The sequence below is a fragment of the Pseudomonas sp. UMAB-08 genome (assembly GCF_900095225.1).
Taxonomy (GTDB): Bacteria; Pseudomonadota; Gammaproteobacteria; order Pseudomonadales; family Pseudomonadaceae; genus Aquipseudomonas.
Genome location: NZ_LT607424.1, coordinates 86,979 through 179,712, shown reverse-complemented (window position 1 = coordinate 179,712; position 92,734 = coordinate 86,979). Strand labels below are relative to the sequence as shown.

The 92,734-nt window shown below is 56.6% G+C and carries 78 protein-coding genes and 2 pseudogenes (1 of these 80 running past the window's edge); 24 read left to right on the top strand and 56 right to left on the bottom strand.

Annotated features, from left to right (window positions below):
* The 36 genes and pseudogenes from tssM to rpmH all read right to left on the bottom strand — a co-directional run.
* The coding region (gene tssM / locus K0F75_RS18510; RefSeq protein ID WP_219063410.1) for a type VI secretion system membrane subunit TssM at nucleotides 1–3,094 on the bottom strand (3,094 nt) is incomplete at its 3' end.
* Nucleotides 3,091–3,987: a type IVB secretion system protein IcmH/DotU gene (gene icmH / locus K0F75_RS18505; RefSeq protein WP_219063409.1), complete on the bottom strand. Its 897-nt coding sequence runs from the start codon at nucleotides 3,985–3,987 to the stop codon at nucleotides 3,091–3,093. The genes icmH and tssM, both read right to left, overlap by 4 nt.
* The gene (gene tssK / locus K0F75_RS18500) at nucleotides 3,984–5,315 is read right to left on the bottom strand and encodes a type VI secretion system baseplate subunit TssK (protein ID WP_219063408.1); all 1,332 of its coding nucleotides are present in this window, start codon (nucleotides 5,313–5,315) and stop codon (nucleotides 3,984–3,986) included. Before tssK ends, icmH begins: the two co-directional genes overlap by 4 nt.
* Nucleotides 5,316–5,317: 2 nt before the next feature.
* Complete coding sequence (gene tssJ, locus K0F75_RS18495; protein WP_219063407.1) at nucleotides 5,318–5,818, bottom strand: type VI secretion system lipoprotein TssJ; 501 nt, start codon at nucleotides 5,816–5,818, stop codon at nucleotides 5,318–5,320.
* Nucleotides 5,819–5,823: 5 nt separating this feature from the next.
* The gene (gene tagH / locus K0F75_RS18490; RefSeq protein WP_219063406.1) at nucleotides 5,824–7,005 is read right to left on the bottom strand and encodes a type VI secretion system-associated FHA domain protein TagH; all 1,182 of its coding nucleotides are present in this window, start codon (nucleotides 7,003–7,005) and stop codon (nucleotides 5,824–5,826) included.
* A gap of 19 nt (nucleotides 7,006–7,024) precedes the next feature.
* The gene (locus tag K0F75_RS18485) at nucleotides 7,025–7,165 is read right to left on the bottom strand and encodes a type VI secretion protein (RefSeq protein ID WP_219063405.1); all 141 of its coding nucleotides are present in this window, start codon (nucleotides 7,163–7,165) and stop codon (nucleotides 7,025–7,027) included.
* A 78-nt stretch (nucleotides 7,166–7,243) separates the two neighbouring features.
* Nucleotides 7,244–8,749, bottom strand: a complete 1,506-nt coding sequence (locus K0F75_RS18480; protein ID WP_257604432.1) for a sigma 54-interacting transcriptional regulator — start codon at nucleotides 8,747–8,749, stop codon at nucleotides 7,244–7,246.
* A 22-nt stretch (nucleotides 8,750–8,771) separates the two neighbouring features.
* Nucleotides 8,772–11,390, bottom strand: coding sequence for a type VI secretion system ATPase TssH (tssH, locus tag K0F75_RS18475; RefSeq protein WP_219063416.1), 2,619 nt, complete (start codon nucleotides 11,388–11,390; stop codon nucleotides 8,772–8,774).
* Nucleotides 11,391–11,396: 6 nt separating this feature from the next.
* Nucleotides 11,397–12,404, bottom strand: a complete 1,008-nt coding sequence (gene tssG / locus K0F75_RS18470; protein ID WP_219063404.1) for a type VI secretion system baseplate subunit TssG — start codon at nucleotides 12,402–12,404, stop codon at nucleotides 11,397–11,399.
* Nucleotides 12,368–14,155 carry a type VI secretion system baseplate subunit TssF gene (tssF, locus tag K0F75_RS18465; protein WP_219063403.1) on the bottom strand — a complete coding sequence of 596 codons (1,788 nt, stop codon included), beginning with the start codon at nucleotides 14,153–14,155 and terminating at the stop codon, nucleotides 12,368–12,370. Before tssF ends, tssG begins: the two co-directional genes overlap by 37 nt.
* A 120-nt stretch (nucleotides 14,156–14,275) precedes the next feature.
* Entirely contained in the window at nucleotides 14,276–14,683 is a 408-nt protein-coding gene (gene tssE / locus K0F75_RS18460; protein WP_219063402.1) for a type VI secretion system baseplate subunit TssE, read from the bottom strand.
* A 13-nt stretch (nucleotides 14,684–14,696) separates the two neighbouring features.
* Nucleotides 14,697–16,172, bottom strand: coding sequence for a type VI secretion system contractile sheath large subunit (gene tssC, locus K0F75_RS18455; RefSeq protein WP_219063401.1), 1,476 nt, complete (start codon nucleotides 16,170–16,172; stop codon nucleotides 14,697–14,699).
* A 28-nt stretch (nucleotides 16,173–16,200) separates the two neighbouring features.
* A complete protein-coding gene (gene tssB, locus K0F75_RS18450) occupies nucleotides 16,201–16,707 on the bottom strand; it encodes a type VI secretion system contractile sheath small subunit (RefSeq protein WP_219063400.1) in 507 nt (168 codons plus the stop codon).
* A 32-nt stretch (nucleotides 16,708–16,739) separates the two neighbouring features.
* Nucleotides 16,740–18,296, bottom strand: coding sequence for a type VI secretion system protein TssA (tssA, locus tag K0F75_RS18445; RefSeq protein ID WP_219063399.1), 1,557 nt, complete (start codon nucleotides 18,294–18,296; stop codon nucleotides 16,740–16,742).
* Between the two features lie 457 nt (nucleotides 18,297–18,753).
* A pseudogene (locus K0F75_RS25845) lies at nucleotides 18,754–18,947 on the bottom strand (group II intron reverse transcriptase/maturase); the annotation flags it as partial.
* 131 nt (nucleotides 18,948–19,078) lie between these two features.
* A complete protein-coding gene (gene glmS / locus K0F75_RS18440; RefSeq protein ID WP_219063398.1) occupies nucleotides 19,079–20,914 on the bottom strand; it encodes a glutamine--fructose-6-phosphate transaminase (isomerizing) in 1,836 nt (611 codons plus the stop codon).
* A 9-nt stretch (nucleotides 20,915–20,923) separates the two neighbouring features.
* Nucleotides 20,924–21,688 (bottom strand): DeoR/GlpR family DNA-binding transcription regulator, encoded by a 765-nt coding sequence (locus K0F75_RS18435; protein WP_219063397.1) that lies wholly within the window; start codon nucleotides 21,686–21,688, stop codon nucleotides 20,924–20,926.
* 223 nt (nucleotides 21,689–21,911) lie between these two features.
* Entirely contained in the window at nucleotides 21,912–23,279 is a 1,368-nt protein-coding gene (gene glmU / locus K0F75_RS18430) for a bifunctional UDP-N-acetylglucosamine diphosphorylase/glucosamine-1-phosphate N-acetyltransferase GlmU (protein ID WP_219063396.1), read from the bottom strand.
* A 114-nt stretch (nucleotides 23,280–23,393) separates the two neighbouring features.
* Nucleotides 23,394–23,819 carry a F0F1 ATP synthase subunit epsilon gene (locus K0F75_RS18425; protein WP_219063395.1) on the bottom strand — a complete coding sequence of 142 codons (426 nt, stop codon included), beginning with the start codon at nucleotides 23,817–23,819 and terminating at the stop codon, nucleotides 23,394–23,396.
* A gap of 44 nt (nucleotides 23,820–23,863) precedes the next feature.
* On the bottom strand, nucleotides 23,864–25,243 hold the full coding sequence (gene atpD / locus K0F75_RS18420; RefSeq protein ID WP_219063394.1) for a F0F1 ATP synthase subunit beta: 1,380 nt from the start codon (nucleotides 25,241–25,243) through the stop codon (nucleotides 23,864–23,866).
* A 28-nt stretch (nucleotides 25,244–25,271) separates the two neighbouring features.
* Nucleotides 25,272–26,132: a F0F1 ATP synthase subunit gamma gene (gene atpG / locus K0F75_RS18415; protein WP_219063393.1), complete on the bottom strand. Its 861-nt coding sequence runs from the start codon at nucleotides 26,130–26,132 to the stop codon at nucleotides 25,272–25,274.
* Between the two features lie 50 nt (nucleotides 26,133–26,182).
* A complete protein-coding gene (atpA, locus tag K0F75_RS18410) occupies nucleotides 26,183–27,727 on the bottom strand; it encodes a F0F1 ATP synthase subunit alpha (protein ID WP_219063392.1) in 1,545 nt (514 codons plus the stop codon).
* A gap of 21 nt (nucleotides 27,728–27,748) precedes the next feature.
* Nucleotides 27,749–28,285 carry a F0F1 ATP synthase subunit delta gene (locus K0F75_RS18405; protein WP_219063391.1) on the bottom strand — a complete coding sequence of 179 codons (537 nt, stop codon included), beginning with the start codon at nucleotides 28,283–28,285 and terminating at the stop codon, nucleotides 27,749–27,751.
* A gap of 12 nt (nucleotides 28,286–28,297) precedes the next feature.
* Nucleotides 28,298–28,768 carry a F0F1 ATP synthase subunit B gene (locus K0F75_RS18400; RefSeq protein ID WP_219063390.1) on the bottom strand — a complete coding sequence of 157 codons (471 nt, stop codon included), beginning with the start codon at nucleotides 28,766–28,768 and terminating at the stop codon, nucleotides 28,298–28,300.
* 58 nt (nucleotides 28,769–28,826) lie between these two features.
* Complete coding sequence (gene atpE, locus K0F75_RS18395; protein WP_019694395.1) at nucleotides 28,827–29,084, bottom strand: F0F1 ATP synthase subunit C; 258 nt, start codon at nucleotides 29,082–29,084, stop codon at nucleotides 28,827–28,829.
* Nucleotides 29,085–29,217: 133 nt separating this feature from the next.
* Nucleotides 29,218–30,087 (bottom strand): F0F1 ATP synthase subunit A, encoded by an 870-nt coding sequence (atpB, locus tag K0F75_RS18390; RefSeq protein WP_219063389.1) that lies wholly within the window; start codon nucleotides 30,085–30,087, stop codon nucleotides 29,218–29,220.
* Between the two features lie 16 nt (nucleotides 30,088–30,103).
* Nucleotides 30,104–30,511, bottom strand: a complete 408-nt coding sequence (locus tag K0F75_RS18385; RefSeq protein ID WP_219063388.1) for a F0F1 ATP synthase subunit I — start codon at nucleotides 30,509–30,511, stop codon at nucleotides 30,104–30,106.
* Nucleotides 30,512–30,657: 146 nt separating this feature from the next.
* Nucleotides 30,658–31,539: a ParB/RepB/Spo0J family partition protein gene (locus K0F75_RS18380; RefSeq protein WP_219063387.1), complete on the bottom strand. Its 882-nt coding sequence runs from the start codon at nucleotides 31,537–31,539 to the stop codon at nucleotides 30,658–30,660.
* A gap of 9 nt (nucleotides 31,540–31,548) precedes the next feature.
* The gene (locus K0F75_RS18375; RefSeq protein WP_219063386.1) at nucleotides 31,549–32,340 is read right to left on the bottom strand and encodes a ParA family protein; all 792 of its coding nucleotides are present in this window, start codon (nucleotides 32,338–32,340) and stop codon (nucleotides 31,549–31,551) included.
* 18 nt (nucleotides 32,341–32,358) lie between these two features.
* Nucleotides 32,359–32,994, bottom strand: coding sequence for a 16S rRNA (guanine(527)-N(7))-methyltransferase RsmG (rsmG, locus tag K0F75_RS18370; RefSeq protein WP_219063415.1), 636 nt, complete (start codon nucleotides 32,992–32,994; stop codon nucleotides 32,359–32,361).
* 5 nt (nucleotides 32,995–32,999) lie between these two features.
* Nucleotides 33,000–34,892, bottom strand: a complete 1,893-nt coding sequence (gene mnmG / locus K0F75_RS18365) for a tRNA uridine-5-carboxymethylaminomethyl(34) synthesis enzyme MnmG (protein ID WP_219063385.1) — start codon at nucleotides 34,890–34,892, stop codon at nucleotides 33,000–33,002.
* 582 nt (nucleotides 34,893–35,474) lie between these two features.
* Nucleotides 35,475–36,845: a tRNA uridine-5-carboxymethylaminomethyl(34) synthesis GTPase MnmE gene (mnmE, locus tag K0F75_RS18360; RefSeq protein ID WP_219063384.1), complete on the bottom strand. Its 1,371-nt coding sequence runs from the start codon at nucleotides 36,843–36,845 to the stop codon at nucleotides 35,475–35,477.
* 79 nt (nucleotides 36,846–36,924) lie between these two features.
* Nucleotides 36,925–38,607 carry a membrane protein insertase YidC gene (gene yidC / locus K0F75_RS18355; RefSeq protein WP_219063383.1) on the bottom strand — a complete coding sequence of 561 codons (1,683 nt, stop codon included), beginning with the start codon at nucleotides 38,605–38,607 and terminating at the stop codon, nucleotides 36,925–36,927.
* 2 nt (nucleotides 38,608–38,609) lie between these two features.
* Nucleotides 38,610–38,855: a membrane protein insertion efficiency factor YidD gene (gene yidD, locus K0F75_RS18350; protein ID WP_219063382.1), complete on the bottom strand. Its 246-nt coding sequence runs from the start codon at nucleotides 38,853–38,855 to the stop codon at nucleotides 38,610–38,612.
* Nucleotides 38,848–39,249 (bottom strand): ribonuclease P protein component, encoded by a 402-nt coding sequence (gene rnpA, locus K0F75_RS18345; RefSeq protein WP_219063381.1) that lies wholly within the window; start codon nucleotides 39,247–39,249, stop codon nucleotides 38,848–38,850. The genes yidD and rnpA overlap by 8 nt, the downstream gene beginning before the upstream one ends.
* A gap of 16 nt (nucleotides 39,250–39,265) precedes the next feature.
* A complete protein-coding gene (gene rpmH / locus K0F75_RS18340) occupies nucleotides 39,266–39,400 on the bottom strand; it encodes a 50S ribosomal protein L34 (RefSeq protein ID WP_002551315.1) in 135 nt (44 codons plus the stop codon).
* A 594-nt stretch (nucleotides 39,401–39,994) separates the two neighbouring features.
* Here rpmH and dnaA point away from each other — a divergent pair.
* The 8 genes from dnaA (at nucleotide 39,995) to K0F75_RS18300 (ending at nucleotide 53,173) form a co-directional block, all read left to right on the top strand.
* Entirely contained in the window at nucleotides 39,995–41,503 is a 1,509-nt protein-coding gene (dnaA, locus tag K0F75_RS18335) for a chromosomal replication initiator protein DnaA (protein ID WP_219063380.1), read from the top strand.
* Nucleotides 41,504–41,541: 38 nt separating this feature from the next.
* Nucleotides 41,542–42,645 (top strand): DNA polymerase III subunit beta, encoded by a 1,104-nt coding sequence (gene dnaN / locus K0F75_RS18330; RefSeq protein WP_219063379.1) that lies wholly within the window; start codon nucleotides 41,542–41,544, stop codon nucleotides 42,643–42,645.
* A gap of 24 nt (nucleotides 42,646–42,669) precedes the next feature.
* Nucleotides 42,670–43,773, top strand: a complete 1,104-nt coding sequence (gene recF, locus K0F75_RS18325; protein WP_219063378.1) for a DNA replication/repair protein RecF — start codon at nucleotides 42,670–42,672, stop codon at nucleotides 43,771–43,773.
* Between the two features lie 4 nt (nucleotides 43,774–43,777).
* On the top strand, nucleotides 43,778–46,195 hold the full coding sequence (gene gyrB / locus K0F75_RS18320; RefSeq protein WP_219063377.1) for a DNA topoisomerase (ATP-hydrolyzing) subunit B: 2,418 nt from the start codon (nucleotides 43,778–43,780) through the stop codon (nucleotides 46,193–46,195).
* 269 nt (nucleotides 46,196–46,464) lie between these two features.
* Nucleotides 46,465–48,066, top strand: a complete 1,602-nt coding sequence (locus tag K0F75_RS18315) for a class I SAM-dependent DNA methyltransferase (protein ID WP_219063376.1) — start codon at nucleotides 46,465–46,467, stop codon at nucleotides 48,064–48,066.
* A complete protein-coding gene (locus tag K0F75_RS18310; RefSeq protein WP_219063375.1) occupies nucleotides 48,056–49,369 on the top strand; it encodes a restriction endonuclease subunit S in 1,314 nt (437 codons plus the stop codon). The genes K0F75_RS18315 and K0F75_RS18310 overlap by 11 nt, the downstream gene beginning before the upstream one ends.
* 266 nt (nucleotides 49,370–49,635) lie before the next feature.
* Entirely contained in the window at nucleotides 49,636–52,752 is a 3,117-nt protein-coding gene (locus tag K0F75_RS18305; protein ID WP_219063374.1) for a type I restriction endonuclease subunit R, read from the top strand.
* Nucleotides 52,753–52,807: 55 nt separating this feature from the next.
* On the top strand, nucleotides 52,808–53,173 hold the full coding sequence (locus tag K0F75_RS18300; protein ID WP_219063373.1) for a hypothetical protein: 366 nt from the start codon (nucleotides 52,808–52,810) through the stop codon (nucleotides 53,171–53,173).
* Nucleotides 53,174–53,198: 25 nt separating this feature from the next.
* Here the strand turns inward: K0F75_RS18300 and K0F75_RS18295 are convergent, their stop codons facing one another.
* The 3 genes from K0F75_RS18295 to K0F75_RS18285 form a co-directional block, all read right to left on the bottom strand.
* Nucleotides 53,199–53,444, bottom strand: coding sequence for a single-stranded DNA-binding protein (locus K0F75_RS18295; protein ID WP_219063372.1), 246 nt, complete (start codon nucleotides 53,442–53,444; stop codon nucleotides 53,199–53,201).
* Between the two features lie 53 nt (nucleotides 53,445–53,497).
* Nucleotides 53,498–53,884 carry a hypothetical protein gene (locus K0F75_RS18290; RefSeq protein WP_219063371.1) on the bottom strand — a complete coding sequence of 129 codons (387 nt, stop codon included), beginning with the start codon at nucleotides 53,882–53,884 and terminating at the stop codon, nucleotides 53,498–53,500.
* A 213-nt stretch (nucleotides 53,885–54,097) separates the two neighbouring features.
* Complete coding sequence (locus K0F75_RS18285; protein ID WP_219063370.1) at nucleotides 54,098–55,825, bottom strand: N-6 DNA methylase; 1,728 nt, start codon at nucleotides 55,823–55,825, stop codon at nucleotides 54,098–54,100.
* A 462-nt stretch (nucleotides 55,826–56,287) separates the two neighbouring features.
* Here K0F75_RS18285 and K0F75_RS18280 point away from each other — a divergent pair, with 462 nt between their 5' ends.
* From K0F75_RS18280 to K0F75_RS25840, 7 genes are all read left to right on the top strand, one after another.
* Entirely contained in the window at nucleotides 56,288–56,908 is a 621-nt protein-coding gene (locus K0F75_RS18280; RefSeq protein ID WP_257604431.1) for a TnsA endonuclease N-terminal domain-containing protein, read from the top strand.
* Nucleotides 56,905–58,869, top strand: a complete 1,965-nt coding sequence (locus tag K0F75_RS18275; RefSeq protein ID WP_219063368.1) for a Mu transposase C-terminal domain-containing protein — start codon at nucleotides 56,905–56,907, stop codon at nucleotides 58,867–58,869. Before K0F75_RS18280 ends, K0F75_RS18275 begins: the two co-directional genes overlap by 4 nt.
* The gene (locus K0F75_RS18270) at nucleotides 58,866–59,810 is read left to right on the top strand and encodes a TniB family NTP-binding protein (protein WP_219063367.1); all 945 of its coding nucleotides are present in this window, start codon (nucleotides 58,866–58,868) and stop codon (nucleotides 59,808–59,810) included. Before K0F75_RS18275 ends, K0F75_RS18270 begins: the two co-directional genes overlap by 4 nt.
* Nucleotides 59,807–61,669 (top strand): TniQ family protein, encoded by a 1,863-nt coding sequence (locus K0F75_RS18265; RefSeq protein WP_219063366.1) that lies wholly within the window; start codon nucleotides 59,807–59,809, stop codon nucleotides 61,667–61,669. Before K0F75_RS18270 ends, K0F75_RS18265 begins: the two co-directional genes overlap by 4 nt.
* 245 nt (nucleotides 61,670–61,914) lie before the next feature.
* Entirely contained in the window at nucleotides 61,915–62,352 is a 438-nt protein-coding gene (locus K0F75_RS18260; protein WP_219063365.1) for an antitoxin Xre-like helix-turn-helix domain-containing protein, read from the top strand.
* Between the two features lie 331 nt (nucleotides 62,353–62,683).
* Nucleotides 62,684–62,974, top strand: coding sequence for a hypothetical protein (locus tag K0F75_RS18255; RefSeq protein ID WP_219063364.1), 291 nt, complete (start codon nucleotides 62,684–62,686; stop codon nucleotides 62,972–62,974).
* 122 nt (nucleotides 62,975–63,096) lie between these two features.
* Nucleotides 63,097–64,179: a hypothetical protein gene (locus tag K0F75_RS25840; protein ID WP_257604430.1), complete on the top strand. Its 1,083-nt coding sequence runs from the start codon at nucleotides 63,097–63,099 to the stop codon at nucleotides 64,177–64,179.
* 290 nt (nucleotides 64,180–64,469) lie between these two features.
* Here the strand turns inward: K0F75_RS25840 and K0F75_RS18245 are convergent, their stop codons facing one another.
* From K0F75_RS18245 to K0F75_RS18235, 3 genes are read right to left on the bottom strand one after another with little or no spacing between them, the layout of a single operon-like run.
* Entirely contained in the window at nucleotides 64,470–65,375 is a 906-nt protein-coding gene (locus tag K0F75_RS18245) for a plasmid partitioning protein RepB C-terminal domain-containing protein (RefSeq protein WP_219063363.1), read from the bottom strand.
* Nucleotides 65,376–65,377: 2 nt separating this feature from the next.
* Entirely contained in the window at nucleotides 65,378–66,292 is a 915-nt protein-coding gene (locus tag K0F75_RS18240) for a ParB/RepB/Spo0J family partition protein (RefSeq protein ID WP_219063362.1), read from the bottom strand.
* Nucleotides 66,289–67,854 (bottom strand): recombinase family protein, encoded by a 1,566-nt coding sequence (locus tag K0F75_RS18235; RefSeq protein ID WP_219063361.1) that lies wholly within the window; start codon nucleotides 67,852–67,854, stop codon nucleotides 66,289–66,291. The genes K0F75_RS18240 and K0F75_RS18235 overlap by 4 nt, the downstream gene beginning before the upstream one ends.
* A 117-nt stretch (nucleotides 67,855–67,971) precedes the next feature.
* On the opposite strand from K0F75_RS18235, the gene K0F75_RS18230 reads away from it, so the two are divergent.
* Complete coding sequence (locus K0F75_RS18230) at nucleotides 67,972–68,340, top strand: hypothetical protein (protein ID WP_219063360.1); 369 nt, start codon at nucleotides 67,972–67,974, stop codon at nucleotides 68,338–68,340.
* Nucleotides 68,341–68,635: 295 nt separating this feature from the next.
* Here the strand turns inward: K0F75_RS18230 and K0F75_RS18225 are convergent, their stop codons facing one another.
* Nucleotides 68,636–68,887, bottom strand: coding sequence for an AbrB/MazE/SpoVT family DNA-binding domain-containing protein (locus K0F75_RS18225; RefSeq protein ID WP_219063359.1), 252 nt, complete (start codon nucleotides 68,885–68,887; stop codon nucleotides 68,636–68,638).
* A 192-nt stretch (nucleotides 68,888–69,079) separates the two neighbouring features.
* On the opposite strand from K0F75_RS18225, the pseudogene K0F75_RS18220 reads away from it, so the two are divergent.
* Nucleotides 69,080–70,042: pseudogene (locus K0F75_RS18220) on the top strand (DEAD/DEAH box helicase); the annotation flags it as partial.
* Nucleotides 70,043–70,317: 275 nt separating this feature from the next.
* Here K0F75_RS18220 and K0F75_RS18215 read toward each other — a convergent pair.
* The 5 genes from K0F75_RS18215 to glyQ form a co-directional block, all read right to left on the bottom strand.
* The gene (locus K0F75_RS18215) at nucleotides 70,318–71,595 is read right to left on the bottom strand and encodes an NRAMP family divalent metal transporter (RefSeq protein ID WP_219063358.1); all 1,278 of its coding nucleotides are present in this window, start codon (nucleotides 71,593–71,595) and stop codon (nucleotides 70,318–70,320) included.
* Nucleotides 71,596–72,173: 578 nt separating this feature from the next.
* Nucleotides 72,174–72,944 carry a 1-acyl-sn-glycerol-3-phosphate acyltransferase gene (locus K0F75_RS18210; protein WP_219063357.1) on the bottom strand — a complete coding sequence of 257 codons (771 nt, stop codon included), beginning with the start codon at nucleotides 72,942–72,944 and terminating at the stop codon, nucleotides 72,174–72,176.
* A gap of 31 nt (nucleotides 72,945–72,975) precedes the next feature.
* Nucleotides 72,976–73,536, bottom strand: a complete 561-nt coding sequence (gene gmhB / locus K0F75_RS18205; RefSeq protein WP_219063356.1) for a D-glycero-beta-D-manno-heptose 1,7-bisphosphate 7-phosphatase — start codon at nucleotides 73,534–73,536, stop codon at nucleotides 72,976–72,978.
* Nucleotides 73,533–75,587: a glycine--tRNA ligase subunit beta gene (gene glyS / locus K0F75_RS18200; RefSeq protein WP_219063355.1), complete on the bottom strand. Its 2,055-nt coding sequence runs from the start codon at nucleotides 75,585–75,587 to the stop codon at nucleotides 73,533–73,535. The genes gmhB and glyS overlap by 4 nt, the downstream gene beginning before the upstream one ends.
* On the bottom strand, nucleotides 75,584–76,531 hold the full coding sequence (gene glyQ, locus K0F75_RS18195) for a glycine--tRNA ligase subunit alpha (protein ID WP_219063354.1): 948 nt from the start codon (nucleotides 76,529–76,531) through the stop codon (nucleotides 75,584–75,586). Before glyQ ends, glyS begins: the two co-directional genes overlap by 4 nt.
* 79 nt (nucleotides 76,532–76,610) lie before the next feature.
* Here glyQ and K0F75_RS18190 point away from each other — a divergent pair, with 79 nt between their 5' ends.
* Nucleotides 76,611–77,162, top strand: coding sequence for a DNA-3-methyladenine glycosylase I (locus K0F75_RS18190; RefSeq protein WP_219063353.1), 552 nt, complete (start codon nucleotides 76,611–76,613; stop codon nucleotides 77,160–77,162).
* Nucleotides 77,163–77,200: 38 nt separating this feature from the next.
* Nucleotides 77,201–78,088, top strand: coding sequence for a lysophospholipid acyltransferase (locus K0F75_RS18185; RefSeq protein ID WP_219063352.1), 888 nt, complete (start codon nucleotides 77,201–77,203; stop codon nucleotides 78,086–78,088).
* A 123-nt stretch (nucleotides 78,089–78,211) separates the two neighbouring features.
* On the opposite strand, the gene trkA is transcribed toward K0F75_RS18185, so the two are convergent.
* The 4 genes from trkA to def form a co-directional block, all read right to left on the bottom strand.
* Nucleotides 78,212–79,585 carry a Trk system potassium transporter TrkA gene (gene trkA, locus K0F75_RS18180; protein ID WP_219063351.1) on the bottom strand — a complete coding sequence of 458 codons (1,374 nt, stop codon included), beginning with the start codon at nucleotides 79,583–79,585 and terminating at the stop codon, nucleotides 78,212–78,214.
* 53 nt (nucleotides 79,586–79,638) lie between these two features.
* The gene (gene rsmB / locus K0F75_RS18175; RefSeq protein WP_219063350.1) at nucleotides 79,639–80,964 is read right to left on the bottom strand and encodes a 16S rRNA (cytosine(967)-C(5))-methyltransferase RsmB; all 1,326 of its coding nucleotides are present in this window, start codon (nucleotides 80,962–80,964) and stop codon (nucleotides 79,639–79,641) included.
* On the bottom strand, nucleotides 80,961–81,935 hold the full coding sequence (gene fmt / locus K0F75_RS18170; protein WP_219063349.1) for a methionyl-tRNA formyltransferase: 975 nt from the start codon (nucleotides 81,933–81,935) through the stop codon (nucleotides 80,961–80,963). Before fmt ends, rsmB begins: the two co-directional genes overlap by 4 nt.
* Before the next feature lie 138 nt (nucleotides 81,936–82,073).
* Nucleotides 82,074–82,580, bottom strand: a complete 507-nt coding sequence (def, locus tag K0F75_RS18165; RefSeq protein WP_219063348.1) for a peptide deformylase — start codon at nucleotides 82,578–82,580, stop codon at nucleotides 82,074–82,076.
* A 141-nt stretch (nucleotides 82,581–82,721) separates the two neighbouring features.
* Here def and K0F75_RS18160 point away from each other — a divergent pair, with 141 nt between their 5' ends.
* The 3 genes from K0F75_RS18160 to K0F75_RS18150 all read left to right on the top strand — a co-directional run bounded on the left by K0F75_RS18160 (nucleotide 82,722) and on the right by K0F75_RS18150 (nucleotide 85,590).
* Entirely contained in the window at nucleotides 82,722–83,747 is a 1,026-nt protein-coding gene (locus K0F75_RS18160; protein ID WP_219063347.1) for a LysM peptidoglycan-binding domain-containing protein, read from the top strand.
* A gap of 122 nt (nucleotides 83,748–83,869) precedes the next feature.
* Complete coding sequence (gene dprA, locus K0F75_RS18155) at nucleotides 83,870–84,994, top strand: DNA-processing protein DprA (RefSeq protein WP_219063346.1); 1,125 nt, start codon at nucleotides 83,870–83,872, stop codon at nucleotides 84,992–84,994.
* Between the two features lie 38 nt (nucleotides 84,995–85,032).
* Nucleotides 85,033–85,590 (top strand): L-threonylcarbamoyladenylate synthase, encoded by a 558-nt coding sequence (locus K0F75_RS18150; RefSeq protein WP_219063345.1) that lies wholly within the window; start codon nucleotides 85,033–85,035, stop codon nucleotides 85,588–85,590.
* A gap of 10 nt (nucleotides 85,591–85,600) precedes the next feature.
* Here K0F75_RS18150 and K0F75_RS18145 read toward each other — a convergent pair whose 3' ends face one another.
* Nucleotides 85,601–86,575: an NADPH:quinone reductase gene (locus K0F75_RS18145; protein ID WP_219063344.1), complete on the bottom strand. Its 975-nt coding sequence runs from the start codon at nucleotides 86,573–86,575 to the stop codon at nucleotides 85,601–85,603.
* A 183-nt stretch (nucleotides 86,576–86,758) separates the two neighbouring features.
* On the opposite strand from K0F75_RS18145, the gene hemF reads away from it, so the two are divergent.
* Both hemF and aroE read left to right on the top strand, forming a co-directional pair.
* A complete protein-coding gene (gene hemF, locus K0F75_RS18140; RefSeq protein ID WP_219063343.1) occupies nucleotides 86,759–87,673 on the top strand; it encodes an oxygen-dependent coproporphyrinogen oxidase in 915 nt (304 codons plus the stop codon).
* A 54-nt stretch (nucleotides 87,674–87,727) separates the two neighbouring features.
* Nucleotides 87,728–88,552: a shikimate dehydrogenase gene (aroE, locus tag K0F75_RS18135; RefSeq protein ID WP_219063342.1), complete on the top strand. Its 825-nt coding sequence runs from the start codon at nucleotides 87,728–87,730 to the stop codon at nucleotides 88,550–88,552.
* Nucleotides 88,553–88,577: 25 nt separating this feature from the next.
* Here aroE and K0F75_RS18130 read toward each other — a convergent pair whose 3' ends face one another.
* The 3 genes from K0F75_RS18130 to betC all read right to left on the bottom strand — a co-directional run.
* Nucleotides 88,578–90,146, bottom strand: a complete 1,569-nt coding sequence (locus tag K0F75_RS18130) for a SulP family inorganic anion transporter (protein WP_219063341.1) — start codon at nucleotides 90,144–90,146, stop codon at nucleotides 88,578–88,580.
* 140 nt (nucleotides 90,147–90,286) lie between these two features.
* Entirely contained in the window at nucleotides 90,287–91,207 is a 921-nt protein-coding gene (gene choX, locus K0F75_RS18125; RefSeq protein ID WP_219063340.1) for a choline ABC transporter substrate-binding protein, read from the bottom strand.
* 35 nt (nucleotides 91,208–91,242) lie between these two features.
* Nucleotides 91,243–92,734 carry the 3' portion of a choline-sulfatase gene (betC, locus tag K0F75_RS18120; RefSeq protein WP_219063339.1) on the bottom strand. Its footprint extends 14 nt past the window's final position, so the window shows 1,492 of its 1,506 coding nt (coding positions 15–1,506); its start codon lies off the right edge, out of view — the gene reads right to left on this strand; the stop codon is at nucleotides 91,243–91,245.

The following is a 92,734-nucleotide window of genomic DNA, read 5'->3' as shown; positions in this document are numbered from 1 at the left end:
TCTGCGCAAAGAAGCTTTGGCGAATGACCTGCACGTGGCCCATTTGCGTCAGGTACAAGCGCGACATCGGCAAGCTGCGGCCGTCGATGCTGCGCAAGCGGTAGTTGCCCGCAGTGCCACTGACGAAGGGCCGCATGTAGGTGTCAAAGAACCGATCCGCCACGCCCTGCGCTTTGAAGAACTCGCGGAAATCGCTGATGGCGACGTCGCTGGTGCTGTGGGCATTGAACGGGTAGCGCTGGTGCAGGCCCTTGCTGTAGAACGCATGCAGTTCGCTCTGATAACGCTGATTCAGGTACTGATAGGCATCGTTGAGCACCAGCATCCAGGTGTCTTCGGCCAGCACGTCCAGCCAGCCACTGACGGGGCGTGGCAAGCGGCTGGTTGCACCGCGCAGGCTGTTCAGCGCATCACGCTGGCCGTTCATGCGCAGTTTCGCCATTTCGTAAGCCGCCTGTTCCGGCTGACTGGAACGCGCCAGGCTCGCGACCTGTAATTGCAGGTCGTTGAGCGCTTGCAAGGTCGGCATCAGCTCTGCCGCCGGACCGTTGTTGGCGTCCAGCAGTTGATGCAGCGGTTCGAAACGACGCTGCATGGATTTCTTTGCAGTGTCCGGCAGACTTTTGGCGAGTGCGCCTTGCGCCTTACCCGCTGCCGCAGCGGCGACTTTACCTACAGCGCCTAATTTGCCGCCCGCATCGCCGACCGCTTCGGCCAGTTGCTCGGTACTTTCGCTGAGGTCCGGGAAACGGGTGTTGTCGCGCACTTCCACCAACAGTTGCAGCAGCGGTGAATTGGCGGCGGTCAGGCCGGCGAGCTGGCTAGCGCCCTCACCCGCGCTGCTGAACGGTTGCAAGCCCAACTGGCCGATGGCTTCGCCCCAATGGTTGGCGTAGTCGCGGAAATACAGCTGCTCCAGCTCGACCATCAAGCGGCGCAAGTCCATGCCGCTGATGCCGGTGCTTTCACCCAGTACCCAGTTATCACGCAGGATTTCGTTCACCAGACTCGCACCCTGGGTGGTGAAAAATTGCTGAGAACCGCGTTGGGTATAGAAGCCAGGAATCAGGTAATCGGTGCCGCTGAACAACGCGCCTTGTGGGCCGAGGTGCTGGCTGAGGCGGTATTCCGGCAAGCTGTTGGCTTGTTCACGCAGGGCGCGATACACCACGGCGGATTGCGATTCGGCCCTCAGGACCTGACGTGCCTGGGCCACCAAACCATCGTTAAGTGGATAGACAAACCCGTGTGTGAGCAGACGATTGAAATGCTCGTTCAAGCCGTTCTGCACCGGGGTGTTGCCGATGTAGCGCAGCGACCAATCGGCTGCGACCCACTCCTTGAGCCAGGTCGAATCCCGGCGCTCGGTGAGGTTGAGCATCAGGTAGGCGCGCAGGCTGCCCAAGAGCCGCTCGCGATCATTCATGTTGGCGCGCACATGCGCTTCAAGGGTGCGGGCGACGCGTGGCAACAGTTGTTCTTTCAATTCACGCTGATAAGCATCGTCGAGCACCGGGTAACTCGGCTCGCCCTGATAAAGCCCGTTGCGTTCATGCAACTGCACATCACTGAGCGCAGGGAATACGCGGCTTGCGGCGTAGCCCGTGTCCAACAGCTGAAGCGCGGCCATGGCGTCATCTTGAGGCGCCAACTCGGCGTGCTGTTTGGTCAGGTTTTGCGCGAACTCACGCAGTTGCTCAAGACGGCTGTGGTTGGCAGAAAAGCCAAGGGCCCAGAGCAGGCCGAACACTCCCAGTGCAGAAAATGCCATCACGTACAACGCACGCTGCCCCCAATGGATACGGCGGCGCTCGCGCTTGTTGAGGCCCGCAAGTTCAGCTTCGGGGAAGATCACGTGGCTTAGCAGGTGATTGATGAAGCGGGCCGAGCCGGTGAACATCGGAAGGGCGGCTTCGCTTTTTTCAGCGCCCTTGAGCGGGACGCCTGACTGAGTGGCGCTGGTCAGGTAGAAGCCGCGAAGTCGGCTGGCACTTTGGTAGCGATTACCGCCCAATGTGTCGTTCACGAACTGGCACAAGCCTGGGCCAATCGCGCCCAACTTATGCGGGAAATCGAGAATAACGGCACTTCTCTCCGGCATGCGCTCCTGATGCATGCGCGGGATCACCTGGCTGTTGAGGCGTTGCAGCAACACTTCAAATTCCTGGCGCAATACCCTGAGATCATTGCCGTTCTGATCATCGGCAAAGCTTGCACCCAATACCTGATCGCTCTCCTGTTTTGTGAGCTGATCGAAAAACTCCTCGAAGCCCTCAATCTCATCAGTTTTGCTCAGCACCAGGTACACCGGCAGATCAACGCGTAACTGCTGACGAATATCCTTCAAGCGGTCGCGCAATGTCAGTGAGAGGTGTTTTAGATCATCCTGCCTGTCGGTTTTTTTGCGACCCAACAGCTCGGCTGGAACCGTAATAATGACCCCATTGAGCGGTCGGTTTCGACGCCGCGTGCGCAGCAGGCTGAGGAGGGTTTTCCAGGTGTGTCGATCGGCATCGTCCTTCGAATCCAGAACGGACCCACCGGTATCAATCAACACACCCTGTTCGCCGAAGTACCATTCGTAAAACGTTGGGCTCGGCTCTGCCTTGGTGTCGACGTCGTTGAGTGGAAACGCCAGACCCGAGCGCTTCAGCAGGCTGCTCTTGCCGCTCTGCTCCGGGCCGATCAACAAATACCACGGCAACTCGTTGCGCCAGCGCTCGCTGCGTCCGCGATACAGGCTGGCGGTTTTCAGGGTGCGAAGCGCTTTTTTGAACAGTTTGCGCAGGCGCTTATTTTTATCCGCGATGTCCTGCTCACGCTGCTGTCGGGCTTTGCCGTCTTCGCTTCCTTCGGCCTCCTGTTTACGCTGAGTGCTCCGCCAGCTTTCATAAACGACGAACAAACCCCACGCCAGACACAACGCGCTGATGCTCAGTAATCGAGCGCTCGCGTCTTCCCAGAACTTGTAATCGTCAACGGCCAGCAGCGGCCCCAAAAACCACACCGCAAGCGCGGCCAACAGCACCAGCAGCAGCGTCCAGACCCAGGTCTTTCCGAGGAAGGTCGCCAGCTTTTTAAAGAGTATTTTCATCGTGCATCCCTGTCCTGCAACGGCGATTGAGTCATTGCCGCATCAAGCTGACGGTAAGGTTCAAGAACGGTCTCGCGCTGTTCGCTCAGTACCCAGGCGAACCCGGAATACATGACCGCCAGACACATCAGGGTGAACAGGAGGACCAACCACCACGGGACGATGCGCACCAGATTCCGGCGCTTGTCCTGAAGGCCATGCCAATGGGGTGACAGCTCACGCGGGACGTCGCCGCGCAGGTGGCGAATGGTTCGGTAAACGCCATCGCGGATGTCTTCCAACTCGGCCTTTTCCTGGCCATCGACGCCGTATTTACCCCTGAATCCCAATGCCATACACAGGTACATCAGTTCAAGCAGGTGCAGGTGTTTGATCGGATTCATGCTATGGCTCGTCAATATCTCAAAGAACGTTTCACCTCCGGAGGTTTTATGATGTAGCGCGTTCAACAGCGTATTCTTGGACCAATTACTGGCCTTGCTCGCTTCGGTTTGCAGCACTGCTTCATCGACAAAGGTACAGAGCACATAGGACGCGTCATTCAGCAGATGACGCTCGGCGCCGAGCTTTTCCGCATGTGCTTGATACGCCCTTAGGTCAGTCAACAACGTGCTGTGCAGGATTTCGAGGTTGGCCTTCTTGTCGAGGTTTTTGAGCCCCGCAACGGCCGACAGCGCATGAGCGGCTGCGGCGACCAGCGGGTTGATACTCGCGCTGTAGGTGTCGAGCGAATGGCTTTGGGCGGATTGGTTTTTTTGGGCTTCCAGATCCTGGGCCCGGGTCGAAGCTGTCGCTCCCGTCAGAGGCTCCATGCCGGGCCCTGGGCCAGATCCACCGTTGTAAACAGTTAAATCATCCGCGCCGAGTTGTTTATCTGTCGTTAGATCACTCATTTCTTGATCGCCCAAAAATCGAGTTCAAGGGCTGCGATTTCGCTGGACACATGGAACGCAAAACCACCGGATTTCTTCAGTTGCGCCGATTCCTCGGTGTCCAGATCAAGAATGAAATAGGCCTTGTCGGCATGAAACGCGAGTTCCCGGGGGGCGACGGGCAGCGGTCTGAGCTTGAAGCCCGGCAGGTGTAGATTGACCAGATTGCGGATGGTTTCGACCGTGCCGATCTTGAGCTGGGCAGGCAGGCGATTGCGCAGTTCTTCAGCCGTGCAATGGGCGCTGGCTACCAGCACGAAGGTCGAGCTGTCGAAATGTTGATGGTCGGCGATTATCGCGACCTGAACACCGTAATCGCGGGCAGTGATCGGCAGCGGCGTCGCATGTTCTTCAAGCACCATCGCCATCAATTGGCGGAAAACATTCAACAGGGCTTCAAAGCTCAGGCTCAGATCGCTGTGTCTATAGTTGAGCGTCACGGGTACGCGCCTGTTAGCGCTGGCGAAAGTCGATAACTCACCCACCACCGTCAGTAGCGTGCGGTACAACTCCTCGGGGTGAACGTGTTGCAGATCTTTGTAATGAAGCAGGATCAACTGCGTGCGATTCATCATCTGCATCAGCATGAAATCACCCACCTCAGAGCCACCCATCTTGCCGTTGGAGCTCAGGCGCTCGGCCAAGGCCGCACAACGGGTGTCCACCAACCGGATCACTTCGTCCAAACGTCTCAGCAAATACTTCGAAGCCTTCGAATGAATGACCGTCGGTGAGTAACTGTCATTCATCGTGACCCCGCCATCCTCCGTGCAATCAGTGATCTCCCCCACCTTCAGCGTCACAAAGACCTGATCGCTCTGTTGCTCGCCCAGCAGCAAACAAAAATTCGGTCGGCCGCAGTGCACCTGACTTTCAATGCCCTCCCCGGCATTTGAATTGGCAATCGACTTGTCGTAGATGGTGTAGCGCGCCAGCACGTCTTTATCTTTCTCCTCTCGGGCTTCGATGTAGTTGCCCGTCATCAGTGGCAGCCCGAGGTAGACCGAGGTTTTGCCGATGTTGTGCGGCACTTGCACCATCAACGGCTCGATAAGACCCTCCAGGTTAAACAAGCTTCCGTCGGGGAGAATGCCGCTTGCGCGACTGAGTACCAGCTTGCCGATTTTTAAAGGTTCTACCTCGATCTCCAGCTCAAGAAACCCCCACATGTAACGCCCCAGCAACTGGGTGCGGGTTTTCATCTGGTTATCGTAATAACGGTCGTTGTGCTGGAAGTGTTGCGGGCGCAGAAGCATGCCTTCGCGCCAAATCACTTTATGGGCGTTCATGGTCAGTCTCCTGCCGTGGCGAGTGGATTAAGCGCGTTGTGGATACCGGCCTGATCCAGGCGCAGCTCGGCGTAGGTCCGCTCGGTCGGCGACAGCTGGATCACATAGCGCCATTTGGTTTCTGGCAGGTCACGATAGGCCGCCAGCACGCCGACATAGCGGCTGCCGCTGTCGACGCTGAGCTTGAGGTCGAGGCTTTCGCCCGGCCGTAACTCCAGCTCTTCACTGGCCACCCAATCGGGCGCCAACGATTCCTTGGGCCGTTCATACAAGCTGAAAAAATCGCCATTTTCGAACGCCACCGGGTTCTTCAACTCCAGCAAGCGCAGCACAATCGGCGAAGGTCGACCGTGGAGGTCGGGGTTGAGTCGGTCGCTGGCCGTCAGCTTCAAATCGAGCTTGGTCAGTTTGGAATACGGCGACAGCGTCGAGCACCCCGCCAGCAGCAACAGGATGGCGATGGCGCCCAGGGTTTTGAAACGGGACATATTCAAGCCGGACATCTGCATCATCCTTGGTAATCGGTGTGGAGGCTGTCGACCAGCCGGACCTGTTCTTCGTAGGCGTGGGCAAAGTCGCGCGCCAGCAGGCGTTCGCTCCAGTCATCGTCCTGGCTCAATGCCTGGTGATAACGGCCATACGCGCGCCACTGGCTGCCAGCAGTTGCAAACAGCGGGTTGTGTCCATCACGTTCGAAACGCAGGGTCAGGTGCTGCGGCGCGAAATGCTCCAGAGTGCTGCGCAGGGCCGCGCGGCTGGCGCTGAGCAAGGCCACCTGGTGCGCTTGCAGGTCATGGAACGTCCTGCTGATCGCCTGTTCCGCGCTTAACTGAGGTTTGCTGGCGAGCAGCAAACTGTTCACGGCTTCGCTGGCGCTCACGGCATGCTTGAGCGGGTTTTTGTGGATGTACTGCCCAGTGGTCAGTGCCAGGCGCAGTTCGTTTTTCAGCTCACTGCGGGTGCGCAAACTCTGCTGCAAGCCACCGATGCACTGTTTGAACAAACGGGCGGTGTTGACCGCCAAGGCTTCTCTGCCCTCAGGGTCCAGATCGTCGATGTCGATGCCTAGCGCCTGGGCAAATTGTTGCCAGAACACTTCGCCCTGATGTGCGGGGGGTGCCGGTGGCGGCTCGGGGATGGGCTCAGCAGTTGGCGTCGGCGCCACCAACGTAGGGGTCCGCACGTGCTCCCTCTCGATGGGCGCGTAGTCCGCGCACTGCTGCGATTCTGGCGCAGGCATGCTCGAAGCGAAGGGTTGATCCACAGAAGCCATTGGCATCTGCCCGAAATAGGCATCCTCGGGAATGGTCATCCGGTTGCCCGAGGGTGGTGTCGGAGTGCTGACCTCGGCGGCAGGCTCGACGGAATCGCGCAGCACCTGCGCCCGGACTTCAAAGCGGCCCATCTGATACACACCACCGTCTACGATGCGCAGCTCATCCCCGCGCGTCATCCGCTCGCCAGTGGTGTTGTCCCAGGTACCATTGGTGCTGAGATCGGTCAGGCAAAAATGGCTGCCGCAATAGCTGACCAGCGCGTGTCGGCGAGACACTTGGCTGGTGGAGTCGATAATCAGCCAGTCGGCGTTCCCTCTGCGGCCAATCGAACCGCCCGCCACCGTGAACACTTTGCGGTTCACCTGCGAAGGGTCCGACTGTTCGCTGTTTAGTATTTCCAGAACCAGTTCCATCGTGCTGCTCTCCTTGCGGTCACTTGCCGCGATTGACCACATGCGGGTCACCCAGGGGACGATAGGTGTCGTCGTTGAATTTGTAGTTGCCGCTACAGCCGCCAAGGGCGCTTGAAATGAGCAGCGCCAGCAAGACAGCCGGCCAGTGACGAACGGACATCAGAGGGTCTCCATGAGTGAGTGCAGGCAATGCTGCAAGGAACGGGATGGGTGCAAAAACGGGATCGACATGCGCGGCTCAACTCCCCACATCGCAAGCGCGGATATTCAAACGAGCCATGCGATACAGCAGGGTGCGACGTGGCAGTCCCAATTGGCGGGCGGCGATGGTTTGATTGCCATCGGTCTTGCGCAGGCAATCGAGCAACAGACCGCGTTCGATCTGCCCCAGGCGTGCGCGCAGGTTCAGCCCACCGTCAGCCGGCTCTGGCGCACGCCGCAGGGCAAAGTGCTCGGGCAGTAACTCATCGCCTTCGCACAGCAGAATGGCGCGCTCGACGAGCCCCTTCAGTTCGCGGACATTGCCGGGGAAGGCGTAGCCGCACAGGTGGTCGAGCGCGGCGTCGGACCAGTCCAACTGATCGAGCTTGAGAAAGGTGCAGGCCTGACGGGCGAAATGCCGCGCAAGGTCCAACGCGTCACCGCCACGGTCCCGAAGCGCTGGCAGCTCGATGGGAAATTGCGCCAAGCGGTAATACAGGTCTTCGCGAAAGCGACCATCGGCCACCCGGGCAATAAGGTCGCAATGAGTCGCGGCGATGATGCGCACGTCGATTTTGTGCGTGTCGTTGGAACCCAACGGGCGGATCTCGCCTTCTTGCAGCACACGCAAAAGCTTCGCTTGCAGCGACAGGGGCATGTCGCCAATCTCATCGAGCAACAGGGTCCCGCCATCAGCCGCATCGAACAGGCCCACGCGGTCACGGTCAGCACCGGTGAAAGCACCTTTGCGGTAACCGAACAGCTCGCTTTCCAGCAAGCTCTCAGGAAACGCCGCGCAATTCTGCACAATGAATGCTTTGGAACTCCGCGACCCGCTGTCATGAATAGCGCGCGCCACGACCTCCTTGCCGGTGCCGGTTTCGCCCATGAGCAGCACGGTATAAGGGTTGTTCAGCACCTTGCTGATCAGCTTGCAGGTCTGGCGCATGGCCGGACTTTTACCGATCAGTCCGAAGCCACTGGCGACCGGCACCACGTCGACCGACGAAGGCGACGCGCCGGGTGATCGGCGCGATGGCTGCAGCAGGCGCATCTGCCCGAGGGCGAACGAACCCAGTTGCCCCAGCGAATCGGCGAATCCCGCGAGTTCGCGATGGTCACGACTCGCGCAGACCAACAAACCACGGACGGCCTTGTGTTGATCGAGCAGTGGCACGCACAGCAGTGATTTCCAAGGCTTTGCGCCCGGTGGCAGAAAACCGGTCTCGTGCAGGCTGGCATTCAACTCGCACAGGCTGAGCACTTTGTTTTGGCACAGCGCGTATTGCAGCAGCTGCTCGCCATCGTAATCCGCAGGCAGGCTTGTGGCGGCTCTTGGCTGTAAAAGTCCCTGCCAATATTCGGCATTCAGAACGAGCCGGGTATGCGTGGCATCCAGCAGATACAACTGACTGAGTTCACACGCGCTGAGCTCGGCGGACGCACGCACGAAATCGCCCAGCAAGGTCGCCCCATCGTCAGCCCGGGACAGCTGGGTAAACTGCGCCAACAGCGCCTGAGCGAAACGCAAGGGTTGCGGCACCTATGTGAACATCACGCCCACCTCACGCAAACTCGCACACGACAGCACCGTGACCATCGAGGGTCGCGTGCACCCGCTTGAGTGATTCCCCTGCGGCCATGGCGTCGAGCAGGCGGTCGGCAATCAATGGCAGCACGTGGGAATCGAGCAAGTAGTCGATCAGGCGCGCGCCACTGTCGCTCTGGGTACAGCGCTCGGCCAGATGATCGACCAGCGCCTGACAGTGGCTGAAATCCAGTCGGCGTCGCGTCAGACGCTCGGCCAGACGTTGCAGCTTGATCTCGATCAGTTCGCGCAATACCGGGCCACTGACCGGGTAGTAAGGCACCACTCGCATCCGCGCCAGCAGTGCCGGTTTGAAGTGCTGGCTGAGCACCGGGCGAATCGCCTCTTCCAGCGCTTCGGCAGTGGGACGATTGCCGTTGCTGCAGAGCGCATTGATACGCTCGCTGGCCAGGTTCGAGGTCATCAGGATCAACGTGTTGCGGAAGTCGATTTCACGCCCCTCGCCATCATTGGCGATGCCCTTGTCGAATATTTGGTAAAACAGATTCAGGACGTCGGGATCGGCTTTTTCGACCTCGTCGAGCAGCACCACCGAGTACGGCTTCTGCCGAACGGCTTCGGTTAGCATGCCGCCTTCGCCATAACCGACATAGCCAGGTGGCGCACCGATCAAGCGGGAAACGGTGTGTTTCTCCTGAAATTCAGACATGTTGATGGTGGTGAGAAAACGCTCACCGCCGTATAGCAGGTCCGCCAGCACCAGCGCGGTTTCGGTTTTACCCACGCCGCTAGGACCGACCAACAGGAAGACCCCGACCGGTGCATCCGGTTTGTTCAGCCCGGCTGCGGTAGCGCGCATCGAACGATCCAGTGCATGCACCGCCTGCTCTTGCCCCCGAATCCGCGCGCGCAAATCGGTGGCAAAGCTGGCAACCCTGGCGTTGTGTTCACGCGCCAGCTGCGCCAAAGGCACGCCCGTCCAGGCGCTGATCACTTCGGCAACCTGGCGCGGGCACACCTCAAAACTCACCAGTCGTTCCAGCGCTTGCGCCTCAATCAGCGTGCGATGGGTTGCCTGCAATTCGGCTTCGAGGGCCGCTATACCGGAGGCTGCATCCTCAGTGGTTGCACCGACGTCATCGCTTTCCACGGCACGCGCCAGCGCCAACTGCTGACGCAACTCAAGCAGGCGCTCAGCGAGTTGCCGTTGTTCGCCCCAGTTTTTTTCCAGCGCTTGTTGTTCGTGCTCGGCCTCTTCAAGGCGCTCTTCCAATACGCTCAGTGCGTCTTGATCAATCAGCAGTCCTGCCTCGGCATCGCGACGCAACGCAATGCGTTGGCGCCCTCCTTCGGCCAACTCGCTGCGCACCTTCTCCAGACATTCCGGCGCGGCGGCGAGGCTGATGCGCACCCTGGCACACGCGGTGTCGAGCACATCAACAGCCTTGTCCGGCAGCAGTCGTCCCGAGAGATAACGCGCCGACAATTCGGCCGCAGCCACGACCGCATCGTCACGCAGATAGATGCCGTGGCTCTTTTCATAAATCGGCGCCAGGCCACGCAGAATAGTGATTGCCTCACTGACCGTCGGCTCATGCAGCCGTACCGGCTGGAAACGTCGCGCCAATGCCGGGTCTTTTTCAAAATACTTTTTGTACTCGGCCCAGGTGGTCGCGGCGATGGTGCGTAACTCACCACGGGCCAGCGCCGGCTTGAGCAGGTTAGCGGCATCCGAGCCTCCCGCCTGGCCTCCCGCGCCGATCAAGGTGTGGGCCTCATCAATAAACAGGGTGATCGGTTTGGGTGATGCTTTGACTTCATCAATCACGCCTTTCAAGCGCCGTTCGAACTCACCTTTGACGCTGGCACCGGCTTGCAGCAAGCCCATGTCCAGCGACAGCAATTCGACGCCCTTGAGGGCCTGCGGCACTTCGCCCCGCGCAATGCGCAAGGCCAGCCCTTCAACGATGGCGGTTTTGCCGACCCCCGCTTCACCCACCACAATGGGGTTGTTTTTCCGCCGACGAGCCAGGATATCGATCATCTGGCGAATAGCCCCATCACGGCACAACACCGGATCGAGCTTGCCGTCACGGGCTTGCTGAGTCAGGTTGTGAGTGAAGCGTGCAAGCAGTGACTCACCTGTTACGGCGGGTTTACCGGCGGCGTCCGGCTCGGCTTTTTCTGACAACGCAAAGTCCCGCAGGCGATCACCGTCCAACGTGGCCAGCAGTGCCTGATAACGACTGCCGGCATAACGCATCGGGTTACGCAGCAGTGCCAGAATCAACGCGGCCTGCTCCACTTGGCTCTGGCCCAGCTCCAGATTGGCAACCAGTAAGGCGTCTTGCAGCCATTGCACCAATTCGGGCGCAAACACTGGATTGCGCGAAGCGCTGTGCTCGACTCGCGGTTGCAATGCAGCAGCCAGCTCACCGGCATCGACCTGTGCGTCCAACAGTGCCCGCGCCAACAACCCCTGCGGCCGTTCAAGCAGCGCCAGCAGCAGGTCTTCGACCAGAATCATGCTGCCGCCACGGGCCACACAACGCTCGGCAGAACCTTCCAGATCGCGGCGGGTTTCGGCGTCCAACGCCTGGATAAGTTGTTGCAGGTCTACGTTGATCATAATCAGGCGTCCTTAATGAATTTTGCTGCCGAGGGTGACGATGCCGTCGGCGCGTTCGCGTCCTAGCCAGCTGGTCCAGCCAAGACGGCAGTCGTTCTGCGGGTCGAGGCGTAGCTCACGAATTTCTTCATGACGCAGTACCAGTCGAATGTCGTAATCAAGCGGGTCTCGCAGGGTGAAACGCACCAGCGCGCATAACGGCTGGTAGCCAGTGCCAATGGGGAGAAAGTCGTGAAAGCTCTGCCAACTCAGTTCACGGACGTGCACGCGAAACTTGCCGCCGCAATCGCGCACTCGCTCGCCCAGCACAAGGTCCTCGCCCAGTCGGTTATTGGCGGCGCCAAGACGATTGCGTTGCTCTTCACGAATCCGCACGGTGCGCTCGACGCACTGTTCAATGACCAGCTCGGCGTGCTTGAAGTAGTAACGCAGCACGGACTCAATCAGCGCCGCCGAATGAGCACGCAGGCTGAGCAAGCCCAAGTAAGGCAATAACCGATTCCAGTTCAGCTCCTCGGCCTCGCGAATGGCCTCACCACCCAGCCCGATCAAGGCGAACAGCTGTGCCGAAAACGGGTCCCGCGCCTTGCTTTCGAAACGCGCGTGATAGCGATATTTGCGCCAGATCGGTAGCAACAAACGTTGCAATCGATGATGAAAAAGGTCGAGGAAATCACGCGTCGAATTGCCTTCTTCGCGATCACCCAAGGCTTGCTCGCCATAGAAGGCTGGCAGCGGCGAAGCCGACCCCATCAGGCTGACCAGGTTAAGACGCAGGCGTGCCCGCATTACCCCGTGCTCTTCAAAGAACTGCACGCGGTCGATATCGCTGCCAGGAAAACCAAAACTTGGGCTGGCCTGAAATTCCAGCAGGTCATACAACTGCTCGTCATTCATCGGGGCATTGGATTGACGCAGCCGTTCCATGATCTGTGGCACCGCCTGGAAGATCGAATACTCGCGTATGGCCTTGCTTAACCCGCTTAAAGCAAGGGCTGCTGGCCCATTCGTGGCGTCCATTGGTACTCCTCTCCCTGTGTGCTTTTCACGTGCAGTTCGTGATACGAATTGAGGCTGGCGTAGAGCGCGAAGAACTCGTTGAGCACCGATGCGAAGAGGAACATGTCGCCTTCGCCAACGTAGCCTTTAGGATCCATGACCAGTTCCGTGCGCAAACCGCGCAGAGGCAAGCCGCGGTGTAGACGGTCAACGGGTTGGTGGCTGATTGACTTCAAACCGTTAAGGCGGGTTTTGCTGGCGTTACGTGCCTGTTGGTCGTAATAGCGCGGCAGGTCGTAGGTTTCGAGAATCACCTTGAGCGCATTGACGTTGACGAGGGACACGTAGTTCAGCGACATGTTGCTGATCAACTTCCACAAGAAGTCGCTGTCCAGGGGCGGTGGATAACTCGACGTCGGGCTGAGGATATTGCGAAAAGTCAGGGACTCACGCGCGCCCGGCGCCGCCACGCAGATATCCCCACTCTTAAGCCGACGCGGCAAATTCTGATTGGTGCAGGTCAGCTCGATGGACACTGTGTCAGAGCAGTCCGAGCCCTGAACGCCAAAGCTCAGGAAAGTGTCCAGCCCCTCGTGCAGCAATGATTGACGCTGCCTGACGCTGTAATGCGGACGGGCCTGTAGCACATCGAAGCTGGGGTCGTGCTCGAAGGACTCGAAGGGCACGAACACCTTCGCATCAGCTTCGCCTTTGTGACTGGCGCTCACGCGATCAACGGAAAACACACCATAGTTCCCCCGATTCTTTTCATCGGGTAGCAACAGGTACTCGTCTTCCCTGCCATCAAACCTGATCGGCGACGCATGGTGCTTGAACAGGTTGGCGATGGGCGTGCAATACAACTTCACGTTATTCAGCGTAGGGCGCTGGCGCTGCATGCCGTTTTTATTGATGGTGAACCGCAGCAGGACACCCCGCGCTTGCTTGAGTGTGGCCTCTGGCAAACCTCCGAGAACATCCAGCCCGGACAGGTCAACGAACAGAAACTTGTCCTGGAACGCGAAGTACTCCTGCAAATACCGATAACCGCGGAAGGTGTTCAGCGGGTAAGGAATCAATGCCTCATCTTCGGCAAATCCGACGGGCTGGACGTTTTCCCTCGGCAACATGAATGACAACGTGTCGTGACCCTCGCCTTTCATGTGCTCATGTTTAGCGTCCAGCGGAATCACCTCGATACTGTCGAGGTGGCGCAGCAGGCTGAGGTGAAGCGTTTGGCTGATGTAGGGTTCGCCCGCAAAATGCAGACGAAGACGGCTTAGCTCAAGCTCGCCAAGGTGCCCGTCACACGTCATATCCAGCCGCAGCGTCAGCAGGGCGCCGTCGCCATTTTCCGAATAGTTCAACGCGCCCAACTTCAGGGCCAATACCTCGGTGGCGTAGCACGTGCTGAAACCACACACCACGCCATCAAGCGCCAGGCTTTCAACATGCATATTGCGTTCAGCCAAGAGTGCCGGACCCGCCTGCTTCAATGGGTCGAACTGCAACATGCTGAACGCCGGTAACGGCCGCATGTAGTTCGGCCACAACAGGTACATCAACGAATGGGTCAGCTCGGGCAGCTCATCATCGAGTTTCTGTCGCAGACGTCCGGTGAGAAACGCAAACCCCTCAAGCAGACGTTCCACATCTGGATCACGCCCGCTCTGCCCGAGAAAAGGCGCCAACGCCGGGTTACGCTCAGCGAAAGCGCCGCCCAACTGACGCAGTGCGTTCAGTTCGTTTTGGTAGTACTGATTAAACGACACGGGCGATAACCTTCCTGCACGCACACTGCGTGGTTGAGTTTTGCGGGTGCGACAGTGCCGCTTCAGATAAAAAATGTTCCACGTGGAACACATGCTTTCGCTGATAAAAAAGGAGACTTGCTACTTAACCGTGACCTGTCCATTGCTGTTCAGGCGCGCGGAAAAACTCACCCGGCGCTTGATGCCATTCACTTCAAGCAAGCCCTCAATAGTGAATGCCAGTCTTAAGGGGTCGTTCTCGTTCGGGAGAGAATGGACTTTCACATCGGCCAGGCGCGGCTCATACGCGTTCACGAAGCCCTCTATGGCCGAGCTGGCCTGACTCAAGGATTCATGCAGGCTCAAGCTCATATTGTTCAGGTCCGGCAGCCCGTAGTCGGGCAGCGTCTGCACGCTGCCCGCACGGGTACTGAGCATTTTTGCCAAGTGGGCAGCCACCGAGTCCATGGCGCAGTCCTCGCGACTTGATTCACTTCGCTTATGGGTGTCGCCGCCAAGGCGCTCGAAAAGGCTGCCGTATGCCGTCATGACGTCGCTCCGTTTACTCTTTGTCCAACTTGCCGACCAGCGACAAGGTGAAATCCGCCCCCATGTATTTGAAGTGCGGGCGCACGTTCAAGCTGACGCGGTACCAGCCAGGCTCGCCTTCAACGTCGCTCACGACGATTTTTGCGGCACGCAGCGGGCGGCGGCCACGGACTTCAGAGCTCGGGTTTTCCTGGTCTGCGACGTACTGACGAATCCATTTGTTCAACTCTTGCTCAAGGTCGGTACGTTCCTTCCAGGAGCCCAGTTGTTCGCGTTGCAGCACTTTGAGGTAATGCGCCAGACGATTGATGATGAACATGTAAGGCAGCTGGGTACCCAGTTTGTAATTCAGCTCCGCAGTTTTGTCTTCTTCACTGTTGCCAAAAAACTTCGGCTTCTGCACCGAACTGGCCGAGAAGAACGCAGCGTTGTCGCTACCCTTGCGCATGGTCAGGGAAATAAAGCCCTCTTCCGCCAACTCATATTCACGACGGTCAGAAACTAATACTTCAGTTGGAATCTTGGTTTCGATTTCACCCATGCTGTGGAAGTGATGCAGCGGCAGATCTTCGACCGCCCCCCCGCTCTGTGGACCGATGATGTTCGGGCACCAGCGGAACTTGGCGAAACTGTCGGTCAACTTGGTTGCAAATGTGTAGGCCGTGTTGCCCCACAGATAGTGTTCGTGACTGGTGGCGACATTTTCTTTGTAGACAAAGGTCTTCACCGGATTTTCTTCAGGGTCGTAAGGATTACGCAGCAGGAAGCGCGGCACCGTCAGGCCGACATAACGCGCGTCTTCCTGTTGACGGAAACTTTGCCATTTGGCGAATTGCGGACCGCCAAAGTGATCTTTAAGGTCTTTCAGATCGGGCAAGCCAGTAAAACTTTCCAGACCGAAAAACTTCGGACCCGCCGCCGCGATAAACGGCGCGTGCGCCATACATGCAATGCTGGAAACATACTGCATGGTTTTAACATCGGGCGAACTTGGCGAGAAGAAGTAGTTAGCGATGATTGCGCCGACGGGCTCGCCACCGAACTGACCGTATTCAGCGGTATAAACATGCTTGTAAAGACCCGACTGCATAACTTCCGGCGAGTCTTCAAAATCATCCAGCAGGTCTTGCTTGGAAACGTTAAGCACCTGGATCTTGATGTTTTCACGGAAGTTGGTGCGCTCAACCAACAGCAGCAGACCACGCCATGAAGCTTCCAGCGCCTGGAATTCAGCGTGGTGCAGAATCTCGTCCATCTGGCAGCTGAGCTTGGCATCGATCTCGGCGATCATGCGATCAACCATGGCTTTCTTTACAGGCTCGCCGTTGTTCTGCGGCTTGAGCAGCTCTTCGATGAAGGCCGATACACCGCGCTTGGCGATTAAGTACGCATCGTCATTGGGGCTGAGTCGGGTCTCGGCGATGATGCGGTCGAGAATGCCGCCTTCGAGTGTTTCAGTACTTTTTTGCTGTGCAGCTTTAGTGCTCATAGAGGTGGCTTCCTTTGCTGATGAGGTCTCAAGCGTCCGGCGATGCGGCGGCGTTCATGTTCAGTTCACCCAGAACACGGGCGCGCGCTTCATCGTCGGCGAGCACACCTTCGATAGCCTTTCGGAAGGCAGGCGCATTACCCAAGGGGCCTTTGAGGGCCACGAGCGCGTCCCGCAGGTCCATGAGCTTTTTCAACTCTGGAATCTGCTCAATCAGGTTGGCCGGCCCAAAATGTTTCATCGAGTTGACCTCGAGGTTGATCGCCAACTCATCGGGGCCGCCCTCCTCCTGAAGACGATTGGGTACGCTCAGCGTCAGGCGCAGTTTTTGGTTGGCCAGCACGTCGTCAAAGTTGTTTTTATCGATGCTGATCGGCTTGCGATCCTCAACTTTGCGTTCATCCGCTTGCTGGGTGAAATCACCCAGTACCAGCAGCTTCAGCGGCAGCTCGATTTCTTCTTGAGCATTGCCAAGCGCGGGCTTGAAAGTGACGTTGATGCGTTCTTTAGGGGCTACCGAGCCTTCTTTGGCCATGGTGTTTCTCCTTGCGGTTATGACCCGAGGGCCTAGGGAAGTACTACTTCAAGATCGAGGTGGCACAACCGGTGGTAAACATCTTCCTTGCGCTCTCGCACCACTTGGTTTTGCGGCAACAGTTCGCAGCAGCTATACAGGAGGTGCAGCACTTGCAGCGCAAGGTCGGGCTCCCAGGCATCAAGGCCTGCATCCCGTAATTGTTGATCGAGGGTCTCTAACTGGGTCTTGGCCAGCTCGTACTTCTTGGCCTGGTAACACAGCCGAGCGAGGCTCAATTGCCAGAAAAATCGCACCCTTCCACCATGGGCGCTCTGCAGGCCCTGCTTGAGAATCTGCACGGCTGCCTTGAGGCCATCACGGCGCAAAACGGGCAAAACGTCTTGCAATGCGTCTTCCCAGACGGCTTGACTGCTATCGCTCTGCGCCGTGCTGGGCGCATTGACAGCTTGCAGATGCACCAACACATGGGCACTGATCCAGCTACGCGTAGCGTCATCCGCAAACGGCACACCGTCGTGAAAGCGCAGGTCGACTATTCCTGGCAAGCGCTGCAGCAACAGCGAAAGCTGCACTTCAACTTCGCGCATGGCCAAATCGGCATTGAGCCGCTGCTGGCACTCCCACACCATGCGTTGACCGTCGAACCAGAACGGCGAGACGGCAAGGCTGGCCTCCAGATCCACGAGCAAATCGGCGTACTGCCCTTGATCCAGGCGCTCTTGATAGTTTTTCAGCCTGTCCGCAGGCAGCCCGCGCAAAACGGTGATGTGTTCGGCGTTGCGCTCCGGGAGCGCCTCAATCGTCAGCCATAGCAGGGTCCGATTAAGGCGCAAGGCACGCAGGTCGGTGGCTTTCTGGCGTAACCACCAGGCGCACAAAGGCCGCGCATTTTCCAGCTGCACGCGCAGGGCTTTTTGCGCATCCCTTTCATTGTCGATGGGCGAACCCGGGGTGAAGAGTTGAGTGGCCGCCTGCTTCACCTGAGCGAACACCGCACCCATCGCCCCTGGCTCAGGCTGGTTGTTCGCTGCGCGCTGCACCATGGCTGCCAGCCGTCGCCGGATCGGTAACAACAACGGGGCATCGTCGCCCAGGTGCAGCGTCAGCGCGGCATCCAGGCCCTCAAGGTGCTCCACCAGACGCCTGAACAGGGACAACTGTTCTTTGATCGGCACGCTCTCCGCCAACACCTGCTCAAGGCGCGGCAGCAACCAATTGAAGGCAGCGATACGGGTACGCGGTTTGAGCGGGTGCAGGAGCGCCCAGTGATCTTTGCAAAGGTGATGAAGCAGACCGAACCCTGCCAACAAGCCTGCAAACGAATCTTTTTGGTACAGGGCCCACGCCAGCCAAACCGCCACACGCAGGTCTTTGGAGTGATCACGCAAGATCAATTCGCTGTCATCGAGGACCTTTTGCCAGTCGATCTGGCTGTTCTCATGCAGTGAGTAGGCCTTGCCCAACTCAGTTTCCAATGCCTCGTATTCGTTGGAAAAGCGAATATCGTCCCCGGCGAAGTGCTCCTTGGAGACAGGCACTTTCGCGAGATCGAGGTAACGAGCAGACAACTCGCGTGAGTACGTCATCCGAGGCACGCCCCGTCTGCGCCACACGAAACGCGCATCGGTGCATGAATACCTACTAATGCAGGTGCGCTAAAACAACTCCATGAAGGCGCGCTGAGCACACTCCTTTTATCGCACACCATAATCAGCTACCTCGGACAATGGCGGCGATCTTAAGAGGCGACAGTTTCTGCGTATGTAGGAAAACTCCACCACACTCATACGGAAACGTCTGATGGAATGGTGACCGGTTTCTTACCTCCAACTTCGCACATTTAAGTTCGCAAAAGTCTGTAGGAAACTTCCTTCATGCGAATCTGAAACTGGAGTTTATTCAATGGCCTGAATGGCATTTAATAGGGCTTGTATGTTCTAGTCGCACCCATAGCTTTTGTGACTGTTATAAAATGACGTCATTATACTTATAACTATTACGGTGCACTTCTCGCACTTCGTGCAGCGCCTCTTTGAGCCGGGTGCGGCTTCTTCCCCTGTTCAACGTCAATTTCAGAAGCTGACTCAGGAAGCACTCGATGTTGTACAGCACTCGCTCGCCAGCACGACATCTCCCACATAAATGTTCGCATCATCGGCATAGCGCACGAAGCGATGACCCCGCCGTTCCAACTCTCGGTCGAGTTCGCCGAGCAGGATATTCGACAGCAACGGTGTCCCGCCGCCACATGCCACCACCGCCAAACTGGTTGTGCTTACGCGCAACGCGACATGCCTGGCGCATAATGAAAAAGCCCGCTAATGCGGGCTTTGTCAAAAGCAAAAAATTTTATCCACCTGTGGATAACTTATTCCACAGTCACCGATTTAGCGAGGTTACGCGGTTGGTCGACGTCGGTGCCTTTGAGTACGGCGACGTAGTAAGACAGCAGTTGCAGCGGGATGGTGTAGAGAATCGGCGCCAGGGTGTCGATGATGTGCGGCATGGCGATGACGTGGGTGCCTACGCCGTTGCTCATCCCGGCGTGCTCGTCAGCGAAGACGATCAATTCACCGCCGCGTGCGCGGACTTCTTGCAGGTTGGATTTGAGTTTTTCCAGCAGCTCGTTGTTGGGTGCGACGGTGACGACGGGCATGTCGCTGTCGACCAGCGCCAACGGACCGTGTTTGAGTTCGCCGGCCGGGTAGGCTTCCGCGTGGATGTAGGAGATCTCTTTGAGCTTGAGCGCACCTTCCATGGCCACCGGGAACTGCGCGCCACGGCCAAGGAACAGGGTGTGGTGCTTGTCGGCGAACAGCTCTGCGACTTTTTCGACGGTGCTGTCCATGGCCAGCGCTTCGCCCAGACGGGTCGGCAGGCGGCGCAGTTCTTCAACCAGTTCAGCTTCAACGCCGTCTTCGAGGGTGCCTTTGACCTGCCCAAGCGCCAGAGTCAGCAGCAGCAGGGCAACCAGTTGCGTGGTAAAGGCTTTGGTAGAGGCAACGCCGATTTCCGGACCGGCCTGGGTCAGCAGGGTCAGATCGGACTCACGCACCAGTGAGCTGATGCTGACGTTGCAAATGGCGAGGCTGGCGAGGAAGCCCAGCTCTTTGGCGTTACGCAAGGCAGCAAGGGTGTCGGCCGTTTCGCCCGACTGTGAGATCGACACGAATAGCGTGTCCGGTTGCACGACGACTTTGCGGTAGCGGAATTCGCTGGCAACTTCGACCTGGCATGGAATGCCGGCCAAACCTTCGAGCCAATAACGCGCCACCATACCGGCGTGGTAGCTGGTGCCGCAGGCAACGATTTGCACATTGCGCACTTTGGCGAACAATTCAGCCGCTTGCGGGCCGAACGCCTGTACCAACACCTGCTGCTGGCCAAGTCGACCTTCCAGGGTGCGCTGCACGACTTTAGGTTGTTCGTGAATTTCCTTGAGCATGAAGTGACGGAACTTGCCCTTGTCCGCCGCTTCGGCGTCTTCACGATATTGCACCACTTCACGCTCGACCGGCAGACCGTCAACGGCCCAGATCTGCACGCTGTCGCGGCGAATTTCGGCAATATCGCCTTCTTCCAGGTACATGAACCGGTCAGTTACTTGCCGTAGTGCAAGCTGATCGGATGCCAGGAAGTTCTCGCCCAGACCCAGACCGATCACCAACGGACTGCCACTGCGGGCAGCGAGTAAGCGGTCAGGCTGTTTGGCGCTGATCACGGCCAAACCGTAAGCACCGTGCAACTCCTTGACGGCGGCTTTCAGCGCGACGGTCAGGTCGCCACTGTCTTTAAACTTATGGTGCAGCAAGTGGACGATGACTTCGGTGTCGGTGTCCGACGTGAAGACGTAACCCAGCCCTTTCAAGCGCTCGCGCAGCGCTTCGTGGTTCTCGATGATACCGTTGTGCACGACCGCCAACTCATCAGCGGAGAAATGCGGGTGGGCATTGCGCTCGCACGGGGCGCCATGGGTTGCCCAGCGGGTATGAGCGATACCCAAACGGCCAACCAATGGCTCGCCAGCAAGGGCTTGCTCCAACTCAACGACCTTGCCCGAACGACGGCAACGCTCCAGTTTGCCGGCGTTGCTGAAAATAGCGACGCCTGCGCTGTCGTACCCACGGTACTCAAGGCGTTTCAGGCCTTCGAGCAAGATGGCAGTGATATTGCGCTCAGCAACGGCGCCGACGATTCCACACATGGTTCTCTCCTAGCAAACGGCGGCGCAAATCAAGGTTATGCCGCGGGCTTGAATCTGCTCGCGTGCCTCGGTGGGCAAGCGATCATCGGTAATAAGGGTATGGATGCTGCTCCAGGGCAGCTCCAGGTTAGGAATCTTGCGACCTACTTTGTCGGCTTCGACCATCACGACGACTTCGCGCGCGACCTCCGCCATGACCCTGCTCAAACCCAGCAGCTCGTTGAACGTCGTAGTCCCGCGGCTCAAATCAATGCCATCGGCGCCAATGAACAACTGATCAAAATCGTATGAGCGCAACACCTGCTCAGCAACCTGTCCCTGGAACGATTCGGAATGGGGATCCCAGGTGCCGCCGGTCATGAGCAGCACCGGTTCATGCTCAAGCTCGCTCAAGGCACTCGCGACATACAAAGAGTTGGTCATCACCACTAGCCCGGGCTGTCGGCCCAGCTCAGGAATCAGCGCGGCCGTGGTACTGCCACTGTCGACGATGATGCGTGCATGTTCGCGAATACAGGACGCCGCTACACGAGCGATGGCTTGCTTGTACTTGGACACGGGCTGGCTGTCGCTCATCAATTCCTGCGGCATGGTGACGGCACCGCCATAACGACGCAACAGCAAACCATTGTTTTCAAGCGCGGCAAGATCCTTTCGAATCGTCACCTCCGAGATCTCGAAGCGTTTTGCCAATTCGTCGACACTGACTTCGCCCTGCTCGTTGAGCAAGGCCAGAATATTGTGACGACGCTGGGGGGTATTACGTTTCGACATGGTAGTTTAAGTTTCGATTCGAAAGATAACGAAAGCAATCAAAACCTATTGGTGTATTTCCGTCAAGCTGAAAAAACTGTGGATAACTCTGCAGGTGCTGCCGAAGGCTGCGGTCACTCAGAAACCTGGCGTCGCGTTTGATTTTTTTAAGGTTGTTCCAACCTTATCGCAGCCTTCGGCAGCTCCTACAACGATATGGGTATGCCCACGCCTGTGGATAACTTCAGTCTTTCTTGATTTTTACGGGTCGCTTCCAGCCATCGATATTGCGCTGACGTGCACGGCCGATTGCCAACTGTTTTGCAGCAACGTCTTGAGTGATGGTGGAACCCGCCGCCGTGGTGGCGCCGGATGAGATATCCACAGGCGCGACCAGGGAGTTATTGGAACCGATGAATACGTCCTCACCCAGCACGGTCCTGAATTTGTTTGCGCCGTCGTAGTTACAGGTAATGGTGCCAGCGCCGATATTGGTGCGCGCTCCGACCTCGGCATCCCCCAGATAAGTCAAATGCCCAACCTTGGCGGCTTCACCCAGATGCGCGTTCTTGAGCTCGACAAAGTTACCCACATGCGCGCGCGCTTCCAGCACGCTACCTGGGCGAAGACGAGCAAAGGGACCAACATCGCTGCCCTCCCCCAAGACCGCGCCATCGATATGGCTGCTGGCTTTGATGACCGAGCCTTTGCGCAGGGTGCTGTTCTTGATCACGCAGTTCGGACCAATAACCACATCGTCTTCGATGAACACACGGCCTTCGAGGATCACGTTGATATCAATCAGAACGTCGCGCCCCACACTGACGTCGCCTCGCACGTCGAAACGTGCGGGATCACGCAAGGTCACCCCCAAAGACATCAAGCGCCGAGCCTCCCGTTGCTGGTAATGACGCTCCAGCTCGGCCAGTTGCTTGCGATCGTTGGCACCCTGGACTTCCATGGCATCGAGGGGCTGCTCAGTGGCAACCACCAGGCCATCATTCACGGCCATGGCAATGACGTCGGTCAGGTAATACTCGCCCTGTGCATTGTTGTTCGACAGGCGACCCAGCCAGTCTGCCAGTCGCTTGCCAGGCACCGCGAGAATACCGGTGTTGCCCTCAGTGATGGCTTTCTGCGCCTCGGTCGCATCCTTATGCTCGATGATCGCGCTGACACGCTGTTGCTCATCACGCACGATACGACCATAGCCGGTGGGATCGGCGAGATTGACCGTCAGCAACCCCAACTGCTCGGCGCTGACTTTTTTCAGCAGTCGTTGCAGGGTTTCCACTTCGATCAACGGCACGTCGCCATACAGGATCAGCACGTTCTCGGCGGTCAGCTCAGGCAGCGCCTGCGCAACAGCGTGACCGGTGCCCAGCTGCTTCTCCTGCAAAATGAAGTTCAGGTCATCTGCGGCCAGACGTTCACGAACGATATCGGCGCCATGACCGATCACCACATGGATGCTCTGTGGATTAAGTTGACGGGCGCTGTGGATAACATGGCCGAGCATGGAATCCCCGGCCACCGGATGAAGAACCTTGGGCAGCGCGGAACGCATGCGAGTGCCCTGGCCTGCGGCGAGAATAACGATATCGAGTGACATGACTGGCTACCAATCCTGGGTGGTCAGCGGCTGTGACCGGGGGGTGATTTTCAAAAAAAGAAAAAGGGTAGCCGAGGCTACCCTTTTTCTCAATCGCGCAGAAAGCCGACGGGATTAACCGCCAAATTTTTTGCGAATTTGCTGAATCGTGCGCAGCTGAGCTGCAGCCTCGGCCAGACGTGCGGCCGCAGAGCCATAATCGAAATCTGCGCCTCTTTCATGCAGCGCCTTCTCAGCAGCCTTAACAGCCAGCTGAGCGGAGGCTTCGTCCAGGTCGGCAGCACGTTGCACGGTGTCGGCAAGTACCTTGACCATGTTCGGCTGAACCTCGAGGAAACCGCCTGAGATGTAATACACCTCAGCTTCCCCGCCCTGTTTGATCAAGCGGATCGGACCTGGCTTCAGATCAGTGATCAGCGGCGCGTGGCCTGGAGCGATACCAATATCACCCAGGTTGCCGTGCGCAATCACCATCTCGACCAGACCGGAGAAAATCTCTCCTTCCGCGCTAACGATATCGCAATGGACTGTCATAGCCATTTGCTTGCCTCAACCTGATTAGCGCCCGTTGCCGGGCGCCGGGATTACAGTTTTTTGGCTTTCTCGATCGCTTCTTCGATGCCGCCTACCATGTAGAACGCTTGTTCTGGCAGGTGGTCGTAGTCACCGTTGAGGATGCCTTTGAAGCCAGCAATGGTGTCTTTCAGGGAAACGTATTTACCCGAAGCACCGGTGAAGACTTCAGCCACGAAGAACGGCTGCGACAAGAAGCGCTGGATCTTACGAGCACGGTTTACCAACTGCTTGTCGACTTCCGACAGCTCGTCCATACCCAGGATCGCAATGATGTCCTTCAGTTCTTTGTAACGCTGCAACACGTACTGAACGCCACGAGCGGTGTCGTAGTGATCCTGGCCGATAACGTTCGGGTCCAGCTGGCGCGAAGTCGAATCGAGTGGATCGACCGCTGGGTAGATACCCAGGGAGGCGATGTCACGGGACAGTACGACGGTGGCGTCCAAGTGGGCGAAGGTTGTCGCAGGCGACGGGTCAGTCAAGTCATCCGCAGGTACGTATACCGCTTGGATCGAGGTGATCGAACCGTTTTTGGTCGAAGTGATGCGCTCTTGCAGCGTGCCCATCTCTTCAGCCAGAGTCGGCTGGTAACCTACTGCAGAAGGCATACGGCCCAGCAGTGCGGATACTTCAGTACCGGCCAGCGTGTAACGATAGATGTTGTCGACGAACAACAGAACGTCGTTACCTTCGTCACGGAACTTCTCGGCCATGGTCAGGCCGGTCAGTGCTACGCGCAGACGGTTACCCGGCGGCTCGTTCATCTGACCGTATACCAGCGCCACTTTGTCGAGAACGCTGGAATCCTTCATCTCGTGGTAGAAGTCGTTACCCTCACGGGTACGCTCGCCCACACCAGCGAACACGGAATAACCGCTGTGTTCCATGGCGATGTTACGGATCAGTTCCATCATGTTTACGGTTTTGCCTACACCGGCACCACCGAACAAACCGACTTTACCGCCTTTGGCGAACGGGCAGATCAGGTCGATAACCTTGATGCCGGTTTCCAGCAGGTCGTTGCCGCCTGCCTGTTCCGCGAAAGTTGGCGCAGGACGGTGAATGCCCCAGCGCTCTTCGGTATCGATCGGACCCGCTTCGTCGATCGGGTTGCCCAGTACGTCCATGATCCGGCCCAGGGTCGCTTTACCGACCGGTACGGAGATGGCTGTGCCAGTGTCTTTGACTTCCAGACCGCGCTTCAAGCCCTCGGTGGAACCCATCGCAATGGTGCGGACCACGCCGTCGCCCAGCTGTTGCTGAACTTCCAGGGTGGTCCCGGCCGCGCTTTGTACCAACAGCGCGTTGTAGATGCTCGGTACGTTTTCGCGTGGGAATTCCACGTCGATCACGGCGCCGATGATTTGAACGATACGTCCGCTACTCATTAGCTGGATCCTCTGAATATTTGAACCGTTAAACCGCGGCAGCGCCGCCGACGATTTCCGAGATCTCTTGGGTGATCGCAGCCTGACGCGCCTTGTTGTAGACCAGTTGCAAATCGCTGATCAAATCACCGGCGTTATCAGTGGCGTTCTTCATTGCGATCATCCGCGCGGCTTGTTCAGCTGCGCTGTTCTCGACAACCGCCTGGTACACCTGCGACTCCACGTAGCGCACCATCAGGCCGTCAAGCAGCTCTTTGGCGTCGGGTTCGTAGAGATAGTCCCAGTGGTGCTTGAGTCCTTGATCCGGGGTTGCCACCAGCGGAATCAACTGCTCCACCGTTGGCTGTTGCGTCATGGTGTTGATGAACTTGTTGGATACCACGGACAGGCGATCAATACGGCCATCCAGGTAGGCATCCAGCATCACCTTGACGCTGCCGATCAAGTCATTGATCGACGGCTCTTCGCCCAAGTGGCTGATCGCAGCGACGACGTTACCGCCGAAGTTGCGGAAGAATGCCGCACCTTTGCTGCCGACCACGCACAGATCGATCTCTACGCCGTTTTCACGGTTTACCGCCATGTCCTTGACCAAAGCCTTGAACAGGTTGGTATTCAAGCCACCACACAGACCACGGTCACTGCTCACAACGACATAACCGACGCGCTTTACTTCGCGATCGATCATGAACGGGTGGCGGTATTCCGGGTTGGCGTTGGCCAGATGTCCGATTACCTGGCGGATGCGCTCCGCGTAAGGACGGCTAGCGGACATACGCATTTGAGCCTTGCGCATTTTGCTGACCGCCACTTTTTCCATGGCGCTGGTGATCTTTTGCGTGCTTTTGATGCTCGCAATCTTACTGCGAATCTCTTTTGCGCCTGCCATGTAACACCTATCAGGTTAGCAAGCGGGAGCCTCTCGGCCCCCGCTGCGGCTTACCAGGTTTGGGTGGCCTTGAACTTCTCGATACCGGCTTTGAGGCCAGCGTCGATTTCGTCATTGAAGTCACCCTTCACGTTGATCTTCGCCATCAAATCGGCGTGATCGCGGTTGAAGTAAGCAATCAGAGCCTGCTCGAAGCTGCCGATTTTTGGAATCTCGATGTCCACCAGGAAGCCACGTTCAGCGGCATACAGGGACAACGACATATCAGCGATAGACATCGGCGCGTATTGCTTCTGCTTCATCAGCTCGGTAACGCGCTGACCATGCTCAAGCTGCTTGCGAGTGGCTTCGTCCAGGTCAGAAGCGAACTGGGCGAATGCCGCCAGTTCACGGTACTGAGCCAGAGCGGTACGGATACCACCGGAAAGCTTCTTGATGATCTTGGTCTGAGCGGCACCACCCACACGGGATACCGAAACACCGGCGTTCACAGCAGGACGAATCCCGGAGTTGAACATGGCCGATTCCAGGAAGATCTGACCGTCGGTGATCGAAATCACGTTGGTCGGAACGAACGCGGAAACGTCGCCAGCCTGGGTTTCGATGATCGGCAGCGCGGTCAAGGAACCGGTTTTGCCGGTCACAGCACCGTTAGTGAACTTCTCTACGTATTCTACGGAAACACGCGATGCGCGCTCCAACAGACGGGAGTGGAGATAGAACACGTCGCCTGGGTAAGCTTCACGGCCTGGTGGACGACGAAGCAGCAGGGAAATCTGGCGGTAAGCCACTGCTTGCTTGGACAGATCGTCATAAACGATCAGCGCGTCTTCACCGCGGTCACGGAAGTATTCGCCCATGGTGCAGCCGGAGTACGGAGCAAGGAACTGCAACGCAGCAGATTCGGAAGCACTGGCAGCAACGACGATGGTGTTAGCCAACGCGCCGTTCTCTTCGAGTTTGCGAACCACGTTGGCGATGGTCGATTGTTTCTGACCAATTGCCACGTAGACGCAGAAGATGCCGCTGTTTTTCTGATTGATGATCGCATCGATCGCCAGAGCGGTTTTACCGATCTGACGGTCGCCGATGATCAGCTCACGCTGGCCACGGCCGACAGGGATCATGGCATCTACAGCCTTGTAGCCAGTCTGCACAGGCTGATCTACCGACTTACGCCAGATCACACCCGGAGCAACCTTCTCGACAGCGTCGGTGAGGACGTTGTTCAGAGGGCCTTTGCCGTCAACTGGGTTACCCAATGCGTCGACTACGCGACCCAGCAGTTCCGGACCAACCGGAACTTCAAGGATGCGGCCAGTGCACTTGGCGCTCATGCCTTCAGCCAGAGTCGTGTAAGCGCCCAATACCACAGCACCTACAGAGTCTTGCTCAAGGTTAAGCGCCATACCGAAGACGCCGCCCGGAAACTCGATCATCTCGCCGTACATTACGTCGGCCAGACCGTGAATCCGCACGATGCCGTCAGATACGCTGACGACAGTGCCTTCGTTACGGGCTTGGGAGGTTACATCGAGCTTGTCGATGCGACCCTTGATAATTTCACTTATTTCGGAAGGATTGAGTTGCTGCATTGCTCTGCTGCCCCTTCAAACTCAAGATTTCAATGCTTCGGCCAGTTGCGCGAGTTTGCCACGAACTGAGCCATCGATAACCAGGTCGCCGGCGCGGATGATGACACCACCTATAAGGGTGGCATCCTCCGCAGCGTGCAGGCGCACTTCCCGGCCGAGCCGTGCACTGAGAACCTTGGCGAGTTTGTCTTGCTGTTCTTCGTTCAATGCAAAAGCACTGGTGACGTCCACATCAACCGATTTTTCCTGCTCAGCCTTGTACAGGTCGAACAGTGCGGCGATCTCCGGCAATAGCGGGAGACGGTCATTTTCGGCAACGATGTGGATGAAATTTTGTACTTTGACATCAAACTTGTCGCCACACACTTCGATAAAAGTGGTGGCCTTATCTGCGCTCGTCAGTCGCGGGGCCTTGAGTACGCGCTGCATTGTGTCGTTTTGCGACACAGTTGCAGCCAAGCCTAGCATGGCTGACCAATTGGCCAGTTGCTGGTGGGCCTGGGCGTGCTCAAAGGCTGCCTTAGCGTAAGGTCGGGCCAACGTGGTCAGTTCTGCCATGATCGCCCTCGCTTAAATTTCAGCAGCCAGTTTATTAACCAGCTCCGCGTGCGCGTTTTGATCGATTGTGGCACCCAGGATCTTCTCGGCACCGTTGACTGCCAGGCTGCCCAATTGGGCGCGTAGCGCGTCTTTGACGCCGTTCAGTTCCTGCTCGATCTCGGTCCGAGCCTGAGCCTTCACACGGTCAGCTTCGACAACAGCCTGTTCACGGGCTTCGTCGACAATCTGATTACCGCGTTTCTTTGCTTGCTCAATGATTTCAGCTGCCTGAGCTTTAGCATCGCGCAGTTGCTGACCCACTTTATCTTGGGCCAACTCCAGGTCACGAGTTGCTCGGCTAGCAGCGTCCAATCCATCCGCGATCTTCTTCTGACGTTCGTGCAAAGCCGCGATGACCGGAGGCCATACGAACTTCATGCAGAACAGTACAAAAATGAAGAACGCAACGGACTGGCCAATCAGGGTTGCATTAATGTTCACGCCAACACCTCGCTCGTTCGTTGTCCATCACACTTGCTCAACTCGAAAAACCGAGTAATTAGTGAGCCAGTTGACCAACGAAGGGGTTCGCAAAGGTGAAGAACAGAGCGATACCAACACCGATCATGGTCACGGCGTCGAGCAGACCAGCGACGATGAACATTTTAACTTGAAGCATTGGGACCATCTCTGGTTGGCGAGCTGCGCCTTCCAGGAACTTACCGCCCAACAGGCCGAAACCAATTGCGGTACCCAGTGCGCCCAGGCCGATCAACAGTGCAACAGCGATAGCGGTTAGACCAACTACAGTTTCCATCTTTCCTCCCGACTTTTACGTCGTATTGGTTAGGTTTTTAGATTAAAGCGGTAAAGCAAAATCGTTTTTACAGCAGCCCTTGCGGGCACCCTCTCACCAAGGCAAGAGGGTCATCAGACACGCCAGGCGAGTCTTAATGGTTCTCTTCGTGAGCCATCGAAAGGTAGACGATGGTCAGCATCATGAAGATGAACGCTTGCAGGGTGATGATCAGGATGTGGAAAACTGCCCACGCCCATTGCAGCACAACACCCAGGCCACTGAGCCAGAGCAGACCGCTGCCGAACATGACCGCGATCAGGATGAAGACCAGCTCGCCAGCGTACATGTTGCCGAACAGTCGCAGTGCCAACGAAATCGGTTTGGCAATCAGCGTCACGAATTCAAGCAGGAAGTTCACCGGAATCAACAGCGCCTGAACAAGAATGTTCTTGCTGCCGAATGGGTGCAGGGTCATTTCGCCGACGAAACCGCCGATGCCCTTGATCTTGATGCTGTAGAAAATGATCAGCGCGAACACCGACAAGGCCATGCCCAGGGTCGCGTTAGGATCTGTTGTCGATACCGCACGGAACGGAATGTGCGAGTCGCCAGTGATCAGGACGGCCAGTTTCGGAATCCAGTCGACCGGTACAAGGTCGACGGCGTTCATCATGAACACCCAGACGAAAATGGTCAGTGCCAATGGCGCAATGACAGGGCTACGACCGTGGAAACTGTCTTTAACGCTGCCATCAACGAATTCCACCAGGACCTCGACGAAGTTCTGCAGGGCGCCCGGCTGACCAGAGGTCGCCTTTTTAGCCGCCATGCGGAAAATCAATACGAAGATCAAACCCAATGCTACCGACCAGCCGAGGGTATCGACGTGGAAAGCCCAGAAGCCCATTTCTTTGGCTTGAGCTGCGGAGTGGGCAAAGCCCCAACCGCCGGTTGGCAATTGACCAAAGGTCAGGTTCTGCAAGTGGTGCTGGATATAGCCCGAAGCGGTTTCTGCTGCCATGGTTGCCTCAAACGCCCTAAGGTCTCGAAAGTCTTGTTCTCATTAGCAGGGGAGCAAACCAGCTGACCGACTGGGTCAACATGAACACGCCGAATACAGCCAGCGGCGCCAGTGGCTTCACACCTACAAAGGTCAGCGCAAAAAACGCTGCCGTCAAAATCAGTTTGCCAGCCTCGCCGGCATAAAAAGACCGGACTATGGCTTGCGCTGCTCTAGCACCGGAAAACCGGAACGCCTTATGAGCAAAATACAAATTGGGCAGCCAAGCTATCAAACCTCCGCAAAGGCCTGAGTACCCGGCTACGACTCCGTGCCACTGCCACAGCGCCAAAGCTGCCAGCAGCAGGACTACACATTGAGCCAGCAGTACCGGAAAAACCGCCAAGCGATGGAACGGCAGGCGGTTTTGCGTGCGGCTTTCCATCACAACTGCTCCTCGAATGCCGGCCGCCAAAATCAATAACTTGGCATCATTTGTGCCGACAAAATGCGCGCAGAGTATAGGGGCGGTTTACCCCCTATTCAACTGTTAGGTAGTGATTTCCGACTACCCGCTACAAAGCAATTGTTTCAGCGGATGTGAGCAAGGACACCCTGCAACTCATCCAGCGAGTTATAGCGAATCACCAACTGCCCTTTACCCTTCTGACCGTGGCGAATCTGCACCGCAGAGCCTAGGCGCTCGGCCAGACGCTGTTCCAGGCGACTGATATCCGGGTCGGATTTGGCCGGTTCAGAGGACCCGGCAGAGGCTGGTTTTCCACTCAACCACTGCCGAACCAGTGCTTCAGTCTGGCGCACAGTCAGCCCGCGTGCGACAACATGTCGCGCCCCTTCAACCTGCTGTTCTTCGGGCAAACCGAGCAATGCACGTGCATGGCCCATTTCCAGGTCGCCATGGGACAGCATGGTTTTGATGACTTCAGGCAAGGAAATCAAACGCAGCAGGTTGGCCACAGTAACCCGCGACTTACCCACAGCATCAGCGACTTGCTGCTGGGTTAATTGGAATTCTTGCTGGAGACGCTGTAAAGCGACCGCCTCCTCGACAGGATTGAGGTCTTCGCGCTGAATGTTCTCGATCAGCGCCATGGCGATGGCAGTCTCATCGGGCACATCGCGGACCATAGCCGGAATGGTTTCAAGCCCAGCCTGCTGGGCTGCACGCCAGCGACGTTCACCGGCGATGATTTCAAAGCGCTTGTCGGCAATCGGACGCACCACGATTGGCTGCATCACGCCTTGGGCTTTGATCGACAGAGCAAGCTCTTCAAGCGCCTGAGGGTCCATGTCGCGGCGTGGCTGGTATTTGCCGCGCTGGATCAGGTCCAGTGGCAAATGCTGCAGTTCACGTTGATCGGCCTGAACAGCCTGTTCTTCCAGCGCACTGACGGTCGGACTGCTTAGGAGTGCATCCAGCCCACGTCCGAGACCTCGTTTCTTAACGGCCATGCGGATTCCTTAATTTGCCTGAGCGGTGCGCGAGTTGCGACGTTGACGGCGAACCATCTCGCCGGCCAAGGCAAGGTAGGCCAGGGCGCCACGCGATGTTTTGTCATACGTCAGCGCTGGCATCCCAAAACTCGGTGCTTCAGCCAGACGAATATTGCGTGGGATGACCGTGTCGTAGAGCTGTTCCCCGAAATGCTCTTTGAGCTGATCGGAAACATCGTTGATCAAACTCAGTCGCGGGTCGTACATGGTGCGCAGCAAGCCTTCGATTTTTAGCTGCGGGTTGAGCAGCTCGGCGATGCGCTTGATGTTATCCACAAGGTCGCTCAGCCCTTCAAGCGCAAAGTACTCACACTGCATGGGGATAATGACCCCGTCAGCGGCAACCAGAGCGTTCAAGGTGAGCATCGACAACGACGGAGGACAGTCGATGAGGATGTAATCGTAATTCTCGCGAATAGGCGCCAAAGCGTTGCGCAACCGACTTTCCTTCAGTTGCATGTCCAGCAGGACCACTTCGGCCGCCGTCAGATCGCGGTTGGCTGGCAGCAACTGATACCCGCCATGTTCGGAGAACTGCATGGCCTGGGCCAGATCGCATTCGCCGATCAGCAGGTCATAAACCGAATATTCAAGCGCGTGTTTATCCACACCGCTGCCCATCGTGGCGTTGCCCTGCGGGTCGAGATCGATCAACAACACACGGCGCTTGGTCGCGACCAGTGACGCTGCGAGGTTGATACAGGTGGTGGTTTTACCCACACCACCTTTTTGGTTCGCTATCGCGAATACCTTAGCCATTCTTGCTTGTGTTCCCAATCATGCCGTGCGGCGCAGTATCAGCAGATGGCGTTGGCCCTGACAACCTGGAACGGTCAAGGCTTGTGCGCTATCGAGGTGAAAATCTGTCGGCAATGCTACCAGCTCATCGGCGGGATGCAGCCCTTTCATCGCCAACCATCGCGTATCCGTGTCGCCGAGGTGCCGGGTCCACTCCGTAAAGTCTTCCAGACTGCTGAACGCTCGGGAAACGATTCCGGTGAAGGGTAGCTCAGGTTTGAACGCTTCCACACGGCTGTGGATAACTTCCAGGTTATCCAGCTTCAACTCGAGTTTCACTTGAGTCAAAAAGCGGGTTTTTTTGCCGTTGCTGTCGAGCACCGTGACTTTCATTTCAGGAAACAGGATCGCCAACGGAATACCGGGCATTCCGCCACCACTGCCGACATCAAGCCAGCGATCGCCAGCGATGAAGGGCACGACGCTGAGGCTGTCGAGCAAATGCCGCGAGACCATTTCATCCGGGTCGCGTACAGCAGTGAGGTTGTAAGCCTTGTTCCACTTGATCAACAGCGCCAGGTAAGCCAGTAACTGGCTGTGCTGGCTGTCGCTCAAGTCGATACCGAGTTGCCGGGCACCTCGGGATAACTCTTCGGCATGTTGCGGGGTGACCATAGAACTCAAGCGCTTTGCTCCAACTGACGGCCCGCGCCGCGTTTTTTCAAATGAATCATCAACAGCGAGATCGCCGCTGGGGTGACGCCAGGAATCCGCGAGGCCTGTCCGAGGGTCTCGGGACGAGTTATCCCCAGCTTGCTCTGGATTTCTTTCGACAGGCCGGAAATACCGACGTAGTCGATGTCTTCTGGCAATTTGGTGTCTTCGCTGGCGCGCAGCCGGGCGATTTCGTCCTGCTGACGGTCGATATAACCAGCGTATTTGGTCTTGATTTCAACCTGCTCGGCGACCTGTGGATCGCTACACCCATCACCGGTAATCGCTACCAGACTGGCGTAATCGATTTCCGGACGTGTCAGCAGGTTGAGCAAATTGTATTCGTGAGTCAGCGGCGTGCCGAAATGCGCGGAGATAGCATCTCCCTGCTCGGTGCCGGGACGTACCCACGTGCTTTTCAGGCGCTGTTCTTCCAGCTCGATGCTTTCACGTTTGGTGCAGAAAGCTGCCCAGCGCGCATCGTCGACCAGTCCCAGCTCACGGCCTTTCTCGGTCAGGCGCAAGTCAGCGTTGTCTTCTCGCAGGATCAACCGGTATTCGGCTCGAGATGTGAACATCCGGTAGGGTTCTTGCGTTCCCAAGGTAATCAGGTCGTCGACCAGTACACCGATGTACGCCTCATCGCGTCGCGGACACCAGCTGTCTTTGCCTTGAGCGCGCAGTGCGGCATTGGCGCCCGCGAGCAAACCCTGGGCAGCGGCTTCTTCGTAGCCCGTTGTGCCGTTGATCTGACCTGCGAAAAACAGGCCGCCAATCACTTTCGTTTCCAGACTGTATTTCAAATCTCGAGGATCGAAATAATCGTACTCGATGGCGTAGCCAGGACGAATGATGTGGGCGTTTTCCATCCCGCGAATCGACCGCACGATCTGCAACTGAACATCGAAAGGCAGTGAAGTGGAGATGCCGTTCGGATAGAGCTCGTGGGTAGTCAAGCCTTCGGGTTCGATGAAGACCTGGTGGCTTTCCTTGTCGGCAAAGCGGTGAATCTTGTCTTCAATCGATGGGCAATAGCGTGGACCAATACCCTCGATCACCCCGGAATACATGGGCGAGCGATCAAGGTTGGCCGCGATAATTTCATGCGTCCGGGCGTTGGTATGGGTGATCCAGCAGCTGACTTGAGCAGGATGCTGCTCTTTGGACCCCATGAACGACATGACGGGAATAGGCGTATCGCCTGGTTGCTCGGTCATCACCGAGAAATCCACCGAACGTCCGTCGATGCGTGGCGGCGTGCCGGTTTTCAAGCGACCGACCCGTAACGGTAATTCACGTAGCCGCTGAGCGAGAGCAATCGACGGCGGATCGCCCGCACGTCCACCGGAATAGTTCTGCATCCCGATGTGGATAAGTCCACCGAGGAAGGTTCCTGTCGTCAAAACAACCGAATCGGCCAGGAAACGCAGACCCATCTGGGTCACTACACCGCGGACTTGATCCTGTTCGACGATCAGGTCATCGCAGGCTTGCTGAAATATCCACAGGTTGGGCTGATTCTCGAGGATTTCGCGAACAGCCGCCTTGTACAGCACGCGGTCAGCCTGAGCGCGAGTAGCACGAACGGCTGGACCTTTACGGCTGTTCAACACACGGAACTGGATGCCGCCTTTGTCAGTGGCAATGGCCATGGCGCCGCCAAGGGCATCGATTTCCTTGACCAAGTGGCTTTTGCCGATGCCGCCAATCGCGGGATTGCAGCTCATCTGGCCGAGGGTTTCCACGTTATGCGTGAGCAGCAGGGTTTTTGCACCCATACGTGCCGACGCCAGTGCGGCCTCGGTACCGGCATGACCGCCGCCGATGACGATCACTTCAAAACGGGAAGGGAATTGCACCACGCACCTCGTGCCTGCTCTTTGGAAAATAGGAATGGGAAATCAGGGCAGTCGGCAAGTATAGGGACTTCCCCCCCCTGAAGGAACCTTCGTGCACAAAATTTAACCAGCTGTGGATGACTGGCGGATATAGAAATTAAAAAGAAAGAAATTTATAAATCTTTGTTTTTATGTTTATTTCTACTGAGCTACATTTCTGTGGATAAGATCCTGTAGGCCTTTATATTCAATATGTACAGCGATTCAAAAGTCTGTGGTCATGTACCTGTGAGGCCCTTGGATAAGTAGGTTAAGCCTGTGGATTAAAGGGGCACTTGTCCACAGGGCACTTTATCCTCTGTTTTTAGGCCTACTTATCAACTGGGCTGAAGGGCAGTTATTCACAGGGCTTAATCCACAGAAAAGCGTGCTGCTCGCTGAAAAAAAGGTGCAGGTGGGCAGCCGAGGCCAGAGTATTTCTGTTCGGTTGGATAAATGAGCGGTGGAGTGGGTTGTTGGAACGGGCTTGCCAGCGATCCGTTCGATGCGCTGTGTCAGCACACAGCTATCGCGGGCAAGCGCATTCCTGCGAAGCAGGGAGTGTTATTTACCGATGCAGAAACTGGAAAAAATGCGCCCCAGCAGGTCGTCTGAGCTGAAAGCTCCAGTAATCTCGCCCAAGGCCTGTTGTGCCTGACGCAAATCTTCAGCGAGGAGCTCACCGGCACCGGCAAGGGTCAATTGAGCACGGCCGTGCTCAAGCGACGTACTGGCGTGACGCAATGCTTCCAGATGTCGCCTGCGAGCGCTGAAGCTGCTTTCAGAGGTCTGCTCATAGCCCATGCACTCTTTCAAATGATTGCGTAGCAGTTCCAGACCTTCACCCGCGGCCATTGCACTCAGGCTGATCGTCACGTGGCCATCGATGCTGCGTTCCAGGACGATGGGATCACCGCTCAAGTCAGCTTTGTTACGAATCAGCGTGACCTTTGCCGGATCTGGACGCTGTTCCAGAAATTCAGGCCATAAGGCAAACGGGTCATTCGCTTCAGGTGCGGTCGCATCCACGACCAACAAGACTCTATCAGCCTCACCAATCGCCTTCAGCGCCCGTTCCACGCCAATCTTCTCGACCTTGTCGTCGGTATCACGTAACCCGGCCGTATCAACGACATGCAACGGCATGCCATCGATGTGGATATGTTCGCGCAAGATATCCCGGGTAGTTCCCGCTATCTCGGTAACAATCGCTGCTTCTCTGCCGGCCAACGCATTCAACAAACTCGATTTGCCAGCGTTGGGTCTGCCAGCAATAACGACCGTCATGCCGTCACGCAGCAACGCACCTTGGCCTGCTTCACGCAAGACTGTGGATAACTCTTCGCGTACCGAATCGAGCATGCTCAACACATGGCCATCGGCAAGAAAGTCGATTTCCTCTTCTGGGAAGTCGATAGCGGCCTCTACGTAGATCCGCAGGTTGATCAGCTTTTCCGTCAAGTTATCCACACGCCGGGAAAAAGCACCCTGCAAAGAACGCAGCGCATTACGTGCAGCCTGGGCGGAACTGGCTTCGATCAAGTCAGCGATCGCTTCGGCCTGCGCCAGATCGAGCTTGTCATTGAGAAACGCGCGTTCGCTGAATTCCCCCGGTCGAGCCAGACGGCTGCCCAATTGCAGGCAACGCTGCAGCAACATATCCAGCACGATGGGGCCGCCGTGCCCCTGAAGCTCAAGCACGTCTTCACCGGTGAATGAGTTCGGACCCGGGAAATACAGGGCAATGCCTTCATCGATCACCTGCCCCGTCTCATCGCTGAATGGGCCGTAATGGGCATAACGCGGTGTTGGCTCGCGACCGATGATGGCTTGCGCTGCACGGCTTGCCAAAGGGCCGGAGATGCGCACGATGCCCACACCGCCTCGGCCTTGGGCGGTTGCAATCGCAGCAATGGTTTCACGAGGGACGTTCATGGCCAGGTTCTCTAGACAAATAGCGGATAGCAAAACGCCCCACGAGGGGGCGCTTTGCATGACTTACTAACAGGTTAGATCAAGCTTCCGCTTTCTTGGTAGCGGCTTCGATCTTACGTGTGATGTACCACTGCTGCGAGATCGACAGGCAGTTGTTGACGACCCAGTACAGAACCAGACCTGCAGGGAACCAGAGGAAGAAGAAAGTGAAGATGATTGGCATCAGCTTCATTACTTTCGCTTGCATCGGGTCCGGCGGAGTCGGGTTCAGACGTTGCTGGATAAACATCGTCGCGCCCATAACGATAGGCAGGATGAAGAACGGATCCTTGATCGAAAGGTCAGTGATCCAAAGCATGAATGGAGCCTGACGCATTTCCACGCTTTCCAGGAGAACCCAGTACAGCGAAAGGAAAACCGGCATTTGCACAAGAATCGGCAAGCAACCACCCAACGGGTTGATCTTCTCTTTCTTGTACAGCTCCATCATGGCTTGCGACATTTTCTGCCGGTCATCGCCATGCTGTTCTTTCAACGCAGCCAGTTTCGGTGCGACGGCACGCATGCGGGCCATGGATTTGTAGCTGGCTGCCGACAGAGGGAAGAAAATCCCTTTGATCAACATGGTCAGCAAGATGATTGAGAAGCCCCAGTTACTGACCAGGCTGTGGATATGTTGCAGCAGCCAGAAGATCGGTTGGGCAATGAACCACAGAATGCCGTAATCGACAGTCAGTTCCAGACCTGGGGATAACTCCTTGAGCACCGCTTGGCTTTTTGGACCCGCGTACAACGTAGCGCTGGTTTGAGCCGTTGCACCGGCAGCAACGGTCAAAACCGGGCCAGTGAAGCCGATGATGTAGTTGCCTTGGCTGTCTTTACGCGTTTGCACGACATTGCTGTCGTTCTTGTTCGGAATCCAGGCAGTCACGAAGTAGTGCTGCAACCAGGCAACCCAGCCACCTTGAACGGTTTCTTTTAGCGCGGCTTTGTCGATGTCTTTCATCGACACTTTTTTGTAGGGTTCAGCAGGTGTACCCAATGCGGCGCCCAAATAAGTCGCAGTACCGGTCGCGGTGGTCGAAGACGGATCGCCACTCGAGTCACGCTTGAGTTGTGCGAACAGATTACCAGCCCATGGCTGACCGCTCTGGTTGTCGATCAGGTAAGTGACACCCAGATCGTACAGGCCGCGCTTTAAGGTAAAGCGCTTGATGTAATTGACGCCGGCGTCCGTGAACTTCAGGTCAACGACCAGTTCATTCTGGCCATCGGCCAGTTGATAAGTCTTTTGTACGCTGGTGTAAACAGGTCGACCCGATGCACGAGCATCCGGACCGTTGGTACCTGTCAGACCGCTTTGTGCCAAATAAGTCCGCTCGCCGCCGTTATCGAACAGCTGGAACGCAATCTCTGGATGGTCTTGACGTCGTGGATAAAGGGGCAACCGCAGCTGCGCGACATCACCACCTACCGGGTCGATCTCCAGATTGAGCACATCCGTTTTTACCTGGATGAGATCTTTACTGATGGCGACTTGTGTTTCAGCCGGAGCAGCGGCGTCAGTATTGGCGCTCGGAACATCGGCACTTGCAGAAGCATTCGAACCAGTCGCCGTATCCGGTATACCCGAAGCGGTGGTACTGGCAGCAACACTCTGAGTCGGCAGGGCAGCCTGACCATAGTCCTGGTTCCATTTCAGGACCCCGACATAAGTCACGATTGCCAGGGCGACGATCAGGATCGTGCGTTTTATATCCATGATTACTCGGCCATCGAAGAGGAACGGGAGGTAGGAACGGGTGGAACCGGGTCAAAACCACCGGCATTCCACGGATGACAGCGACCTAAACGACGAAAGGCCAGCCAGCCACCGCGTAGAAGGCCATGATTTTCGATGGCTTCATACGCGTAGCAGGAACAACTGGGGTAGAAACGACAGTGGCTGGCCATTAGCGGGCTAATGGCATAGCGATAGAACTGGATCGGAACGAGTGCCAGTTTACGCATCTGGACTGTCTACCCCTACAGTTTCGGTTTTAAGTTCTGGAGCCGGTCGGCTGCGTGCCAAACGTTTCCAGAGTTTGCCGAAATGCTGAATCAATTCGGGGTTTTCTATCTCACCCAAACCTTTGCGCGCGACGATTACGATATCCCAGCCGACCAAATCATCTTGGTGCAGGCGAAAGGATTCGCGCATTAGGCGTTTCAAGCGATTGCGCTCAACGGAGAGCTTTACGCTCTTTTTACCGATCACTAACCCCAAGCGGGGGTGATCCAGGTCGTTGTTGCGCGCAAGGAGCAAGAGATTTTTCCCCGGAACCTTGCCGGTGGGGGAGTCAAAGACTGCCTTGAAGTGTCGGGGTGTCAGAAGACGTTTTTCCCGACTGAAGTCTCGACTCACCACCTGTGCCGAGTTATCAAACTGCCAAACGCTTACGGCCCTTGGCGCGACGACGCGACAGGACTGCACGACCGTTTTTGGTGGCCATGCGAGCACGGAAACCGTGGGTGCGAGCGCGCTTGATGGTGCTGGGTTGGAAAGTACGTTTCATGGCGTGTTACCTGGTTCGTCCACAACGGGCCGGAATGGCCCCCGTTTTAAGAGACCGGGGATTCTAGAGAAAGCAAGCCTCTAGGTCAATTTCCAACCAGCGTTTCCTTCATTTACTTCTCAACAGCCCTTTTCCTGAGCGCGTCGTTTTTTGTCTGAGAAACCAGGACGGACCCTGTGATCAAATATAGAAATAAAGAAGGAAAGTATTTAAAGCTCTTTTGTAATGCTTATAAAAGCTAGGGAAGGCATCTTCTGTGGATAACTGCCTCTAGCCCTTTAAACTCAGTGTGTACAGAGGATGATAATACGGTTGAGAAACGGTGCTCTACCTGTGCTGCACTGTCGGATAAGCTGTGCATGAAATGGCCTCTTATCCACAGGCAGGTTATCCACAGAGTTCAGACCCGACTTATGCAATGGGCTGAAGCACGCTTATCCACAGAGCTTATGCACACGCCGTTGGTCGTGTAATTTCTGGATAAAGCCTTGATTCTTCGTGATCTCAGAGCAACCTACATGTGGATAAGTCGGGCGCTGATCGTTACAATGGCGGCTGTTTTTGCCTCACCGGCTTTCAACTTAGGGGATATCCGTGTCAGTGGAACTTTGGCAGCAGTGCGTGGAGCTTTTGCGCGATGAGCTGCCTGCCCAGCAATTCAACACTTGGATCCGTCCGCTACAGGTCGAAGCCGAAGGCGACGAGTTGCGTGTCTATGCACCGAACCGTTTCGTTCTCGATTGGGTCAATGAAAAATACCTGGGTCGCTTGCTCGAACTGCTTGGCGAGCATGGGCAAGGACTCGCGCCTGCGCTTTCCTTATTAATAGGCAGCAAACGCAGCTCTGCACCGCGTGCAGCGCCCAATGCGCCACTGGCGGCGGCTGCGTCCCACGCGGTTACTGTCAATCAGGTTGCCGCGTTACCGGTTCAGCAGGCCTCTTCGCCAGCGCCTAGCCAAACGATTGCGGTCAATGACGAGCCTTCGCGTGCGAGCTTTGATCCAATGGCCGGCGCAAGCTCTCAGCAGGCGCCAGCGCGTGCCGAGCAGCGTACCGTCCAGGTCGAGGGCGCGCTCAAGCACACCAGCTACTTGAACCGGACCTTTACCTTCGAGAATTTCGTCGAGGGTAAATCCAACCAGTTGGCCCGCGCAGCGGCCTGGCAGGTTGCGGATAACCCCAAGCATGGTTACAACCCGTTGTTCCTTTATGGTGGGGTGGGTCTGGGTAAAACCCACTTGATGCATGCTGTGGGTAACCATCTATTAAAGAAGAACCCGAATGCCAAGGTTGTGTACCTGCATTCGGAGCGCTTTGTGGCTGACATGGTGAAAGCGCTGCAGTTAAACGCCATCAACGAGTTCAAGCGCTTCTATCGTTCGGTTGATGCATTGCTGATCGATGACATTCAATTTTTCGCCCGTAAAGAGCGTTCCCAGGAAGAATTCTTCCATACGTTCAACGCCTTGCTTGAAGGTGGTCAGCAGGTCATCTTGACCAGCGACCGTTACCCGAAAGAAATTGAAGGCCTTGAAGAGCGGTTGAAATCGCGGTTTGGCTGGGGATTAACGGTTGCCGTTGAGCCGCCGGAGCTTGAGACCCGCGTGGCAATCTTGATGAAAAAAGCGGATCAGGCGAAAGTTGATCTGCCCCATGACGCTGCTTTTTTCATCGCACAACGTATTCGTTCCAACGTACGAGAGCTCGAAGGCGCCCTGAAGCGGGTGATCGCTCACTCGCACTTTATGGGACGCGATATCACGATCGAATTGATTCGTGAATCGCTGAAAGATTTGTTGGCGTTGCAGGACAAGTTGGTCAGTGTGGATAACATTCAGCGCACCGTGGCTGAGTACTACAAGATCAAAATTTCTGACCTGCTGTCCAAACGACGCTCACGTTCGGTTGCACGTCCGCGACAAGTCGCGATGGCGCTGTCCAAAGAATTGACCAACCACAGTTTGCCCGAGATTGGCGATGTGTTTGGTGGACGCGACCATACGACCGTTTTGCATGCGTGCCGAAAAATCAACGAGCTTAAGGAATCCGACGCGGATATTCGCGAGGACTACAAGAACCTGCTGCGGACACTCACGACCTGATGACACCAGCGCAGCTTATTAAGGCAAGGGACTAGACCATGCACTTCACCATTCAACGCGAAGCCTTGTTGAAACCTCTGCAACTGGTCGCCGGCGTTGTTGAACGCCGACAGACCTTGCCAGTGTTATCCAACGTGCTATTGGTTGTAGAAGGCCAGCAGTTGTCGCTGACGGGTACCGACCTGGAAGTCGAGCTGGTAGGCCGTGTTCAGTTGGAAGAGCCCGCAGAGCCAGGGGAGATCACTGTTCCTGCGCGCAAGCTGATGGATATCTGCAAAAGCCTGCCCAATGACGCGTTGATCGATATCAAAGTCGATGAGCAGAAACTGGTGGTAAAAGCGGGACGCAGCCGTTTTACCTTGTCCACATTGCCTGCCAATGACTTCCCTACAGTGGAAGAAGGTCCTGGGTCGCTGACGTTCAACCTGGTGCAGAGCAAGTTGCGCCGTTTGATCGAGCGCACCAGCTTCGCCATGGCGCAGCAGGACGTTCGCTATTACCTCAACGGTATGCTGCTGGAAGTGCACGCTGGCGTGCTACGCGCCGTCGCCACTGATGGCCACCGTCTGGCAATGTGCTCCATGACGGCCGAGATCGAGCAAGCTGACCGCCATCAAGTGATCGTGCCGCGTAAAGGCATCCTTGAACTGGCGCGTCTGCTGACCGAGCAGGATGGGATTGTGAGCATCGTCCTGGGCCAGCATCACATCCGTGCTACGACAGGCGAGTTCACCTTCACCTCGAAGCTGGTCGATGGCAAGTTCCCTGATTACGAACGCGTTCTGCCTAAAGGTGGCGACAAGTTGGTATTGGGTGATCGTCAGGCATTGCGTGAAGCGTTCAGCCGCACGGCGATCCTGTCCAACGAAAAGTATCGCGGTATCCGTTTGCAGTTGGCCAATGGTCAATTGAAGATTCAGGCGAACAACCCTGAACAGGAAGAGGCAGAAGAAGAAGTCGGCGTCGATTACAACGGCGGCCCGCTGGAAATTGGTTTCAACGTGAGCTATCTGCTCGACGTGTTGGGCGTGATGACCACCGAGCAGGTGCGTCTGATTTTGTCTGACTCCAACAGCAGCGCGCTGGTGCAGGAATCGGATAACGATGATTCCGCTTACGTCGTTATGCCGATGCGTCTGTAACTTCCAATGTCCAGCAGAGCCTAGATGTCCCTCAGCCGCGTCTCTGTCACCGGGGTGCGCAATTTGCACCCGGTGACCCTCTCTCCTTCCCCCCGCATAAATATTCTTCACGGCGCGAATGGCAGTGGCAAAACCAGTGTCCTGGAAGCCATTTACTTGCTCGGTCTTGCTCGCTCATTTCGCAGCGCACGATTGCTGCCAGTGATTCAGTATGAGCAACCCGCCTGTACGGTCTTTGGTCAGGTTGAACTGGCTCAAGGTGGGCACAGCAGTCTGGGTGTGTCGCGGGATCGGCAGGGGGAGTTTCAGATCCGTATCGACGGGCAGAATGCGCGAAGCGCAGCACAGCTGGCTGAAGCATTACCTCTGCAACTGATTAACCCCGACAGCTTTCGCCTCCTTGAAGGCGCTCCCAAGATCCGGCGTCAGTTCCTCGACTGGGGAGTGTTCCACGTGGAACCTCGCTTTATGTCGACGTGGCAACGCTTGCAGAAGGCCCTGCGGCAGCGGAACTCATGGCTGCGGCATGGTACACTTGACGTCGCTTCGCAAGCGGCTTGGGACCGGGAGTTATGCCTGGCCAGCGCTGACATCGATGAATATCGTCGAGCCTACATCAAGGCTCTAAAGCCAGTTTTTGAAAAGACCTTGAGCGAGCTGGTTGAGCTTGAAGGTTTAACCCTGAGCTATTACCGCGGCTGGGACAAGGAGAAAGAGCTGAGTACAGTGCTCGCGTCTTCTCTCCACCGCGATCAGCAAATGGGGCATACGCAGGCTGGACCGCAACGTGCTGATTTGCGCCTTAGATTGGGCGCTCATAATGCCGCTGAAATTCTATCTCGTGGCCAGCAGAAGTTAGTGGTCTGCGCTTTGCGCATTGCTCAAGGACATTTGGTCAGCCAGGCACGGCGCGGCCAGTGTATTTATCTGGTGGACGATTTGCCGTCTGAACTGGACGAGCATCATCGCCGCGCCCTTTGTCGCTTGTTAGAAGACTTACGCTGCCAAGTGTTTATCACCTGTGTAGACCATGAATTATTGAGGGAAGGCTGGCAGACGGAAACGCCAGTCGCTTTGTTCCACGTGGAACAAGGCCGTATCACCCAGACCCACGACCACCGGGAGTGAAGGCATGAGCGAAAATCAAACGTACGACTCCTCCAGCATTAAAGTGCTGAAAGGGCTAGATGCCGTACGCAAGCGTCCCGGTATGTATATCGGTGACACCGACGATGGCAGCGGTCTACACCACATGGTGTTCGAGGTGGTCGATAACTCGATCGACGAAGCTTTGGCTGGCCATTGCGACGAAATCAGCATCGTTATCCACCCGGATGAATCGATCACCGTCCGCGACAATGGTCGCGGTATTCCGGTAGACGTGCACAAAGAAGAAGGCGTGTCGGCAGCTGAGGTCATCATGACCGTGCTCCACGCTGGCGGTAAGTTCGATGACAACTCTTATAAAGTATCTGGCGGTCTCCACGGTGTAGGTGTTTCCGTGGTTAACGCGCTTTCCGAGTTGTTGCTGTTGACCGTGCGTCGCAGTGGCAAAGTATGGGAGCAGACCTATATCCATGGTGTTCCACAGGAACCCATGCGCATCGTTGGTGAGAGTGACTCCACCGGTACCGAGATTCACTTCAAGCCATCCGATCTGACCTTCAAGAATATTCACTTCAGCTGGGACATCCTGGCCAAGCGTATTCGTGAACTCTCATTCCTCAACTCCGGTGTGGGCATCGTTCTAAAAGACGAGCGCAGCGGCAAGGAAGAACTGTTCAAGTACGAAGGTGGTTTGCGCGCGTTCGTTGAGTATCTGAACACCAACAAGACGCCGGTGAATCAGGTCTTCCACTTCAACATCCAACGCGACGATGGCATTGCTGTCGAGATCGCTTTGCAGTGGAACGACAGCTTCAACGAGAACCTGTTGTGCTTTACCAACAACATTCCTCAGCGTGACGGCGGTACTCACCTGGTAGGTTTCCGTTCTGCTCTGACGCGGAACTTGAATACCTACATCGAACAGGAAGGTCTGGCCAAGAAGCATAAAGTCGCCACGACCGGTGACGATGCGCGTGAAGGTCTGACCGCAATCATTTCGGTCAAAGTGCCTGATCCAAAGTTCAGCTCGCAAACCAAGGACAAGCTGGTTTCGTCCGAAGTGAAAACTGCGGTTGAACAGGAAATGGGTAAACACTTCTCCGATTTCCTGCTGGAAAACCCGAACGAAGCGAAAGCGGTTGTCGGCAAAATGATTGATGCTGCACGCGCCCGTGAAGCGGCTCGTAAAGCCCGTGAGATGACTCGCCGTAAAGGTGCACTGGATATTGCCGGTCTGCCAGGCAAGCTCGCTGACTGCCAGGAAAAAGACCCTGCCCTCTCCGAACTGTATCTCGTGGAAGGTGACTCTGCTGGTGGTTCCGCCAAGCAGGGACGCAACCGTAAGACTCAGGCGATCCTGCCGCTTAAAGGCAAGATCCTCAACGTAGAGAAAGCACGTTTTGACAAGATGATCTCTTCGCAAGAAGTGGGCACCTTGATCACGGCGCTGGGTTGCGGTATTGGCCGCGATGAATACAACATCGCCAAGCTGCGCTATCACAACATCATCATCATGACCGATGCTGACGTCGACGGTTCGCACATCCGTACGTTGCTGCTGACCTTCTTCTTCCGTCAACTACCTGAGTTGATAGAGCGTGGCTACATCTACATCGCTCAACCGCCGTTGTACAAAGTGAAGAAAGGCAAGCAAGAGCAATACATCAAAGACGACGAGGCCATGGAAGAGTACATGACCCAGTCGGCTCTGGAAGATGCCAGCCTGCACCTCAATGAATCGGCTCCCGGGATCTCTGGTGAGGCGCTGGAGCGTCTGGTTAACGATTTCCGTATGGTCATGAAGACGCTCAAGCGCTTGTCGCGTTTGTATCCTCAGGAACTGACCGAGCATTTCGTTTACCTGCCGCCAATTTCGCTTGAGCAGCTTTCCGACCATGCAGGCATGCAGGCATGGTTGGCGCTGTTTGACGCGCGCCTGCGCGTTGGTGAGAAGTCAGGTCTGGTCTATAAAGCCAGCCTGCGTGAAGATCGCGAACGTAATGTTTGGCTGCCAGAGGTCGAATTGATCTCCCACGGCTTGTCCAACTACGTGACCTTCAACCGCGACTTCTTCGGCAGCAACGACTATAAAACCGTGACTGCTCTGGGCGCGCAAATAAGCACCTTGCTTGAAGAAGGCGCTTACGTGCAACGCGGCGAACGCAAGAAGCCGGTCAACGAGTTCAAGGAAGCCCTTGCCTGGCTGATGGCGGAAAGCACCAAACGCCATACCATCCAGCGCTATAAAGGTCTGGGTGAAATGAACCCGGATCAGCTGTGGGAAACCACCATGGACCCAAGTGTGCGCCGGATGCTCAAGGTCACGATTGAAGATGCCATTGGCGCTGACCAGATCTTCAACACCCTGATGGGCGACGCGGTAGAACCTCGCCGTGACTTCATCGAAAGAAATGCCTTGGCGGTGTCAAACCTCGATTTCTAAGAGGCCTGTCGATGGGCACATTAAGTGTCACAAGTGGGCGGGTAATTGTCGCCCATTAGCGCAAAACCCCGGCCTATGCCCGGGGTTTTGCTTTGTGGGGCCTCATGCTCTGCCGCCACTCATAAAAAAGCCGAAGCCGCTAGCCATTTGGGCGGCTCCTGCGTAACGCTAAATGCCGCCTCGGCTCTCTAGGGCGATAGGCCTCCGCAGTACGTATGGCGGTGCCGGACGCGTCCTCAAATGGAAAGGTAAGTTGAAGGACTAAGTAGATGACCAGCGAAGAATTCAAGAAAACATTGTGGGACACGGCTAACAAACTACGCGGGTCAGTTTCAGCAGCTGAATACAAATACCCCGTGCTTGGTCTAGTGTTCCTCAAGTATGTGTCTGATCTGTACGACACACAGGCCGGTGTGATCCTTGACCGGTTGGCTGACCCGAGTTCGGAGCTATACATCGAGGACGAGGAATTGCGTGCTGAGAGCGCAGCCATGTTCTCAGAGGACAAAACATTTTTCACCCAAGACAACGTGTTCTGGGTGCCTGCCGAAGCTAAGTTTGAAACGCTACTTCAGAGCGCAGCCGCGGCGAATTTCGCCCAATTACTCGACAAGGCGATGGGCCTGATCGAAACTGAAAACCTCAGCCTGAAAGGTGTTCTTTACCGAGAGTTTTCGCGCCTGGAACTCGAAGCTGGCAAGCTCGGTGAGCTGTTCGAACTGATTGCCAAACTGAAATTCGATCCCAAGCAACACGGCAGTCGCGATGTGTTCGGTGAGGTCTACGAATACTTCCTTGGTCAGTTTGCATTGAATGAAGGTGCTCGCGCAGGCGAGTTCTACACCCCGAAAAGTCTGGTATCCCTACTGGTCGAAATTCTCGCTCCATTCAAGGGAACCATTTATGACCCCGCCTGCGGTTCGGGTGGTATGTTCGTGCAGTCGGCCAAGTTCAAGGATGCCCATGCAAAACAACTGGGCAGTAAGGGTGACTTGCCTATCTATGGGCAAGAGAAAATGGCTGAAACCCGCCGTCTGTGCCTGATGAACCTGGCGGTGCATGGTCTGGATGGCAATATCGGTCAAACCTATGGCTCGACTTTCACCAACGATCAGCACAAGACACTGCGCGCCGACTATATTCTGGCTAACCCTCCTTTCAACATTTCCGACTGGGAAGGTGAGAAGCTTCAAGATGATCCGCGTTGGACGCATGGGATTCCGCCGAAGGGGAATGCCAACTATGGCTGGTTGCAGCACATACTTGCCCGGCTTTCCAGTCGCGGTCGCGCAGGTGTAGTCCTTGCCAACGGCTCGATGTCTTCCCAACAATCTGGCGAAGACATAATCCGCCAGAGTATGGTGATTAAGGATGTCGTGGAGTGCATGGTTGCCTTGCCAGGGCAGTTGTTCTCCAATACCCAAATTCCGGCTTGCCTGTGGTTCCTATCCAAAGATAAGCGTGTCGGCTTGAATGGAAAGACCGACCGCAGTAGCCAAATTCTCTTTATTGACGCTCGTAAAGCAGCCTCCGGCCGTATCTCCCGTACTCAGGTTGAGTTCGCCGAAGAGGATATGGAACGGATCGCGCAAACCTACCATCGCTGGCGGAACACGGCGTTCGGCGATGGCGAGTTATACGAAAACGTACCGGGCTTCTGCTACTCAGCCAGCTACGAAGACGTGCAGAAGCACCGCTTTATCCTCACGCCTGGTCGCTACGTCGGCGCGGAAGAAGTCGAGGAAGACGATGAGCCTTTCGCCGATAAAATGGATCGTCTGACCGAGCAGTTGGCTGAGCAAATTGCTGAACGCAATGCTATAGAAAAATTAATTTTGCAAAAGTTGGGGGGGGCTGGGCATGAATTTTGACCTGCCGGTCCTGCCTGAAAACTGGCGTTACGTCCCGCTCGATCAATTGGCGCAGAAGAACTCTGTAACTTATGGCGTTGTGCAGCCTGGGGCCGCTTTAAGTGAAGGGGTTCCCATCGTACGAGTGAACAACTTTAATGATGGTCGCATTGAAGTTGCTGATCTAATGCGCATTGCCCCTGCAATTGAAGCGAGATACAGCCGTACACGCTTGAAGGGGGGTGAAGTGCTGTTGACGTTGGTTGGTAGTGTTGGGCAAGTTGCAGTCGTACCTAAAGCGCTAAATGGCTTCAATGTTGCTAGGGCTGTTGCCGTTATTCATCCAGTGGATGAGGTCGAGCCAGAATGGATTGCATTATGCCTCAGATCACCATTGTCGCAGCATCTTCTCGGAAGTCGGGCGAATACTACGGTTCAAACAACGATCAATCTGAAAGATCTTCGAGCACTCCCAATCCCCCTACCGACAGCATCTGAACGAAAGGAGATTACTGCTGTTCTAGGCGCACTCGACGACTGCATTGCCATTTTGCGTGAAACGAACACTACCCTAGAATCCATTGCTCAGGCCATCTTCAAGTCATGGTTCGTCGATTTTGACCCTGTGCGTGCCAAGGTAGAAGGGCTTGAGGCTGATCTGATAGATGGGGCGACGGCATCACTGTTTCCTGACAGCTTTGATGAGACAGAATTAGGGCTTATACCGACGGGATGGAGGTACTCCACTATTGGACAATCCTTCATTTTGACGATGGGCCAATCTCCGCCCGGAAGCACCTATAATGAAACAGGGGATGGATTGCCGTTTTATCAAGGGCGTACTGACTTTGGCTTCAGATTCCCTGAACAGCGAGTTTTCTGTAGTGCTCCAACTCGACTTGCAGAAGCTGGGGACACTCTCATCAGCGTCCGTGCGCCAGTCGGGGATGTGAACATCGCTCTAGAGTCCTGCGCGCTTGGTCGTGGTGTGGCTGGTATTCGCCACCCAGAAGGCCATCAAAGCTTTGCCTTTTACTCAATCAGGGGTTTGAAGAAACACTTTGAACTTTATGACGGTGAAGGAACAGTGTTTGGCTCAATCAATAAAAAAGATTTTCAAACTCTTCCAATTGTTCTACCCAGCGAAGCTGTTCTGAGATTATTCGAGGAAGCTGTTGCCCCCCTAGATGTTGCCATCAAGCTTAACGAGCAGGAGCTGAGGTTGCTCACTGAAATTCGCGACACCTTGCTGCCTAAGCTCATTTCTGGCCAAGTTCGCTTGCCGGAAGCCGATTTGATCGTCAGGGCTATCATGAATGCGTGACTAAGGGCTTGCCTAGAGCCCTCCACAACTATTGAAGGATGGTGTCGAGAGTCAGAATACTCCCAAAAAGAAGTCGATCTGGATTGCTATACGCTGGTAGATAGTCCGATAGAGGGTTTTCTATAAGGCAGCAAGTAGCGAGTACTACAGGTTCAGAGCAAATCGAATTGTTTTCATAGCCCTTTGCTGCAACCATACCCCTTTGATATTAAGCGCCATTGCACGCTGCCCTGAATGGCGCGATCTGCCGAAGGATTGTGCGCGGAATGAAAGAGAATCATCTGGAACAATTGTGCCTGGAATGGCTGGAAAGCCTAGGATTCGCAAGTCTGAAAGGGGATGTGGTATCCCCTGGCGGGGCTGAAGGGAGTCGTGATAAGTATTCCGAGGTAGTGCTGAAAAATCGTCTTCGGGATGCCATTGAACGGCTCAACTCCGACATCAGTAGCACGGAGGTTGACGATGCAGTAACCCGGCTGGCTCTCTATGGTGCCCAATCGCTTGTCGAGGGTAACAAAGAAGTCTACGACTGGATGCGCAATGGTGTGCCTGTCGAGCGGATCGAGAGTGATGGAACACGCTCCATCCTCCGAGTTCAGGTGATCGATTTTTCCGGCCAGAACGATCTACTGGCCGTCCAGCAGTTCACCGTGCATGGCCAGCACATAAGACGGCCCGACATCATTCTGTTCGTGAATGGCCTGCCGCTGGTGGTGATCGAGCTAAAAAACCCTGCCGACCCAAACGCGGACATCCTTTCGGCCTTCAACCAGATTCAGAACTACAAGACTGACATCCCTCAACTATTCTACTTCAACCTTCTCAACATCATTTCTGATGGCGTTGTAGCGCGCTACGGCTCGCTTACAGCCAAGTTCAACCGTTTCTCACGCTGGCGCCTAGTGGATGGGGAACTCGCACCCAAATCGCTTCTTGAGCTGGAAGCGATGGTGCGAGGTCTAATCGAACCCAAAACCCTGCTAGGGTTTTTCTGGGGCTTCGTTGCCTACGGTGGCACCAACGGCGGCGCGGCCTTCAAGATCATTGCCCAGTGGCACCAGTACAGCGGTGTGCTCAAAGCAGTAGAGCGTGCGGTTGGCGCCCTGTTACAACGCAAGGACGGTAAGGGGGGCGTTATCTGGTTTACTCAGGGTTCCGGCAAGTCGCTACTGGCTTTGTTCTACGTGATGGCGTTGCGGGCCCGGCCCGAGTTCAAGAATCCCACTGTAGTACTAGTAACCGACCGCAACGATCTAGATGGGCAGTTATTTGAGACATTCGCGGACTGCCGCTGGTCATTGAGGACGACCCCCAAGCAGGCCGACAGTCGTGACGATCTACGCGATATGCTCTCGTCTGTGGAGGCAGGTGGCGTATTCTTTACCACGATCAACAAATTCGCCCCCGAGCCTGGCCATACCAGCGTTCCCGAGCTGTGCGGACGGTCGAACGTTATCGTAATCGCGGACGAAGCACACCGCACACAGTACGGTTTCAAGGCCTCGCTAGACACCAAGACGGGCATGACCAAGTACGGCCTAGCCAAATACATGCACGACGCGTTACCAAAAGCGATCTATCTCGGCATGACGGGTACACCAATCAGCGACGATGACCGAGATACCGAGAATGTCTTTGGTAGCTACGTAGATATCTACGACATGATAGCTGCCCAAGAGGATGGGGCGGTCGTTCCTATCAGCTACGAGTCGCGCATCATTGAGCTTCGTTTCAACGAAGCCGAAAAGCAGGCGCTCATGGATGAGTTCTTGGACGTGACCGAAACAGAGGATGAGAGTGAGCAGAACAAGACTTCCAGCCGTCTAACCAGGCTAGAGGCGCTAGCTATGGCAGACGGCCGCCTGACAACTCTGGCGGAGGATTTCGTCGCTCACTGGGAGGCTCGTAAGGAGTCAATATCGGGCAAGGCGATGATAGTGGCAATCTCTCGTGAGGCGGCCGTTCGCTTGTTTGATGAGATTGTGAAGCTGCGCCCTGACTGGAAAGGCGACGACCTGAACACCGGCCGTATCAAGGTCATCATGACCGGCTCGTCGGCAGACCCCGATTACTACCAGCCACATCGGACGAACAAGTCGGAGCGGAAGATGCTGGAAAAGCGTTTTAAGGACGACAGCGATTCGCTGGAAATCGTGATTGTTCGGGATATGTGGTTGACCGGCTTCGATGCGCCGCCCGTGCATACTCTGTACATTGACAAGCCGATGCAGGGGCATGGGCTAATGCAGGCCATCGCGCGCACCAACCGCATCTGGCTAGACAAACCAGGTGGCTTAGTTGTGGACTACATTGGTATTGGTCATGAGTTGCGCGAGGCCATTAAACGCTATACCAAACTAGCTGGCGATGACCGCGAACCTGTTGATACCAGCGGTCAAGCGCTCAAAATCCTGCTGGATACGCTAGATGTGATCCGCAAGGAGTTTTTCGCCAAGTTTGACTACAGTGGCTTTGAGGAGCCCAAAAAGGCCTTGGCGTTGCTCGGTGGGGCCATGGAGCACTTATTACAAATCAACCCGGAACCTGACGAAAAAGGCCGCAACAAGGGCGTACGCTCCTATTTGGATCAAGTCGTCAAGCTAACCAAAGCACAGGCGCTTGCTGGTACCGCTGCGCAAGCGATGGCTGTGCGCGAGGAAATAGCATATTTCCAGGCTGTGCGCGTCTGCCTGGTAAAGCTTACGCATTCCGGGGAAAGCCGTTCTCAGCTCGAAAAGGAGGCGGCACTGCGCCAGCTTGTGGCCAAGGGCGTGCTGGTCGATGGCGTAAACGATGTGTTCGCTACTTTGGGGCTAAGCAAACCCGATATTTCACTGCTTGATGAGGATTTCCTTGAGCAGATTCGTCAGATGCCGACCAAGAATCTGGCAGCAGAATTATTGGAGCGTCTGGTAGCCGATCAGGTGAAGGCACGAGGGCAAAAGAACGCTACCCAGGCCAAGCAGTTCACTCAGAAACTGGAAGAGGCCATCAACCGCTATCAGACCCGTGGTCTAACGACGCTTGAGGTGATCGAAGAGTTGATCCGGCTGGCTCAGGAGATAAACAAGGCCAAGCCGCCGGAAGGATTGAGCGAGGAAGAATTCGCTTTCTACCAAGCGTTGTCGGAGAACGAATCGGCGGTTAGGGAATTGGGCGACCCGGTACTGCGTGCGCTTGCTCTTGAGTTGACCGATAAGTTGCGCAAATCGGCCACGATTAACTGGCAGAACCGGCAATCTGCCCGAGCCAAGATGCTCGCTATGGTCAAAGTATTGCTGGCCAAGCACCGCTACCCACCGGACAAGGCTCTTGAGGCGACTGAGAAGATTATCGCTCAAGCCGAATTGCTGGCCGACACCTGGGCATTCGAGCATTCCTAACTACCATGCAAATTATTTGCTATGAAATCATGGGGTCGGCGGAGTAGCGCACGTCGTGATCGTGGACCTCAAAACCACTGGGCTGCCGCTGGGTTCCCGTGAAAAGGATCAGGTTTGGAGGTATGTGAAGGAGCTGAAAGCGAAGGGACATATTAGGCAGCACACACGGGTGGACGGTTTCCTCCTCGGTAGTGTCATTGCGCAAGGTGAAGATGAACCAACCTCCCACGGGGAGGAGGTCAAGATCATCCCAATGCTTTATGAGACCATTTTGCTTCGTGCTGAAAAGCGCCTGCTTAATCTCTACACGAGAGTTCAAGATGCGCCTTTTTTGGTGGAGCAGCAGGATCATTTGGCCAGTTTGCTCAAGCCGATGCCCATTCGCCAAGGCGAGTTGATGGTTGAAGTGGATCCGCAGTAGTGGGCAATCCGATATCTGGAAAAACTCAGACTGTCGATTTTTTATAAACGGCGATGCTCCCCGCCTTACGTACGAACACCAGCCCGTAGTGATCCATGTTGGCCCGTACGTATTTTCCCAAGCGGTGACGGGTTTTCCGTTCAAGGGGAGCCCACGTCACCTCCCCAATCAGGTCGCGGATCTTGCTCTCCTTTCCTGCTGGCATTGCGGCAACGCTTTGTTTCAGCTTTTCCGACGCTTTGTCCCAAACGCTGTTCTGCAAACTATCCATTCTGACGTCCTCAAATAAGTTGTAACTTAGTTGTAAGCAAACGCTTCTGTGTTTCAGCCACGGATGGTGATTTCGATGCACTCGATGGAGACGCCGAAGGTGGCCGCTAAGCCTTCTTTCGCTTCGGCTAAGGTCAGTCCTCTGATCACGCTCTGAGGCTCTAGCCCGGCGCTGATACCGGTGGTATTCAGGGGGTCGTCTTGAGCTAATGCCGCCAGGATCTCAGCAGGAACCTCATAGCCGAGCGCCTTGTTCAAAGCCAGCCATGTGCTGTCTGCACGGGGTCGTGCGAACTCGCCGCAGTCGGGCTCCTCGTATCGGCGAGGCATGACGACATGAATATTCGCTGCTCGGGCCAGTGCAGAACGACTCAGACCGAGGAACTCTCTGCGGGCTTTCAGCGCGGCAGGGAATTCAGGGGATGATGGGTAAGGAAGCATTGCAACTCCGGGTCAGATGGCGACAGGCGCAAATCTACGCTTCCAAGTGCAACCTGTAAACTAAAAGTTACCAGTAGTTTGATGTTTTGTTTTTATTGGTTCTACTTCTGTTTGCTGGGCTTAGTTAGTCAGCCTTTTGGCATTGCGCCTGTCGAGAACACACCTGCTCACGCAATGACAACGGCTACCAAGCTGCCTACAAATGATCTTTCTCTAGGCTCGGTAGGCCCAAAGAAAGCCACTGATCTGCGACTGCTTGTGCCTCAATCGCAGAATATCAGCTTCAATGGCGACCTCTTTTTCCAGCGCTTCTGCTGCCATGTCGGATTGAACGGGGGTAAGGACAGGAATTTCCAAGCCTTTTAGAGCCTTGCCCTGGATCGTCGGAGCGCTGGTTCCAACCACCAGGCGATTGAGCTGCGCTTGTCCAAGGGGGGACCGCAAATACATCATGAGCGCTTGGGGGTTGTAGCTTTCGCCCCGAGCGCGGAGCACGGCAATGGACTGCCCACACACCCATCCTCCTGCGCCTATAGGTGGTGCCTTGGCAACGCATCCGACCTTCCCAACCGCACCTTTGATACAGATAACCACATCGTTTTCCCGCAAGAAATATTCCTGAGCGTTAGGTCCATTCAACTCGTGCTGGGATGGTTTGCAAGCGCTTTGCACCAGTCCGTAGTTCGGAATGTCTGAGGCTTGAAGCTCATGGACAGGTACCCCGGTCAAGCCAGAGTGATGCTGGCGCGGTCTGATCAGTTCAAAGTGCTCGTCGATGGCTACGTGCGGTTCGCCACCATGTCCGCCCTTCGCCGGACGGCTTTCCTGGTGTCGCCCTGGCTCTAAGTTCAAATCAGCGGAAGTCAGCAAGTCGGCTGCGCTGACCAGTGTGCTGAATTGTCCTGACTGTCGGTTTCGGAACTGGCCCAGTACATGATGAGGCTTTGAATCGCCTCCTTGCGAAGTTCCCAAAAGCTCCGGGACAACTTTTAGGAACAGGACGTTTTCAGATGTCCTGGCTGTGTTCATAACCAAAATGGAAGCTGTGCCGTTCATCCCGTGAACGGCCTCCTTTGGGAGGCTCAGCACCGCTTCCAGTAGTCGATTCTCTAAAAGGTGCTGGCGTAACCCTCGCTCAGCCCCTGGGCTGAAGAGCACGCTGTCCGGCACCACCAGCACGACCTTACCGGTGGTACGGGTCAACATATGGAACACCGCCGCCAGCGGCCCTACCGCTGACGGATGGCCATACGGACTGAGTAAATCTGGCCCGTGCTTCACGGTGGCGTAGTTGTTTTTGAAGTCGAGTGCTGCCACAGCGGCTCCGAACGGAGTAAACCCTTTTTCATCGAGCGCGGTTGAATCGGTGACGGGATCAACCGGATGCAGCGGTAATTCATGGATGCCAGCGTTTATAAGCCCTAGCTGAACCAGTTGTGGACCGGTCGATGCCACCCATATATCCACGTCTCTCTTGTACAGTCGGGAGGCAAGCTGACCAGAGGTTTCAAAGGGAACGTAAACGGTTGTCGGATTTTCCGAGAGCCCAATGACTGTGACGATGTGGGCCACGTAAGGGGCAAGGCTGATCGTCGGTGATGGAAGATTTGCCGCGAATACGAGGTCCGACTCTGACTCCCATTCGGCCAACTGTCCCAACCGTTCAAGCTTCAGCGCTGCCTGGACGATCACCATCAATGCGTCCTCTCCAACACGAAGGCTTTCATCCACTCTCCATAGGCTTCGGATAGCGTCGAAGGCGCTTAGAACGCGATCGGGTTGGCCTACAACATCCAGCAATCGCAGCTCCACCGGTAATTGCTTATCACGAGAAGCCCGTAACCAAGCGACTACCGTCAAGGTGATCAAAGCCATATCGTAGGCGGGCATAGCGGGTAACAGCGCCGCTGCGGGCCTTAGAAAAATTTCGTGATCGTTCATATGCGTCCAAGGGGGCAGAGCTTTTCAAAAATAAAGTATTGCATACTTTTTATGGCCCCGCTATGCTGGATGCTTAAACGGGCCACTCGTAAAAGTGGTCAGCATAGATAGCCTTAGCTTCATATACGCTAGTTGTAGGCCGCTGGTCTGAAATGGCGACTACCTTTGTGGTTTATTATATAAGCCTGTAATTTTATGGTTTTTCTAACTGGTTGAAATGCCCCATATAATTTGTCTAGTTACATAATAAATTGACAAAAGTTACAATATTCACAGTTACTTATCTATTAAAGTCGATTTGACTTTCTCCTGCGGCGAATAACACTTTCCCGTGCATCGTAGGAGCACACCCGCATGATCCGAGACATTGATAGTTCTAACTTCGCAAGAGATGTTTCCCGCCGAACTCGGCGTGGTAGGCGTGCACTTGTGTTTAAATCCAATAAATGTCCAGGAGGAGATTTGCGCGTTGAAAGCGCGCTGGAGCGCGATATCGGCCTGATGCTCGATATCGATCCACGTGTCATCGAGCTTACGGCGCAACCCTTCTCGCTCGAATTACAGAGCAACGAGATGTTGCCTTCTCGTCAGCATTATCGACCACGGGCAGGCATCAAGGCGCGTTTCTACACGCCTGATTTTTTGTGCAAGCTTGATGACGGGAGCCTGGTGGCTATCGATGCCAAGCATTCCAACTTCGTCGAAGAGTTTGAGACCAAGCGAAAGGCTGTCGAGGCCTGTCTGCGCCAACACGGTATCGGTTTCATGGTTATCCCCGATACCGTGGTGTCTCTGACAGTAATGGGGGCGGTGGGCAGTCTTCACTTGTTGCGGGCGGGATATCTGGCGCCGATCCGTTCAGCTGCGGAAGCAGAACTCAACGTGTTGCTCGCGTCCTGCCCCCGTTGGATGACCGAGGACCTCACTTCGCGCCTGTCCTCGGGCCGGGTTGGCTTGCTCGCTGGGCTCCTTGCTGGGCTGCTGAAGGCGGATCTATCGATGCCGCTATTCTCATCTGCCAGCGAAGTTTGTGCCGCCCATGGTGACCTGTCTCATCTTCAATTGTTGAAGGTGCGAGTATGAGCCGTGCTCTTGCAGTCGACAGCATCTTCCTTGAGCGCGATCAGGTGCGCCGAGTGGTCTCCATTCGTCCTGAAATTTCTCAGATCGTCTTGCAGGGAAGCCAGGGCGAAGAGTTTGTCTTGACCACCGACGAGTTCCAGCAACGCGTCGCACAAGGCCAATATCGAGCAAGTTACGGACCCATTGCCTCCGCGATGCAACCGATGCCGGTGCGCAACCTGACGCAGACCGAACGCAGCTCGCTCGACCAACGCCTAGAGCTACTCGAATACGTTGAAGAAATTCATGACGGTTGTTCGTGGAAGGCAACGATTGAACGCCTCAAGGAGCGCTGCGTTGAACGTCATCTGCCGCTACCGTCTACTCGGACGATTCAGCGTTGGCGAAAATCGTCTGCTCTCTCAGGAGCAACGGATCAATTGGCACCCCGTTTCAGTGCGAGGGGAAACAAACGCCAGCTCCGCACCCTAGAGGACCTGGTTTTTGATGAAACCGTGACGGATGAAATCCTTCAGCGGTATTTCAGCACCGACAAGTTCAACGTCAGTCAGATCACCAAACTGGTCAATGAACAATGCCGGGACCGGGCGGCTCAACTTAATACTGTATTTCGGGGCATTTCGCGTCGTAGTGTTTGTCGCCGTATTAGCGCTTTGGAGCAAACGCTTATCAGTTGTGGCCGGGTATCGAAAGCTACTCGGGATCAGGAGATGCGAACAGCAATCCGCAAGCTGCTGGTCGAACGCCCTTACGAGCGTGTGGAAGTCGACGCGACACCGCTCGATATTTTTTGCTGTGATGAGCACGGCGAACCGATAGGTAAGGCTACCTGCTATGCGGGGGTGGATGCGGCTACCGGCGCAATAGTCATGGTGCGGGTCGGTATCGAAAAACCGTCACAGGATTTCGTGCTCTCGGCGCTTGAATTTTGTTTCTCGCCCAAGGGCCAGGCGTTCAGCGAGCGCTATCAACTCAATCATCCTTGGTTGGCTCCAGCGGCGATTGAAACCATGGTGCTCGATAATGCGCAGGAACATCATGGCGCACTGGTGCTTAACGCACTGCGTTATCTGCACACCACCATTGATTACCCCATGGCTGGAAAACCGCAAGCCAAGCCTTTTATCGAGCGGTTCTTCGGCACGCTGAAATTGGGATTGATCAACACACTACAAGGATCGACGAAGTCCCAGTCGAAGTATGAGCGTGACCCCATCGGACGCGCGATGAAAGAGCGCTTGTACACCGTTTCAGAGCTGGAGGCCTTGGTCATCCGCTGGATAGCGAACGTATACATGCGCACCCCGCTTCAACGACTGGAGTATCGCTTCGAGCCCGGTTGCTCGCCTGCACGGGCAATGGAATTGTTGAAACACCGCTACGTAGTCTTGCCGCCACCGGGCCCTGAAGAGTTCAGGAATGCTTGCCTGCGCTACCAAGCTCGCGAAATGACGTTGAGTCGAGAAGGCGTAGGCCTCGACACCATGACTTACAACAGCCCGGCGTTGGCCAAGCTTTATGCTCGTCGGGGCGAGAAAACCAAGGTCAAGGTGCGGTTCAATCCGCTCGATTGCCGGGCCGTTTTTGTGGAGGATCCCGCCGACGCCGGGGTGTTGATCGAAGCGTTTAACCGCTTTGCGGCGATGCCTCTGATCAGTTTTGAAGAGGCGCGCAAGATTCGCAGCACGCACCGGAAATCGGATGCTGAGCTGTCGGGTGAGGATTACCAGATTGCTCATGTGCAAATGCTCCGTGAAAGCGGCGCCAGAGCTGTCGGTGGGAGCATGAAAGACCGCAACCGTGCCGCTCGAAGCCAAGAGCGCGAACGCAAGCGGTCGGAGACCCAGCGTCAAGAACCTACTCGACAAGTCATCGACCCAGTGTATGAAATCCAATTGACGACAGCAACGTTGTCGGCAGCGCCGCGCCGTTCAAAATCAGTTCAAGGAGAGGCCAAATGACCTCGATAACGAAATACGCGTTGATTGAACATGCGACGTTTAAGCAAGCGCTGGACCGATTTGAATCCACGGTTGAGCGTGGCCTCAACGGCGAAACGTTGATCTTGCCCATCTTCGGCCCGACGCGCGTCGGCAAGTCCGAGCTGATCAAAACGGTATTGGCTGATAATCCGGAAACGGTTATTGATGGGGTCCGGCATATCCCGATACTCCGGGTTATGTCACCCGTTAACCCGACCCGCAGGTCTTTGCCTATCGCGGTGCTGGAGGCGCTCAAGTCGCCGCGTTACAACCGCTCCAGCTCGGAAGAACTGACCAGAATGGTGCGCGAGTTGCTCAAGATCACACGCACCAAAATCCTCGTTCTGGATGAGATGCAGCATTTTGTTGAGCGCGGTTCTTTGGCCGCGACCCGCGAAGCGGCTGACTGGCTAAAAGTGCTGGCCGAAGAAATGAACCTGACGCTGGTCCTGACCGGATCGCCGTTGGCGAACGAGGTGCTGCTGCGCAATGAGCAACTGCGTGACCGTTCAGAAGCCGTGTTTAATTTTAGGCCGTATAACTGGAACCACGAGGGTGAGCAATTTGAATTTCGCCGCGCGCTCCTGTCGCTGACCGAGGCCTTTACCGAGGCGGGCTGGACGACACCCGATGCCTCGGACCTTGACTATGGCCGACGGGTCTACGGTGCGTGTCTCGGACGCTTTGGCATGCTCGTGAAGTTGTTTAAAGCCGCTGAGCATTTGGCAAAAGGTCGCCTGATTACCGAGAAAACCATGGCGCGCGCCTATGCCGAGGCGGTGAACACGGGCTTTCTCGAATTCAACCCTTTTGAAGGCCAGCCCCCGGTAGAAAGCCTGCTGGGCCAAGGGTATGCCAGGATGTTGACCGAGGCACGCCTACCGGTGCCCAAAGGCGCACAAAAAAGGGAGCACGCATGAACCTGATCGTTCGTCTCACACCCTATACGGACGAGTCATTGCACGGTTTTTTGCGACGTGTCAGCGAGCGCAACTTGGCGCCGGGAGTGAAGGCTTTCCTGGGCAGTTCCGGGATAAAATTCCGGCCGACCTTCAGTGAAACCGAGTTGTCCCGGCTCGCCGGTGTCTTGAGGATCGACGCTGCTGACTTGGGCATTCGCCAATGTTCCGCCGACAATCACAATCCAATGCTTCGCCTGAAATACCAGAGCGTTGAGTATGGCAAAGTCTGCTCCGCGTGTATGGGGGAGCAACCTTATCAACGCATTGGCTGGGCGCATATCCTGGTGACGGCATGCCCGCGCCACGGCATTCTTCTCATGACAAACTGCGCGGCCTGTGGTCAAGGCGTCAGCGCCGATGGTCCGCTTGATCACTGCGCGTGTGGTCAACCCTATGCTCAGGGTCCGACCCTACCCGCCAGTGATCAAGCACTGGCGCTGTCTGCGCTGCTGCTTGGCGTTGAGCACGTTGCCCGGCAATCGCTACCGCCCACCTGGAGCACCGGAGCGCCGTCCAGCGATACCGTCGACCTCCTCTGTCTGCTCGGTAAGCATTTTATCCAGGAGAGCCGGGGGGGGCTTTTGCCCAAGCCTTCACGAGGCAGAGCGGCTGACGATGACGTTATCGCATGGGGCCAGGCGGGTTTTGATCTGCTGCTGCAATGGCCAACTCGCTTTAATGAAGCGTTGGGTGCTCGATTGGCGAGCACCGAAGGGCCTGGGTTGGCCAAACGACTCGGCGGTTGGTACCGGGCACTGCATCAACTGTATATCGATCCTGCACATGATTGTCTGAGGGAGGCATTGGTCCAGCACCTGACTCGTAATTTTGACGGGCATTTGAACCTCAGGCTTTCCACGATTGATCCCCAGCATCTTCAAGAAAAGTGTTGGCTGACCTCAGAAGAGGCCGGGCGGTTAATTGGTATTGGTTCTGAGCTGGTCCGGTCTGCGGTTACAACGGGAGAAATCGATGGAAAGCTCACCGTGCGAGGCAAAAATCGCTTCGTTTCAATTCATAAAGAGGTGGTGCAGCGAGTGCGTCGTGATCGCCTTGCCCACTATGATGCGACCGCAACCCGCAAACAGCTCGGGGTGTCGAAGATCCTCTTTGAACGGTTAATGCAAGCAGGGGCTTTGCGCAAGCAGACCAAGAAAGAACGTCCTGCGTTGGTCTCGGGTGAATTTCTCGTTAGGGACGTGGATTTGCTGATTGGGCGCCTCACCGGCGCGGTAAGTGGACGCACGATACCGGACGAACACTTGATCGGCTTGCATGACATTACGGTACGTCGCGGTATTTCTTCGGACCGTATTTGTTCCGTCTTGCAAAAGATCCTGGCGCTTGAGATTCGACCCGTTGAGAACAATCAGGCTCTTCATGGGCTGGCGGGTCTTAGGTTTGATTGGGCAGAGATCAAGCACGAACTTCATGAGGAGCCACAAGAGCCCATGCTGACCGTTACTGAGCTGGTAAAGCTGCGCGGGTGGAAACACGAAAATATCGTACGCTGGATCAGACAAGGTCTGCTTAAAACCGCCTCTGTTGCTCAGGGAGGGCCGTTGCAAACGCGTATCCCGTTGTCTGCATTGCTCGATTTCATGGCTGAGTATGCCGTGCTGGCAGACCTGGCAAATCGCACGGGAACGAAATCGCCTTGGTTGTTGCGTGCATTGATGCCGGCGAATGTGAAAGCCGTGGCGGGCGAGGCTACGTCCGGTATTCAGCGGGGCCTGCTGCTCAGTATTGATCAGCTACTTGCAGCAGCCCAATGGAATAAACGAAAGGAATCGGAGAGAGGGATGGATAATGGTTAACCAAGGGGTGTCCCCTTCTGCACTCGCCAGTAAGGCTGGTTTCAGCACCGGGGCGGTCAAGAAGCGCGCGCGACAGTTTGTGGCGCCCACGTCCATGAAAAAGGAACCCGTTCTACCCGCACGCACGGACTTATCCAGACACGCGAGACACGCGGTATCTGGTGTGCGTATTCAAATCTGGCGCAACGCTCGGTTCGCGCTCTTGCCTGCACTGAAGCAGGATCAACCCATGCAGAGGGCTGAACATGCGCCATTGGGTATTTGACGGCAGTACTGAGGACGCGTTCTGGGCGCGGTTAGGTATTCCGGCGCAAGGCGAGGCGCTTCTTGCCCTGATTCGAAGCGGCTTCCCCTTCTGCGTCTTTGAACGATTGGGTGAGGTGTTTCAACTGACGCCACGGCAATTGCGGGAGCGGTTGTCGATGCCTTCCTCAACGCTGCGCCGCCGACGGCAGTCGGGGCACTTTACGCCCGGCGAGAGTGATCAGATCTTTCAATTCGTCCAGGTTTTTAGCCACGTGTGCGAGTTGTGGGGGGGCGACGTTGCCCACGCCAATGAGTGGATGGACACGCCGCAGTACGGCCTGGGTGGCCGTTGCCCGAACGAGCTGCTGGGCACAGCGGTGGAACGAAATCTGTTACTCACGCTGGTGGGGCAAATCGAGCACGGGGTCTTGAGCTGAGGCTGTGAGGGCGCGCAGTGGGCCATTCGGTCTTGAACCTTTAAGGGATCGGAACGGTTAATTCATTGGTTCCAGGACAACCGGCCGCGTAAACCACGCCCGAGGACATCAAGACGTAAACATCACCCCCCTCGTTCTTGGTCGTCTTCGCGGGGCATTGGTTTTTTTCACGGTGCCGGACGGGTGGGTATGGGGACATCGATGGGTTGCAGGCCATGCCGTGCGCGGGGCCGGTGGAGTCGAACCGCACTGCGCATAATCGAGGTTTGGTTAAATCTTTGAAGGTCTCCGTTGCGATATCCAGCGCCCCACACACTTAGGAGTGAAGCCAATGATTGATCCTACTCAGAGCAGTGCCGACGTCTTCTGCGATGTCTGTGGCGGCGCCACTCGAATACCCGGCTATGGTCAGCAGTTCGGTACGCTGCAAGCTACCTGGGGTTACGGCGCCACGCATGATGGTGAGTGCTATCACGTGCGGTTGTGTGAGGCGTGTTTTTTCCAGGCACTGGCGGGCCTGCGCCAAGAGCGGCGAATTACCCGCTTATTTGATGAAGCACCAGCGGCTGATGGTCCGGAGTTTGGCCGCGTCGCGCGTGATGATTTTTGGGGTGAGTCGTAACGCGTTAACTCCGCGTCAGGGAGAGAGCACTACCGCCCGCCCTTTCGGTACCACTTTGGACGCCTGCCATGACCGAACTGTATGACCGTGCCCAGTTGCTCAATGAGATCTGGTCCGAACCGATGGTGCTGGTGGCGCCACGCTACAACCTGTCCGACGTCGGCCTGAAAAAGCTCTGCGCGCGCCTGCAAATCGGCACGCCGCCGCGCGGCTATTGGGCCAAGGTCAAGGCAGGTAAACGCGTCCACCCCCGTCCCAAGCTGCGTGAGTACGTGGGCCATCCCAGCTATTTATACCGCCCCACAGTGCAACCGATCCAACCGGTCGAGGCCGCCGAAGTCGTGGACAGTCGACTTCAGCAGGTGCTGATCTTTGAGCAACAGCCGGAAAACCAAATTGTGGTACTGGAGCGCATCAAGGGGTGGCATCCGGTTGTGGCGGCTGCGCGCGAGGCATTGGTCCGCCCGATCATCGATCAGCGCGGAATGCCTCAGACACGCGGCAATGGGCTGAATATTTCGGTTTCTCCCGGATTACAGAGTCGCGCACTGAAAGTGGCGGACACGCTGCTGAAAGCTTTGGAGAAGCGTGGGTATACCGTTGAACAAGGGAAACACCAAGTCGAGGTCGTGATGTTTGGTGATGCGCTGCGCTTGCGTTTTTATGAGCCATCTTTGCGTTCGGATTATGTGCCATCGGCTGCTCAGTTAGCCGAAAAAGCCAAGAGCGGCTGGAGCTATTGGCCGAAATGGCAATTTACGCCTTCGGGTCGACTCCAGGTGATGGCCGATGAGGGTTATGGCGGAAAAATCACGGATTCGGATCGTCACTCGGTGGAGCAACAGCTCAACAAACTCATTCGTCTGATGGCCACCAGAGCGGTCGGGTTTCTGGTTCGCAATGAACGTCAGGCGATTGAAGACGCGGAGCGCCAGCGAGTTCGCGACATTGTGCTGGAGCGCAAACGTCGGCAAGACTTGGAAAAGCAGCGGCTGGCGACACTTGAAGTCAATGCGCAGAACTGGCGCCGCGCTCAAGCCATCCGCGAGTATCTCAGTGCATTGGAGCAGGCGGCAGACAGGGGGCATCTCTCGCCGGAACAGCTGGAAAACCTTCGATGGGGACGGGCCAAGGCGGACTGGCTTGATCCGCTCAAGCCGGGCATCGACGATATTCTCGACGAAAAGATCGTGGTCCCTTTTTAACCTCTGGAGGCCAGGATGACGGACTTACCCAAAGACGACTCTACGGCTCAGCTTAGGTGCCGGGCTTTTAATGAGCTGGTCGCACTCAAGACCCACAATCAGGCTCAAAAACTCAGCGATCTGAAGGACTGGAAAATCTGGTACGCATCATTGAGTGACGATGAGCGTGCACGGGTTGATGAACACCTCAGTGCCCGCTGTGATGAAATAGCCGCGCAATTTGGCCAGTCTCGGCGGTTTGTACCCAAACCACCGGATGGTCACTAAAAAGTTCCACCCTCATGAATGGGTCACTCCCGTTCAGGCTTTCTAGCGTCGGAGCTGACTGCCTCCATGATCGCGGTTAGCTCATCCAGGAGTTCGCCGTGGCAGCGCTTCAAGTAGCCCGATATGGTTTCATTACGCAGCAGTCGGGCGATATAACCCTTCGCGACCACCAGGATCAGCATCGTTTCCCCCAGCGTGTCCTCAACGACTTTGTAATCGTGATAAAGCTTCTCCATCTCGCGTTCCATCCTCGCTATTTCTTCGACACTGACCTCGGCGGAGAGCTTGGATTTTTTCTCAATTAACATTTCCGGGCGTGTAGCGGCGAGCACCATGCTTGCATAGGTCTGGGTGAAGCAATTGGCGGAAACCATTAGCTCCACCGCTTCAATCTGGCGCATGGGTTTCATTTTTCTTAGCGTCCGGAACACGTCCTGGCTGACCATTTTGACTTTGAGCATTTCCACCACTTCGGGTGCGATGCCATCAAGTAAGTGCTGCCGCTCATGGATGCGCTCCACGTTGATGCCCAATACCTTCGCAATAAGGGCAGGAGAAATACCCTTATGGATGGCGGTAAGAATCATCTTGTGCTCTTGCACTGGCGTCAGGCGATTGATCTGCCGGTTGTACGTAAACCCCTCGTCATCCGTCGACAGTAGGCAGAGCGCCTCGCTGGCACCGAGTGCTTTTAGCGCATATAAGCGAAGATGGCCGTCAAGCAACACGAATGCTGCTGCGCCATCCACATTGGTGTGTTGTCGATGGACCGCGAGCGGCTCAATGACACCCAGCTCCCGAATGGAGGTCAGGATCGTGGTGTATTTTTTACTCTGCTCTATATCCCTATCCAGGGTTCGGGTGGGGAGAATTCGGTCGAGCGGAACCGGGATGATCTGCCGCTCAAAAGCATGTTTTACCTGGCCCATGGTTACCCCTCCCCGTGTATACGGTCAGCCAACGACTTAGGCATGTCCTGAATACTTTCGCTGCGAAGCAGCGTACAGAAGTAGTCGTCCGCCAGCAGTCGACGCATGGCGGTTACCATGATCAACAAGCGTTGCTCGTTGATGTCCGCTTTTTTGATCATGACTCGCTGGCGCCTGACTTCGGTTTGGTAAGTATTCAGGAGTTTTTGAGGTGTCGTGGGCTGGTCGTCGGCCAATCGCCGTTGGCCATAACTTTTTCCCAGGAACCGGCGTCTATCGATTAAACGTCTGACTTTAATCAATTGCTCGCCCTTCAAAACACCTGTCTCGTAGGCGTTCACCATGGCTACTTGAACCTCGGTATCACTGGATCTGGCGACCTCGGTCGCTACGCTGAGCGGTAACCAGCCCTTTTCCACAGCGGCGATGAGCCGTTCCTCGCCTTGGCGTAGCAGCATCAGGATAGCGTTTATATAGGTAGGATCTAGGCTAGTCTTCACGCTGATCTGTTTGGTGGTGTAACCGCGTTCGGACAGTATTTGAATGGAGTAGAGTAAGTCCTTGTTCGAATGTTTACGGCGAGCAAGATTTTCTACCAGGCTGATGAGAAACCGGTCGGCTTCACTGGCACTGACGACCACACAAGGAATTTCTCGTTCTCCCAGTGCACAAAAAGCTTCGTACCGGCCTTGCCCGCAGACCAGCTCGAATACTCCAGTGTTTTGGTGCTCATCGCTGGGCGTGACCGTAATCGGCCGCTTCAGGCCCAGGCTTGAAATATTTTCGACCAGCTTGGCAAACACCTGCTTGTTACGCACTCGGGGGTTGAGGATGCGTATTCGATCCAGACTGACCATTTGAATCGTCGTAGCTTCCCCTACATGGTGCGGGCTTCGAGGGTGTTGCGGCATATTCATGCGGCTCTCCCAACGACAGTCCGCCGCGAAAGTTGCGCGAGTGCTTCGAGGCTGTCGTAGCGATAGATTTCCAAATTGGATGCGTTCGACTCGCTCAGTCGTATATTCGGCTGCTGAATATCGAGCGTCGGTAGGATGTAGTAATCGCGGGCGACTTCTTCGCCGGGCTCCATCCTTACGGCAACCGTGATATCCGGTGACAACCCCAGATCGAAGCGGATTTTCCAACGTTTTGCTCCCGAGCCACTGCGCTGACAGCGGCAAAGAACGAGAGAAATCAGCAGCTCCTCATTCATCAGGAGCAGATCACTGGTTGGATCGATGGCGACTCGACCTCCGACTTGTTGAATATGCTCTACCGTCCGAGCCAGCATCAGCGGGTGCATCAGTCGAAGCTGATGGTTGGCTGCGACGTAATCATAGTCACGCGATGGGGTGTAGCCGATGAGAGAGTACGTGCGCAGAAGGCTGCCGAATCGATGTTGATAGGCGGTGCTGGAGGGACAATCGTCAGACTCATTGATGATCAGGCCCGATAAATACCCGGCTTTCTCGTACAGCTTTTTGAGCCTCTCCAGCATTTCGGAGTCGGGCATCCGATAACTTCGAGACTGAATAATTTCTTGTGCTGCGGCGAACAGTACGTGGTCGACTAGGGCTGGAAATGCACCATCGGCGCGTACCCATTGGTCCGGAGGATTATGGACGTGTTCATCTTTGAGCTTGAAAGAGGAGCGGTTCCAGACGTTATTACCAATGTACTTTTCGTTGGTTAATACTTGGTGGACAGTACCCTTGGTCCATGGCCTGGCCAAGTCACTCAGGATCCCGCGATAATTTAACTGCTCCGCAATTTCTGTTTCGGTGTAACCGGCTTCAACGAATCGTTGGTAGATCCAATGAACGGTTGCAACCTCCTCCGCAGGTCCAGGAATAAGCTTAACGCGGTCCGTTTGAATACTTTTGTGTTCGCCAATGGCTAGTTCCGCTCGTGGATTCCCAGCGGCATCCACCAGTTGACGCCTGAGCCCATAGCCTGCGACTCCGCCCTGTCGATACCCCAGTTGGATGAGGCGTGACTGTCCCGCAAACACTTTGACGGATAGCTCACGACTGTATTCTCCGGCCATCATTCGCTTCAGGCTTTTGACAACGTGAGACACGGGAGAGCCGTCATTGGAAAATTGTTCCGCGCAGTATTGAACTGAGACACCTGCCTGTCGGCAACGCACCTCAAAACTGGCGGCTAAATCCGGGTCTTGAAAGCGGCCCCAGCGGCTAACGTCGTACACGAGGATGGTCGAGAAGCTAACTTGGCCGCCTTCAACGTCTCTGAACAGCTGAATAAGCGAATCGCGCCCTTCGAGACGTAAGCCACTTTTTCCGGCATCGGTGTAAATTTTTACTATTTCGAGGGCGTGAGCGGCTGCGTAGAGTTTGATTGTGTCGAGCTGGTTTTCAGTCGAGTACTGCTGATGCTCTGTGGACATGCGGACATAAGCGGCTGCCAAGTGCTGCTCTTGGTTGGTGTCGCCCGATTGGGATTTTTTACGACCGCGCATACGCAATTGCCCCTGCTTGCATCCACACTGGACGTTCGCCGCTGAGGCGTACCCATTCTACTAGCTACTCAAGCGAACGATGTGTCATACCAACCATAGAGGATCAAGGAGGGAAAAATGTTTCCTAAAAAGGGCAATACTTTTCCAAGTCGGCAGGCTTACGCGTCTGGGTTGGCGGCGGCGTTAAAAGAGGAGCTAGGTACAACGCATCAGGCCGTGAAGACACTGATGAAATGGACGGATGCGAATGAGCGCACAGCGAAAAATTGGTTGAGTGGGACATGCGGCCCCAGGGGAGAATATCTTGCCCGTTTGATTCAGCATTCAGACCGGGTGTTGGTGAGCTTCCTGTGTATGTGCTCCCGTGACGAAGTCGCGGTTGCCATTACGCTTTCATCGCTGCGCAATGAGTTGTCGAATGCATTGGAAGCGATTGATCGTTGTTTATTGTCTCACCGCCATGGAAATACCCGGTCGTCCGGCTGACGCACCTTAGGAAAACCAATCGCTCGTTTTGCTCGTCACCAGCGCCCCGCGCTACTATGCAGGTAATAAATGGATGGTTGAAAGAGCCACAGGGCTGCCTGATCAGGACTACGTGGACTAGTGGAAGTCCGCACGGACTTTCAATGGTGATCACGTCGCATGCGTTCGATGCTGTGCGTGTCAATGGTTGTCGAATGGCCTTCAGACTTTTCGACACGAGGCTGATCTATAGCAGTGGCAGGAAGCTATGGCGGTCGCATGTGCGGGGAAGTGGGCAGCCGCTTGCGGTGCCGGATCAGGTACGGTCGTTACGAGCCTTAGCGGCATCGACAATCGCAGCGTTCATCTCCTCGACACTGACCGGCAGCTGTTTTCTGCGGACCAATCCTTTGAGTTCGTTCGAGTGGCCTGTTTGGATCGAGAGGACAAATCGCCCGTTACCCGTATCGGTGAATTCAATGACGTCACCAGGATTCAAGCCTAGCGAACGTCGTACGGCGCTTGGTATCGTGATTCGACCCTTTGAACTAAGCAAGGCGGTTGGCATGTGCTTGTCCCAGTGCAATTATTGGCATGCTCGCCGCGATCAGTATCCTCGACGGCTCGGATCGGATCTCATTCAATCGACGTCTTTCAATCGTTGTGCCTCTGCTGAAGATAGCACTAGGCGCTTGAGTTTTAAACGGCCCGCTAGCTCTGCGCTCTACCGCTAGCGGTTGACTGCGCCAAGCGTATTTGAGTGCTTTATGGGACTGAGCTGCTACGGCAATGGCAAGAGCGTTTGCAGGCATTTTTAAGTGTCGGTAATGAAGTCGTGGGCACTATCGGTGGTGGAAAGGCAAAACCTACAGGTGTCATCGATATCACTGTAATGCAGTCTCTATCGCGAAAAGGTGAGGTCAGCGATACGGTGAAAAACTACGGCTAGATCATCGTAGATGAGTGCCATCACGTGTCCGCGGTTTCGTTCGAGGGGTTACTGAGGAGCGCATCCGCGCGATATGTGGTGGGACTTACAGCAACTCCGGTGCGGCGTGATGGGCAGCAACCTATCATCTTTATGCAATGCGGACCGATCCGGCACTCTGCTGCTCGACCGGCAAGTGCCCCTCATGATTTGTCTGTAGTACCTCGATTACATTCCAAGCCTATTGTCGTCCCCGACGACTCAGGAATTCAGGACGTGTTTCGATGCCTGGCTGACGATATCGAGCGCACAGCCAAAATTGTCTCCGAGGTTGAGCTAACCTTTAGCCAAGGTAGGAAGATTTTGGTGCTGACTGAGCGTACTGAACATGTGGATGCTCTTGAGGCTGAATTGAAGGGGCGCGTGCATAACCTTTTTACACTTCATGGGCGTGTGCTAAAAAAGCAGCGAATCTCCCGGATTCACGAGCTTGACTCACTGCCGCCTGATTCTCCACGCGTCCTCGTTGCAACTGGGAAGCTAGTTGATGAAGGCTTCGATCATCCAGCATTGGACACATTGGTGTTGGCAATGCCTATCTCTTGGAAAGGAATTCTTCAGCAATACGCAGGCCGATTGCATCGAGCGCATGCCGATAAGGCCGACGTGCGAGTGATCGACTTCGTTGACGCGGGTAATGTCGCGTTGATGAGGATGTGGGATAAGCGGCAGGCGGGGTACAAAGCGATGGGGTACCGAATGGCTGACTCTCTAGCCACTATGGACTTGCTCTAGCAGCACAGTCGGTCCCTTTGGATTTCGATTTTGGATGCAGCCAGCAAGCTCCTTCATACGGTGAGGATGCTGGTTCCGGAAACGACATTTAATATGGTCAAATAACCGCAGTACGACACTTATCGTGGCTCAAATGCGACATTTATGGTGCCCATGTTCCACGTGGAACCCTGATTTTACCTAGGGTAGCCATGACACTTAATATGCCCATCGACAAGGCCACTCTGCTGATAAAAAAGCCAACGCTTAGCGTTGGCTTTTTTTATAACGAAAATTTAACCAGGGATGAACATCCCAATGGCTGCCGCTCCCATGACTGCCGTCGCTATCCAGCCAAGGACGAGCAGAGGTCGACTTGCTGTAAAGGCGCCCATTACAGATTTCTTCGAAACCAGAATGATGATGACAACCATCAGGGGCACGGCGACCAGACCGTTGATGACAGCGCTCCAGAACAGCGCTTTCATTGGACTGATTGGCGAATACTGGATGCCGAGTCCGGCAAGTACGCTGACGGAGATGATGGCGTAGAACCCACGCGCATCATTCACTTTTCGTTCGAGGCCTTTCCTCCAGCCCATTGCTTCGGAAAGAGCATAGGCTCCAGAGCCGGCCAACACAGGCACGCCGATCATGCCCACACCAAGAATGCCGAGAGCGAAGAGCATGTAGGCAAAGTCACCGGCGAGCGGTCGCAGAGCACTTGCTGCTTGTGCTGCCGTGTTGATATCGGTAACGCCAGACACGTGGAGCGTTACGGCGGTCGCAAGAATGATGAAGTAGGCCGTGACGTTGGAGTAGAGCATGCCGCTCCAGGTGTCCCACTGGATGCGCCGGAGCTCCGGTCCGGCGGAAGGTGCATCGCACAGGAGTGGCTTGCTGCTTGGGTGCGCTTCCATGTCTTCGATTTCTTCTGAGGCTTGCCAGAAAAAAAGGTATGGACTAATGGTCGTGCCGAAAACCCCGACGACCATGGCGGCGGTGCTTGAGTCCAGGGTTATTTTTGGCCAGAAAGTGTGTGTTGCGACCTGTCCCCAGGGAACATGAACCGTAAACAATACGGCGGCGTAGGCCAGTAGTGAGACCGTCAGCCACTTCAGGATGAAGACGTAACGGTGATAAGGGATGAACAGCTGCAACAGGATAGTCGCTGACACAAAAAAAGCGGTCATGAGATGCCGGTTGATGCCAGAGACCAACTCTGCAACCTCCCCCATGGCAGCGACATCTGCGGCAATATTCAGGGTGTTGGCCACGAGCAGTAGACACAAAACGCACGGAAGCACGATCGGCGGGAACGCATCCTTGATATTGGCAGCGAGTCCTTTCCCTGTGACTCGGCCGATGTTCGCGCACATCGATTGAATGGCGGCCATCAAAGGATAGGCCAGTGGCATCGTCCATAGCATATCAAGGCCAAATTGCGCGCCAGCCTGGGAGTACGTAGCAATACCACTCGGGTCGTCGTCCGCCACACCGGTAATGAGCCCGGGCCCGATTCGCGACAGCGGGTGCTCCTTCAGCCGCTCCCAAAGAGCCCGAAAGGTGCGCATTAGTCGCACTACTTACTCAATGCCTCTGTCGTAAAAATAATTACTCGGTTGGTGATAACGATCAAAAAATGAACGGCATGAAGATCTCAAGATAAAAATCAGGAAAATCCACGCCAGTTCACCTAACGTACTCATATCCCTTCCCTCTGCAACCCAAGGTAAAACGCGGTTATCCGGTTCCAGCGGTCTCTGCGCCCGAGATGAGCGGCTGAAAAACCGCACTATTTTTGATGTTATTGGCTGAACTCAAAGAAACCATACACTAAGCAATGGGCTTGTCAAATTACCGCCAACAACAAAAATAGCAGCAGAATAAAGTCAATTGTTTGACTGTCTGTAAAAAATAAACAGATGCTTTTTGAACAGCCATTACTTCACCCCAACGGGGATAGCCTGAGTCAGGCGCGATGTAATCGACCATAAAAAAGCCGGCCTCATGGGCCGGCTTCGTCACAATCCTGAAAACTTATGCACTTTTTTTGCTCATTAATCAGCTTAAGAAATAAGTATATAAATTAACGAGTTGGCGCGATTTATTTAAAGAATCGAAAAAATGGTGCACAGGTTATCCACAGATCCTAAACAACCGCATTTTCTTCGCTCGGTGCTGGTGCAACCACTGAGCCCATGGCGCGTTGCGTTGCTTCATTCCAGGCCGCGACCCGGTCATTAAGCGCTGCAATGGCGCGTGGGCCTGTGCCCTCGGCGTACATCGGTTCGCCAATAACTAACTCAATGGTGCCCGGCTTTTTCGCCCAACCTTCTTTTGGCCAGTACTTGCCTGCGTTGTGCGCAATGGGCAGAACCGGCAGGTTTGCATTCACGGCCAACGCTGTGCCGCCTCGGGAGAATTTGCCAATCTGCCCAAAAGGAACGCGCGTACCTTCCGGGAAGATTAACACCCAGACGCCATCCTTGAGCAGTTCATGGCCTCTTTTGGCGACATGCTTGAGTGCTGCTTTGGGATTGTCACGGTTGATCGCAATCGGCCGAAGCATCGCCATCGCCCAACCGAAGAACGGGACGTACAACAGCTCACGCTTGAGCACCTGGCTCAAAGGTTCGAAGTGCGCCGAGAGGAAGAAGGTTTCCCAGGTGCTCTGGTGATTGGACAGAATCACACAAGGCTCTAGCGGGATATTTTCCTGACCTTTTACTTCGACATGAATGTTCAAGAACACCCGCGTCAGCCACAACGCACAGCGGCACCAGTACACGTTGATAAAACGGTAGCGGGCGCGGAAAGGTAAAAACGGGGCGACAAAGAAACTCAGTGTGCACCACAGAAGAGAAGTGGTGCACAACAGCAGGTAAAAGAAGAAGGTTCTGATTGCCTGCATGATCGACATAGGAGCTTTTACCGTTGCGGGCGATGCCCGTCTATTTACAAGTGTGGATAAGTTCTGCGGCAACCGCCGCCAGATCGTCAAAAACCAGAGTGCCTGCGGGCAAAGGGTTACCCATTGTTTTGAGACCTTTGCCGGTCTTTACCAAAACTGGCTGAGAGTCGACGGCCAGCGCCGCCTCCAAGTCACCCTTACTATCGCCAACAAACCAGATGCCCGCCAGATCTACCGCGTAATGATCGGCAATCGTTTTGAGCATGCCCGGTTTTGGTTTGCGGCAATCGCAGCCTTCATCCGGGCCGTGTGGACAAAAAACGATCAGGCCGACTTCACCACCCTGCTCTGCCACCAGATCGCGCAAGCGCGCATGCATGGCTTCGAGTGTGGCGACATCGTAAAACCCGCGGGCAATGCCGGACTGGTTAGTGGCGACGGCCACCGTCCAGCCGGCCTTGCTCAGGCGTGCAATAGCCTCGACCGAGCCCGGGAGGGGAATCCACTCCTCCACCGACTTGATGTAAGCGTCGGAGTCATGATTGATCACCCCGTCCCGGTCCAGAATCAGCAGCTTCAAGCCTTGCCCCTTCAACGTCATCCCAGCAGCGAAATGTCGGCAACGCCCAGGAACAGGCCGCGTAAGCGAGCCAGCAAGGCATAGCGGTTGGCACGTACGCTGGCATCTTCAGCATTGACCATCACGGCTTCGAAGAACGCATCGACTGGCTCGCGCAACGCAGCCAAACGTGCCAGTGCTTCACTGTACTGACGCGTTGCGGCCATCGGTTGCACCGCTTGGTCCGCTTGCTGAATCGCCGAGTACAACGAAAACTCGTGCGCGTTATCGAAGTATTTAGGTTCGACGGTGCTGGCGATGTTGCCCTGCGCTTTGCTCAACAGGTTCGACACACGCTTGTTCACTGCAGCCAAGGCAGAAGCTTCCGGCAGTTTGCGGAAGGCCTGAACCGCTTGAACCCGCTGATCGAAATCAAGGGCTGAAGCCGGTTGCAGCGCCCGTACCGACAGATACGTAGCGACTTCGACACCTTCATCTTCGTAACGCGCACGCAGGCGGTCGAAGATGAACTCCAGCACTTGTTCGGCCAGGCCGGCAGGTTTGATCTTCGCACCGAACTGAGCCACGGCGAAGGCTACGGTCTGCACCAGATCGAGGTCCAGCTTCTTGTCGATCAGGATCCGCAGCACGCCCAACGCAGCGCGGCGCAGTGCATACGGGTCTTTGCTGCCGGTGGGCAACATGCCGATACCGAAGATGCCGACCAGCGTGTCGAGCTTGTCGGCCATGGCGACGGCCGCACCGGTCAGGGTGGTTGGCAGTTCGGCGCCAGCACCACGAGGCATGTATTGCTCGTTCAGTGCCAGTGCGACGTCTTCAGGCTCGCCGTCGGCCAGGGCGTAGTAATAACCGGCAACACCCTGCATTTCCGGGAATTCGCCGACCATTTCGGTCGCCAGATCGCACTTGGACAGCAGGCCTGCACGCGCGGCACGCTTGGCATCGCCACCAATGCGTGGGGCAATGAAGGCGGCCAGTTTTGATACGCGCTCGGCTTTATCGAAAACACTGCCCAACTGGGCCTGGAACACTACGTTTTGCAGGCGCAGGTTGAAGGTTTCCAGCTTCTGCTTCTTGTCTTGCTTGAAGAAGAACTCGGCGTCGGTCAACCGTGGACGAACCACTTTTTCGTTGCCGGAAATGATTTGCGCCGGGTCTTTGCTCTCGATGTTGGCCACGGTGATGAAGCGTGGCAGCAACTTACCGTCGGCATCCAGCAGGCAGAAATACTTCTGGTTGTCCTGCATGGTAATGATCAGCGCTTCTTGCGGCACGTCGAGGAAGCGTTCTTCGAACGAGCACACCAGCGGCACAGGCCATTCGACCAGCGCGGTGACTTCATCGAGCAGGCTTGGCGGCACAATCGCGGTGCCTTCCTGCAGCGTTGCCAGCTCGTCGACGCGCTTGCTGATCAGTTCGCGACGTTCGGCGAAGTCAGCCAATACGTGGGCGCCACGCAGGTCTTGCAGGTAGTTGGCAGGCGAGGTGATGCGCACGCTTTCCGGGTGATGGAAGCGGTGACCACGGGAGTCACGGCCTGCGGTCTGAGCGAGGATGGTGCAATCGACCACCTGATCGCCAAACAGCATGACCAGCCATTGGGTTGGACGCACGAATTCTTCTTTGCGCGCACCCCAGCGCATGCGCTTGGGGATCGGCAGATCGTTCAGGGAGTCTTCAACGATGGTTGGCAGCAGGCTCATCGTCGGCTTGCCGACGATGTTCTGACTGAATCGCAACTTCGGCCCGCTCTGATCGATCTCGCTCAGCTCTACGCCGCACTTCTTGGCGAAGCCCAGCGCGGCTTGAGTCGGATTGCCTTCAGCATCGAATGCCGCCTGGCGTGGCGGACCGTCGAGGTTGACGCTGCGATCTGCTTGTTGCGTCGCCAGTTGAGTGATCAGCACGGCCAGGCGGCGCGGCGCGGCGTAGACCTGCTTGGCGCTGTAGCTGAGACCCGCGGCCTGCAAGCCTTTTTCGATGCCCGCGAGGAACGCGTCACCCAGGGCGCCAAGGGCTTTGGGTGGCAGTTCTTCGGTGCCCAATTCAACCAGGAAATCTTGAGCACTCATTGTGCAGCCTCCAGCTTAGCCAACACTTCATCACGTAAATCGGGGGGTGCCATCGGGAAGCCAAGCTTGGCTCGGGCTTGCAGATAGCTCTGCGCTACCGAACGGGCCAACGTCCGTACCCGCAGGATGTACTGCTGACGCGCGGTGACCGAAATCGCCCGACGTGCATCCAGCAGGTTGAAGGTGTGCGAGGCCTTGAGGACCATTTCGTAGCTTGGCAATGGCAACTGGAGCTCAATCAGGCGACTGGCTTCGCTCTCATAGAAATCAAACAGCTCAAACAGTTTTTCAACGTTGGCGTGTTCGAAATTGTAAGTCGATTGCTCCACCTCGTTCTGGTGGAACACATCGCCGTAGGTCACTTTGCCGAACGGGCCGTCGGTCCAGACCAGGTCATAGACCGAATCCACGCCTTGCAGGTACATGGCCAGGCGTTCCAGGCCGTAGGTGATTTCACCGGTCACCGGGTAGCACTCAATGCCGCCTGCTTGCTGGAAGTAGGTGAACTGGGTGACTTCCATGCCGTTCAGCCAGACTTCCCATCCCAGACCCCAGGCGCCAAGCGTTGGCGACTCCCAGTTGTCTTCGACGAAACGAATGTCATGCACGAGCGGATCAAGGCCAACGTGCTTGAGGGAGCCGAGGTACAGCTCCTGGAAGTTGTCCGGGTTAGGCTTCAATACCACCTGGAATTGGTAGTAATGCTGCAAGCGGTTCGGGTTTTCGCCGTAGCGGCCATCAGTCGGGCGTCGGCTGGGCTGCACATAAGCGGCGTTCCAGGTTTCCGGGCCGATGGCGCGCAGAAACGTAGCGGTATGGAATGTGCCGGCGCCGACTTCCATATCGTAGGGCTGAAGCACCACACAACCTTGCTCGGCCCAGTATTGTTGAAGGGCGAGGATCAAGTCTTGGAAGGTACGCACGGCTGGCGTAGGCTGGCTCACGAAATTCACCTGTGCTGGGGCTGCGATTTAAAGAGCGGGAGTATACCCGATTCGGCCGCACCTCCACCCTTGGAGCCTTATGCCACGCTGCTTTTGGTGCAACGAAGATCCGCTGTACATCGCTTATCACGATCAAGAGTGGGGCGTGCCGTTGCGCGATGCGCAGAAACTCTTCGAGTTGTTATTGCTCGAAGGGTTCCAGGCCGGCCTGTCCTGGATCACGATTTTAAAGAAACGCGCGCGCTATCGTGAAGTCTTGTTCGGCTTCGATGTGCAGCGCGTGGCGCAGATGAGCGACGCTGAAATCGAAGCGCTGATGCTCGACGCCGGCATCATTCGTAACCGCCTCAAACTCAATGCCGCACGGCGTAATGCCCAGGCCTGGCAGGCCCTGGAAGACCCGGTGGAATGGCTTTGGTCGTTTGTGGGCGGGCAGCCAAAAATCAATCATTTCGAGGGTCGCAGCCAGGTCCCGGCTGTCACTCCTGAGGCTGAAGCGATGAGCAAAGCCCTGAAAAAAGCAGGCTTCACGTTCGTCGGACCCACGATTTGCTACGCCTTCATGCAGGCCGCAGGCATGGTCATGGATCACACCCTTGAGTGTGATCGATACGCCGTCTTGAGCCGCTGATGGTTACAATAGCGACCTTGCGAATTCGGGAGTGATCTGTGGATAAGTTCAAAGGCGCCCTTTTGGTCGGGCTTTTGCGGCTATTTGCCCTGTTGCCATGGCGAGTGGTGCAGTGGGTCGGTACGTCCATCGGCTGGCTGATGTGGAAACTGCCCAACCGCTCGCGCGAAATAGCGCGCATCAACCTGTCTAAATGTTTCCCTGAACTGGACGCTGCCGAACGCGAGCGCCTGGTGGGCCGCAGCCTGATGGACATCGGCAAGACGTTCACCGAAAGCGCCTGTGCCTGGATCTGGCCCGCCCAGAAATCAATCGATCTGGTGCGTGAAGTCGAAGGGCTTGAAGTGCTGGAAGCCGCGCTGGCTTCGGGCAAGGGCGTGGTTGGCATCACCAGCCACTTGGGCAACTGGGAAGTGCTTAACCACTTCTATTGCAGCCAGTGCAAACCGATCATTTTTTACCGGCCGCCGAAACTCAAGGCGGTGGACGATCTGCTGCGCAAGCAGCGTGTGCAACTGGGCAATCGCGTGGCGGCCTCTACCAAAGAAGGCATCCTCAGCGTTATCAAGGAAGTGCGCAAAGGCGGCTCAGTGGGTATTCCGGCCGATCCCGAGCCCGCTGAGTCTGCAGGTCTGTTCGTGCCCTTCTGCGCGACCCAGGCGTTGACCAGCAAGTTCGTGCCCAACATGTTGGCCGGAGGCAAGGCAGTGGGCGTTTTCCTGCATGCGATCCGCCTGACCGATGGTTCCGGTTACAAGGTGATCCTCGAAGCGGCACCCGAGGCGATGTACAGCACCGACACGCAAACGTCGGCGGCGGCCATGAGTCAGGTTGTCGAGAAGTACGTGCGGGCTTATCCGAGCCAATACATGTGGACGATGAAGCGTTTCAAAAAGCGTCCACCGGGCGAAAAGCGCTGGTATTGAAGGCTGTCAGCTGTGGATAACTGCTGCAATTGAAGTTATCCACAGCCGGGGTGAGCCTGTTTTCAGTGATTCGATCATGGGAGTGTCCCGTACCGGTCCCCTCCAATTGATCGGTACCGCTGATTAAAAAAAGCTCAAGCCAACCTGGAACAGCCGCTCTACGTCGCGGATATATTTTTTATCCACAAGGAACAGAATCACATGGTCGCCGGACTTGATCACCGTGATGTCGTGGGCGATCAGTACTTCTTCGGCGCGAATGATTGCGCCGATGGTGGTCCCTGGCGGCAGTGTGATGTCACGGATGGCGCGACCGATGACCTTGCTCGACCTGGCATCACCATGGGCGACGGCTTCAATGGCTTCGGCTGCCCCACGACGCAATGAATGCACGCTGACTATGTCGCCACGGCGAACGTGAGTCAGCAAGGTGCCGATGGTCGCCAGTTGCGGGCTGATCGCGATATCGATCTCGCCGCCCTGCACCAGATCCACATACGCCGGGTTGTTGATGATGGTCATCACTTTGCGTGCGCCGAGGCGTTTGGCCAACAGCGAGGACATGATATTGGCCTCGTCATCGTTGGTCAGCGCCAGGAACAGATCGACTTCGGCGATGTTTTCTTCCAGCAGTAAATCCCGGTCCGACGCGCTGCCCAGCAGGACCACGGTGTTGTCCAGGGTTTCCGAAAGGTAACGGCAGCGGGCCGGGTTCATCTCGATGATTTTGACCTGATAGCGACTTTCGATGGCTTCGGCCAGCCGTTCACCAATATGCCCGCCGCCCGCGATGACGATGCGTTTGTAGCTTTCATCCAGGCGGCGCATCTCGCTCATGACGGCGCGGATGTTTGCTTTGGCCGCGATGAAGAACACCTCGTCATCCACTTCAATGACGGTGTCGCCTTGGGGGGCTATCGGCCGGTCACGGCGGAAAATTGCAGCAACCCGGGTATCGACGTTAGGCATGTGTTCGCGCAACTGACGCAGCTGTTGGCCGACCAGCGGCCCGCCGTAGTAGGCCTTGACCGCCACCAGCTGGGCCTTGCCGCCAGCAAAGTCGATCACTTGCAGCGCGCCGGGGTATTCGATCAAGCGCTTGATGTAGTTGGTCACCACCTGTTCCGGACTGATCAGCACGTCCACGGGGATCGCGTCGTTATTGAACAGACCGGCGCGGGTCAGGTAGGCCGCTTCACGCACGCGGGCGATTTTGGTCGGGGTCTTGAACAGGGTGTAAGCGACCTGACAGGCGAGCATGTTGGTCTCGTCGCTGTTGGTCACCGCCACCAACATATCGGCATCATCCGCGCCGGCCTGGCGCAGCACCGTAGGGAACGAACCGCGGCCCTGAACGGTACGGATATCAAGGCGATCACCCAGATCGCGCAAGCGATCGGCATCGGTGTCGACCACGGTGATGTCATTCGCTTCACCGGCCAAATGTTCAGCCAGCGTACCGCCGACCTGTCCTGCGCCGAGGATGATGATTTTCATCGTTCACTCCTTGAAACGAGTTAGCGCGGCAAGCGCGCTCCTACAATGCGGATTTAGCCGTGTGCGGCGGCGATCTTGATCAGCTTGGCATAGTAGAAGCCATCGTGGCCGCCTTCCTGGGCGAGCAACTGGCGACCGTGCGGTTGTTTCAGGCCGGGCGGCTGTTGCCCGAGCTGACCGGCGATGTCCAGTTCGCGCGCGCCGGGTGTGCGAGCCAGGAATGCCTCGATCACTTCGGTGTTTTCCATCGGCAGCGTCGAGCAGGTGGCGTACAGCAGGATGCCGCCGACTTCCAGCGTCGGCCACAGTGCGTCGAGCAATTCGCCCTGGAGCGTGGCGAGCGCGGGAATGTCGTCAGCCTGACGCGTGAGCTTGATATCCGGGTGGCGACGGATCACGCCCGTGGCCGAACACGGCGCATCGAGCAGGATGCGTTGGAACTGTTTACGGTCCCACCATTGGCCAGTGTCACGGGCATCGGCAGCGATCAGCTCGGCGTTCAGGCCCAGGCGGTCCAGGTTTTCCCGAACGCGGACCAGGCGTTTGGCCTCCAGATCCACCGCGACCACGCCCGCGAGCAATGGCTGTACTTCCAGCAGATGGCAGGTTTTGCCGCCAGGGGCGCAGCATGCGTCGAGTACGCGTTGGCCGGGGACCAATTCCAGTAGGTCGGCAGCCAATTGCGCGGCTTCGTCCTGCACGCTGATCCAGCCTTCGGCGAAACCGGGCAGGTTGCGGACATCACACGGTTCGTTCAACACAATACCGTCCTGGCTGAAGACACAGGCGCGGGCTTCGATCCCGACATTTTGCAGCATCTGCAGGTACGTATCGCGGCCGTGGTGACGGCGATTGACCCGCAGGATCATCGGCGGATGGGCATTGTTGGCCGCGCAGATCGCTTCCCACTGCTCTGGCCAATACGCCTTCAACGCCTTTTGCAGCCAGCGTGGGTGCGCAGTGCGGACCACGGGGTCATGTTCCAGCTCGGCCAGGAGTGCTTCGCTTTCCCGTTGGGCGCGACGCAGTACGGCATTCAGCAGCGCCTTGGCCCAAGGCTTTTTCAGCTTGTCGGCGCACCCGACTGTTTCGCCGATGGCGGCGTGGGCCGGGATGCGCGTGTAGAGCAACTGATAGAGGCCGACCAACAACAATGCCTCGACATCGGCATCGACGCTTTTGAAGGGCTTTTGCAGGAGTTTTGCCGCCAGTGCGGACAGCCGTGGCTGCCAACGAGCGGTGCCGAAGGCCAGGTCTTGAGTCAAACCGCGATCACGGGCCTCGACTTTGTCCAGCTGGGTGGGCAGCGAACTGTTCAGCGAGGCTTTGCCGTTGAGGACGGCGGCCAATGCTTTGGCGGCAGCGAGACGCGGGTTCATTGGCCGTGCACCGTCTGCTCGGGCGCAATGACACCCAGCACCGTGCCGACAGCGAATTTCTCACGACGGCTGTTGAACAGGTCCGCGAAGTTCAGCGCTTTGCCCCCCGGCAATTGTAGGCGCGTCAGGCGCAAGGCCTGTTGGCCACAGGCGACAATCAAGCCGTCCTTGCTGGCGCCGAGGATTTCACCCGGTGCGCCCTGCCCGTCGTCGAGACTGGCTGCCAGCACTTTCAGGGCTTCGCCATTGAGCGTGCTGTGGCAGATCGGCCAAGGATTGAACGCACGCACCAGACGTTCCAGCTCAATAGCCGGACGGCTCCAGTCGACGCGCGCTTCGTCTTTGTTCAGCTTGTGAGCGTAGGTCGCCAGGGTGTCGTCCTGGACTTCACCCTGCAACGTGCCATCGGCCAGCCCGGCGATGGCTTGAATCACCGCGGGTGGGCCGAGCTCGGCGAGCCGGTCATGCAGGCTGCCACCGGTGTCTTCGGCAGTGATCGGGGTCGTGACTTTAAGCAGCATTGGCCCGGTGTCCAGGCCTGCTTCCATGCGCATTACGGTCACGCCGCTCTCGGCGTCGCCAGCTTCTATCGCACGCTGAATCGGTGCGGCACCGCGCCAGCGTGGCAGCAGCGAAGCGTGACTGTTGATACAGCCCAGGCGTGGAATGTCGAGCACCACTTGCGGCAGGATCAGGCCGTAGGCGACCACCACCAGCACGTCGGGCTTGAGCGCGGCCAGTTCAGCTTGAGCGCCAGCATCACGCAGGGTTGGCGGTTGCAATACAGCGATACCGTGTTGTTCAGCCAGCTGTTTGACCGGGCTCGGCATCAGCTTTTGCCCACGGCCAGCCGGGCGATCAGGCTGGGTGTAGACCGCAATCACTTGATGGGGGCTGGCGAGCAAAGCCTTGAGGTGTTCGGCGGCAAATTCCGGGGTGCCGGCGAAGACGATGCGCAGTGGCTCAGTCATGGGCTTCTCGATAAAGGAAATACACAGACGTGTAGGAGCGGGCTTGCCCGCGAAGGCCGCAACCCGGTGTGGCTGATGGACCGCGTTGCCTGGTTCGCAGACAAGTCAGCGCCTACAGATTGAAGGATTTGAGTGGTGTCAGGCGTTCTGCTTGTGCAGCTTTTCCAGCTTCTTCTTGATCCTGTCGCGCTTGAGGGTGGACAGGTAATCGACGAACAATTTACCGTTCAGGTGATCGCACTCATGCTGGACACACACCGCCAGCAAACCCTCTGCGATCAGCTCGTAGGGCTGACCGTCCCGGTCCAGAGCCCTGATTTTGACTTTCTGTGGGCGGTCGACGTTTTCATAGAAGCCTGGCACTGAGAGGCAGCCTTCTTGATACTGCTCCACCTCGTCGGTCAGGATGTCGAACTCGGGGTTGATGAACACCCGTGGATCGCTACGATCTTCGCTGAGGTCCATGACCACGACACGCTTGTGTACGTTGACCTGAGTCGCGGCCAAACCAATACCTGGCGCTTCGTACATGGTTTCAAACATGTCGTCGACCAACTGGCGAATGCCGTCGTCTACCACTGCCACAGGTTTGGCGATGGTGCGCAGGCGCGAATCGGGAAATTCGAGGATGTTTAAAATAGCCATATACGTTAGAGCTGCACTTGTAGGGTAAAGTCCAAAATCAGCTGCCAGGTTTCGTCGGTTAGAGCTGGCAACCTTGCAAAACCTGAGCCTCCGGGGCTCTTAGTGTTTCACGCGAAGCCACATGATAAAGGGATTCACCGCATGAGGAAATCACTACTCGCCCTGCTGTTGTTGGCCTCTACCGGCCTTTGTCAGGCGCAAGTGCAGCTCAGGGAAGGACATCCACAGAATTACACCGTCGTCCAAGGTGACACGCTTTGGGACATTTCCGGCAAATTTCTGCGCGAGCCATGGAAGTGGAAGGAAATCTGGAAGGCCAATCCGCAGATCGCCAACCCTGACCTGATCTATCCGGGCGACTTATTGTCCCTGGTGTATGTCGATGGCCAGCCGCAGATGGTGCTCAACCGTGGCGCTTCACGTGGCACCATCAAGCTGTCGCCCCGGATTCGTACCACGCCGATGGCCGAAGCGATCCCAAGCATTCCGCTGGCCGCGATCAATAGTTTTCTGCTCAACAACCGCATCATCGATGACCCCGCCGACTTCCAGAAAGCCCCGTACATTGTCGCCGGTAACGCTGAACGCGTGCTCAGCGGCATGGGTGACCGGATCTACGCGCGTGGAAAATTAGACCCTGAGCACACCGTCTATAACATTTTCCGTCAGGGCAAAACCTACACGGACCCGTTGACCGGGCAGTTTCTCGGGATTAACGCCGATGACATCGGTGGCGGTGAAATCGTTGCCCATGAAGGCGATGTCGCGACCCTGGTGTTGCAGCGTTCGACCCAGGAAGTGCGCCTTGGCGACCGGCTATTCATCAGCGAAGAGCGGCCGATCAACTCGACGTTCATGCCCAGCTCGCCTCAAACCGAGGTTAACGGCCTGATCATCGATGTGCCGCGCGGAGTGACCCAGATCGGTGAGCTCGATGTGGTGACGCTGGATCGGGGCAAAAGCGATGGGCTGGCCGAAGGCAATGTGCTGGCCATCTACAAGACCGGCGAAGTTGTCCGTGATCGGGTGACGGGTGAGCAAGTGAAGGTCCCGGATGAGCGCGCGGGATTGGTGATGGTTTTTCGCACTTATGAAAAGCTCAGCTATGGTTTGGTACTCAATGCCACGCGTTCTTTAGCGGTCATGGACAAGGTGCGGAACCCGTAAAGCTATGTGTCGAAATAGGGTCATGTTTGTCCACCGGGCATGAACTTATCAAATAGTTACTAACAGAGTTATCCACAGGTTGTCCGGGCTGTTAACGGGGCGCTACAGATCAAGGAAGATCTATGCCGCTGTTCGATACTGCTGCTTCCTCACCTGCCGAACTTGAAGCGCGCCTACGCGTGCATCGTCTGCCGGAGGTGGGGCCCAAACGCTTTCATAAGCTAATCAATGCCTTTGGTTCGGCCTCGGCCGCACTCAGCGCTCCTGCCAGCGCCTGGCGTGCCTTGGGCTTGCCAAGCGCCAGCGCCGAAGCCCGGCGCAGCCCGGAAGTCCGCGATGGCGCCAGTGTCGCTTTGGCCTGGCTTGAGCGTCCCGGCCAGCATTTACTGATGTGGGACGACCCCACCTACCCTGCACTGCTGGCTGAAATTGCCGATGCACCGCCATTGCTGTTTGTGGCCGGTGACCCGAGCATTCTTGAGCGTCCGCAGCTGGGAATGGTCGGCAGTCGACGCGCTTCGAAGCCTGGACTGGACACGGCCACAGCCTTCGCCCGAAGCTTGGCGGGCGCTGGTTTTGTCATCACCAGCGGCCTCGCATTGGGCATCGATGGCGCCGCGCATCAAGGTGCTTTGGACGTTGGCGGGCAGACAATTGGCGTCTTGGGCACGGGCATCGAAAATTTTTATCCACAGCGCCATCGTCAGCTGGCAGCGACCATGAGTGCCCAGGGCAGTGCCGTGGTTTCCGAGTTCCCTCTGGACGCCGGGCCGCAGGCGAGCAACTTCCCGCGACGCAATCGAATCATCAGTGGATTGTCACTGGGTGTGTTGGTGGTCGAGGCCAGCGTCGCCAGCGGTTCGTTGATCACGGCACGCCTGGCGGCAGAACAGGGCCGCGAGGTGTACGCGATTCCAGGCTCTATTCATCACCCCGGCGCCCGCGGGTGTCACCAACTGATTCGTGACGGTGCGGTGCTGGTCGAAACCGTCGAACACATTCTTGAAGCCCTGCGTGGCTGGCAGAACATTGCCAGCCCTGCGGCCGCCTTTGTCGCGCCCTTGCCGACAACAACCGCTGCCAGCCATCCCCTGCTTGATTTGTTACATGCAGCGCCCCACACCAGCGAAGGGTTGGCACTGTCCAGCGGCTGGCCGTTGCCAAAAGTATTGGCTGCATTGACTGAGCTCGAGCTGGAGGGGCGCATCAGCAGTGAGGCAGGACGATGGTTTGGCCGTGCGCGCTGAGGTTAAACTGCCCGTAGCGTTTACCCGGAGAGAGAACAATGGTCAGCAGTTGGCGTGTGCAGCAAGCCGCACGAGAAATTCGAGCCGGTGCGGTAATTGCCTACCCGACCGAGGCGGTATGGGGGCTGGGCTGCGATCCATGGAATGAAGAGGCGGTGTATCGGTTGCTGGCAATCAAATCCCGTCCTGTGGACAAAGGCCTGATTCTGGTGGCCGACAACATCCGCCAGTTCGACTTCCTCATGGAGGACTTCCCTGAAATCTGGATCGACCGTATGGCCAGCACTTGGCCAGGTCCCAATACCTGGCTGGTGCCGCATCAGAACCTGCTGCCCGAGTGGATCACTGGTATTCACGACACGGTGGCATTGCGCGTCAGCGATCACCCGCAGGTGCGTGAACTCTGTTCGCTGGTTGGACCGTTGATCTCGACGTCCGCCAACCCGCTCGGGCGCCCGGCTGCCCGGACGCGTATTCGGGTTGAGCAGTATTTTCGCGGGGACATCGACTGGGTGCTCGGCGGCCTGCTGGGCGGGCGCAAGCACCCCAGTCTGATCCGTGACCTGGTGACCGGCGAGACCGTTCGCCCAGGCTAGGGTTTTAGGCTTATGGAATCAGAATCGTCGAGCCTGTGGTGCGCCGGGCGCTGAGCTCGGTTTGCGCCTTGGCTGCGTCTTTCAAAGCGTAGCGCTGGACGTCACCCACCTTGACCTTGCCGCTGGTAAGCATCGCGAACAGCTCGTCGGCCATGTGTTGCAGGTTTTCGGGGTTGGCGTAAGTGGCCAGTGTCGGACGAGTGACGTACAACGAGCCTTTCTGCGCGAGGATTCCCAGGTTAACCCCGGCCACCGGCCCTGATGCGTTGCCGAAGCTGACCAGCAAACCGCGTGGCGCCACGCAATCGAGCGACGTCAGCCACGTGTCTTGCCCCACGCCGTCGTATACCACTGGGCATTTTTTGCCGTCGGTTAATTCCAGAACCCGTTTGACCACGTCTTCTTTGCTGTAATCGATGGTCGCCCATGCGCCGAGTGCCTTGGCATGAGCGGCTTTTTCCGGCGAACTGACAGTCCCGATCAGCTTCACACCCAAGGCCTTGGCCCATTGGCAGGCCAGCGAACCGACGCCGCCAGCGGCGGCATGGAACAGCACCGTTTCACCACTCTTCACCGCATACGTCTGGCGCAGCAGGTATTGCACGGTCAGGCCTTTAAGCATCACTGCGGCGGCGTCTTCGAAGCTGATCGACTCCGGCAACTTCACCAGATTCGCGGCAGGAATCACGTGCACGTCACTGTACGCCCCCAGTGGACCAACGCCGTATGCCACGCGGTCGCCTACCTTGAACTGGCTGACGTCGCTGCCGACCGCTTCAACCACACCCGCGCCCTCAGTCCCCAGGCCTGACGGCATGGATGGCGCTGGATACAGACCGCTGCGGAAATAGGTGTCGATGAAATTGAGGCCAATCGCCTTATTGCGCACGCAGACCTGCTGTGGGCCCGGTTCCGCAGGTTCGAAGTCCACATACTCAAGGACTTCAGGGCCACCCACGGTGCTGAATTGGATACGCTTTGCCATCTGTTCATCTCCGGTGATGAGTGGAAACAAAAAATACGGAAAAAGACTACTACGAAAAGAGCCATCGGGCTCTCTCCCTTGATCCTCGTCAACTGCGGCGGCCATAACGCCGGTGGTATGCTACGCGCCGATTTGCCACTCCCCCGTAACCCCAGTGGCTCAGTGATGTTTCAAGGTGACCCGATGACTACCCGCACCGAGGCCGTTAAAGCCTACCTGCTTGACCTGCAAGACCGGATTTGCAACGCATTGGAAGCCGAAGACGGCAGCGCCCGCTTCGTCGAAGATGCCTGGACTCGCCCGGCTGGCGGCGGTGGGCGTACCCGAGTCATCGAAAATGGCGGAGTGATCGAAAAAGGTGGGGTTAACTTCTCCCACGTATTCGGCACCGGCCTGCCACCGTCAGCCAGCGCCCATCGGCCCGAGCTCGCAGGGCGTGGTTTTGAAGCATTGGGTGTGTCGCTGGTGATCCACCCGCACAACCCGCATGTACCGACTTCACACGCCAACGTGCGTTTTTTCATCGCTGAAAAAGAAGGCGAAGAGCCGGTCTGGTGGTTCGGCGGCGGTTTCGACCTGACGCCGTATTACGCGGTAGAAGAAGACTGCGTGCATTGGCACCGTGTTGCCGAGCAGGCCTGTGCGCCGTTCGGCGCCGATATCTATCCGCGCTACAAGGCGTGGTGCGACACCTACTTCCATATCAAACACCGCAATGAGCCACGCGGCGTTGGCGGCTTGTTTTTCGATGACCTGAACGAGTGGGATTTCGACACCAGCTTCGCCTTCCTGCGCGCGATTGGCGATGCGTACATCGAGGCCTATCTGCCGATCGTTCAGCGCCGCAAGGCCACGGCGTACACCGCGCAACAGCGGGAGTTTCAGGAGTTTCGTCGCGGCCGTTACGTCGAGTTCAATCTGGTCTACGACCGTGGCACACTGTTCGGCCTGCAATCGGGCGGGCGTACCGAGTCGATCCTCATGTCACTGCCGCCGCACGTGCGCTGGGGCTACGACTGGAAAGCCGAGCCAGGCACCGAAGAAGCCCGTCTGACCGAGTATTTTTTGCAGGATCGCGATTGGTTGGCGCAGGCCTGATACCGGGTCAAACGCGAAGACGATCAGCAGACACATCCGCATTCAGGAACCCTCATGGACCGCTACGTCGTTTTCGGTAACCCCATCGGCCACAGCAAATCGCCGTTGATCCATCGTCTGTTCGCCGAGCAGACCGGTCAGCAGCTGGATTACAGCGCCTTGTTGGCGCCGCTGGACGATTTCATCGGTTGCGCTCAGGCGTTCTTTGAACACGGGCAGGGCGCCAACATCACTGTGCCGTTCAAGGAGCAGGCCTTTCGCCTGGCCGACAGCCTGACCGAGCGCGCACAACGTGCGGGTGCCGTGAATACGTTGCGCAAGGGTGCCGATGGTCGACTGCTCGGCGATAACACCGATGGCGCGGGATTGGTGCGGGATCTGAAGGTGAACGCCGGTGTCAGCCTGCAGGGCAAACGCATCCTTCTGCTCGGCGCGGGCGGTGCGGTACGGGGTGCGCTGGAGCCGCTGTTGGCTGAAAAGCCGCTGGCGGTGGTGATCGCCAATCGCACCGTGGAAAAAGCCGAGTTGCTGGCCCATCAATTCGCCGATCTGGGGCCCGTGTCCGCCGCAGGCTTCAGTTGGTTGGCGGAGCCGGTAGACCTGATCATCAATGCCACTTCCGCCAGCCTCGCGGGTGAACTGCCGCCGATTTCGCCAAGCCTTATTCTGCCGGGTCATACCGTCTGCTACGACATGATGTACGGCAAAGAGCCGACGCCATTCTGCCGCTGGGCCACCGAGCACGGTGCGGCCCACGTGCTGGACGGTCTGGGCATGCTCGCCGAGCAGGCTGCGGAAGCGTTCTATCTATGGCGCGGCGTTCGTCCGGACACCGCACCGGTGTTGGCTGAATTACGACGGCAGCTGGCCAGCGCCTGATGCCTGGGCGCTCGCCCGGTCACCGTTAATCCTCGAATAGAATCGGGCATTTCTCTGGCCCTTCGAGCTTGCGCAGCTCCTCGATCACTTGGGGCCGGGCGCGCCTGAGGGTCAGGCTGCGGCCTTGGGTACGCAGGCGGCGGGCTTCCTGGTGGAGCATTTCGACACCTGAATAATCGATGAAGTTGATGTGTTGCGCATCGATCACCACGCGCGCCCCCTTGCTGCGTTGCAGAATGACTTGCAGGTAATGGCTGGCGCCGAAAAAGATCGAGCCGCCGACGCGGAGGATATCGTCGTCGCCATCGCGCCACTGCTGGACCCGTGGCTGTGAGGTGCGCTTGAGGTAGAAGAACAGCGACGCCAGCACGCCCGCGTAAATCGCTGTTTGCAGTTCCAGCAGCAGGGTCGCCAGGCAGGTCAGCGCCATCACCAGGAACTCGGGATGGCTGACGCGGAACAGTGCGCGAATGCCGCGATGATCGACCAATCCCCAGCAGATCAACAGGATCGATGCCGCCATGCTCGGGATCGGGATGTGTGCGATCAACGACGCCCCAGCCACCGCGAACAACGCCACCCACAGCGCCGAAAACACCCCGGCCAATGGTGAGCGAGCACCGCCTTCGTAACTCAGGCCTGATCGGGTAAAGGAGCCGGAGGACAGATAGCCCGAGAACAAGGCGCCCACCATGTTGGACAGGCCTTGGGCGCGCAGCTCCTGATTGGCGTTAAGCAATTGTTGCGAGCGTGCGGACAGCGAGCGGGCAATCGACAAGCTGGTGACCAGCCCGAGCATGCCTACGGCCACGGCACTGGGCAGGAGTTTCAGAGCCAGCTCCAGGTCCAGCGGCAATGCACTGAACGGCGGCAAATGCCCAACGAAGGCGCTGACCAACTTGACGTGACCGAACATCGCGGGCCACAGCCAGACCAACACACTCCCGGCCACCAGGGTGATCAGCAGCGTCGGCCAACGAGGCACCAGGTATTTCAGGAATGCGCCCAGGGCCAGGGTTATGGCGCCTAGAGTCAACGATGCGTGGTCGATCTCGCCCCGATGCTCAAGCAACGTCATCAGGCTTCGAAGCGCGGTGGTCTGGCCGCTGAGTTCAAGGCCGAATAAATTAGGCAGTTGCCCCAACGCAATCACCACGGCGGCGCCCAAGGTAAAGCCCAGCACCACCGAATGTGAAACGAAGTTCACCACCGCGCCAAAGCGCAGCAGCCCCAGCAGCCATTGAAAGATCCCGGCGAGAAAGGTCAGCAACAGGATCAGGGTGATGTAGTCCTGACTGGCCGGCACCGCCATGGGACTGATGCTGGCGTACAGCACGATAGAGATCGCCGCAGTGGGTCCGCAGATCAGATGCCACGACGAGCCCCACAGGCAGGCGATCAGCACCGGAACGATGGCCGCGTACAGACCGTACTCAGGCGGCAAGCCGGCGATCAACGCATAAGCAATGGATTGCGGCAGCGCCAGAATCGCTCCGCTCAGCCCCACCACGGCATCACGACCGACGCTGGCGCGGGTCTGCCGGGGTAGCCATTCGAGAAACGGTAAGAATGTGTGGCGATTGAGCCAACCCATGAATCTCTCGGTAATTTTGCAGAGGCGTAAGGGTGAGGTTTTAGCGATAAGGGTGCAAGCGAAGGTGACCGCTGCGCGCTTCTACAGGGGAATGCGATCTACTGTAGAAGCGCGCTAGCCCGTGATAAGCCCAAAGGGCGTTAAAGCGTGGCTTTCACGGCCGCCAGTGCATCCTTCTCGTCGATGGTTTTCACCCCGTCGAGCCATTTATCCAGGACTGCCGGGTTGGCTTTGATCCAGGCTTTGGCCGCTTCAGTGTTGGTGATTTTCTTGTTAACCACTTCGGCCATGATGCTGTTCTCCATTTCCTGGGTGAAGCTCAGGTTGGTCAGCAACTTGCCTACGTTCGGGCAGGCCTGGCTGTAGCCCTTGCGGGTCAGGGTATAGACGCTGCCGGTGTCGCCGAAATAAGCCTCGCCACCTTTGAGGTAGTGCATTTTCAGCTGCACGTTCATCGGGTGCGGGGTCCAGCCGAGGAACACCACGAAGCTTTGTTTCTTCACGTTGCGACTGACTTCAGCCAGCATTGCCTGTTCACTGGACTCAACCAGCTTCCACTGGCCCAGATCGAACTCGTTCTTTTTGATGATCGTTTGCAGCGAAAGGTTGGCCGGTGCGCCGGAGCCGATGCCGTATAGCTTCTTGCCGAACTTGTCGGCGAATGTGTTCAGGTCGGCAAAGTTATGCACACCCGCGTCCCAGACATAGTCCGGCACGGCGAGGGTGAATTCGGTGCCATCCAGGTTCTTGGCCAACTGCGTGACATCGCCATTGGCCACGAACTTGTCGTAAAAGCCTTGTTGCGCAGGCATCCAGTTGCCGAGGAAGACATCCACCTGGCCATCCTTGAGCCCACCGTATGCAATCGGTACCGCCAGCGTGTCGACCTTGGCCTTGTAGCCCATGCCGTCCAGCAAGACGCCAGCGATAGCGTTGGTCGCGGCGATATCGCTCCAGCCCGGATCTGCCATCTTTACCGTGCTGCAACTCTGCTCGGCATAAGCGGAAACGCTACCCAATGCCATGAAACCGACCGCAAGTGTTGTGGATAACTTCATCATGAATGTGCCCCTTTGGTTTTTTAGTCTTGGCAGGGTTAGGGTTGTGGATAACGTGCTTTGCGTTCCAGATCGTCAAGGTCGATGTGGTTACGCATGTATTGCTGACTGGCGTCTACCAGCGGCTGGTGATCCCAGCTCTTCAGCTTGCCGATAGCCAGCGACTGCGCGACAAAGCGCCGCCGACGCTGGCTGGCGAGCACCTGGTGGTGTATCGCCGGTATGTCCCATTTGGCCCGTGCTTCGGCCAGAAAATCAGCGAACAGTTGCTGATGAGCCGGTGACTGGCTCAGCTCTTCGCGTTCTTGTGGATCATTGTTCACATCGAACAGCAGGCACGGGTCCTGTTCCGAATAGATGAATTTATAGGCGCCGCGTCGAATCATCATCAACGGGCTGGTCGTGCCTTCGGCCATGTATTCGCCAAACACTTCGTCGTGCCCCGGTTCACCCCGCAAATGTGGGACCAGTGAACGCCCGTCCAACGGCAAACCGGCTTCCAGTTCGCCCTCGGCCAGCGCAACGAAGGTCGGCAGTAAATCGGCGGTGGACACCGCAGCGCTGACCCGACCCGCCTTGAACTGCCCAGGCGCGTAGACCAGCAGCGGCACACGGGCTGACATCTCGAACCAGTGCATTTTGTACCAGAGGCCGCGCTCGCCCAGCATGTCGCCGTGATCGCCCGAGAACACGATGATGGTGTCGTCGGCCAGGCCGGTGTCTTCGAGGGTTTGCAGGAGCTTGCCGACGTTGCTGTCGATGTAGCTGCACGCCCCGAAATAGGCGCGGCGCGCATCGCGAATCTTATCCACAGGCAGCGGCTTGTCCCACAGGTCGTAGATCTTGAGCAGGCGTTGCGAATGCGGGTCTTGCCCGGCTTGATCGGCATGCGGTCGCGGCAGCGGAATATCTTCGTCGCGGTACATGTCCCAGAAGGTTTTCGGGATGGTGTACGGGTCGTGAGGGTGGGTCATGGACACGGTCAGGCAGAACGGCTGATCGCCCTCTTCGCGGATGTGATCGAACAAATATTGCTGGGCCTTGAACACCACCTCTTCGTCGAAATCCAGCTGATTGGTGCGCACGCAGGGACCGGCTTGCAGCACCGACGCCATGTTGTGATACCAACTCGGCCGCACATCTGGCTCATCCCAGTTCACTGACCAGCCGTAGTCAGCCGGGTAAATGTCGCTGGTCAGGCGTTCTTCGTAGCCGTGTAACTGGTCCGGCCCGCAAAAGTGCATCTTGCCGGACAGCGCGGTCTTGTAGCCGAGACGGCGCAGGTAATGGGCGTAGGTCGGTACATCGGCCGGGAAATCAGCGGCGTTGTCATAGGCACCGATCTTGCTCGGCAGTTGGCCGCTGACCAGGGTGAAACGCGAGGGCGCGCACAGCGGACTGTTGCAATAGGCAGCATCGAACACCACGCCTTCGGCGGCGAGGCGGCTCAGATTGGGCATTTTGATAGGAGATGAGGCGTAAAACGGCAACATCGGCGCGGCCATTTGATCGGCCATGATGAAAAGAATG

Coding starts and splice junctions, on each gene's coding strand:
- tssG (WP_219063404.1), bottom strand. CDS start 12,404: ATGGACGCCACGAATGGGCCAGCAGCCCTTGCTTTAAGCGGGTTAAGC.
- K0F75_RS18245 (WP_219063363.1), bottom strand. CDS start 65,375: ATGGGCCAGGTAAAACATGCTTTTGAGCGGCAGATCATCCCGGTTCCG.
- K0F75_RS18385 (WP_219063388.1), bottom strand. CDS start 30,511: ATGGAAAGCCGCACGCAAAACCGCCTGCCGTTCCATCGCTTGGCGGTT.
- K0F75_RS18145 (WP_219063344.1), bottom strand. CDS start 86,575: ATGGCAAAGCGTATCCAATTCAGCACCGTGGGTGGCCCTGAAGTCCTT.
- tssA (WP_219063399.1), bottom strand. CDS start 18,296: ATGACGTACTCACGCGAGTTGTCTGCTCGTTACCTCGATCTCGCGAAA.
- K0F75_RS18260 (WP_219063365.1), top strand. CDS start 61,915: ATGCGCCATTGGGTATTTGACGGCAGTACTGAGGACGCGTTCTGGGCG.
- K0F75_RS18270 (WP_219063367.1), top strand. CDS start 58,866: ATGACCTCGATAACGAAATACGCGTTGATTGAACATGCGACGTTTAAG.
- atpD (WP_219063394.1), bottom strand. CDS start 25,243: ATGAGTAGCGGACGTATCGTTCAAATCATCGGCGCCGTGATCGACGTG.
- atpE (WP_019694395.1), bottom strand. CDS start 29,084: ATGGAAACTGTAGTTGGTCTAACCGCTATCGCTGTTGCACTGTTGATC.
- K0F75_RS18310 (WP_219063375.1), top strand. CDS start 48,056: ATGAATTTTGACCTGCCGGTCCTGCCTGAAAACTGGCGTTACGTCCCG.
- K0F75_RS18240 (WP_219063362.1), bottom strand. CDS start 66,292: ATGAATATGCCGCAACACCCTCGAAGCCCGCACCATGTAGGGGAAGCT.
- K0F75_RS18425 (WP_219063395.1), bottom strand. CDS start 23,819: ATGGCTATGACAGTCCATTGCGATATCGTTAGCGCGGAAGGAGAGATT.
- tssE (WP_219063402.1), bottom strand. CDS start 14,683: ATGACGGCATACGGCAGCCTTTTCGAGCGCCTTGGCGGCGACACCCAT.
- tssB (WP_219063400.1), bottom strand. CDS start 16,707: ATGGCCAAAGAAGGCTCGGTAGCCCCTAAAGAACGCATCAACGTCACT.
- mnmE (WP_219063384.1), bottom strand. CDS start 36,845: ATGAACGTCCCTCGTGAAACCATTGCTGCGATTGCAACCGCCCAAGGC.
- hemF (WP_219063343.1), top strand. CDS start 86,759: ATGACTACCCGCACCGAGGCCGTTAAAGCCTACCTGCTTGACCTGCAA.
- rpmH (WP_002551315.1), bottom strand. CDS start 39,400: ATGAAACGTACTTTCCAACCCAGCACCATCAAGCGCGCTCGCACCCAC.
- recF (WP_219063378.1), top strand. CDS start 42,670: ATGTCCCTCAGCCGCGTCTCTGTCACCGGGGTGCGCAATTTGCACCCG.
- K0F75_RS18290 (WP_219063371.1), bottom strand. CDS start 53,884: ATGCTTCCTTACCCATCATCCCCTGAATTCCCTGCCGCGCTGAAAGCC.
- K0F75_RS18225 (WP_219063359.1), bottom strand. CDS start 68,887: ATGCCAACCGCCTTGCTTAGTTCAAAGGGTCGAATCACGATACCAAGC.
- yidD (WP_219063382.1), bottom strand. CDS start 38,855: ATGCGTAAACTGGCACTCGTTCCGATCCAGTTCTATCGCTATGCCATT.
- atpA (WP_219063392.1), bottom strand. CDS start 27,727: ATGCAGCAACTCAATCCTTCCGAAATAAGTGAAATTATCAAGGGTCGC.
- fmt (WP_219063349.1), bottom strand. CDS start 81,935: ATGACTGAGCCACTGCGCATCGTCTTCGCCGGCACCCCGGAATTTGCC.
- K0F75_RS18215 (WP_219063358.1), bottom strand. CDS start 71,595: ATGCGCACCTTTCGGGCTCTTTGGGAGCGGCTGAAGGAGCACCCGCTG.
- rsmB (WP_219063350.1), bottom strand. CDS start 80,964: ATGAACCCGCGTCTCGCTGCCGCCAAAGCATTGGCCGCCGTCCTCAAC.
- yidC (WP_219063383.1), bottom strand. CDS start 38,607: ATGGATATAAAACGCACGATCCTGATCGTCGCCCTGGCAATCGTGACT.
- tssK (WP_219063408.1), bottom strand. CDS start 5,315: ATGAACGCCCATAAAGTGATTTGGCGCGAAGGCATGCTTCTGCGCCCG.
- K0F75_RS18190 (WP_219063353.1), top strand. CDS start 76,611: ATGCCACGCTGCTTTTGGTGCAACGAAGATCCGCTGTACATCGCTTAT.
- K0F75_RS18305 (WP_219063374.1), top strand. CDS start 49,636: ATGAAAGAGAATCATCTGGAACAATTGTGCCTGGAATGGCTGGAAAGC.
- glyS (WP_219063355.1), bottom strand. CDS start 75,587: ATGAGTGCTCAAGATTTCCTGGTTGAATTGGGCACCGAAGAACTGCCA.
- K0F75_RS18255 (WP_219063364.1), top strand. CDS start 62,684: ATGATTGATCCTACTCAGAGCAGTGCCGACGTCTTCTGCGATGTCTGT.
- K0F75_RS18275 (WP_219063368.1), top strand. CDS start 56,905: ATGAGCCGTGCTCTTGCAGTCGACAGCATCTTCCTTGAGCGCGATCAG.
- K0F75_RS18160 (WP_219063347.1), top strand. CDS start 82,722: ATGAGGAAATCACTACTCGCCCTGCTGTTGTTGGCCTCTACCGGCCTT.
- K0F75_RS18380 (WP_219063387.1), bottom strand. CDS start 31,539: ATGGCCGTTAAGAAACGAGGTCTCGGACGTGGGCTGGATGCACTCCTA.
- tagH (WP_219063406.1), bottom strand. CDS start 7,005: ATGGAACTGGTTCTGGAAATACTAAACAGCGAACAGTCGGACCCTTCG.
- dprA (WP_219063346.1), top strand. CDS start 83,870: ATGCCGCTGTTCGATACTGCTGCTTCCTCACCTGCCGAACTTGAAGCG.
- aroE (WP_219063342.1), top strand. CDS start 87,728: ATGGACCGCTACGTCGTTTTCGGTAACCCCATCGGCCACAGCAAATCG.
- glmS (WP_219063398.1), bottom strand. CDS start 20,914: ATGTGTGGAATCGTCGGCGCCGTTGCTGAGCGCAATATCACTGCCATC.
- def (WP_219063348.1), bottom strand. CDS start 82,580: ATGGCTATTTTAAACATCCTCGAATTTCCCGATTCGCGCCTGCGCACC.
- K0F75_RS18230 (WP_219063360.1), top strand. CDS start 67,972: ATGTTTCCTAAAAAGGGCAATACTTTTCCAAGTCGGCAGGCTTACGCG.
- K0F75_RS18435 (WP_219063397.1), bottom strand. CDS start 21,688: ATGTCGAAACGTAATACCCCCCAGCGTCGTCACAATATTCTGGCCTTG.
- tssC (WP_219063401.1), bottom strand. CDS start 16,172: ATGAGCACTAAAGCTGCACAGCAAAAAAGTACTGAAACACTCGAAGGC.
- choX (WP_219063340.1), bottom strand. CDS start 91,207: ATGATGAAGTTATCCACAACACTTGCGGTCGGTTTCATGGCATTGGGT.
- trkA (WP_219063351.1), bottom strand. CDS start 79,585: ATGAAAATCATCATCCTCGGCGCAGGACAGGTCGGCGGTACGCTGGCT.
- atpG (WP_219063393.1), bottom strand. CDS start 26,132: ATGGCAGGCGCAAAAGAGATTCGCAGTAAGATTGCGAGCATCAAAAGC.
- K0F75_RS18285 (WP_219063370.1), bottom strand. CDS start 55,825: ATGAACGATCACGAAATTTTTCTAAGGCCCGCAGCGGCGCTGTTACCC.
- K0F75_RS18485 (WP_219063405.1), bottom strand. CDS start 7,165: ATGTCCGTTCGTCACTGGCCGGCTGTCTTGCTGGCGCTGCTCATTTCA.
- icmH (WP_219063409.1), bottom strand. CDS start 3,987: ATGAGTGATCTAACGACAGATAAACAACTCGGCGCGGATGATTTAACT.
- atpB (WP_219063389.1), bottom strand. CDS start 30,087: ATGGCAGCAGAAACCGCTTCGGGCTATATCCAGCACCACTTGCAGAAC.
- K0F75_RS18130 (WP_219063341.1), bottom strand. CDS start 90,146: ATGGGTTGGCTCAATCGCCACACATTCTTACCGTTTCTCGAATGGCTA.
- K0F75_RS25840 (WP_257604430.1), top strand. CDS start 63,097: ATGGTGCTGGTGGCGCCACGCTACAACCTGTCCGACGTCGGCCTGAAA.
- tssJ (WP_219063407.1), bottom strand. CDS start 5,818: ATGTCCGGCTTGAATATGTCCCGTTTCAAAACCCTGGGCGCCATCGCC.
- dnaN (WP_219063379.1), top strand. CDS start 41,542: ATGCACTTCACCATTCAACGCGAAGCCTTGTTGAAACCTCTGCAACTG.
- K0F75_RS18375 (WP_219063386.1), bottom strand. CDS start 32,340: ATGGCTAAGGTATTCGCGATAGCGAACCAAAAAGGTGGTGTGGGTAAA.
- glmU (WP_219063396.1), bottom strand. CDS start 23,279: ATGTCACTCGATATCGTTATTCTCGCCGCAGGCCAGGGCACTCGCATG.
- K0F75_RS18315 (WP_219063376.1), top strand. CDS start 46,465: ATGACCAGCGAAGAATTCAAGAAAACATTGTGGGACACGGCTAACAAA.
- K0F75_RS18405 (WP_219063391.1), bottom strand. CDS start 28,285: ATGGCAGAACTGACCACGTTGGCCCGACCTTACGCTAAGGCAGCCTTT.
- K0F75_RS18265 (WP_219063366.1), top strand. CDS start 59,807: ATGAACCTGATCGTTCGTCTCACACCCTATACGGACGAGTCATTGCAC.
- gmhB (WP_219063356.1), bottom strand. CDS start 73,536: ATGACGTTGAAGGGGCAAGGCTTGAAGCTGCTGATTCTGGACCGGGAC.
- K0F75_RS18295 (WP_219063372.1), bottom strand. CDS start 53,444: ATGGATAGTTTGCAGAACAGCGTTTGGGACAAAGCGTCGGAAAAGCTG.
- rsmG (WP_219063415.1), bottom strand. CDS start 32,994: ATGGTCACCCCGCAACATGCCGAAGAGTTATCCCGAGGTGCCCGGCAA.
- K0F75_RS18210 (WP_219063357.1), bottom strand. CDS start 72,944: ATGTCGATCATGCAGGCAATCAGAACCTTCTTCTTTTACCTGCTGTTG.
- gyrB (WP_219063377.1), top strand. CDS start 43,778: ATGAGCGAAAATCAAACGTACGACTCCTCCAGCATTAAAGTGCTGAAA.
- K0F75_RS18150 (WP_219063345.1), top strand. CDS start 85,033: ATGGTCAGCAGTTGGCGTGTGCAGCAAGCCGCACGAGAAATTCGAGCC.
- K0F75_RS18235 (WP_219063361.1), bottom strand. CDS start 67,854: ATGCGCGGTCGTAAAAAATCCCAATCGGGCGACACCAACCAAGAGCAG.